94 protein-coding genes and 2 tRNA genes (2 of these 96 cut by a window edge) are annotated in these 115,343 nt (G+C 66.7%); 48 read left to right on the forward strand and 48 right to left on the reverse strand.

The genetic code is table 11. The features are described 5' to 3' along the window. Positions 1-377, reverse strand: the beginning of a protein-coding gene (locus AZOLI_RS00285; RefSeq protein WP_244442494.1) for a porin. 784 nt of this gene lie to the left of the window's left edge; the window shows 377 of its 1,161 coding nt (coding positions 1-377); it begins with the start codon at positions 375-377; the stop codon falls past the left edge of the window. A 320-nt stretch (positions 378-697) separates the two neighbouring features. On the opposite strand from AZOLI_RS00285, the gene AZOLI_RS00290 reads away from it, so the two are divergent. The 7 genes from AZOLI_RS00290 to AZOLI_RS30860 all read left to right on the forward strand — a co-directional run bounded on the left by AZOLI_RS00290 (position 698) and on the right by AZOLI_RS30860 (position 7,620). Further along, a complete protein-coding gene (locus tag AZOLI_RS00290; RefSeq protein WP_014246562.1) occupies positions 698-1,237 on the forward strand; it encodes a DUF3576 domain-containing protein in 540 nt (179 codons plus the stop codon). Positions 1,238-1,312: 75 nt separating this feature from the next. Further along, entirely contained in the window at positions 1,313-3,883 is a 2,571-nt protein-coding gene (gene leuS, locus AZOLI_RS00295; RefSeq protein WP_014246563.1) for a leucine--tRNA ligase, read from the forward strand. Positions 3,884-3,920: 37 nt separating this feature from the next. Continuing rightward, positions 3,921-4,427, forward strand: coding sequence for an LPS assembly lipoprotein LptE (gene lptE / locus AZOLI_RS00300; protein WP_014246564.1), 507 nt, complete (start codon positions 3,921-3,923; stop codon positions 4,425-4,427). Positions 4,428-4,445: 18 nt separating this feature from the next. After that, complete coding sequence (gene holA / locus AZOLI_RS00305; protein ID WP_014246565.1) at positions 4,446-5,471, forward strand: DNA polymerase III subunit delta; 1,026 nt, start codon at positions 4,446-4,448, stop codon at positions 5,469-5,471. A 47-nt stretch (positions 5,472-5,518) separates the two neighbouring features. Continuing rightward, complete coding sequence (locus AZOLI_RS00310) at positions 5,519-6,049, forward strand: tryptophan-rich sensory protein (RefSeq protein ID WP_014246566.1); 531 nt, start codon at positions 5,519-5,521, stop codon at positions 6,047-6,049. Positions 6,050-6,128: 79 nt separating this feature from the next. Beyond that, positions 6,129-6,467 carry a GIY-YIG nuclease family protein gene (locus tag AZOLI_RS00315; protein WP_044549353.1) on the forward strand — a complete coding sequence of 113 codons (339 nt, stop codon included), beginning with the start codon at positions 6,129-6,131 and terminating at the stop codon, positions 6,465-6,467. 89 nt (positions 6,468-6,556) lie between these two features. After that, positions 6,557-7,620 (forward strand): IS630-like element ISAli3 family transposase gene (locus AZOLI_RS30860; protein ID WP_085938452.1). Its coding sequence is split into 2 segments (ribosomal slippage): positions 6,557-7,043 and positions 7,043-7,620, totalling 1,065 coding nucleotides; the frame shifts between segments, so codons are not numbered across the junction. 24 nt (positions 7,621-7,644) lie between these two features. On the opposite strand, the gene AZOLI_RS00330 is transcribed toward AZOLI_RS30860, so the two are convergent. Further along, positions 7,645-8,682, reverse strand: a complete 1,038-nt coding sequence (locus AZOLI_RS00330; protein ID WP_014246568.1) for a lysine-2,3-aminomutase-like protein — start codon at positions 8,680-8,682, stop codon at positions 7,645-7,647. A 66-nt stretch (positions 8,683-8,748) separates the two neighbouring features. Between AZOLI_RS00330 and AZOLI_RS00335 the strand changes: the two genes are divergently transcribed. The 3 genes from AZOLI_RS00335 to irrA all read left to right on the forward strand — a co-directional run bounded on the left by AZOLI_RS00335 (position 8,749) and on the right by irrA (position 11,813). Next, positions 8,749-9,492, forward strand: a complete 744-nt coding sequence (locus AZOLI_RS00335) for a glycerophosphoryl diester phosphodiesterase (protein ID WP_014246569.1) — start codon at positions 8,749-8,751, stop codon at positions 9,490-9,492. Positions 9,493-9,762: 270 nt separating this feature from the next. Next, positions 9,763-11,160, forward strand: coding sequence for an NAD(P)H-dependent flavin oxidoreductase (locus AZOLI_RS00340; protein WP_044549367.1), 1,398 nt, complete (start codon positions 9,763-9,765; stop codon positions 11,158-11,160). Positions 11,161-11,381: 221 nt separating this feature from the next. Beyond that, complete coding sequence (gene irrA, locus AZOLI_RS00345) at positions 11,382-11,813, forward strand: iron response transcriptional regulator IrrA (protein ID WP_014246571.1); 432 nt, start codon at positions 11,382-11,384, stop codon at positions 11,811-11,813. A gap of 31 nt (positions 11,814-11,844) precedes the next feature. Here irrA and AZOLI_RS00350 read toward each other — a convergent pair whose 3' ends face one another. Beyond that, positions 11,845-12,081 (reverse strand): hypothetical protein, encoded by a 237-nt coding sequence (locus AZOLI_RS00350; protein WP_014246572.1) that lies wholly within the window; start codon positions 12,079-12,081, stop codon positions 11,845-11,847. After that, the gene (locus tag AZOLI_RS00355) at positions 12,078-12,308 is read right to left on the reverse strand and encodes a hypothetical protein (protein WP_014246573.1); all 231 of its coding nucleotides are present in this window, start codon (positions 12,306-12,308) and stop codon (positions 12,078-12,080) included. Before AZOLI_RS00355 ends, AZOLI_RS00350 begins: the two co-directional genes overlap by 4 nt. Positions 12,309-12,633: 325 nt before the next feature. Here AZOLI_RS00355 and AZOLI_RS00360 point away from each other — a divergent pair, with 325 nt between their 5' ends. Together AZOLI_RS00360 and AZOLI_RS00365 are read left to right on the forward strand one after the other, a co-directional pair. Further along, positions 12,634-14,673: a sensor histidine kinase gene (locus AZOLI_RS00360; RefSeq protein ID WP_014246574.1), complete on the forward strand. Its 2,040-nt coding sequence runs from the start codon at positions 12,634-12,636 to the stop codon at positions 14,671-14,673. A gap of 36 nt (positions 14,674-14,709) precedes the next feature. After that, the gene (locus AZOLI_RS00365) at positions 14,710-14,931 is read left to right on the forward strand and encodes a hypothetical protein (protein ID WP_014246575.1); all 222 of its coding nucleotides are present in this window, start codon (positions 14,710-14,712) and stop codon (positions 14,929-14,931) included. A 61-nt stretch (positions 14,932-14,992) separates the two neighbouring features. Here the strand turns inward: AZOLI_RS00365 and AZOLI_RS00370 are convergent, their stop codons facing one another. Beyond that, complete coding sequence (locus AZOLI_RS00370; RefSeq protein ID WP_014246576.1) at positions 14,993-16,675, reverse strand: cation acetate symporter; 1,683 nt, start codon at positions 16,673-16,675, stop codon at positions 14,993-14,995. Then, on the reverse strand, positions 16,672-16,995 hold the full coding sequence (locus tag AZOLI_RS00375; protein WP_014246577.1) for a DUF485 domain-containing protein: 324 nt from the start codon (positions 16,993-16,995) through the stop codon (positions 16,672-16,674). The genes AZOLI_RS00370 and AZOLI_RS00375 overlap by 4 nt, the downstream gene beginning before the upstream one ends. Before the next feature lie 217 nt (positions 16,996-17,212). Here AZOLI_RS00375 and AZOLI_RS00380 point away from each other — a divergent pair, with 217 nt between their 5' ends. From AZOLI_RS00380 to AZOLI_RS00405, 6 genes are all read left to right on the forward strand, one after another. Then, positions 17,213-20,002, forward strand: coding sequence for a cache domain-containing protein (locus AZOLI_RS00380; protein WP_014246578.1), 2,790 nt, complete (start codon positions 17,213-17,215; stop codon positions 20,000-20,002). 62 nt (positions 20,003-20,064) lie between these two features. Next, positions 20,065-20,787, forward strand: a complete 723-nt coding sequence (locus tag AZOLI_RS00385; protein WP_014246579.1) for a response regulator transcription factor — start codon at positions 20,065-20,067, stop codon at positions 20,785-20,787. A gap of 170 nt (positions 20,788-20,957) precedes the next feature. Continuing rightward, positions 20,958-22,610 carry an acyl-CoA synthetase gene (locus AZOLI_RS00390; protein ID WP_014246580.1) on the forward strand — a complete coding sequence of 551 codons (1,653 nt, stop codon included), beginning with the start codon at positions 20,958-20,960 and terminating at the stop codon, positions 22,608-22,610. 234 nt (positions 22,611-22,844) lie between these two features. Next, complete coding sequence (locus tag AZOLI_RS00395; RefSeq protein ID WP_014246581.1) at positions 22,845-23,594, forward strand: electron transfer flavoprotein subunit beta/FixA family protein; 750 nt, start codon at positions 22,845-22,847, stop codon at positions 23,592-23,594. Between the two features lie 188 nt (positions 23,595-23,782). Then, positions 23,783-24,709: an electron transfer flavoprotein subunit alpha/FixB family protein gene (locus tag AZOLI_RS00400; RefSeq protein ID WP_014246582.1), complete on the forward strand. Its 927-nt coding sequence runs from the start codon at positions 23,783-23,785 to the stop codon at positions 24,707-24,709. A gap of 37 nt (positions 24,710-24,746) precedes the next feature. Beyond that, the gene (locus AZOLI_RS00405) at positions 24,747-26,567 is read left to right on the forward strand and encodes an acyl-CoA dehydrogenase C-terminal domain-containing protein (RefSeq protein ID WP_014246583.1); all 1,821 of its coding nucleotides are present in this window, start codon (positions 24,747-24,749) and stop codon (positions 26,565-26,567) included. Here AZOLI_RS00405 and AZOLI_RS00410 read toward each other — a convergent pair. After that, on the reverse strand, positions 26,509-27,180 hold the full coding sequence (locus tag AZOLI_RS00410; RefSeq protein ID WP_014246584.1) for a pseudouridine synthase: 672 nt from the start codon (positions 27,178-27,180) through the stop codon (positions 26,509-26,511). The genes AZOLI_RS00405 and AZOLI_RS00410 overlap by 59 nt on opposite strands. Positions 27,181-27,258: 78 nt before the next feature. Here AZOLI_RS00410 and AZOLI_RS00415 point away from each other — a divergent pair, with 78 nt between their 5' ends. Next, positions 27,259-28,185: a 2-hydroxyacid dehydrogenase gene (locus tag AZOLI_RS00415; RefSeq protein WP_014246585.1), complete on the forward strand. Its 927-nt coding sequence runs from the start codon at positions 27,259-27,261 to the stop codon at positions 28,183-28,185. Positions 28,186-28,203: 18 nt separating this feature from the next. On the opposite strand, the gene AZOLI_RS30865 is transcribed toward AZOLI_RS00415, so the two are convergent. From AZOLI_RS30865 to AZOLI_RS00435, 3 genes are all read right to left on the reverse strand, one after another. Further along, positions 28,204-29,270 (reverse strand): IS630-like element ISAli3 family transposase gene (locus AZOLI_RS30865; protein WP_076611116.1). Its coding sequence is split into 2 segments (ribosomal slippage): positions 28,204-28,784 and positions 28,784-29,270, totalling 1,068 coding nucleotides; the frame shifts between segments, so codons are not numbered across the junction. An 89-nt stretch (positions 29,271-29,359) separates the two neighbouring features. Next, positions 29,360-30,898 carry a 2-polyprenylphenol 6-hydroxylase gene (gene ubiB / locus AZOLI_RS00430; RefSeq protein ID WP_014246586.1) on the reverse strand — a complete coding sequence of 513 codons (1,539 nt, stop codon included), beginning with the start codon at positions 30,896-30,898 and terminating at the stop codon, positions 29,360-29,362. Between the two features lie 6 nt (positions 30,899-30,904). Further along, positions 30,905-31,693: a class I SAM-dependent methyltransferase gene (locus AZOLI_RS00435; protein WP_044550231.1), complete on the reverse strand. Its 789-nt coding sequence runs from the start codon at positions 31,691-31,693 to the stop codon at positions 30,905-30,907. Positions 31,694-32,160: 467 nt separating this feature from the next. On the opposite strand from AZOLI_RS00435, the gene AZOLI_RS00440 reads away from it, so the two are divergent. The 6 genes from AZOLI_RS00440 to AZOLI_RS00465 all read left to right on the forward strand — a co-directional run bounded on the left by AZOLI_RS00440 (position 32,161) and on the right by AZOLI_RS00465 (position 42,778). Then, positions 32,161-33,117 carry a tyrosine-type recombinase/integrase gene (locus tag AZOLI_RS00440; protein WP_044549372.1) on the forward strand — a complete coding sequence of 319 codons (957 nt, stop codon included), beginning with the start codon at positions 32,161-32,163 and terminating at the stop codon, positions 33,115-33,117. 4,639 nt (positions 33,118-37,756) lie between these two features. After that, positions 37,757-37,957, forward strand: a complete 201-nt coding sequence (rpmI, locus tag AZOLI_RS00445; protein ID WP_012975158.1) for a 50S ribosomal protein L35 — start codon at positions 37,757-37,759, stop codon at positions 37,955-37,957. 35 nt (positions 37,958-37,992) lie between these two features. Further along, complete coding sequence (gene rplT, locus AZOLI_RS00450) at positions 37,993-38,364, forward strand: 50S ribosomal protein L20 (protein WP_012975157.1); 372 nt, start codon at positions 37,993-37,995, stop codon at positions 38,362-38,364. Between the two features lie 136 nt (positions 38,365-38,500). Beyond that, on the forward strand, positions 38,501-39,568 hold the full coding sequence (gene pheS / locus AZOLI_RS00455; protein WP_014246593.1) for a phenylalanine--tRNA ligase subunit alpha: 1,068 nt from the start codon (positions 38,501-38,503) through the stop codon (positions 39,566-39,568). Positions 39,569-39,580: 12 nt separating this feature from the next. After that, the gene (pheT, locus tag AZOLI_RS00460; protein ID WP_014246594.1) at positions 39,581-41,992 is read left to right on the forward strand and encodes a phenylalanine--tRNA ligase subunit beta; all 2,412 of its coding nucleotides are present in this window, start codon (positions 39,581-39,583) and stop codon (positions 41,990-41,992) included. 432 nt (positions 41,993-42,424) lie between these two features. Continuing rightward, the gene (locus AZOLI_RS00465) at positions 42,425-42,778 is read left to right on the forward strand and encodes a response regulator (RefSeq protein ID WP_014246596.1); all 354 of its coding nucleotides are present in this window, start codon (positions 42,425-42,427) and stop codon (positions 42,776-42,778) included. 30 nt (positions 42,779-42,808) lie between these two features. Here the strand turns inward: AZOLI_RS00465 and AZOLI_RS00470 are convergent, their stop codons facing one another. From AZOLI_RS00470 to AZOLI_RS00480, 3 genes are all read right to left on the reverse strand, one after another. Then, positions 42,809-44,536, reverse strand: coding sequence for a DUF3369 domain-containing protein (locus tag AZOLI_RS00470; protein WP_014246597.1), 1,728 nt, complete (start codon positions 44,534-44,536; stop codon positions 42,809-42,811). A 62-nt stretch (positions 44,537-44,598) separates the two neighbouring features. Beyond that, complete coding sequence (locus tag AZOLI_RS00475) at positions 44,599-45,561, reverse strand: SH3 domain-containing protein (RefSeq protein WP_014246598.1); 963 nt, start codon at positions 45,559-45,561, stop codon at positions 44,599-44,601. Continuing rightward, positions 45,558-46,499, reverse strand: a complete 942-nt coding sequence (locus tag AZOLI_RS00480) for a LysR substrate-binding domain-containing protein (protein WP_014246599.1) — start codon at positions 46,497-46,499, stop codon at positions 45,558-45,560. The genes AZOLI_RS00475 and AZOLI_RS00480 overlap by 4 nt, the downstream gene beginning before the upstream one ends. Before the next feature lie 158 nt (positions 46,500-46,657). On the opposite strand from AZOLI_RS00480, the gene AZOLI_RS00485 reads away from it, so the two are divergent. Next, entirely contained in the window at positions 46,658-46,876 is a 219-nt protein-coding gene (locus AZOLI_RS00485) for a hypothetical protein (protein ID WP_014246600.1), read from the forward strand. Between the two features lie 50 nt (positions 46,877-46,926). Further along, the gene (locus tag AZOLI_RS00490; RefSeq protein WP_014246601.1) at positions 46,927-48,012 is read left to right on the forward strand and encodes an asparaginase; all 1,086 of its coding nucleotides are present in this window, start codon (positions 46,927-46,929) and stop codon (positions 48,010-48,012) included. A 72-nt stretch (positions 48,013-48,084) separates the two neighbouring features. Here the strand turns inward: AZOLI_RS00490 and AZOLI_RS00495 are convergent, their stop codons facing one another. Both AZOLI_RS00495 and lepA read right to left on the reverse strand, forming a co-directional pair. Continuing rightward, positions 48,085-48,603, reverse strand: coding sequence for a hypothetical protein (locus AZOLI_RS00495; protein WP_014246602.1), 519 nt, complete (start codon positions 48,601-48,603; stop codon positions 48,085-48,087). A 159-nt stretch (positions 48,604-48,762) separates the two neighbouring features. Beyond that, positions 48,763-50,565, reverse strand: a complete 1,803-nt coding sequence (lepA, locus tag AZOLI_RS00500) for a translation elongation factor 4 (RefSeq protein ID WP_014246603.1) — start codon at positions 50,563-50,565, stop codon at positions 48,763-48,765. Positions 50,566-50,943: 378 nt separating this feature from the next. Between lepA and AZOLI_RS00505 the strand changes: the two genes are divergently transcribed. Next, positions 50,944-52,350, forward strand: a complete 1,407-nt coding sequence (locus AZOLI_RS00505; RefSeq protein WP_162487931.1) for a hypothetical protein — start codon at positions 50,944-50,946, stop codon at positions 52,348-52,350. Further along, positions 52,347-54,398 carry a tetratricopeptide repeat protein gene (locus AZOLI_RS00510; RefSeq protein WP_014246605.1) on the forward strand — a complete coding sequence of 684 codons (2,052 nt, stop codon included), beginning with the start codon at positions 52,347-52,349 and terminating at the stop codon, positions 54,396-54,398. Before AZOLI_RS00505 ends, AZOLI_RS00510 begins: the two co-directional genes overlap by 4 nt. 165 nt (positions 54,399-54,563) lie before the next feature. Here the strand turns inward: AZOLI_RS00510 and glgA are convergent, their stop codons facing one another. Both glgA and glgC read right to left on the reverse strand, forming a co-directional pair. After that, positions 54,564-56,030, reverse strand: coding sequence for a glycogen synthase GlgA (glgA, locus tag AZOLI_RS00515; protein WP_014246606.1), 1,467 nt, complete (start codon positions 56,028-56,030; stop codon positions 54,564-54,566). 184 nt (positions 56,031-56,214) lie between these two features. Next, positions 56,215-57,486: a glucose-1-phosphate adenylyltransferase gene (glgC, locus tag AZOLI_RS00520; protein ID WP_014246607.1), complete on the reverse strand. Its 1,272-nt coding sequence runs from the start codon at positions 57,484-57,486 to the stop codon at positions 56,215-56,217. Between the two features lie 649 nt (positions 57,487-58,135). On the opposite strand from glgC, the gene AZOLI_RS00525 reads away from it, so the two are divergent. From AZOLI_RS00525 to AZOLI_RS00540, 4 genes are all read left to right on the forward strand, one after another. Then, positions 58,136-59,542 carry an ammonium transporter gene (locus AZOLI_RS00525; protein WP_014246609.1) on the forward strand — a complete coding sequence of 469 codons (1,407 nt, stop codon included), beginning with the start codon at positions 58,136-58,138 and terminating at the stop codon, positions 59,540-59,542. A 203-nt stretch (positions 59,543-59,745) separates the two neighbouring features. Further along, on the forward strand, positions 59,746-60,603 hold the full coding sequence (locus tag AZOLI_RS00530) for a pirin family protein (RefSeq protein WP_014246610.1): 858 nt from the start codon (positions 59,746-59,748) through the stop codon (positions 60,601-60,603). Between the two features lie 140 nt (positions 60,604-60,743). Then, positions 60,744-61,289 carry a hypothetical protein gene (locus tag AZOLI_RS00535; RefSeq protein ID WP_014246611.1) on the forward strand — a complete coding sequence of 182 codons (546 nt, stop codon included), beginning with the start codon at positions 60,744-60,746 and terminating at the stop codon, positions 61,287-61,289. A 718-nt stretch (positions 61,290-62,007) separates the two neighbouring features. Further along, positions 62,008-64,986 carry an EAL domain-containing protein gene (locus AZOLI_RS00540; protein ID WP_244442495.1) on the forward strand — a complete coding sequence of 993 codons (2,979 nt, stop codon included), beginning with the start codon at positions 62,008-62,010 and terminating at the stop codon, positions 64,984-64,986. A gap of 106 nt (positions 64,987-65,092) precedes the next feature. Here the strand turns inward: AZOLI_RS00540 and AZOLI_RS00545 are convergent, their stop codons facing one another. Both AZOLI_RS00545 and AZOLI_RS00550 read right to left on the reverse strand, forming a co-directional pair. Next, positions 65,093-65,509 (reverse strand): hypothetical protein, encoded by a 417-nt coding sequence (locus tag AZOLI_RS00545; protein WP_014246613.1) that lies wholly within the window; start codon positions 65,507-65,509, stop codon positions 65,093-65,095. A gap of 116 nt (positions 65,510-65,625) precedes the next feature. Then, positions 65,626-66,540, reverse strand: coding sequence for a pseudouridine-5'-phosphate glycosidase (locus AZOLI_RS00550; protein ID WP_014246614.1), 915 nt, complete (start codon positions 66,538-66,540; stop codon positions 65,626-65,628). 40 nt (positions 66,541-66,580) lie between these two features. Here AZOLI_RS00550 and AZOLI_RS00555 point away from each other — a divergent pair, with 40 nt between their 5' ends. Together AZOLI_RS00555 and AZOLI_RS00560 are read left to right on the forward strand one after the other, a co-directional pair. Continuing rightward, on the forward strand, positions 66,581-67,645 hold the full coding sequence (locus tag AZOLI_RS00555; RefSeq protein ID WP_014246615.1) for a ligase-associated DNA damage response exonuclease: 1,065 nt from the start codon (positions 66,581-66,583) through the stop codon (positions 67,643-67,645). Next, positions 67,642-69,243: a cisplatin damage response ATP-dependent DNA ligase gene (locus tag AZOLI_RS00560; RefSeq protein WP_014246616.1), complete on the forward strand. Its 1,602-nt coding sequence runs from the start codon at positions 67,642-67,644 to the stop codon at positions 69,241-69,243. The genes AZOLI_RS00555 and AZOLI_RS00560 overlap by 4 nt, the downstream gene beginning before the upstream one ends. 88 nt (positions 69,244-69,331) lie before the next feature. Here the strand turns inward: AZOLI_RS00560 and AZOLI_RS00565 are convergent, their stop codons facing one another. The 3 genes from AZOLI_RS00565 to AZOLI_RS00575 all read right to left on the reverse strand — a co-directional run bounded on the left by AZOLI_RS00565 (position 69,332) and on the right by AZOLI_RS00575 (position 71,828). After that, positions 69,332-69,964 (reverse strand): 2OG-Fe(II) oxygenase, encoded by a 633-nt coding sequence (locus AZOLI_RS00565; RefSeq protein ID WP_014246617.1) that lies wholly within the window; start codon positions 69,962-69,964, stop codon positions 69,332-69,334. 78 nt (positions 69,965-70,042) lie between these two features. Then, a complete protein-coding gene (locus tag AZOLI_RS00570) occupies positions 70,043-70,699 on the reverse strand; it encodes a 2OG-Fe(II) oxygenase (RefSeq protein ID WP_014246618.1) in 657 nt (218 codons plus the stop codon). A 151-nt stretch (positions 70,700-70,850) separates the two neighbouring features. Beyond that, entirely contained in the window at positions 70,851-71,828 is a 978-nt protein-coding gene (locus AZOLI_RS00575; RefSeq protein WP_044549392.1) for a mitochondrial fission ELM1 family protein, read from the reverse strand. Between the two features lie 153 nt (positions 71,829-71,981). Here AZOLI_RS00575 and AZOLI_RS00580 point away from each other — a divergent pair, with 153 nt between their 5' ends. Next, entirely contained in the window at positions 71,982-72,548 is a 567-nt protein-coding gene (locus AZOLI_RS00580) for an Lrp/AsnC family transcriptional regulator (RefSeq protein WP_014246620.1), read from the forward strand. A gap of 22 nt (positions 72,549-72,570) precedes the next feature. Here AZOLI_RS00580 and chrA read toward each other — a convergent pair whose 3' ends face one another. Then, entirely contained in the window at positions 72,571-73,917 is a 1,347-nt protein-coding gene (gene chrA, locus AZOLI_RS00585; protein WP_014246621.1) for a chromate efflux transporter, read from the reverse strand. 181 nt (positions 73,918-74,098) lie between these two features. Here chrA and AZOLI_RS00590 point away from each other — a divergent pair, with 181 nt between their 5' ends. Next, positions 74,099-75,028: a dienelactone hydrolase family protein gene (locus AZOLI_RS00590; protein ID WP_014246622.1), complete on the forward strand. Its 930-nt coding sequence runs from the start codon at positions 74,099-74,101 to the stop codon at positions 75,026-75,028. Between the two features lie 257 nt (positions 75,029-75,285). Here the strand turns inward: AZOLI_RS00590 and greA are convergent, their stop codons facing one another. Then, positions 75,286-75,759, reverse strand: a complete 474-nt coding sequence (greA, locus tag AZOLI_RS00595) for a transcription elongation factor GreA (RefSeq protein WP_063633617.1) — start codon at positions 75,757-75,759, stop codon at positions 75,286-75,288. A gap of 96 nt (positions 75,760-75,855) precedes the next feature. After that, positions 75,856-79,104: a carbamoyl-phosphate synthase large subunit gene (gene carB, locus AZOLI_RS00600; RefSeq protein ID WP_014246624.1), complete on the reverse strand. Its 3,249-nt coding sequence runs from the start codon at positions 79,102-79,104 to the stop codon at positions 75,856-75,858. A 262-nt stretch (positions 79,105-79,366) separates the two neighbouring features. On the opposite strand from carB, the gene AZOLI_RS00605 reads away from it, so the two are divergent. Together AZOLI_RS00605 and AZOLI_RS00610 are read left to right on the forward strand one after the other, a co-directional pair. Continuing rightward, positions 79,367-80,194: a hypothetical protein gene (locus tag AZOLI_RS00605; protein ID WP_014246625.1), complete on the forward strand. Its 828-nt coding sequence runs from the start codon at positions 79,367-79,369 to the stop codon at positions 80,192-80,194. Positions 80,195-80,205: 11 nt separating this feature from the next. Continuing rightward, positions 80,206-80,589 carry a hypothetical protein gene (locus AZOLI_RS00610; protein ID WP_014246626.1) on the forward strand — a complete coding sequence of 128 codons (384 nt, stop codon included), beginning with the start codon at positions 80,206-80,208 and terminating at the stop codon, positions 80,587-80,589. Between the two features lie 265 nt (positions 80,590-80,854). On the opposite strand, the gene AZOLI_RS00615 is transcribed toward AZOLI_RS00610, so the two are convergent. The 5 genes from AZOLI_RS00615 to AZOLI_RS00635 form a co-directional block, all read right to left on the reverse strand. After that, entirely contained in the window at positions 80,855-81,472 is a 618-nt protein-coding gene (locus AZOLI_RS00615) for a NapC/NirT family cytochrome c (RefSeq protein WP_014246627.1), read from the reverse strand. Beyond that, positions 81,469-81,993, reverse strand: coding sequence for a nitrate reductase cytochrome c-type subunit (locus tag AZOLI_RS00620; RefSeq protein WP_044549395.1), 525 nt, complete (start codon positions 81,991-81,993; stop codon positions 81,469-81,471). The genes AZOLI_RS00615 and AZOLI_RS00620 overlap by 4 nt, the downstream gene beginning before the upstream one ends. A 14-nt stretch (positions 81,994-82,007) precedes the next feature. Further along, positions 82,008-84,509 carry a nitrate reductase catalytic subunit NapA gene (napA, locus tag AZOLI_RS00625; protein WP_014246629.1) on the reverse strand — a complete coding sequence of 834 codons (2,502 nt, stop codon included), beginning with the start codon at positions 84,507-84,509 and terminating at the stop codon, positions 82,008-82,010. Between the two features lie 71 nt (positions 84,510-84,580). Beyond that, entirely contained in the window at positions 84,581-84,847 is a 267-nt protein-coding gene (locus AZOLI_RS00630) for a chaperone NapD (protein ID WP_014246630.1), read from the reverse strand. A 10-nt stretch (positions 84,848-84,857) separates the two neighbouring features. Next, positions 84,858-85,052 carry a periplasmic nitrate reductase, NapE protein gene (locus tag AZOLI_RS00635; RefSeq protein ID WP_014246631.1) on the reverse strand — a complete coding sequence of 65 codons (195 nt, stop codon included), beginning with the start codon at positions 85,050-85,052 and terminating at the stop codon, positions 84,858-84,860. Between the two features lie 262 nt (positions 85,053-85,314). Between AZOLI_RS00635 and AZOLI_RS00640 the strand changes: the two genes are divergently transcribed. The 3 genes from AZOLI_RS00640 (at position 85,315) to AZOLI_RS00650 (ending at position 90,512) form a co-directional block, all read left to right on the forward strand. Beyond that, positions 85,315-86,058: an MgtC/SapB family protein gene (locus AZOLI_RS00640; RefSeq protein ID WP_014246632.1), complete on the forward strand. Its 744-nt coding sequence runs from the start codon at positions 85,315-85,317 to the stop codon at positions 86,056-86,058. Between the two features lie 79 nt (positions 86,059-86,137). Further along, positions 86,138-88,219, forward strand: a complete 2,082-nt coding sequence (locus AZOLI_RS00645; RefSeq protein ID WP_014246633.1) for a sensor histidine kinase — start codon at positions 86,138-86,140, stop codon at positions 88,217-88,219. Between the two features lie 202 nt (positions 88,220-88,421). Further along, positions 88,422-90,512, forward strand: a complete 2,091-nt coding sequence (locus AZOLI_RS00650; RefSeq protein WP_244442496.1) for a sensor histidine kinase — start codon at positions 88,422-88,424, stop codon at positions 90,510-90,512. On the opposite strand, the gene AZOLI_RS00655 is transcribed toward AZOLI_RS00650, so the two are convergent. From AZOLI_RS00655 to msrA, 5 genes are all read right to left on the reverse strand, one after another. Next, entirely contained in the window at positions 90,506-91,120 is a 615-nt protein-coding gene (locus tag AZOLI_RS00655; RefSeq protein WP_014246636.1) for a pyridoxamine 5'-phosphate oxidase family protein, read from the reverse strand. The two genes, AZOLI_RS00650 and AZOLI_RS00655, sit on opposite strands and share 7 nt — an antisense overlap. Then, entirely contained in the window at positions 91,117-91,617 is a 501-nt protein-coding gene (locus AZOLI_RS00660; RefSeq protein WP_014246637.1) for a DinB family protein, read from the reverse strand. The genes AZOLI_RS00655 and AZOLI_RS00660 overlap by 4 nt, the downstream gene beginning before the upstream one ends. Before the next feature lie 190 nt (positions 91,618-91,807). Continuing rightward, complete coding sequence (locus tag AZOLI_RS00665; protein WP_014246638.1) at positions 91,808-93,745, reverse strand: DNA translocase FtsK; 1,938 nt, start codon at positions 93,743-93,745, stop codon at positions 91,808-91,810. Beyond that, a complete protein-coding gene (locus AZOLI_RS00670; protein ID WP_014246639.1) occupies positions 93,742-94,275 on the reverse strand; it encodes a PAS domain-containing protein in 534 nt (177 codons plus the stop codon). The genes AZOLI_RS00665 and AZOLI_RS00670 overlap by 4 nt, the downstream gene beginning before the upstream one ends. A gap of 168 nt (positions 94,276-94,443) precedes the next feature. Next, complete coding sequence (gene msrA, locus AZOLI_RS00675; protein WP_014246640.1) at positions 94,444-95,085, reverse strand: peptide-methionine (S)-S-oxide reductase MsrA; 642 nt, start codon at positions 95,083-95,085, stop codon at positions 94,444-94,446. Between the two features lie 182 nt (positions 95,086-95,267). Between msrA and AZOLI_RS00680 the strand changes: the two genes are divergently transcribed. After that, positions 95,268-95,726: a hypothetical protein gene (locus tag AZOLI_RS00680; RefSeq protein ID WP_014246641.1), complete on the forward strand. Its 459-nt coding sequence runs from the start codon at positions 95,268-95,270 to the stop codon at positions 95,724-95,726. Between the two features lie 8 nt (positions 95,727-95,734). Here AZOLI_RS00680 and AZOLI_RS00685 read toward each other — a convergent pair whose 3' ends face one another. From AZOLI_RS00685 to AZOLI_RS00720, 8 genes are all read right to left on the reverse strand, one after another. After that, positions 95,735-96,583 carry a TrmH family RNA methyltransferase gene (locus AZOLI_RS00685; protein ID WP_014246642.1) on the reverse strand — a complete coding sequence of 283 codons (849 nt, stop codon included), beginning with the start codon at positions 96,581-96,583 and terminating at the stop codon, positions 95,735-95,737. A 33-nt stretch (positions 96,584-96,616) separates the two neighbouring features. Continuing rightward, complete coding sequence (locus AZOLI_RS00690; protein WP_014246643.1) at positions 96,617-97,195, reverse strand: YqaA family protein; 579 nt, start codon at positions 97,193-97,195, stop codon at positions 96,617-96,619. Between the two features lie 171 nt (positions 97,196-97,366). Continuing rightward, complete coding sequence (locus AZOLI_RS00695; protein WP_014246644.1) at positions 97,367-97,936, reverse strand: YgjV family protein; 570 nt, start codon at positions 97,934-97,936, stop codon at positions 97,367-97,369. Positions 97,937-98,224: 288 nt separating this feature from the next. Continuing rightward, on the reverse strand, positions 98,225-99,364 hold the full coding sequence (locus AZOLI_RS00700; protein WP_014246645.1) for an acyltransferase family protein: 1,140 nt from the start codon (positions 99,362-99,364) through the stop codon (positions 98,225-98,227). A 190-nt stretch (positions 99,365-99,554) separates the two neighbouring features. Next, positions 99,555-99,920 (reverse strand): winged helix-turn-helix domain-containing protein, encoded by a 366-nt coding sequence (locus AZOLI_RS00705; protein WP_014246646.1) that lies wholly within the window; start codon positions 99,918-99,920, stop codon positions 99,555-99,557. Between the two features lie 165 nt (positions 99,921-100,085). Beyond that, the gene (locus tag AZOLI_RS00710) at positions 100,086-101,057 is read right to left on the reverse strand and encodes a glucokinase (RefSeq protein ID WP_014246647.1); all 972 of its coding nucleotides are present in this window, start codon (positions 101,055-101,057) and stop codon (positions 100,086-100,088) included. 38 nt (positions 101,058-101,095) lie between these two features. Beyond that, entirely contained in the window at positions 101,096-102,505 is a 1,410-nt protein-coding gene (gene otsA, locus AZOLI_RS00715; RefSeq protein WP_044550256.1) for an alpha,alpha-trehalose-phosphate synthase (UDP-forming), read from the reverse strand. Between the two features lie 554 nt (positions 102,506-103,059). Further along, positions 103,060-103,998 carry an N-formylglutamate amidohydrolase gene (locus AZOLI_RS00720; RefSeq protein ID WP_014246649.1) on the reverse strand — a complete coding sequence of 313 codons (939 nt, stop codon included), beginning with the start codon at positions 103,996-103,998 and terminating at the stop codon, positions 103,060-103,062. Positions 103,999-104,179: 181 nt separating this feature from the next. Between AZOLI_RS00720 and AZOLI_RS00725 the strand changes: the two genes are divergently transcribed. Next, positions 104,180-104,254: transfer RNA gene (locus AZOLI_RS00725), tRNA-Val, on the forward strand. A 63-nt stretch (positions 104,255-104,317) separates the two neighbouring features. On the opposite strand, the gene AZOLI_RS00730 is transcribed toward AZOLI_RS00725, so the two are convergent. From AZOLI_RS00730 to AZOLI_RS00745, 4 genes are all read right to left on the reverse strand, one after another. Further along, positions 104,318-104,956: a hypothetical protein gene (locus tag AZOLI_RS00730; RefSeq protein WP_044549400.1), complete on the reverse strand. Its 639-nt coding sequence runs from the start codon at positions 104,954-104,956 to the stop codon at positions 104,318-104,320. Further along, a complete protein-coding gene (locus AZOLI_RS00735) occupies positions 104,943-105,770 on the reverse strand; it encodes a hypothetical protein (RefSeq protein WP_014246651.1) in 828 nt (275 codons plus the stop codon). The genes AZOLI_RS00730 and AZOLI_RS00735 overlap by 14 nt, the downstream gene beginning before the upstream one ends. 180 nt (positions 105,771-105,950) lie before the next feature. Then, positions 105,951-106,026, reverse strand: a tRNA-Ala gene (locus AZOLI_RS00740). Positions 106,027-106,186: 160 nt separating this feature from the next. After that, positions 106,187-106,579 carry a TIGR02300 family protein gene (locus tag AZOLI_RS00745; RefSeq protein ID WP_014246652.1) on the reverse strand — a complete coding sequence of 131 codons (393 nt, stop codon included), beginning with the start codon at positions 106,577-106,579 and terminating at the stop codon, positions 106,187-106,189. Positions 106,580-106,974: 395 nt separating this feature from the next. On the opposite strand from AZOLI_RS00745, the gene aroA reads away from it, so the two are divergent. The 3 genes from aroA (at position 106,975) to rpsA (ending at position 110,936) form a co-directional block, all read left to right on the forward strand. Further along, a complete protein-coding gene (aroA, locus tag AZOLI_RS00750) occupies positions 106,975-108,351 on the forward strand; it encodes a 3-phosphoshikimate 1-carboxyvinyltransferase (protein ID WP_014246653.1) in 1,377 nt (458 codons plus the stop codon). 4 nt (positions 108,352-108,355) lie between these two features. Further along, positions 108,356-109,054: a (d)CMP kinase gene (gene cmk, locus AZOLI_RS00755; RefSeq protein WP_014246654.1), complete on the forward strand. Its 699-nt coding sequence runs from the start codon at positions 108,356-108,358 to the stop codon at positions 109,052-109,054. Positions 109,055-109,229: 175 nt separating this feature from the next. Continuing rightward, positions 109,230-110,936 carry a 30S ribosomal protein S1 gene (gene rpsA, locus AZOLI_RS00760; protein WP_014246655.1) on the forward strand — a complete coding sequence of 569 codons (1,707 nt, stop codon included), beginning with the start codon at positions 109,230-109,232 and terminating at the stop codon, positions 110,934-110,936. A 406-nt stretch (positions 110,937-111,342) separates the two neighbouring features. Here the strand turns inward: rpsA and AZOLI_RS00765 are convergent, their stop codons facing one another. Then, positions 111,343-111,810: a PRC-barrel domain-containing protein gene (locus AZOLI_RS00765; protein ID WP_014246656.1), complete on the reverse strand. Its 468-nt coding sequence runs from the start codon at positions 111,808-111,810 to the stop codon at positions 111,343-111,345. Between the two features lie 754 nt (positions 111,811-112,564). Between AZOLI_RS00765 and AZOLI_RS00770 the strand changes: the two genes are divergently transcribed. Beyond that, positions 112,565-115,343, forward strand: partial view of a vitamin B12-dependent ribonucleotide reductase gene (locus tag AZOLI_RS00770; RefSeq protein ID WP_014246658.1) — the 5' portion only. It continues 962 nt past the right edge of the window; 2,779 of the gene's 3,741 nt are visible here — the first part of the coding sequence; it begins with the start codon at positions 112,565-112,567; the stop codon falls past the right edge of the window.

Below are 115,343 nucleotides of genomic sequence, written 5' to 3' on the forward strand. Positions count from 1 at the left end.
GTCTCGTCGTTGAAGGAGTTGCTGACGCCCATGCGGACCTGACCGAAGGTGCCCTGCGCGAAGATGTAAGCGCGGTCGGCATCGGTGGTGCGCGTGTTGCTGGCGCCGCTGTTGGCACGCAGACGCATGCGGGCACCGTACTCCAGGCCGTTGTCGGCCTTGGCGGACGGGATGATGTTGATGCGCATGCGGTTGCGGAATTCGGTCGAACGCAGGCCGGAGTCCACATCCTGATCGACGTAGCCGGCTTCGAAGTAGGCGTCGCCGCCGACCTTGACATCGAACTTGGCCTGGGCGTTGGCGGCGCCAGCGCCGAGGGCGAGAGCGGCGGCGGCAGCGCCGGCCAGCAGATAACGGTTCATGATTGTTGCCTCCATCCTGGCAGCAGATGTTTCAGCCTGGTTGACGTCCTGGCTGAGACTTTCGTACGCACCCCCGCCCTTGCCAGCAAGCGGCAAATCTCCGTGATTGCTGCATTGGGGGGACAGTGTGTCGCACGGAGCACACTAAGAGGGGCGCCTCCGGCCTGTCCGCCACAGTCGAGCCGGGCAGGGGTGGACTGTTGTCGTCCTGTTGTGACGGGGCGGGGCAAAGACGCATCCGCTGTTGCGTGGGGCCGTCCACTTATGGTCTGTTCACCGGCATTCCGCGCGTGACTCGCGCGCGGCAACCCCTTTTCTGAACCGGGTTCCCGACCATGCGCCGTTCGACCGCCCTTCGCCTTGTCCCTGTACTGCTCGCGGCTTCCGTCTCGATCGCCGGCTGCGCAAGCTGGGGCGGCAAGACCGAAACCGTCGAAGAGCAGATGAAGAACAAGGACTACAAGTTCGGCAGCCTGCTCGGCACCGATGGCGGCTTGAACCTGTTCGGCAAGAACAAGCGCGGCGGCGACCAGGACAGCGCTGGCGGCATCGGCGTCAACAGCTTCCTGTGGCGCGCCTCGCTCGACACGCTCTCCTTCATGCCGATCGCCTCTGCCGATCCGTTCGGCGGCGTGATCCTGACCGACTGGTACACCCCGCCCGATTCGCCGAACGAGCGCTTCAAGGTCAACCTCTACATCATGGACCGCCAGCTGCGTGCCGATGGTGTCCGGGTTTCGGTGTTCAAGCAGCAGCGCACGGGCAACGACTGGCGCGACATCAGCGTCGGTCCGGAGACCGCCGGCCAGCTGGAGGATGCGGTGCTGACCCGCGCCCGGCAGCTTCGCGTGTCGCAGAACGCCGCCACCCGCTGAGGCGGCGGCCTGCCCCCCGGGGGGTACCCCCCGGGCCTTCGAGCATCTGGTACAACGGAAAACGGCGTCGCGCTCATGTCGCGTTACAATGTCAAGGAAACCGAGGCGAAGTGGCAGGGCGTGTGGGACGGCAAGGGCTGTTTCACCGCACGCGAGGACGCTTCCCGGCCCAAATACTATGTGTTGGAGATGTTCCCCTATCCGTCGGGGCGCATCCACATGGGCCACGTCCGCAACTACACCATCGGCGACGTGATCGCGCGCTTCAAGCGCGCCAAGGGCTTCAACGTCCTGCACCCGATGGGCTGGGACGCCTTCGGCCTGCCGGCCGAGAACGCCGCGCTTGAGAAGAAGGTCCATCCCGCCGCCTGGACGCGCGAGAACATCGCGACCATGCGCGGGCAGCTGAAGACGATGGGCCTGTCCATCGACTGGGACCGCGAGATCGCCACCTGCGACGTGGAGTATTACCGCCACGAGCAGAAGATGTTCCTGGATTTCCTCAAGGCCGGCCTCGCCTATCGCAAGGAAAGCTGGGTGAACTGGGACCCGGTGGACAACACCGTTCTCGCCAACGAGCAGGTGATCGACGGCCGCGGCTGGCGCACCGGCGCGCTGGTGGAAAAGCGCAAGCTGTCGCAGTGGTTCCTGAAGATCACCGCCTATGCCGAAGACCTGCTGAAGGGCCTGGAGACGCTGGACCGCTGGCCCGAGCGCGTCCGCATCATGCAGGAGAACTGGATCGGCAAGTCCACCGGCGTCCGTTTCCGCTTCAAGATCAAGGGTCGCGAAGAGGAGCTGGAGGTCTTCACGACTAGGCCCGACACTCTGTTCGGCGCCTCCTTCGCCGCGATCTCCCCGAATCACCCGCTGGCGGCCGAGCTGGCCGCGTCCAGCCCGGAACTGGCCGAGTTCATTGCCGAGTGCAACCGGCTGGGCACCAGCGAGGAAGCGATCGAGACGGCGGAGAAGCGCGGCTTCGACACCGGGCTGAAGGTCGTGCATCCCTTCGATTCGTCGTGGGAACTGCCGGTCTATGTCGCCAACTTCGTGCTGATGGAATACGGCACCGGCGCGATCTTCGCCTGCCCGGCGCATGACCAGCGCGACCTGGATTTCGCCCGCAAGTACAACCTGCCGGTCCGTCCGGTGGTGATCCCGGCCGATGCCGATCCTGCAGCCTTCGAGGTCGGGACCGAGGCCTACACCGGCCCCGGCGTGCTGCGGAACTCCGCCTTCCTCGACGGACTCGACACCGAGTCGGCCAAGGAAGAGGCCGGCAAGCGGCTGGAGGCGGCAGGCCAGGGCGAGCGCACCACCCAGTACCGCCTGCGCGACTGGGGCGTGTCGCGCCAGCGCTATTGGGGCTGCCCGATCCCGGTGATCCACTGCGAGTCGTGTGGCATCGTTCCGGTTCCGGACGACCAGCTGCCGGTCGTGCTGCCGGAGGACGTGACCTTCGACAAGCCCGGCAACCCGCTGGCCCATCATCCGACCTGGAAGCACACCAACTGCCCGACCTGCGGCAAGCCGGCGCTGCGCGAGACGGACACCTTCGATACCTTTATCGAGTCGTCCTGGTATTTCGCCCGATTCTGCTCGCCGAAGACCGAGGATGCGGCCTTCAACCGCGAGGCGGTCGATTACTGGCTGGGTGTCGACCAGTATATCGGCGGCATCGAGCATGCGGTCCTGCACCTGCTCTACAGCCGCTTCTGGACGCGCGCCCTGAAGACCTGCGGCTACCTGAACCTGGACGAGCCGTTCACCGGCCTGTTCACCCAGGGCATGGTCAACCACGAGACCTACAAGGATGCCGGCACCGGCGCCTGGCTGGCCCCGACCGACCTGACCAGGAACGACAAGGGCGAGTGGGTCCGGGCCGACAGCGGCGCGCCGGTCACCGTTGGCCGCGTCGAGAAGATGTCGAAGTCCAAGAAGAACGTGGTGGATCCGGCGCACATCATCGGCACCTACGGCGCCGACGCCGCCCGCCTGTTCATGCTGTCCGACAGCCCGCCGGAACGCGATCTGGAATGGACCGAGGCCGGCATCGACGGCGCCTGGCGCTACATCAACCGCCTGTGGCGGATGGTGACCGAGGCGCCGGTGGAGCTGCCCGCCGCCGGCACGCCCACGCCTGAGTCGTTCGGTCCGAAGGCCGAAGCCGCCCGCCGTCTGGTCCACAAGACCATGGCCGGCGTGTCCGAGGATCTGGACAAGTTCCGCTTCAACAAGGCGGTCGCCCGCGTCCGCGAGCTGTCCAACGCGCTGGGCGAGCTGGACGGCAAGGGCGAGGGCGAGGCCTGGGTCCTGCGCGAGGGCTTCGAGTCGCTGGTCCGCCTCGTCGGTCCGATGATGCCGCATCTGGGTGAGGAGCTGTGGGCCCAGCTGGGCCACGCCACGCTGCTGGCCGACCAGCCCTGGCCGGAGGCCGACCCCGCCCTGGTGGTGGAGGACAGCGTCAAGGTCGCGGTCCAGGTCAACGGCAAGCTGCGCGCCACGCTGGAACTGCCGCGCGACATGGACAAGGATGCGGCGGAGCAGGCGGCGCTGGCCGATGCCAACGTCCAGCGTGCCATGGACGGCAAGCCGGCCCGCAAGGTCATCGTCGTCCCGAACCGGGTGATCAATGTCGTCGTCTGATCCCAGACAGTTCCGCCGGAGCCCGTTCCGGCAGACCATGGCACGGGGGCTGGTCGCCCTCGCGCTCGGTCTGTCCGCCATATCCCTCTCGGGCTGTGGTTTCCAGCCGCTCTATGGCGGCAAGGGCGTCGGGGCCGCGGCGGCGGACCGGCTGATGGAGGTCGACATCGCGTCGATCCCCGACCGGGAAGGGCAGAAGCTCCGCAACCTGCTGATCGACAACTTCTATCCGTCGGAGCGGCCGAGCAATCCGCGCTATCGGTTGGACGTGGCGTTGTCGGCCTCGGAGCAGAAGCTGGCCCTGCAGAAGGATGCCACCGCGGTGCGCGCCCAGCTGCTGGTCAACGCGCCCTATCGGCTGACCGACACCCGGACGGGGCAGGTGGTGTTCCAGTCCAGCTCCCGGTCGATGATCAGCTACAACACGCTGGAGCAGCATTACGCTGCCATCGTGACGGTGCAGAGCGCCTATGACCGGGCGCTGGAGGACATCTCCAACGACATCACCACCCGCGTCGCCATGTATCTCGGCCGCGGGTCCTGACCGGCGGGAGAGGTTCGGGTGAAGCTTCAGCCCAAGGCGATCGACGGTTTCCTGCGCAGCCCGGACCCCAAGGTCCGGGCGGTGCTGCTTTATGGCCCCGATTCGGGCCTCGTGCGCGACCGTGCCCAGACGCTGGGCAAGACGGTGGTCACGGACCTGTCCGATCCCTTTCGGGTTGCCGAGTTCCTCGGTCGCGCGCTGGCCGACGATCCGGCGCGGCTGGCGGACGAGGCTGCGGCGATCTCCTTCACCGGCGGCCGGCGCCTGATCCGCGTCCGTGACGCCGAGGACAACAGCACGGCCGCCTTCACCGCCTTCCTGGAAAACCTGCCGCCGGGCGACAGTCTCGTCGTCGTCGAGTCGGGCGATCTGTCGGCCCGTTCCAAGCTGCGGCTTCTGTTCGAAGGCGCCGACGGCGCCGCCGCCATTCCCTGCTATGTGGAGGAGGAGGCGTCGCTTGGCCGGGTCATCGCCGACATCCTGCACGGCCATGGCCTGACCGCCGATCCCGATGCGCTGAGCTTCCTGTCCGCCAACCTCGTCGGCGACCGCATGGTCGCCCGCGGCGAGGCGGAGAAGCTGGCGCTCTATATGGGCGAAGCGAAGCGCGTGCGGCTGGAGGATGCCCAGGCCTGCATCGGCGACAGCGCCGCCCTGTCGATGGACGAGCCAGTGTGGGCGGCGGCGGAGGGCGATTTCGCCACCCTCGACCGCTCGCTGGCGCGGCTCTTCGCCGAGGGCACCTCGCCGGTGCCGATCCTGCGCGGCGCCCAGCGCCATTTCCAGCGCCTGCAGCTGCTCTGCGCCCAGGTCGCCGCCGGCAAGTCGCCGGAGGCCGCCGTCGAGTCGCTGCGCCCGCCGGTCTTCTTCAAGCTGAAGACCCGGCTGGTCAGACAGGCCCGCCACTGGTCCCCCGGCCATGTCCGCCAGGCTCTGGAACGGCTGGTCGATGCCGAGGCCGACTGCAAGCGCACCAACATGCCGGACGAGACCCTGTGCGCCCGTGTGCTGTTCCAACTCGCCTCGCTGGGGGCGCGGCGCTGAAAGGGCGCTGACTTGACCATTGGGGCCGGCGCGCTATCTCGCGGGGCATGAGCGACGCCAGCTATACCGCGCCACCGCCCGCCCCCTTCCGGGTCCGCTGGTGGCAACCCCTGCTGTTCTGGGTCATCGTGAACGCCTGGGGCTTCGTCGAGCGTGGCGGCCAGCCCTTCGAAGGGCATCAGCCATCGCCGCTGCAGCCGCCGGGCTGGGCGTTTCCGGTGATGTGGTTCACGCTGAACGTCTTCCAGATCTGGGGTGACATCCGCCTGCTGGACCCGGCACGGCGCATCCGCGACCGCGGCCTGCTGATCGGGCTCCAGGCGGTGACCTGGGTGATATACGCCACTTTCAGCCTCGTCTACTTCACGCTGGGCAGTTCGATCCTCGCCGCGGCCTGGACGGTGTCCTTCTTCATCATCACGTCGATCTGCATCGCGCTGGTGGCGCGGGACGACCGCAGCATCGCGCTGATCTGGACGCCGCTGATCCTGTGGACCGGCTTTGCATCGGTCGTCGGCATCCACAACGCGCTCATCAACCCCGATCCGCTGTTCGGCACCCCAGCCCTCTGGGGATAATACCCGGATAAAAAGCTTGTGCCGAATATCACCCGGGTATAACCAGCCGGGAACGATGACGCTTGCGGCGAGGGTGGACATGGTTGGTAAAGAGGATCGCAAGGCTGCGGTGGCGGCTTACAAGGAGCGCAAGAGCGTGGTCGGCGTGTTCGCCGTGCGTTGTGCCGCTGCCGGTACGGTATGGGTGGGCGGCGCGCCGGATCTCGACAAGATCCAGAACCGCATCTGGTTCCAGTTGAAGATGGGCGGCTGTCCGCACCGCAGCCTGCAAGCGGCATGGAACGCCCATGGGTCCGAGTCACTGGCCTTCGAAATCGTCGAACGGCTGGAGGTCGAGGACCTCGCCTTCGCCCGCACCGCCGCGTTGAAGGCGCGGGTCGCCCATTGGGCCGCTGCACTGGCGGCGGAGGCGATCTGATACCAGCGGCTTTGAAGTGTGACTCGTCACGGTGGATTCCCTTTTGGTCCGCCCTGTGATTCGCTGCCAGCTCTCGGAAGGAGGCGGGTATGGCGGCGATTGCGATCACGCGGCTGGAGCTGAGTTCAGCGGAGTTGCGCCAGCGGGCGGTGCGTTTTGGCGATCCGGATGTAGCGCGGCGCCTTCTCGCCCTAGCTCTGGTTTTGGAGGGGCGATCTCGCGAGGACGCCGCGCGGTCTTGCGGGATGGATCGGCAAACGTTGCGGGATTGGGTTCACCGCTACAACGCCCAAGGCGTGGCGGGGCTGCGGGATCGTAAGGCACCGGGAGCCAAGCCGAAGCTGTCGGCGGAGCAGGAAGCGGAGGTGGCGTCCTGGGTCCGCTCCGGTCCGGACCTCGCCGAGGATGGCGTGGTTCGGTGGCGGCGGTGCGATCTGGCCCGCAAGATCGAGCGCCGGTTCGGCGTGGTGCTGGCCGAGCGCAGCGTTGGCGGGCTGTTGCGCCGTCTGGGGTTCCGTCGCCTGTCGGTGCGCCCCCAGCATCCTCAGCAGGATGGCGAGGCGCTCGAGGCTCACAAAAAAACTTTGCCGCTCTGGTTGCCGGCGCCCTCCCCGACACCGCCCGCGGCAAGCCGCTGGAGCTCTGGTGGCAGGACGAAGCCCGGGTCGGCCAGCAAGGGACCCTGACCCGGGTGTGGGCCGCCAAGGGCAGCCGGCCACGCGCGCCCCGCGACCAGCGCCATAGCTGGGCCTACCTGTTCGGCGCCGTCTGCCCGAGCCGTGGCGCCGCCGCGGCCTTGGTCCTGCCCAAGGCCAACGCCGCGGCAATGACCCTGCACCTGGCCGAGATCAGCGGCCAAGTGAGCGACCACCATGCGGTGCTCATCCTCGACGGCGCAGGCTGGCACCAGCCGGGCGACAAGCTGGTCGTGCCCGAAAACATCAGCCTTCTGCATCTGCCGCCCTATTGCCCGGAACTCAATCCGGTCGAAAACATCTGGCAGTTCCTGCGACAGAACCACCTCAGCCATCGCGTCTTCGATTCCTATGCCGCCATCGTCGAGGCCTGCTGCGAGGCGTGGAACGCTCTCGCCCAGGCACCCGAAATCATTCGCTCAATCGCCTCACGCTCGTGGGCAGCGGTCAATGTCTAAAGCCGCTGGTATGAGAGCGGAGGCTCAGCCGCGGTAATCGTGAACCCGGCCGGTGAAGTCGGTCACGCGATAGCTACCATCGCGCTGTTCTTCGATCCACGCGGGGGCGGCGGGTGCCTTGCCATGGCCGCCGGGGATGTCGAGGACATAGGTGGGCTGGCACAGGCCGGACAGCCGCCCCCGCAGTCCGGTCACCAGCGCCTGCCCCTCGGCCAGGGTCGGGCGGAAATGGCTGGTTCCGGCGGCAAGGTCGGGGTGGTGCAGGTAATAGGGCTTCACGCGGTTGCGCACCATGCCGCGGAACAGCGCCTCCAGCGCCGCATGGCTGTCGTTGATTCCCTTCAGCAGCACGGTTTGGCCGACCAGCGGGATGCCGGCCTCCACCAGTCGGGCAAGCGCCGCCCGCACCGGCGGGGTCAACTCGTCGGCGTGGTTGATGTGGACGGCGACCCATGTGGCGAGGTCGGGGGCGGTCAGCGCCTCGACCAGTTCGGGGGTGATGCGGTCGGGATCGGCGGCGGGGATGCGGCTGTGCAGGCGGACGATGCCGACATGGGGCATGTCCGACAGCGCCTGCACGATCCCGCGCAGCCGGCGCGGCGACAGCAGCAGCGGGTCGCCGCCGGTGACGACGACCTCCCACACCTCCTGGTGATCGCGGATATAGGCGAGTGCCGAATCCAACTCGTCGGCGGTCAGCGCCTCTCCGCCCGGACCGACCATCTCGCGGCGGAAGCAGAAGCGGCAATAGACCGCGCAGGCATGGAGCGGCTTCAGCAGCGCCCGGTCCGGGTAGCGGTGAACGATGCCCTTCACGGGACTGCGCGCCCCGTCGCCGATGGGGTCCTCCAGCTCTTCCGGCGTGCTGTACGCCTCGGCGGGGGAGGGGACGTACTGGGCATAGAGCGGGTCCTGCGGATCCGTCCGTCCGGCCAGTGTATCGCGCAGGTACGGGGTCAGCGCCACGGCATAGCGGTCGGCGACCGTACGCACGGCCTCGCCGGCCTCCGGCGTCATCAGCCCGGCGGCCACCAGATCGGAAACGCTGTGCAGGGCCTTCATCGCTCTTTCCCGTCTCGACGGAATGGGTCATGTAGGAAAGCGACCGCTCTTACTCCTGCGAGACCCATGCTGTCGACTCTTCCCCGCCTGATCGGCCATCGCGGCGCCAAGGAAAATGCGCCGGAAAACACGCTCGCCTCGATCCGGGAGGCCGCCCGCCAGGGCGCCCGCTGGGTCGAGGTGGATGTCATGCTGACCCGCGACCAGTGCCCGGTGCTGATCCATGACGACACGCTGGACCGCACCACCACCGGCACCGGCCCGGTTCCGCTCATGGATCTGGCGGACCTGCAGCAACTCGACGCCGGACGCTGGTTCGATGCCGGTTTCGTCGGCGAACGGGTGCCGACGCTGGAAGAGGCGGTGGCGCTGATCCGCGACCTCGGCCTCGGCCTGAACCTGGAGATCAAGCCCTATCCGGGGCAGGAGGAGATCACGGCGGAAGTGGCGCTGAACAGCCTGCGTCCGCTCTGGCCGTCCGACCGGCCGCTTCTGCTGTCCAGCTTCGAGGTGCCCTGCCTGGAGGTTGCGCAGCGGCTGTGGCCGGAAATCCCGCGCGGCTACCTGCTGTGGGATCCGCCGGCCGACTGGGCGGCCATCGCCGACCGCATCGGGGCGGCGACCCTGAATGTCGACCAGAAACGCCAGACGGCCGACAGTGTGGCGGAATACCGCGCCACCGGACGGCCGGTGCTGAGCTATACCGTCAACGACGCCGGCCGGGCGCGAACGCTGTTCGGCTGGGGCGTGTCTGCTGTCTTCACCGACGCACCGGGCCGGCTGGCGCGGGAGTTGGGTGCGGACGCCTGACGGTACATGTCTCAGGGGCATGTCCGACGATGTGCCGGAGGAGCGGTCGACACGCTGACGCTTCCGTTCGCAACTGCGGCAAATCGTGAACGTTTTTTGCGCGAGGGGCTGAATCCGCTCGTAGGGCGGGCCAATTCCTCATATATAGAACCGCGTTGGCGATCCCGCCGGAACCCACGTGGATTCCGGCGGAGCTTTTCGTCGTCTGGTTGTTCGCCGCTTTTGATCCGGTGTCCCACAGGGCGCCACGTTCGGTCTTTGGAGGGTTCGTTGAAGGCGTTGAAGCCGTTGCAGATGTCCGGCCGGGAGGTTTTGCCGCTCGTCGAGGGTGGCAAGGGTATTGCCGTATCCAACGGCGAAAGCTCCGGCGCCTGGGCGGCAGCCGGCGGGATTGGCACCTTTTCGGGTGTCAACGCCGACAGCTACGATGAGAACGGCAACCTTCTGCCGCAGATCTACAAGGGCAAGACCCGGCGCGAGCGCCACAACGAGCTGATCGCCTTCGGCATCGAGGGCGGCATCGCCCAGGCGCGCATCGCCCACGAGACGTCGAACGGCCAGGGCCGTATCCACATGAACGTCCTGTGGGAAATGGGCGGGGCGGAGCACATCCTGCACGGCGTGCTGGAAGGCTCGCAGGGCCTGATCCACGGCGTCACCTGCGGCGCCGGCATGCCCTACAAGGTTGCCGAGATCGCGGTGCGCTACGGCGTCCATTACTACCCGATCGTGTCGTCGGCCCGCGCCTTCCGCGCGCTGTGGCTGCGCGCCTATCACAAGTTCCGCGAGCATCTGGGCGGCGTGGTCTACGAGGATCCGTGGCTGGCCGGCGGCCATAACGGCCTGTCCAACTCCGAAGACCCGCAGAAGCCGGAGGATCCGTTCCCCCGCGTCCTGGCCCTGCGCCAGATGATGAACAGCTTCGGGCTGAACGACACCCCCATCGTGATGGCGGGCGGCGTCTGGTGGCTGTCGGAGTGGGAGGACTGGATCGACAACCCCGACCTGGGGCCGGTCGCCTTCCAGTTCGGCACCCGTCCGCTGCTGACCCAGGAGAGCCCGATCTCCATGGCGTGGAAGCGCAAGCTGGTCGCGCTTCAGCCGGGCGACGTCTTCCTGAACCGCTTCTCCCCGACCGGCTTCTATTCGTCGGCGGTGAAGAACCCCTTCCTGCTGGACCTGATGGCCCGGTCGGAGCGCCAGATCGCCTATCTGTCCAAGCCGGTGGGCGAACATTCGGCCGAATTCCCGGTCGGTCCGCGCGGCCGCCCGGTCTATGTGACCGAAAGCGACAAGCAGCGCGCCGAAGGCTGGCTGTCCCAGGGCTTCACCACCGCGCTGAAGACGCCGGACAGCACGCTGGTCTTCGTCACCCCCCAGCAGTCGGAAAAGATCCTGCACGATCAGGTCGACTGCATGGGCTGCCTGTCGGCCTGCGGCTTCTCCAACTGGGCGCAGAACGAGGAAGGGACGACGGGCAAGCGCGCCGATCCGCGCTCCTTCTGCATCCAGAAGACGCTCCAGGCGGTCAGCCACACCGACGACTGCGAGAACCAGCTGATGTTCGCGGGGCACAACGCTTACCGCTTCGCCAGCGATCCCTATTACAATGACGGCTTCATCCCGACGGTGAAGCAGCTCGTGGAGCGGATCGCCACCGGCTACTGACCGGCAGGGATCCCTGATCGACAGGGCCGCCGGCGGGTGACTGCCGGCGGCCTTTGCATTGGACCGATCCGGCTGACGCCTTTCTGGTTGACGTCGGTGCGACAATAACTTGCGCCGTCTTTCCGAATGGTTTTACAGTTGAACGGTCTGCGGCCTTGTGCCGCGGTCCTGTCCCGGACCTTCGTGTCCGCCCCTGTGTCGACCGTACGGGTGCCTCGCCCATGATGACCGCCGAACGCCCTTTCAAGCGAGCCCTCGACCGGCTGAACGGCGTCGGGCTGCGCCCGACCCGCCAGCGCCTCGGCTTGGCCCGGCTGCTGTTCGAAGGCTGCGACCGGCACGTCACCGCGGAGCAACTGCATGGCGAGGCGCTGGCCGCCGACCTGCCGGTGTCGCTGGCGACCGTCTACAACACGCTGAACCAGTTCACCTCCGCTGGTCTGCTGCGCGAGGTGGTGGTGGAGGCCGGCAAGTCCTATTTCGACACCAACACCAGCGACCACCATCATTTCTTCGTCGAATCCACCGGCCGGCTCGAGGATATTCCCGCAGATCGTCTGATGGTGCGGAACCTGCCCACCGCGCCGGCCGGCACCCGCGTCGCCCGTGTCGACGTGATCGTCCGCCTGATCGAGGACGACGGTACGGCCTGATCCCGCCCCGCCGTTAAGCGCCTATCGACCTTCAGCGCTCGCCGTCCGGCACGCTCGGACTGGCGGGGCGGTCGACGAAGGGCCAGCGCATATAGGCGAAGACCCACACGGCCACGACGTTCAGGTACGGGAACAGCAGCAGCAGGATCCACAAGGGGCTGCGCCCGGCTTTCGCCAGCACCCAGCCGCCGGCGATCAGCGTATAGGTCGTGACGATCGACCCGATCAGCAGTTCCCAGAAGCCCAGATGGATGATGGTGTCCGTCATGCGGTCCTCCGCGCCTTGACCTTGCGGGCTTCGCGCACCGGCAGAACCGGCCAGCGGCTGTGCGCCATCACGCCGATTGCGACCACATGGCCCAGCGGCAGCAGCGCGAACAACGCCCACAACGGCGAGAAGCCCGCGCGGCGCAGGATGCGTGCCATCGGCCAGACGATGGCGACCTGGAACAGCATAAGCCCCAGAAGCGGGCTGTTGACGTAATCCTCAAGCATGCCGGCCCGGATCCTCCTCCCCATGGTTGAGGGGCAGAGAAGCGCGGGCCGTCGGCTTTGTCGAGCCAAACTTTTCCAGCACCGGCTTTCCGGCATCGCCCGCCGCCCCACAAGTTCCCTCCCCCATCGGGAGTGCACGAGCGTGAAATCACCCGGTAGGGCATGCTACAGTTCGTCGCGTCCGGCCGAACCGGCTTGACGTTCTCTGGAATTCAGCTGCGGCGGACTCTTGCCTTTGACGGATTTCTCCGAACCGGCCGGTGCCGCGCGCGGATGGTGGCGGCAGTGGCGACCGGGCGTGCCGCCTCTATCGCCGGTGGCCGGTATGCGCATCGGCCTGCTCGCGGCGGTGATCGCCGGCTTCTGGCTGGTGGCCTATGCCGATCTGGAACGTGCGCGCGACCGGGCGCTGCAGGACGGCCTGCGCCAGACCGCCAACCTGTCGCGCCTGCTGGAGGAGGATGCCCGCCGCATCCTCGTTGTTGCCAAACGCACGCTCTACGCGATGGCCGAAGGCGGGCGGATTCCCCCCCATCTGCTGGCTGACGCAGTCGGGGTTTCCGGGGCGGAGACCGGTCCGGGGCTGGCGCTGCGCAGCCTGCTGGTGGTGGAGCCGGATGGGCGGGTCAGGGAAGCCGTCGGGCTGGATGCCCCGACCTCCCTTGCCGGAACCCCGCCGGCCGAGGCGGCGCGCAGCGGATCGGCGGCCTTCGTCGGCCCTTATCGGGAAGCCGGCGGCGGCTGGCGCGCCGCCCTGGTCCGGCCGCTGGCCGATGGCGGCGGCGTCGCCATGGCGATACTCGACCTCGACCGCTTCGCCCGGCTCTACGCCACGCAGGACATCGGCCCGCGCAGTTTCATTCTGCTCTATGGCGAGGACGGGGTGGTCCTGGCCTATTCACGGCCGAGCGAGCTATTGGACCGTAACCGTGCCGTCTTCGCCTCCGTCCTGCCGCGCCTGCCCGGCGGGGAAAGCGCGAAGACGCTGTCCGGCTTCGATCCGTCGGAAGGGCGCGACCGCATCGGCACGGTCCGTCGCGTGGCCGACCTGCCGCTCTATGTCTATGTCCGCATCAGCGCCGACGATGTTCTGGCCGGCTGGTATGCCGACCGCTGGAAACGCGTGCTGGAAACCACTGCGGTGTCGGTGGTGGTGATGCTGCTGGCCTTGCTGGCCTTGCGGCAGCTCGGCCGGCTGGAGACGACGACCCAGGCGTTGCGGGCCAGCGAACGCCGGTCGCAGGCTCTGTTCGACAGCAGTTTCCAGATCATGGGGTTGCTGTCCCCCGAAGGACGGGTGCTGGCATTGAACCGGCCGGCCTGCGCCCTGGCCGGATTGCCGGCGGAGGCGCTGATCGGGCGCCGCGCCTGGGAGTTCCGCGGCTGGGCCCGGACGGGCGAACTGGCGGAGGCCTTCCGTCAATCGATCGGAAAGGCGGCGTCCGGCCGACTCGTCCGCTATGAGACCGACGTGATCGCCGACGGCGTCACCCGGGTGATGGATGTGACGATCAAGCCGGTCTTCGACGACCGGGGCGCCGTGACGGTGCTGGTGGTCGAGGCGCGGGACATCACCGAACGGGTGGAGGCGGCCGAACGGCTGGCCGCCGCGCTCGATCAGGCGGAGTCCGCCAACCGTGCCAAGAGCGCCTTCCTGGCGACCATGAGCCACGAGTTGCGCACGCCGCTGAACGCCATCATCGGCTTTTCGGACATCATGCTGCACGAGCTGTTCGGACCGCTGGGCAGCCCGCGCTACCACGACTATGCACGTCATGTGCAGAACAGCGGGCGCCATCTGCTGGACCTCATCAACGACGTGCTGGACATGTCGAAGCTTGAGGCCGGGCGCTACACGCTGGACGAAAGCTGGCTGGAGCCGGCCAACGCCATCGAGACCTGCCGGGCGCTGACCGCGGTTCCGGCCGATGCCGGCGGGGTGACGCTGGCGGTCGACTGCGCCCTCGGCCTGCCCAGACTGCTGGCCGATGAGCGGGCCTTGCGGCAGGTCCTGCTGAACCTGCTGTCGAACGCGGTGAAATTCACGCCGCGCGGCGGCCGGGTGACGGTGACGGCGGGGCCGGAGGCCGACGGCGGGCTGACCATCGCGGTGCGCGACACCGGCATCGGTATCGCCGCCGACGCGCTGGCCCGCATCCTGGAGCCGTTCCAGCAGGCCGACAACAGCATTCCCGGCCGTTTCGGCGGCACCGGGCTCGGCCTGTCGATCTGCCGCGACCTGATGGCCCTGCATGGCGGCAGCCTGTCCATCGACAGCGAGCCGGGCCGTGGCACAACCGTCACCGTCCGCTTCCCCGCCGAGCGCGTCGCCCAGCCGGTTGCGGCCGACGGGATGCAGGCGTAAGCCTGTCTCCCATGAACGGAGAAAGAGGCGGACGGGATGATCGGGAATGACGGAAAGCCGGTGTCCAAGGAGGACCTGCGCAAGCACATCGCCGCCTACAACGGCCAGTCGCGCGGCTCCAAGGAGTTCGCGGCGATTCCGCGGGCGCTGGTGACGATCCTCGATGGGCTGAAGCCGGGCAAGACCGGCTACGTCAAATGCCTGGACGGTCAGGTGCAGCTGTCGCGCCGCAAGGACAACAGCGTGTCGGCGGGCTGACAAAAGGAAAGCGCCCTTCCCCGGGGTGGGGAAGGGCGCTGTCTGTTGGAAAATCAGACCGTCAGTGCTTCGCCGCAGCCGCGGCGCCGATGCCGGTCTGGGAGCGGACGAACTGGTCCTCGAAGGCGTCGCGCTCGGCACGGGCGGACGCGCTGCTGTCCAGCTTCGACACGATGATGGTGACGATGAAGGCCAGCGTCATCGAGAACAGGGCCGGCTGCTCGTACGGGAAGATCGGCTTCGGGTTGTTCAGAACGACGACCCACACCGCGTTCGACAGGATCACCAGCGTCACCGCGGAAATCAGGCCGGCGATGCCGCCCGCCAGCGCGCCGCGGGTGGTCAGGCCCTTCCAGTACATCGACAGGATCAGCACCGGGAAGTTCACCGACGCCGCGACGCCGAAGGTCAGGCCGACCAGGAAGGCGACGTTCTGCTTCTCGAACGCGATGCCCAGCACGACGGCCAGCACGCCCAGGACCAGCGACGCGATCTTGGACACGCGCATCTCCTCGCGCTCCGTCGCCTCGCCCTTGCGGATGACGCGGGCGTAGAGGTCGTGCGCGATGGCCGAGGCGCCGGCCAGCGCCAGACCTGACACCACCGCCAGGATGGTGGCGAAGGCGACCGCCGACAGGAAGCCCAGGAACAGGTCGCCGCCCAGCGCCTTGGCCAGATGCATCACCGGCATGTTGCCGCCGCCGATCAGCTTGCCGCCGACCTTGCCGCCTTCGAAGAACTGCGGGTCGGTGCCGACGATGGTGATCGCCGCCATGCCCAGCACGCAGACGATCAGGAAGAAGAAGCCGATGAAGCCCGACGCGTAGAAGACCGACTTGCGGGCCTCGCGCGCGTTGGGGACGGTGAAGAAGCGCATCATGATGTGCGGCAGCGCGGCGGTGCCGAACAGCAGGCCCAGCGACAGCGACACCGCCGACACCGGGTCGGCCAGCAGCGTGCCCGGCCCCATGATCTTCACCCCGTCCTTGTGCGAGGCGATGGCGCTCTTGGCGATGGCCTCCAGGCTGAAGCCGAAGCGCGACAGGGCGAGGAAGGCCAGGATCACGCCGGCGCCCAGCAGAAGCACCGCCTTGATGATCTGCACCCAGGTGGTGGCGATCATGCCGCCGAAGGTGACGTAGACCACCATCAGCACGCCGACCACGATCACGGCGACGTTGTAGTCCAGCCCGAACAGCAGCTTGATCAGCTGGCCGGCGCCGACCATCTGGACGATCAGGTAGAAGCACACGACCGTCAGCGAGCCGATGGCGGCGAAGGTGCGGATCTTGCCCTGGTCCAGCCGGTAGGACGCGATGTCGGCGAAGGTGAAGTGGCCGAGGTTGCGCAGCCGCTCCGCCAGCAGGAACAGGATGATCGGCCAGCCGACGAAGAAGCTGATGGTGTAGACGAAGCCGTCATAGCCCTTGGCGAACACCAGGCTCGACAGGCCCAGCAGGGTCGCGGCCGACATATAGTCGCCGGCGATGGCCAGCCCGTTCTGGAAGCCGGTGATGCCGCCGCCCGCGGTGTAGAAGTCGGAGGTCGAGCGGGTGCGGCTGGCCGCCCAGTAGGTGATGCCCAGCGTCATCACGACGAAGGCCAGGAACATGCCGATGGCCGACAGGTTGACCGGCTGCTTTTCCAGCTGCCCGACATCGCCGGCGGCCAGCGCCGGCACGGCGGACAGGGTGGCGAACAGGGTGGCGGCAGCCGCCGTCAGGAGGATCCGGCGGGCGGTCATTGCAGCGTCTCCCGCGTGATCTCGTCGGTCAGGTCCTGGAAACGGCCGTTGGCGAAGTGGGAGTAGACGCCGGTCAGCAGCCAGGACAGGATGATGATCGCCGCCCCGATGGGGAAGCCGATGCTGAGGGCCGAGTCGTCGGACATCGGCTTGTGCAGCAGGTCCGGCGCGAAGGCCACGACCATCATGAAGCTGTAGTAGCCGACCAGGACGATGGCCGACAGGATCAACGCCAGCCGGCTGCGCTGGCGGACCAGTTCCTGGAATTTGGGGTTCCGGCGGACCCGCTCGTAGACCGGAGTGTTCGCGGGGGAGTGCATGTTTCCTCCAGACGGTAGACGTCCTTGTGGCACCCTGTTCGGGCTTATGGTCTTCCGGCTAACAAAACACTGTTTCGCAAATTTCCCGGAAATATGACGAATTGTTTCAGCGCAATTCCGGTAACAATTCCACCGATTCGCATTGAGCCGGGGCGGCGAAGCTGGAATGATGCCGGGGATTCCACCGATCCCCGTATCCCGCCGCGTTGTCCGGAAAATGATCCGCTCGCCCCTGTTCCTCCGGCTGTTCTCGGCGATCCTGATCTCGCTCGGGCTGTTCTCGGCGGCGGCCTATGTCTTCTCCGTTCCCTTCATCGAGGAGAAGGCCTACGAGATCGAACGCGACGCCAGCCGCACCATCCTCGACAACGTGTTCGAACTGGTCAGCCGCATCCGCGGCGGGCTGGAGGAGCAGCGGACCACCACGGTGGAGTCCTACAAGACCCGCCTGCGCGACGTGCTTGAACTGGCGGTCGGCTACATCGAACATGTCCACGCCCGCGCCGACCGCGGCGAGATCACGGCGGAGGAGGCACGGCGCGAGGCGATGGAGGGGCTGCATGCCTTCCGCTACGGCAACGGCGATTATGTCTGGGCCATCGGCTACGACTCGGTGATCCTGTCGCATCCCTCGCCGGACTATCAGGGACGGAAGTCCGACGACCTGCGCGACAATCTCGGCCGCCACATCCTGCCCACTATCGTCGCCACCGCCAAGCGGCAGGGGGAGGGTTTCCAGACCTATCCGTGGTGGCGGCCGAACGGCGACGAACGGGCGCCGAAGCTCAGTTTCTTCAAGGATCTGCCCAAGCGCGGCATCATCGTTGGCACCGGCGCCTATCTCGCCGACGTCGACGCCGAGGTGGAGCGGCGCAAGGCCGAGGCCATCGAGGATCTGCGCCAGGCCCTGCGCAAGCTGCGCATCGCCCGCACCGGATACCTCTACATCTTCGATTCGGCAAACCGGATGATCATCCACCCGAATTCGAACATCGAGGGCACGGCCTTCGGCGACCGGCTGAATTCGGCCACCGGGCGCCCGATCGCCGAGGATCTGAAAGCCGCCGCGGCCAGGGGGGAACCGCTGACCTACCTGTGGGACAAACCCGACGATCCCGGCAACTACGCCTATGAAAAGATCAGCTGGGTCCGGCATTTCGAAGGCTTCGACTGGTACATCGCCTCGTCGGTCTATGTGGACGAGCTGCGGCGGTCGTCGGTGGTGCTGGGCAACCGCATCCTAGCCATCGGCATGGCGCTGATGGCGGCGGGCAGCCTGTTGGGCTACATCGCCGTCGGCCGTCTGGTCCGGCCGCTGCGCCGGCTGGCCGACACCGCGGCGCAGGTGCGGGCCGGCGACCTCGGCGCGCAGAGCGGCATCCGCCGCGGCGACGAGATCGGGCTGCTCGGCTCCGCCTTCGACGGCATGGTCCGGCAGCTTCGCGACACCGTCGCCACGCTGGACAGCCGGGTGCGCGACCGCACCGCGGCGCTGGCGGAGGCGGAGACGCGCCAGCGCGTTATCCTGGACGCGATCCCCGCCAGCATCGCCGGGCTGGACCGCGACGGGCGGCTGACCTTCGCCAACCTGCGCTGGGCCGAGCTGGTCGGCCGCGACAAGGCAGAGGTGATCGGCCGCGAGCTTGCCGCCGTGGTCGGCCGGCGCGCCATGGCGGTGCTTCGTCCCCATCTCGACCGTTGCCTGTCGGGGGAGGTGGTGACCTTCGAATACACTTTCCCGCGCGACGGCCGCGACATCGTCACCAAGACCACGCTGATTCCCCATCGCGGCGAGGGCAGGGCGGAGGACGGTACTGTCACCGGCCTGTTCGTGCTGACGCTGGACATCACCGACGAGAAGCAGACCGAACGCCAGCTGGTGGAGGCGCAACGCCTGAAGGCGGTCGGCCAGCTGTCGGGCGGGCTGGCGCATGATTTCAACAACCTGCTGTCGATCATCATCGGCAACCTTGCGGCGGCGCGCGACCGCTACGCCGCGGTCGAGGGGTTGGACGCCTATCTGGAGCCGGCCCAGCGTGCCGGTCGCCGCGGTGCCGACATCACTGCCCGGCTGCTCGCCTTCTCCCGCCAGCAGCCTTTGAAGCCTGAGCCGATCGAGCTGTGCGGACTGCTGCGCGACATGGCGGTGCTGCTGCGCCGCTCCTTCCCCAGCTCCATCGCCATCGGCGTGCCGGAGGAGGGGCGGGAATGCTGGACCATCGCCGACCAGACCCAGCTGGAGAACGCGCTGGTCAACCTTGCCATCAACGCGCGCGACGCCATGCCCAACGGCGGCCGGCTCGACATCGCGGTCGGCATCCGCCGGGTGGAGGACACCCTGTCCTTCGACGAGCCGGTCCGCCCCGACGATTACCTGGAAATCCGCGTCTCCGACACCGGCACCGGCTTCACGCCGGAGGCGCTGGCCCGCGCGGTGGAGCCCTTCTTCACGACGAAAGCTCTGGGATCGGGGCTGGGGCTGTCGATGGTCTACGGCTTTGTCAAGCAGTCGCGCGGCTATCTGCGCATCGACAGCCGGCCGGGGGAGGGGACCGCCGTCACCCTGCTGCTGCCGCGCGCCGAACCGGTGGCCCGCCTGCTCGATGCCGAACCGGCGACGGCCGAACCCTTGGGCGGCGGCTGGTCCGGCCAGTTGGCGCTGGTGGCGGAGGACAACGACGATGTCCGGCAGGTGATGCGCCAGCAGTTGGTCGACCTCGGCTTCTCGGTGGTGGAGGCGGCGAGCGGCGACGAGGCGGCGGAGCTGGTGGAGCAGATCGACGGGCTGTCGCTTCTGGTCTCCGACATCGTCATGCCCGGCCTGTCGGGGGTGGAGCTGGCGCGGCGCGCCCGGCTGCTGCGGCCGGACATGCGGGTGGTTCTGGTCAGCGGCTTCACGGTCGAGTATGGCGACATCCCGGCCGATGCCGTCATACTGGGCAAGCCATGGGACAAGCGGGATCTGGTGGCGGCCATCGGCCACGCCGCCCAACCCGCGCCCGCCTGATACATTCGGGCCAAATGAACGCACCTGGGAAAAAGCAGGGCGAAGAGTAAGGGGAAACGCGCGTGGCACAAAAGAAGCGCATCTACCTGATCGAGGACGAGGCCGACATCCGCCGGCTGGTGAAAGAGGTGCTGGAGGGATACGGCTACGAGGTGTCCTGCTGGGCCAGCGGGCGGGAGGCGCGGGCGGCGATCCAGCGTCAGGCACCCGACCTGTGTCTTGTCGATCTCGGCCTGCCGGACATGGACGGGCTGACCCTGGTTCGCGAATTGTGGGAGGATGTCCGCTTCGGCGTGATCATCCTGTCCGGGCGCGGCGGCACCTCCGACCGGATCCTGGGGCTGGAGCTGGGCGCCGACGATTACATCGTGAAGCCCTTCGAGCCGCGGGAACTGGTCGCCCGCGTCAACAGCGCCATCCGCCGCCGCGAACAGCTGGCCGGCGCCACGGCCGCGGCGGAGACCGCGCGGGCGCGCTTCGGCAATTGGGTCTTCGACCTCGGTAACCTGACGCTGAGCGCCGATGACGGCCGCCAGGAAAGCCTGACCGCGGCGGAGGCCTCGCTGCTGCTGACCTTGCTGAAGGCGCCCAAGCGCGTGCTGTCGCGCGAGCATCTGCAGGGGCCCGACCAGGACCGCGACGATTTTCCCTATGACCGCAGCATCGACGTCCGCGTGTCGCGCATCCGCAAGAAGATCGAGGAGGACCCCCGCGCCCCGCGGCTGATCAAGACGGTCTATGGCGCCGGATACCTGTTTGCCGGCGACGTGACCTGGCTGCGGTGACCGGGAGCAGGGTGAACGGGGCACCTCGATTGCCCAGCGTCGAAACAACTCCAATAACAATTGGTCATAATCCTGAGAAAGTTGCGCAAAGCTGATCTGGTACAGGCTGTTTCCAACACAGCCGCGTCCAATGCCGGCGCCTAACAAGAACCCCTGGGGAGAACGGTCCGATGAATGCACCTGCCGCCGCAGTCGAAGCCAGCCTCAACCCGTATGAGCGCGACCTCGACCGCAACGCCGCCAATTTCGTCGCGCTGACGCCGCTGACTTTCCTGGAGCGCGCCGCTTCCGTGTGGCCCGACCGGTTGGCCGTCGTCCATGGCCCGGTCCGCCGGACCTGGGCCGAGACCTTCGTCCGCGTGCGCCGTCTGGCCGCGGCGTTGGCGAACCTGGGGATCGGCAAGGGCGACACCGTCGCCATGCTGGCCGCCAACACGCCCGAGCTGTTCGAGGCACATTTCGGCGTGCCGCTGGCCGGCGCCGTGCTGAACGCCGTCAACACCCGCCTGGATGCCGAGGCCATCGCCTTCATCCTGAAGCATGGCGAGGCGAAGATCCTGATCGTCGACCGCGAGTTCTCCGGCGTCGCGAAGAAGGCGTTGGCCCTGCTGGATTCGCCGATCCCGGTGGTGGACATCGACGATCCGACCTACACCGGCGGCGAACTGATCGGCGACCGCGACTATGAGGCCTTCATCAGCGATGTCGGTGCCGAGCATCCCTGGACCCTGCCGGCCGACGAATGGCAGGCCATCGCGCTGAACTACACCTCCGGCACCACCGGCAACCCGAAGGGCGTCGTCTATCACCACCGCGGCGCCTATCTGAACGCGGTGTCGAACGCGCTGTCCTGGAACATGGGCGACGCGCCCGTGTATCTGTGGACGCTGCCGATGTTCCACTGCAACGGCTGGTGCTTCCCCTGGACCATCGCGGTCACTGCCGGCACCGCCGTCTGCCTGCGTCAGGTCCGCCCGGACGCCGTTCTGAAGCTGATCCGCGAGGAGCGGGTGACCAACTTCTGCGGCGCGCCCATCGTTCTGAACATGCTGAACAATGCGCCGGCCGAGCTGAAGCAGGGCATCGAGCAGACGGTGAAGGTGATGGTTGCCGGCGCCGCCCCGCCCGCCGCCGTCATCGCCGGCATGGAGCGCATGGGCTGGGAAGTCACCCATGTCTACGGCCTGACCGAATGCTACGGCCCGACCGTGGTCTGCGTCTGGCATGACCGTTGGGACGGCCTGTCGCTGGACGAGAAGGCGGCGATCAAGGCGCGCCAGGGCGTGCGCGGCCCGATGCTGGAGGCGGTGATCGTTGCCGATCCCTTCACGCTGGAGCCGGTGCCGAAGGACGGCCGCACGATGGGCGAGATCATGATGCGCGGCAACAACGTCATGAAGGGCTACCTGAAGAACCCCAAGGCGACCGACGAGGCCTTCGCCGGCGGCTGGTTCCACACCGGCGACCTCGCCGTCTGGCATGAAGACGGCTATGTCGAGATCAAGGACCGCTCGAAGGACATCATCATCTCCGGCGGCGAGAACATCTCGTCCATCGAGGTGGAGGACGTGCTCTACAAGCACCCGGAAGTGCTGGAGGCCGCGGTCGTCGCCCGCCATGACGAGAAGTGGGGCGAGACGCCCTGCGCCTTCGTCACGCTGAAGGACGGAGCCACCGCGACCGAGGCCGACATCATCGCCTTCTGCCGGTCGCACATGGCCCACTTCAAGTGCCCGCGCACGGTGGTGTTCGGCCCGCTGCCGAAGACCTCGACGGGCAAGATCCAGAAATACGTCCTGCGCAAGCAGACCGAGGGGCTGTAAGGGGCGGAGCGCGTTGCCCCCTCCCTGACCCTCCCCCACCTTCGGACCGGCCTTCGGCCGGCCGAGGGTGGGAGAGGGGACTGCCGCCGCTCCTTTGCAGAACTCCCGCAAGCGTCCTGCCCCCTCTCCCGCGATCGGACCGGCCTTTGGCCGACCGAGGGCGGGGGAGGGATGGGGAGGGGGCCAGTGCTCCCTCATGCCCACATGCTGCCCAATCCTTAGGGGACCCGCGCCATGAAGATCCTCTGCGCCGTGAAGCGCGTCGTCGACTACAACGTCAAGATCCGGGTCAAGACCGACCAGTCCGGTGTCGAGACCTCCAACGTGAAGTTCTCGATGAATCCGTTCGATGAGATCGCCGTCGAAGAGGCCGTCCGCCTGAAGGAGGCCGGCAAGGCGACCGAGATCGTCGTCGTCTCCATCGGTCCGGCCCAAGCGCAGGAGACGCTGCGCACCGCTCTCGCCATGGGTGCCGACCGCGCCATCCTGGTGCAGACCGATATGGAGACCCAGCCGCTGGCCGTCGCCAAGCTGCTGAAGGCACTGGTCGAGAAGGAGGCGCCGGGGATGGTGATCCTCGGCAAGCAGGCCATCGACGACGACTGCAACCAGACCGGCCAGATGCTGGCGGCTCTGCTCGGCTGGGGCCAGGGCACCTTCGCCTCGAAGATCGTGGCCGGTGACGGCGCGGTCGCAGTGACGCGCGAGATCGACGGCGGGCTGGAGACGGTGGAACTGAAGCTGCCGGCGGTGGTAACGGCCGACCTGCGCCTCAACGAGCCGCGCTATGCCTCGCTGCCCAACATCATGAAGGCGAAGAAGAAGCCGCTGGAGACGATCACGCCGGATGCGTTGGGTGTCGATGTGACGCCGCGGCTGAAGACGGTGAAGGTCGCCGAGCCGGCCAAGCGTCAGGCCGGCATCAAGGTGCCGGATATCGCCACCCTGGTCGACAAGCTGAAGAACGAGGCGCGGGTGATCTGAGGACTGGTCGTATCGGGGTGCCCCCTCCCTAACCCTCCCCCGCTTCGCAGGGGAGGGAACTGCCGCCGTTCCGCGGATAGATCTCACCCCCGCAAGCGTCCTACCCCCTCTCCCGCGAAGCGGGGGAGGGATGGGGAGGGGGCACTCGACGCAGACACCTCACCACCCGCCAACCAAGGACCCGCCCCATGCCCATCCTGATCCTCGCCGACCACGACAACGCCAGCATCAAGCCCGCCACTGCCCATGCGGTCACCGCCGCTGCCAAGCTCGGCGCCGACATCCACCTCCTGGTCGCCGGCCGCAATGCCGCCCCCGCCGCGGAGCAGGCCGCCAAGCTGGCCGGCGTCGCCAAGGTGCTGCTCGCCGACGATGCAGCCTACGAGCATGCCCTGGCCGAGCCGGTTGCAGCATTGCTGGTCTCGCTCGCTTCCGGCTACAGCCATCTCCTCGCCGCCGCCACCTCGGTCGGCAAGAATGTGCTGCCGCGAGTCGCCGCCTTGCTCGACGTGGCGATGATCTCCGAAATCACCGCCGTGGTCGCCGCCGACATTTTCGAGCGGCCGATCTATGCCGGCAACGCCATCGCCACCGTGCAGTCGGCTGACGCGGTGAAGGTCGTCACCGTCCGCACCACCGCCTTCGAGGCCGCCGCCGCCACCAACGCCGCCCCGGTGGAAAGCGTCGCCGTCGCCACCAACCCCGCCCTGTCGAGCTTCGTCTCGGCCGAGCTGTCGAAGTCGGAGCGGCCGGAACTGACCTCCGCCCGTATCGTCATTTCCGGCGGGCGCGGCATGCAGTCGGGCGACAACTTCCATCTGCTGGAGGCCATCGCCGACAAGCTGGGCGCGGCGGTGGGTGCCAGCCGCGCCGCCGTGGACGCGGGCTTCGTGCCAAACGACTATCAGGTCGGCCAGACCGGCAAGATCGTCGCGCCGGATCTCTATGTCGCCGTCGGCATCTCGGGCGCCATCCAGCATCTGGCCGGCATGAAGGACAGCAAGATCATCGTCGCCATCAACAAGGACGAGGAGGCCCCGATCTTCCAGGTCGCCGACTACGGCCTCGTCGCCGACCTGTTCAAGGCCCTGCCGGAGCTGCAGCAGGCCGTCTGATCCCGTTCATTTCCTCCGCTACCCGAAGAGGTCCCCCATGACCGCCGCTGCGATCCCCTATACCCCGCCGTTGAAAGAGATCCGCTTCGTCCTCGACCACCTCGCCGGCATGGCCGACGTGGCGGCTCTGCCGGGTTTCGAGGATGCCAGCCCCGACATGGTGGACAGCATCCTGGGCGAGGCGGCGAAGATCGCCGAGAACGTCCTGGCTCCGCTGAACCGCATCGGCGATGTCCAGGGTGCCAGGCTCGACGCCGACGGCATCGCCCGCACGGCGGAAGGCTGGGGGACGGCGTGGCAGGCGCTGGTCGAGGGCGGCTGGAACGGGCTGCCCTTCGATCCGGCGCGTGGCGGCATGGGGCTGCCCAACCTGCTGAACACCGCGGTGCAGGAGATGTGGCATTCCGCCAACATGGCCTTCGCGCTCTGCCCGATGCTGACCCAGGGGGCGGTGAACGCGGTTCAACTCTATGGCTCCGAGTCGCTGAAGGACATCTACCTGCCCAAGATGATCTCGGGCGAGTGGACCGGCACCATGAACATCACCGAGCCGCAGGCGGGGTCCGACCTTGCCGCCACGCGGTCGCGCGCGGTGCCGAACGGCGACCACTACCTCGTCAGCGGACAGAAGATCTTCATCACCTATGGCGACCATGACCTGACGGAGAACATCGTCCATCTGGTGCTGGCCCGCCTGCCCGATGCGCCTCCCGGCGTGAAGGGCATCAGCCTGTTCGTCGTGCCGAAATTCCTGGTCAATGCCGACGGCAGCCTGGGCGCCCGCAATCAGGTGAAATGCGTGTCGCTGGAGCACAAGCTGGGCATCCACGGCAGCCCGACCGCCGTGCTGTCCTTCGGCGACGAGGGCGGGGCGACCGGCTTCCTGGTGGGCGAGCCGAACCGCGGCCTGGAATACATGTTCACCATGATGAACCACGCCCGGCTGAACGTGGCCATGCAGGGCCTGTCGATCGCCGAGCGCGCCTACCAGCAGGCTTTGGCCTATGCCCGCGACCGCGTGCAGGGCAAGCCGCTGGGCTGGACCGAGGGGCAGTCGAAGGGCATCGTCAACCATCCCGACGTCCGCCGCCTGCTAATGGGCATGAAGGCGCGGATCGAGGCGATGCGCGGCATCCTCTACACCGCCGCCGCCGCGGTGGACGTGGCGCATCACCATGCCGACGAGGCGGCGCGCGGCCGGGCCGCCCTGCTGGTCGACCTGCTGACCCCCATTGCCAAGGGCTGGTGCACCGAGACCGGCCAGCAGCTGGCGTCGGACGGCGTGCAGGTTCATGGCGGCATGGGCTTCATCGAGGAAACCGGGGCTGCCCAACATCTGCGCGACGCCCGCATCACCACGATCTATGAGGGCACGACCGCCATCCAGGCCAACGACCTGATCAACCGCAAGATCCTGCGGGACGGCGGGGTGACGGCCAACGGCCTGCTCGACGAGATCGCGGCGCTGGGCGGCGAGCTGTCCGGCCATGCCGATGACGCCTTGCGCGTCACCGGGGCCGAACTGGTCGCCGCGGTGCATGAGGCCAAGCAGGCGGTGGCCTGGGTGCTGACCGCGGCGAAGCAGGACCCGCGTCTGCCGGCCGCCGCGTCGGTGACTCTGCTGGAGCTGATGGGCGTGGTCGCCGGTGGCTGGCAGCTTGCCCGCGCCGCCAAGGTGGCGGCGGAGCGGCTGGCGGAGGGCGATGCCGACACCGCTTTCCTGTCGGCCAAGCCGCTGACCGCCCGCTTCTTTGCCACCCATGTGCTGCCGAAGGCGGCGGCGCTGCGGGCGACCGTCGTCAACGGCTCCGCGAGCGTGATGGCGCTGAGCGAGGAGCAGCTGTTCGGCGCGGCTTGACGGGGCCGCGCTTACCGGTTGGTGGCTTTGAACCGGGGGTGGCCTTTGGCCCTGCTGGGGGTGTCGCGGGCGGTTGGGGGACCTCCCGCCACTGCCCCGGCGCCAGCCCGTCCAGCGTCCAGTCGCCAATCGACCAGCGGATCAGCCGCAGGGTGGGGAAACCGACCGCAGCGGTCATGCGGCGGACCTGCCGGTTGCGTCCCTCGCGCAAGGTCAGTGCGATCCAGCTGGTGGGGATGGCGGCGCGGTAGCGCACCGGCGGGTCGCGCGGCCACAGCGCCTCCGGCTCCTCCATCCGCCGCACCTCGGCCGGCAGGGTGGGGCCGTCCTTCAATGTCACGCCGCGGCGTAGCGCCTCCAGCGCCTCGTCGGTCGGCACGCCCTCCACCTGCACCCAATAGGTCTTCGGCATCTTGTTGGCCGGCGACGCGATGCGGGCGATCAACGGTCCGTCGTCGCTCAAGGCCAGCAGCCCCTCGCTGTCGCGGTCGAGCCGACCTGCGGCATAGACGCCCTTCACCGGCACCAGCTCCGCCAGGGTCGGGCGGCCCTGGTCGTCGGTGAATTGCGGCAGCACGCCATAGGGCTTGTTCAGCAGGATCAGGCGGGGCACGGGCTTGCTTCCTTGCGCGGTTCGGGAAAGGCGCTATCGTTCGCACCCCAACACAGACCTAATAGCAGGGGTTCGGCCGTGACGCTTCTGTTCTGCTCCGCCAGCGACAGCGCCGAGGATTGGCGCCGGGAAATCGCCCGCCATCTTCCCGACCTGGAGATGCGCGTCTGGCCCGAGACCGGCGACGTCGCCGACATCGAGGTGGCGGTGGTGTGGAAGCCGCCGGCCGGCATGCTGGCGACGCTGCCCAACCTGCGGCTGATCGTGTCGCTGGGCGCCGGGGTGGAACCGATCCTGCAGGACTCGACCCTGCCCGACGTGCCGCTGGTGCGGATGGTGTCGGAGGGACTGACGGTCGATATGGCCGGCTATGTGGTCTATCAGGTTCTCTACTGGCACCGGCTGATGGATGCGTATGCCGCCTTCCAGGCCGAGGCGCGCTGGGAGCAGCGGGACCATCGCCCGGCCTCCGAGGTGACCGTCGGTTTCCTGGGGCTCGGCGAGCTGGGGGTGGCGTCGGCCCGCACGCTGCGGACCCTGGACTATCGCCTGAAGGGCTGGAGCCGCAGCCCCAAGAGCATCGAGGGGGTTGAGAGCTTCTCCGGTCCCGACGGGTTGGCGGCGATGCTGCCGCAGTGCGATGTGCTGGTCTGCCTGCTGCCGCTGACCGACGAGACCCGCGGCATCATGAATGCGGCGCTGTTCGCCGCCCTGCCCAAGGGGGCGGTGGTCATCAATGCCGCGCGCGGCGGGCATCTGGTCGAGTCGGACCTGCTCGACGCGCTGGAGAGCGGTCATCTGCGCGGCGCCAGCCTGGACGTCTTCGCGACGGAGCCGCTGCCGGCGGACCATCCGCTCTGGCGCCATCCGAAGGTCCGCATCACCCCCCATGTCGCCGGCGTCACCCACCCGTCGCTCTGCGCCGTGCAGGTGGCCGATGCGGTGAAGGCCCTGCGCGAGGGCCGGCCGCTGCCCAATCTGGTGGACCGCAGCCGGGGATATTGAGCCCTTATACCAGCGGCTTTAGACATTGACCGCTGCCCACGAGCGTGAGGCGATTGAGCGAATGATTTCGGGTGCCTGGGCGAGAGCGTTCCACGCCTCGCAGCAGGCCTCGACGATGGCGGCATAGGAATCGAAGACGCGATGGCTGAGGTGGTTCTGTCGCAGGAACTGCCAGATGTTTTCGACCGGATTGAGTTCCGGGCAATAGGGCGGGAGATGCAGAAGGCTGATGTTTTCGGGCACGACCAGCTTGTCGCCCGGCTGGTGCCAGCCTGCGCCGTCGAGGATGAGCACCGCATGGTGGCCGTCGCTCACTTGGCCGCTGATCTCGGCCATGTGCAGGGTCATTGCCGCGGCGTTGGCCTTGGGCAGGACCAAGGCCGCGGCGGCGCCACGGCTCGGGCAGACGGCGCCGAACAGGTAGGCCCAGCTATGGCGCTGGTCGCGGGGCGCGCGTGGCCGGCTGCCCTTGGCGGCCCACACCCGGGTCAGGGTCCCTTGCTGGCCGACCCGGGCTTCGTCCTGCCACCAGAGCTCCAGCGGCTTGCCGCGGGCGGTGTCGGGGAGGGCGCCGGCAACCAGAGCGGCAAAGTTTTTTTGTGAGCCTCGAGCGCCTCGCCATCCTGCTGAGGATGCTGGGGGCGCACCGACAGGCGACGGAACCCCAGACGGCGCAACAGCCCGCCAACGCTGCGCTCGGCCAGCACCACGCCGAACCGGCGCTCGATCTTGCGGGCCAGATCGCACCGCCGCCACCGAACCACGCCATCCTCGGCGAGGTCCGGACCGGAGCGGACCCAGGACGCCACCTCCGCTTCCTGCTCCGCCGACAGCTTCGGCTTGGCTCCCGGTGCCTTACGATCCCGCAGCCCCGCCACGCCTTGGGCGTTGTAGCGGTGAACCCAATCCCGCAACGTTTGCCGATCCATCCCGCAAGACCGCGCGGCGTCCTCGCGAGATCGCCCCTCCAAAACCAGAGCTAGGGCGAGAAGGCGCCGCGCTACATCCGGATCGCCAAAACGCACCGCCCGCTGGCGCAACTCCGCTGAACTCAGCTCCAGCCGCGTGATCGCAATCGCCGCCATACCCGCCTCCTTCCGAGAGCTGGCAGCGAATCACAGGGCGGACCAAAAGGGAATCCACCGTGACGAGTCACACTTCAAAGCCGCTGGTATTACAGCATCTGAAGCGCAATCACCGCCAGCAGGGCCGCGATCACCCACAGGGCGGCGCGGTCGGAGCGGCGGCGGGTTTCCCAGCCGTTCAGCATCTGGCGGACGGTCTGCGGGTGCAGGCGTACACCACCCTCCGCGATGTCGCGGGTCACCCGTTCGGCCTCGCCGACCAGGGCGGGGATGCGGCGGACGGTGGAGAGCAGGGCGCCGGCATCGTCGATGAACTGCGCCTCCGGCCCGCGATTTTCGCGCATCCACTCTTCGATCAGCGGGCGGGCCAGTTCCCACATGTTGATGTTGGGGTTCAGCAGCCGGCCGACGCCCTCGGCGGTCAGCATGCTCTTCTGCAGCAACAGCAACTGCGGCTGGGTCTCCATCTCGAACTGTTCGGTGACGGCGAAGAGCTGGGCCAGCAGCCGGCCGACCGAGATGTCGGCCAGCGGCTTGTTCTGCAACGGCTCGCCGATGGCGCGGCAGGCCTGGGTGAAAATCTCGATCGACTGGTGGCGCGGGACGTAGCCGGCCTCGAAATGCACGATGGCGACGCGGCGGTAGTCGCCGGTCAGGAAGCCGATCAGCATGTCGGCGAGGTAATAGCGCGTCTCGCGGTCCAGCCGGCCCATGATGCCGAAATCGACGGCGGTGATGGTGCCCTGTTCGTTGATGAACAGGTTGCCGGGATGCAAATCGGCGTGGAAGAAGCCGTCGCGGAAGACCTGATTGAAGAAGCTGGCCGAGGCCATCGCCAGGATCTCGTCGCGGTCGAAGCCGGCGGCGGAGATGCGGGCCGGCTCGTCCACCTTGAAGCCGCGGATGCGCTCCAGCGTCAGCACCCGGCCGCCGGTGCGCTCCCAATCGACCTTCGGCACGTTGAAGGTCGGATCGTCCTTGAAGTTCGACGCCAGCTCCGAGGCCGCCGCCGCCTCCATCCGCAGGTCCATCTCAAGGCGGGAAGTGCGGGCGAAGGTGTCGACAATCTCGGTCAGGCGCAGCCGCTTCAGCCGGGGCAGCACCCATTGGGCGAGGCTCGCCAGCCGGTAGAACAGGTCGATGTCGCGCTCGAACGCCTGCTCGATCCCCGGACGCAGCACCTTGACCGCCACCTCCTGCCCATCGGCGGTGACGGCGAAATGCACCTGCGCGATGGAGGCGGCGGCGACCGGCTTGTCGTCGAAGCTCTGGAACAGGGACTGGACCGGCTGGCCGAACTCCGCCTCGATGATGGCGCGGGCCTGATGGCCGGGGAAGGGCGGCAGCTTGTCCTGCAACTCGGCCAGATCGACGGCCATGCGCTCGCCGACCAGATCGGAGCGGGTGGACAGAAGCTGTCCCAGCTTGATGTAGGTGGGGCCGAGTTCGGCCAGCGCGCGGGCCAGCCGCTCGCCCTCGCGGCCGGGCACATCGCGGCGGGCGATGCGGCGCCACAGCCACAGCAGGCCGGGGGCGGTGCCGAGCAGGCTGGTGGGCAGGGCATCGTGACGGGCGACCGTCCGGCCGATCACGGCCATTCGGATCAGGTTGCGCAGGATGCGGAACACGGGGTCTTAGATCCGCCAGCCGGAATGGATGGCGGCGATTCCGCCCGACAGGTTGCGCACGCGCACCGCACCGAATCCGGCGGCCTCGATCCGTTTGGCCAGATCGGCCTGTTGCGGGAAGCGGCGGATGCTCTCGGCCAGATAGCGGTAGCTTGCCTCGTCCTTCGCCACCACGCGGCCCATGAAGGGCAGCACCTGGAAGGAATAGACGTCGTACAGCTCACGCAGCACCGGCAGCACGACGTGGCTGAACTCCAGGCAATAGAACTTGCCGCCGGGCTTCAGGACGCGGTGGGCCTCCTTGATCGCCTCGTCGATGCGGGTGACGTTGCGCAGGCCGAAGGCGATGGTGTAGGCGTCGACCGAGCGCGAGGCGATGGGGAGCCGTTCCGCGTCGCCGACCGTCCATTGCACGCCGGACAGGATGTTGCGGTCGACCGCGCGGTCGCGGCCCACCCGGACCATCGCCTCGGTGATGTCGCAGACCACCGCGGCCCCGCCGCCCTTCTTGAGGAAGCGGAAGGCGATGTCGCCGGTGCCGCCCGCCACGTCCAGCAGGGTCATGTCCGGCTTGGGCGCCACCATTTCCATCAGCGTGTCCTTCCACAGCCGATGGATGCCGCCCGACATCAGGTCGTTCATCAGGTCGTAGTTGGTCGCCACGCTGTCGAAGACGGCGCGGACCAGCCCGGACTTGGCGGACGGATCGACGGGGGTGAAGCCGAACCAGTTGCCTTCGGCACCGGAGACGGGCTTTTGCGGGTCGGCGGAGGATGGGGGGGTGCGGTCGCTCATGGCCGGGAAGATAGCGCGCGCAAGGGCCATGCGCCAGCGGGGGCGTGCGGTGCGGAAGGCGCTGCGGCGAATGGCGTAGGGCGGATGGAGGCGTTGGTCGGGAGGTGGCGGGGATGGAACAGCGTGGAACAGGTTTCGGAAACTGTTCCATCGGGCGCGGCCGGGCGGTGAGCCGGCGGTTTGCCGGGTGGCGGAACAGGATGAAACAGTTTCCCGGTGATGTTCCATCGCCGTGGAGACCTCCTGGGGGGGGCGTAGGTAATCAATCCTACCATGGGGTCGGCTACCGGGAAAGGATGGGGAGAATTCCTGCCTGTCCGGCTTCGCCGTCCATTCGGCGGAAGAGCCCCAAGGCGCCGGCTGTGCTTGCCATCGGCCAGGGGCTGGCCTACTGACTGCCGGGAAGAACATACGCCCGTATTCCTGTGGCTGTGGTGGCCGTGGGTGGGAGCCTCTGGTGGATCGGCATGACCCTTGCTGAAGCTTGCGCCGAATTCCTGACCCATTGCCGGGTCGCCAAGAACCTGTCGCCCCACAGCCTGCGCGCCTACACCATCGATCTGGCCGAGTTCGAGCGGTTCGCCGGCCCCGCGACAGCGGTGGCGGTCGTCGACCGCCCGCTGCTGCGCCGCTATCTCAGCCACCTGTTCGAGGTGCGGCGGCTGAAGGAAACCAGCGTCAAGCGGCGGATCGCCTGTCTGAAGGTGATGTTCCGCTGGCTTGAGCTGGACGAGGTGATCGAGATCAGCCCCTTCCACCGGCTGGACGCCCGCATCCGCCTGCCGCGCCGCCTGCCCCGCAACCTGACCGACGACGAGGTGCGCCGCTTGCGGGCCGCTGCCTTTGCCGGGGCGGGGATTACCGGCCGGATCACCGAAACCAAGGCAGTGCGTGCCGCCCGCAAGGCCGACCATGACGCCTTCACGGCGCTGGTGGCGGTGGAGGTTCTGCTGGCCACGGGATTGCGCGTGGGTGAACTGGCCGGCATGCGGGCGGAGGATGTGGATCTGACCGGCCGCGTCATCACCATCGTCGGCAAGGGCAGCCGCCAGCGCCGGGTCTTCCTGCCCGATGATGCGGTGACGGCGCTGGTGACGGCTTATCAGGGTGTGACGGGCGCGCGGCGGCGTGACCATGACCGGTTCCTGATGACGGGAACGGGCGGGCCGGCATCGACCCAGCATCTCCGCTTGCTGATTCGCGGAATTGGCGAGGATGCGCAACTGTCCCGCCGCGTCACTCCGCACATGCTGCGCCACACGGCGGCGACCCGGCTGCTGGAGAATGGCGTGGACATCCGGTTCGTCCAACGCCTGCTGGGGCACCAGAGCATTTCGACGACGGAAATCTACACGACGGTGACCGACGCCAGCCTACGGGCGGCGGTGGAAAAGGCAGCGGAGGGGATGAGGGGAGGGAGGTGATAACTAGGAATTATATAAGCAGGCAAACAGGCGAGGCCAATGCCCAATACAACACTGAACCAGCTTGCAATTTTTTCAGAAAACGAACTGGTAAAGGCAAACGAAATTCTATCGCGCCTCGACCCCAAAAGATTTCATCGAGAACGTTGAATGCGGGCTCTATATTCTGGAAAAACATTCTTAGTGAGGAGAGCGTAAGGCACCTTATTGAAAAATTGAGAGAGAATGAACTTAATGATGACCTGCTTATTCCGCAATTCGCCGGGATACTGGCGGATAAGGAAAGGTTTATATCAAATGTGCTAAAATATAGGATTAGCGTATGCGATCAGGGGATTGGTCCTCAAGATTATTTCAAGCAGCTCGAAACGTTAGAGATACTATGCCAATTACGCAATGCTTTGTCATCAGATAACTTTGAACTGCACATTCAGTCAGGATACTTACTTGATGAGTTCTCACTTGCGGATGTTGCTCAAAATTGCATGAACCCTGCAAGAAATCCTTACCTTTCTTTAATTAAGAGAGACATCATACCGGCTATTATGAGCTACTCTCCCGATGTGCTATTTCTGACTGGCCGGATATCATTGTTTAATGCCGCTATTGCAAATATAGTAAAAAGCTCCTCCCTTAACACACACATATCTTATACTCAGCACTCAACCGAGTACTATTCTATATCCAAAATGCTGAGTTGCATTCTGATGGCCTAATTATAAAATTTCCCTCAAGCCCGGTTGAAATTAGCTACAAGGAGTTCGTAGATATACTGCATGATCTACAACCATATTTTGCTCATATACATGATTATTTCGCATTGTCAACAATCAGCATGCATTTCGGCGATCAATCGGCGGCATACGAGTATCTATTAAGAGGCCTCCTTCACAGTATTATGCGGCGTGATTTCCGCATGTTGAGATATTATTGTAAGCTTGCCTCATTCAAGAAATGTTTTACTCCTGATAGGGTCTATGATATACACATAGACCCAGGGAGTAAGTGTTATTGGAACAAATGCGCATTTTGCGGCATAAATAAAAAGTACACCTCTGAGGATATTGACCAAATCCGGCGCTACCTAATTGACAACCCGTTTGGTCAATCGCAAATTCATGTGACTGTGAGCACGTCAATTCCCTATCAGGATATTTATCTCACTGCAATAACATTAGACCATATTAATTATACACTTACTAAGTACCTGCCAAACTCATCTAATTACATAACAATTAGGCACAATTCACCTATAACAATTGAAATATTTGCCAGCGACACACTGAACCAGCTCGCCGAATCCGGCCTCAGGGAGCTGCGACTTGGTCTGGAATCGGCTTCACAAAGCGTCTCACGAATCCAGGATGTCATTCTTAAGCACAACAAAATCAAAAGAGTAAAGATAGAGAATAGCTTGAAGGAATTGAAGTTTCAGAGAGAACTCGCCGGGGCTAACGACACAGCCGTATTCCCTAAGAGCAAAGGATCTGCACGCAAGAACCAATTAAGTCCGATAAATACCGTTTCGACCCCGAAAAAGAGTCGGAAAATAAGGGATAACGCTTCAATCAATGAAATATCAGAAAATATCGAAACAATCACCCACGTCATAAGCTCAGATAAAGAAATAAGCGGAGATCTCCGAGAGATGACTGTAGTTAATGAGCGCCGCCGCGTAAATAGTAACAAATAATTGATTATGAACTAGCATTATCGTGCTTATGTAACGCTTAAAAAAATAATTTTGATGGACTCGACTGCAGAATCCATCGAACCAATCCCATATAAGGCTGGTGCCGTCTACATCTCTTATAGACCCAGTAGTCTACTACAGATTAAGTGAAACGATTCGAAACACACTGACCTGGAAGAGCCAAAGGACAGTGAATTCAAAAATTGAGGCATCTGGCCGTAGTCAGATAATACTCAATAATAATCTCGTATTTTTGAGAAAACAAGACGGTAGTTATATCGCGTATAACTGGGATAATCATCATTATATGGAGGGCGACACACTTACAGTTTCCTCACTGAAGGTTATCACTTTTCTTGAAGGCACCTTTTTCATAACAGTATCTCCATTGCTACGTTGGACGAAATGTCCAAAACAGTCTGACCAGCGTCTTAGTTATTGCTGTATCACTAGATGATGGTATTTAAGCATTTTTGCAAGATATGATCTGACATCATCTTCATGCATGCCGTATTTTTGGCAGATGTTAGCCAATCCAAAATCCAATTGAAGAGGATTCCTCCATTCTTCGATAATATTTCGTAATGTTTCGTCGCCCTCCATATAATGATGATTATCCCAGTTATACGCGATATAACTACCGTCTTGTTTTCTCAAAAATACGAGATTATTATTGAGTATTATCTGACTACGGCCAGATGCCTCAATTTTTGAATTCACTGTCCTTTGGCTCTTCCAGGTCAGTGTGTTTCGAATCGTTTCACTTAATCTGTAGTAGACTACTGGGTCTATAAGAGATGTAGACGGCACCAGCCTTATATGGGATTGGTTCGATGGATTCTGCAGTCGAGTCCATCAAAATTATTTTTTTAAGCGTTACATAAGCACGATAATGCTAGTTCATAATCAATTATTTGTTACTATTTACGCGGCGGCGCTCATTAACTACAGTCATCTCTCGGAGATCTCCGCTTATTTCTTTATCTGAGCTTATGACGTGGGTGATTGTTTCGATATTTTCTGATATTTCATTGATTGAAGCGTTATCCCTTATTTTCCGACTCTTTTTCGGGGTCGAAACGGTATTTATCGGACTTAATTGGTTCTTGCGTGCAGATCCTTTGCTCTTAGGGAATACGGCTGTGTCGTTAGCCCCGGCGAGTTCTCTCTGAAACTTCAATTCCTTCAAGCTATTCTCTATCTTTACTCTTTTGATTTTGTTGTGCTTAAGAATGACATCCTGGATTCGTGAGACGCTTTGTGAAGCCGATTCCAGACCAAGTCGCAGCTCCCTGAGGCCGGATTCGGCGAGCTGGTTCAGTGTGTCGCTGGCAAATATTTCAATTGTTATAGGTGAATTGTGCCTAATTGTTATGTAATTAGATGAGTTTGGCAGGTACTTAGTAAGTGTATAATTAATATGGTCTAATGTTATTGCAGTGAGATAAATATCCTGATAGGGAATTGACGTGCTCACAGTCACATGAATTTGCGATTGACCAAACGGGTTGTCAATTAGGTAGCGCCGGATTTGGTCAATATCCTCAGAGGTGTACTTTTTATTTATGCCGCAAAATGCGCATTTGTTCCAATAACACTTACTCCCTGGGTCTATGTGTATATCATAGACCCTATCAGGAGTAAAACATTTCTTGAATGAGGCAAGCTTACAATAATATCTCAACATGCGGAAATCACGCCGCATAATACTGTGAAGGAGGCCTCTTAATAGATACTCGTATGCCGCCGATTGATCGCCGAAATGCATGCTGATTGTTGACAATGCGAAATAATCATGTATATGAGCAAAATATGGTTGTAGATCATGCAGTATATCTACGAACTCCTTGTAGCTAATTTCAACCGGGCTTGAGGGAAATTTTATAATTAGGCCATCAGAATGCAACTCAGCATTTTGGATATAGAATAGTACTCGGTTGAGTGCTGAGTATAAGATATGTGTGTGTTAAGGGAGGAGCTTTTTACTATATTTGCAATAGCGGCATTAAACAATGATATCCGGCCAGTCAGAAATAGCACATCGGGAGAGTAGCTCATAATAGCCGGTATGATGTCTCTCTTAATTAAAGAAAGGTAAGGATTTCTTGCAGGGTTCATGCAATTTTGAGCAACATCCGCAAGTGAGAACTCATCAAGTAAGTATCCTGACTGAATGTGCAGTTCAAAGTTATCTGATGACAAAGCATTGCGTAATTGGCATAGTATCTCTAACGTTTCGAGCTGCTTGAAATAATCTTGAGGACCAATCCCCTGATCGCATACGCTAATCCTATATTTTAGCACATTTGATATAAACCTTTCCTTATCCGCCAGTATCCCGGCGAATTGCGGAATAAGCAGGTCATCATTAAGTTCATTCTCTCTCAATTTTTCAATAAGGTGCCTTACGCTCTCCTCACTAAGAATGTTTTTCCAGAATATAGAGCCCGCATTCAACGTTCTCGATGAAATCTTTTGGGGTCGAGGCGCGATAGAATTTCGTTTGCCTTTACCAGTTCGTTTTCTGAAAAAATTGCAAGCTGGTTCAGTGTTGTATTGGGCATTGGCCTCGCCTGTTTGCCTGCTTATATAATTCCTAGTTATCGTCTAGAGTGTTGATGAACACAATGCGCCGAAGCGCATCGCCCTCTGGTAGGCTGCCAGAAATTTGGCATATTCTCAAGCGACAATATGTCTCTGGGATCTGCATCCCTTGGTAGGTGCGCTCCTCCAAACAGATCGGCTTTCCGTCATCCATGCCCCCGCGCGCGCTGCCTGGAGTTTTCGCAGACTTCAACAAACACCCACCCCCACATCCCCCTTGCATCCCGCCGTCCCCGCGCGTATAAGCGCATCCTTCCACGGGCGGCGAGGCTGGGCCGTATGGCTCAGGGCATGCCCAACCGTCCGATGGAATTCCGCCTCATTTCCCTCTAGGAAACGAAAATGCCCAAGCTGAAGACGAAGAGCGGCGCCAAGAAGCGCTTCAAGGTGACCGCCACGGGTAAGGTTCGCGCTCAGGCCGCCTACAAGCGCCACTGCCTGGAACAGAAGTCCCCGAACATGAAGCGCAACGCGCGCGGCATGATGACCCTGTGCGACTCCAACGCCCGCACGGTGCTGAAGAACTGGCTGCGCAACGCCTGATCTCGGCACATCATAGAATTCGGAAGGACTGAACCATGGCTCGTGTTAAGCGCGGCGTCACGACGCACGCCCGTCACCGCAAGATCCTGAAGCTCGCCAAGGGCTACCGGGGTCGCAATTCCAAGAATTTCCGCATTGCGATCGAGAAGGTCGAAAAGGCGCTTCGTTACGCCTACCGCGACCGTCGCAACAAGAAGCGCGATTTCCGCGGCCTGTGGATCCAGCGCATCAACGCCGGCGTCCGTCAGTACGGCCTGACCTACTCGCGCTTCATCAACGGCATCAAGCTGGCCGGCATCGAGATCGACCGCAAGGTCCTGTCCGATCTGGCCGCGCGCGAGCCGGAGGCCTTCAAGACCCTGGTGGACAAGGCCCAGGCCGCGCTCGCCTCCAAGGCCGCCGCGTAACGCGCCTCGCGTTTCCTCGAAGTCAGGGAACGCTTGCCGTCACGGCGTCAGTTGTAAGAGAAGGGAGCCGGGCCGCTGGGCCGGCTCCCTTTTTCTTTTTGCACCGTTTTCTTCCCCACGCTTGCCGGGAACCGCCATGCTCGACGCGCTGAAAGACGAACTTCTGTCGCAGGTCAACGCCGCCGCCGACCTCTCGGCGCTGGACGAGGTGCGGGTCTCCGCGCTCGGCAAGAAGGGGCGCATCACCGGCTTCATGAAGGAGCTGGGGGCCCTCACCCCCGATGAGCGCAAGGAGCGCGGTCAGGCGCTGAACGCGCTGAAGGACGAGATCGCCGCCGCCATCGACGCGCGCAAGGCCGACCTCGCCGCCGCCCATCTGAAGGCGCGGCTGGAGGCCGAGCGGGTCGACGTGACCCTGCCGGTCCGCCCCGAGACGGAAGGGCGCATCCACCCGATCAGCCAGACGATGGACGAGATGATCGCCATCTTCGCCGAGATGGGCTTCTCGGTCGCCGAAGGGCCGGACATCGAGGACGATTTCCACAACTTCACCGCCCTGAACTTCCCGCCCGGCCACCCGGCGCGCGACATGCACGACACCTTCTATCTGCCTGATTCGGGTGACAAGAAGATGCTGCTGCGCACCCACACCAGCCCGGTGCAGGTCCGCACCATGCTGAACAACAAGCCGCCGATCCGCATCGTCGCGCCGGGGCGGACCTACCGCTCCGACTACGACATGACCCACACCCCGATGTTCCACCAGATCGAGGGGCTGGTCATCGACGAGGCGACCAACATGGGGCACCTGAAGGGCTGCCTCGTGGAGTTCTGCCGCGCCTTCTTCGATGTGGACGACCTGCCGCTGCGCTTCCGCCCCAGCTTCTTCCCCTTCACCGAACCGTCGGCGGAGGTCGATATCGGCTGCTCGCGCAAGGGCGGCGAGCTGAAGCTGGGCAATTACGGCGACTGGCTGGAAATCCTCGGCTGCGGCATGGTCCACCCGAACGTGCTGGAAGCCTGCGGCATCGACAGCACCCGCTACCAGGGCTTCGCCTTCGGCATGGGGGTGGAGCGCGTCGCCATGCTGAAATACGGCATCCCCGACCTGCGCACCTTCTTCGAAGCCGACCTGCGCTGGCTGAAGCATTACGGCTTCGCCTCGCTCGACATTCCCAACATCGCCCACGGCCTGACGCGCTAAGGAGCCGGACCCATGAAGTTCACGCTGTCCTGGCTGAAGGACCATCTGGAGACCGACGCCTCGCTCGACCAGATCACGGAGAAGCTGACCGCCCTCGGCCTTGAGGTGGAAGGCGTTCATGACCGGTCGAAGGAACTGGCGCCCTTCCGCGTCGCCCATGTCGTCTCGGCCGAGAAGCATCCGGACGCCGACAAGCTGCGCGTGCTGATGGTCGATACCGGCGCCGGCACCCTGCAGGTGGTCTGCGGCGCCCCCAATGCGCGCGCCGGCATGAAGGGCGTCTTCGCCCCGGAGGGGACCTATGTCCCGGGATCCGACATCACGCTGAAGAAGGGCGTCATCCGCGGCGTCGAGTCGAACGGCATGATGTGCTCCAAGCGCGAGCTGAAGCTGTCGGACGAGCATGAGGGCATCATCGAGCTGCCGGACGACGCTCCCGTCGGCGCCGGCTTCGCCGACTATGCCGGGCTGAACGACCCGGTTATCGACATCAACCTGACGCCCGACCGCGCCGATTGCGCCGGCGTGCGCGGCATTGCTCGCGACCTCGCCGCTGCCGGCATGGGCACGCTGAAGCCGCTGACCGCCGGGCATCTCGACACCACCCCGGTGGAGGGCCGCTTCGCCAGCCCGATCGGCGTGAGCATCGCAGCGCCCGAGGCCTGCCCGCTGTTCGTCGGCCGCTACATCCGCGGCGTGAAGAACGGCCCGTCGCCGAAGTGGCTGCAGGACAAGCTGGTGTCCATCGGCCTGCGCCCGATCTCGGCGCTGGTCGACATCACCAACTACCTGACCTTCGACGCCGCCCGTCCGCTGCACGTCTTCGATGCCGACACGGTGAAGGGCAACATCACCGTCCGCATGGGCCGCGAGGGCGAGACGCTGGCGGCGCTGAACGGCAAGGACTATGCGCTGGACGGCGCCATGACCGTGGTGGCCGACGACGAACGGGCGGAGGCTCTGGCCGGCATCGTCGGCGGCGAGCCGACCGGCTGCACCGAGGCCACCGTCAACGTCTTCGTCGAGGCGGCGCTGTTCGACCCGGTGCGCACGGCGCAGACCGGCCGCCGGCTGGGCATCGACTCCGATGCGCGCTACCGCTTCGAGCGCGGCGTCGATCCGGCGGCGGTCTTCGCCGGCATGGAGCGCGCCACCCGCCTGATCCTGGAACTCTGCGGCGGCGAGCCGTCGGACCTGGTGGTCGCCGGGGCCGAGCCGAACTGGAAGCGCAGCCTGACCCTGCGTCCGGGCTGTGTCGCCGCGCTGGGCGGCGTCGAGCTGCCGCGCGAGCGTCAGGTGCAGATCCTGACCGATCTGGGCTTCACCCTTGAGGGCGAGGATGCGGAGGGCCGGCTGGTCGTCGGCGTCCCGTCCTGGCGTGCCGATGTCCATGGCGAGGCCGATCTGGTCGAGGAGGTGCTGCGCGTCCATGGCTTCGACGCCATCCCGGCGACTCCGCTGCCGCGCGAAACGGTGCTGACCCGCCCGGCCCTGACGCTGAAGCAGCGCCGCGTCGCGCTGGCCAAGCGCACGCTGGCCGCCCGCGGCCTGTCGGAAGCGGTGACCTGGTCCTTCCTGTCCGGCCCGGTCGCCGAGCTGTTCGGCGGCGGCGAGCTCGGCCTGCGGCTGGTCAACCCGATCAGCAGCGACCTGGACGTCATGCGCCCGTCGGTCCTGCCCAACCTGATCCAGGCCGCCGGGCGGAATGCCGACCGCGGCTTCGCCGACGTGCGGCTGTTCGAGGTCGGGGCGGCCTTCCGCACCCCTGCGCCGGACGGGCAGGATACCGTCGCCGCCGGCATCCGCGCCGGGGCGGCGGTGCCGCGCCACTGGGCGGAGAAGGCCCGCGCCGTCGATGTGTTCGACGCCAAGGCCGATGCGCTGGCGGTGCTGGAGGCGGTCGGCGCCCCGGCGGCCAACCTGCAGGTCACCACCGACGCGCCGGGCTGGTACCACCCCGGCCGCTCCGGCGTTCTGCGGCTCGGCCCCACGGTGATGGCCCGCTTCGGCGAGATCCACCCGTCGGTGCTGGAGACGCTGGGCGTCAAGGGGCCGGTCGTCGGCTTCGAGGTGATGCTGGACGCCGTGCCGTTGCCCAAGAAGAAGGGCGGCACCGCCAAGCCGATGGTCCAGCTGTCCGCCTTCCAGCCGGTGGAGCGCGACTTCGCCTTCGTCGTCGACCGCAAGGTGGAGGCCGACAAGATCCTCCGCGCCGTCAAGGGCGCCGACAAGGCGCTGGTCAAGGATGTCGCGGTCTTCGACGTGTATGAAGGTCCCGGCGTGGGCGAGGGACGCAAGTCGGTCGCCGTCTCGGTCACCTATCAGCCGACCACCGCCACCCTGACCGACGAGGCGATCGAGGCGGTCGGCCAGAAGATCGTCGCGGCCGTGGTCAAAGCCACCGGAGGTAGCTTGCGCACCTAAGCTGCCGCACCTTTCGATTGAATAGCGGACTGAGCAATGCCAAGACCCCCCTGCGTCGCCGGGGGGTCTTTTTTGTGTAGCGGAAAAACTCATTGAGAGTCGCTACTCTGCTACCCGATCATACAAGCATATGATGAATCGCTGATTGAGAAATCCCGGGTGCTTTCGGTAAGGAAAGACCGTGGCACTGTTCGTTGCAATTCAATGTTTGACGAAACCGTAGCGTTCCGTGGAAAGATCGGGTCGACGGACAATTTGTCTGCGGAAGGCCTGCGATTGGACCGATGTCACCTCTATGGCACAGGCAACGATTCCATTGCCCGGATGTGTTCGGTGGCAGACATAATGCTGATGATGAAGCTGGGGTAACCAATGGCTGAGCCGAAGGACGATCAAGCAAACAAACCGGCGTCGGTTAAACCACTTATCATTGTGGTCGACGATGACCGGTCGATCGTTGAAGGGCTGGCGATCCTGCTGGACGGCTGGGGGTACGAGGTGATGACCGCGGTCAGCGCCGCCGCCCTGGAGGCGCAACTCGGCGGCTTGACCAGGACGCCCAACCTGATCATCGCCGACCACTACCTGCCGGCCGGCCGGACCGGGCGCGAGGTGGTGGAGCGCGTCCGCACCGAAACCGGGCAGCCGATCCCGGCCATCATACTGACCGGCGACAGCACCCCCGAACGGCGGGACGAGGCCGAACTGATGGGCTGCCAACTGCTGCTGAAGCCGGTGCAGGTCGGTCCGCTGCGCGCGGCGGTGGAAGCGCTTTGCCGTCCCTGAGGAAGGTGGCCGTCCGATGAAGGCGGGTTCCTAACGAGCCGCCGGAGCCGTCCGGTCGATGTCCGGCAGCACCGCCAGAAAGGCATCGACCACCGCCGGGTCGAAGCGCAGCCCGGCAAGCCGCCTGATCTCCGCCACCGAGTCTTCCCGGGACAGCGCCTTGCGATAGGGGCGGTCGCGTGTCATCGCGTCGAAGGCGTCGGCGACCGCGACGATGCGGGCGCACAGCGGGATCGCCGTCCCGGTGCGCCCGTCGGGATAGCCGGTACCGTCCCAATTCTCGTGATGCCAGCGCGCCACCGCCGCCCCCAGATGCAGGTGGGTCGGTCCGTCGGCCAGATGGCTCGCCTGGTTCAGCAGGGTGGCGCCGGCCAGCGTGTGGGACTGCATGGCGCTGCGTTCCGCCGGGTCGAGGGGACCGGGCTTCTCCAGGATTCCCGGATCCACCGCTGCATTGCCGATGTCGTGCAGGATCGCCGCCAGCCCGATGATCTCCAGCGTCGAGTCGTCCAGCGACTCGGGAAACAGCCCGTCGGCATGCAGGCGGCGGGCGATGCGTTCGGTGATCGCCGCGATGCGCAGCGACCGGCTGAATCGGCCGCCCTCCACCGTCTCCGCCGCCCGCCCGTCCAGGCCGAGTGCGCCGCGCCCCCGCTCGGCCAGATCGGCCAGCGCCGCCAGCGTGCCCTGCTGCGCCCGGTAGAGCTGCTCGTAATGGTGCAGGTTGTCGAACCCGACGGAGATCTTGCCGCAGAACACCTCGATCAGCCTGCGGTCCAGCTCCGACAGCGGCCGGTTGGAGCGCAGATAGACCACCGTCTCACGGTCGTGCGGCGTGCGGATATAGAGCGTGCAGTGGTCGCCGCCATAGAGGTGCGTCCGCTTTTCCAGGCAGGCGGTCACCGCATCCAGCACCGCAGGATCGACATGGCCGGCGGCGGGTTCGTTGATGAGATCCTCGAAGCGGCCGGAACCGGCCAGCACATAGAGACCGTCGCAGCAGCCTCCGACTCCAGCCCCGTTTCCGCTCCTGCCGCGCTGCATGCAGAGGATCGCGTCGGGCCCGATGCCCAGCAGGCCCGACAGCTGAGTCAGCACGCCCGCGGCGAACAGCTTCATGGAGCGGGCGCGGAACAGCGACGACGACGCCTCGATGATCTTCTCCAGGCCGCGGCGGTTCGCGTCGATCGCCACGATGTCCTCGTAGGAGCGCAGCGCCGCGACCGTGGTGGTGAACAGCTGCTGGGCGGTCAGCTGGGTCTTCGCCTTGTAGTCGTTGATGTCGTAATCGAGGATCACCGCGCGTTCCGGCGCCTGTCCCGGCTGGCCGGTGCGCAGGATGATGCGGACATTGCGGTTCTGCAGCTCCTCGCGGATGTGGTGGACCAGCCGCAGGCCGGCATCCTCCGTTTCCATCACCACATCCAGCAGGATGAGCGCAATGTCGCTTTCCCGCGCCAGGATCAGCCGGGCCTCCGCCGCCGAATGGGCCGACAGGAAGCGCGCCTTGCGTCCCTTGTAGGCGAAGTCGGACAGGACGAGCTTGGTGATCGAATGGACCTCCGGCTCGTCATCGACGATCAGCATGGTCCAGCGGCTGCCGGGGTCCTCCTGATCTTCCGATGGACCGGCGCCGGGAGCCGCATCGTCGAGGAACACCAGATCCTCGTCGCCAGTCTCCGGCATGGACCGGGGATCCGGCTGGGGCGGATCGGGCTTCGCGTCGTCTTCAGGTCGGGTCGGGTCGGCGTTGGTCATGGCTCTTCGTTCGTGAAGGGGTCATGAGGGAGGGCGCGGCCGGCCCGTCTGGTGCAGATCCATCAAAACGTATCCAGCTCGATCACCGTACAATCGAGTCCGCGTTGCGCCAACGTGCCGCAGGCGGTGTCGACCTGCAACCGCGTGAAAGGGGCCACCCCCACCTCGTACAGCAGCCGGCCCTTGCGGAACACCGGCCACACCATCGGCGGCAGGTCGCGATAGGCGCTGCCCGGCCCGGCGGTGAACTCCTTCCAGGCGCGCAGCCCCTCGGTGTAGCTGACATACTCGCCGAGCTTGATGCCGTAAAGCATGCCCGGCTCGACCGGCGGCATACCCGGCAGCGGATAGGGCGCCACCACCCCGACCAGCCCCTGCACCGGCGCCACCGCGCGGGTGCCGGCGGGCAGGGCCAGCGTCGCCTCGCCATTGGCGGCGCCGATCAGCGCCACCACGTCGCCCTTGCGCAGGGTGAAGCCGCGCCGCTTGCGGTTGCTCAGGATCTCGGTGGCGGAGATCGGGGCGGCGGCGACGACATAGCCTTCCGCCGGGGTCTGGGCCGCCTTGTCCCAGGCGGCGCGGGGCACGACGGCGGCGCTGCGGTGGGGCAGGGGGGCGTTCGCCGGCTGGCTGGCGCCTGGCTTCGGCGGCCGCGGCCCTTCGCCGCCGATCGCCGGCCGGCCGGTGACCATCAGCGCCGGATCCAGCGAGTCGGCGGGGACATAGCCGATGGGCTGGCCGCCGATGGCGACCTCCGTCCAATAGGTGCCGCGCGGGGTGCCCAGCGCGTTCAGCGCCTTGCCCTGCTTCAGCGTCATGACGATGCGGGCGTCCTCGCTGGGGCCGATCCGCACCTCGATGTCGCGGTTCAGCACCACCTCGCCGGTCAGGGGGGCACCGATGGCGACCGGGCTCTGCGCCTGTGCCGGCGGGGAAACCGTCATTGTGCCGCCGAGGCCGCCAAGGAGGCCGAGGAGGACGGCAAGCGGCGGCAGCAGCGGGCGGGGAACGGGCGTGGCGGTCATGGCGTGGCTTCCGTGGCGGGCACCGGACCATCGCGGCCCGGCATCCGGCGGCCCAGCATCTGCCGGCCGACGAGGTCGTGGATGGCGTCGGCCAGCAGGCGCACCGGCTTGGCCGCCGTGCCGCGGGCACGGTGCAGGGCGATGTCGACGTCGGGCAGGTCGGGAAACCCCTCCGCGGCACCGATGCGGCGCAGGCTGGCCGGGACCGTGCAGGCTTCCATCGCCGTCACCCCCAGCCCGCCCATCACCGCGCCATGGACGGCGACCACGCTCTTGCTGGTGAAGGAGACGCGCCAGTCGCGACCCATCCCGTCCAGGGCGGCGACGGCGATGTCGCGCACGACGCAGCCCTTGGGGAACAGAGCCAGCGGCAGAGGATCGAGGCTTTCGACCGGCCGGTGTCCCGGTGCCGGCGCCGGATCCTGTGGCGGGGCGACCCAGGACACCGGTTCCTGCCGCACCAGTTCGCCGCCGGTCTCGCCGGCCTTGCGGGTGATCAGGGCCAGGTCGTAGCGGCCCTTGTCGATCTCCGCCACCAGATCGGGGCTGTTGTCGCAGATCACCTCCACCATCACCTCGGGATAGGCGGCGTTGAAGCGGGCCAGCACCTCCGGCAGCAGCATGGTGGCGTAATCGTCGGGCGTGCCGATGCGGACGCTGGCCACCGTCGGGCTGCGGTGCATCAGCGCCATCACCTCGTCGTTCAGGGTCAGCATGCGCCGGGCATAGGCCAGCAGGACCTCGCCGTCGCGGGTCATCCGCACGCCATGGGTGTCGCGTTCGAACACCCGCTTGCCCACCGTGTCCTCCAGCCGGCGCACCTGCTGGCTGACCGCCGCCTGGGTGCGGCCCAGCCTTTCGCCGGCGCGGGTGAAGCTGGCGCTGTCGGCCACGGCGACGAAGGCGCGGAGCAGATCGGTGTCGAGGTTGGCGGGCATGGCAGGCACCGGAAGTTGCCTCCCATTCAAGCAGAGCGCCCGCCCATCCGCAACGTTGCGGTCATCACGGATCGTAATGACGACATAATGCCTATTCGTTTCCAAGGGAATGGTGCCCGCCCCATTGTCGGTCTCCGATCGCTTTGGAGTTTCCGACCATGTCCCTGTTCGCCGCCTGGACCAGCGTGGTTCTCGCCGCCGCCCGGATCGATCCCCCCGTGGCTTCTCCGCCGACGGTGCCCGAGCCGCGGCGCTTCCGCCTCGCCTACAATCCGGTTCCCGCACCCGCACCCGCCCGGCGGCTGGTCGCGGAGGAGGCCCCGGCGTCGGCGCGGACTCCGATGGCGCTCCAGGACCGGCTGTGTCTTGAGAAGTAGTGGGACGTCCGCCTATTCTGCCGCCGACAAGATTGCGGGAGGAGCGGACGATGGCGCGGGTCTATGTGCTGTATACCGGGGGTACCATCGGGTGCGTGACCAATTCCGACGGGGCGCTGGCCCCGGTGCCGGGGCCGGAGTTCGAACGGCTGGTCCTGTCGATGCCCGGCCTGTCCGGCCATGGGGTGCAGGATTACAAGGACCTGACCTGGACCATGGACTGGTTCGACCGCACGCTCGACAGCTCCAACATGACGCCGGCGGACTGGATCGCCATCGCCCGGCGGCTGCTGTCTGTTTATGACCGGTATGACGGCTTTGTCGTGCTGCACGGCACCGACAGCATGGCATACAGCGCGTCGGCCCTGTCCTTCCTGCTGCCCGGCCTGACGAAGCCGGTGGTGTGCAGCGGGTCGCAGGTGCCGCTGTCCTTCACGCTGAGCGACGCGCTCGCCAATCTTGTCGGCGCCATCGTGGTGGCGGGGACCCTGCCGGTGCCGGAGGTCTGCGTCTATTTCGACACCAAGCTGCTGCGCGGCAACCGCTCGTCCAAGGTCGACGCCAACCGCTTCGCCGGCTTCGATTCGCCGAACTTCCCGCCGCTTGCCACCGTCGGCAGCGTGGTCGCCCGCAACGAGCCCTATTGGCTGCCGATGCCGGACGTCGCGGTCTCGCTGGACGAGCCGGAGAACCGCGCCCGCCGGCTGGCGGCGCTGGAGGCGCAGGCGGCGGCGCTGGCGGCGTTCTCGGTCGTCATCCTGTGGCTCTATCCCGGCATCCGGGCCAGCACGGTGTCGGCAATGCTGACCGGCACCAGCCCGGCGGCGAAGGGGGCGGTGCTGCTGGCCTTCGGCGAGGGCAACGGTCCGACCGACCCGGAGTTCCTCGACGCGCTGTCGGCCGCGGTGAAGGCCGGGGTCGTGCTGATGGACAACACCCAGGTGCAGCGCGGCGCGGTGCTGCCCGGCGCCTATGCCACCGGGCTTGGCGCCATCGGCGCCGTCGGCGCCTATGACATGACGCCGGAGGCCAGCTACGCCAAGCTGGTCTGCCTGCTCGCCGCCGGTCTGGACGCCGACACGGTCAAGGCTGAGATGCCGAAGCCGCTGGCCGGCGAGCTGACGGTGATCGCCTGAGGGTGACTGGCTCTTGAACCGCCTGTCGGGAGGCGCGGGGGCTGTCGACGGCCCCCCGCCTCCGCCGGTGGCTTACTGGCCCATCGTGCCCTGGCCCATGGAGCCACGGTTCATGGTTCCCTGGTTCATGCCGCCCTGATTCATGGAGCCGGCGCCCATGCTGCCCATCGAGCCGCCCATGGAGCCGCCGGTCGAGCTGCCGTAGCCGGTGTTGGCCTGGCTGCTGTACTGGGCGAGCTGCTGCAGCTCGGTCTGGTCATGCATGATGACGACCTGCCGGCCGCGCCGTTCGAAGGACGCCGGGGTGAGCATGAGGGTCTGGCCGGTCCTGGCCATCTTCAGCTCCACCATCGTCCGGCCTTGGGCGTCGGTGGTGATGTTCTGGATCGTGCCGGCGACCGGCCCGCCATGGCGGTGGACCACCCGCTTGCCGATCATGTCGCGGCTGGCCTGGACGTCGCGGGCACCGCTGTCCATCGTGCCGTCGGCGGCAGCGTTGGCCCCGGCGGACCCGCTGGTCTGGGCGTAGCCCGGAGCGGCGGCGGCCATCAGCATCAGGGCCGGCACGGCGGCGGCGAGAAACTTGCGCATGTCATCCTCCCGGAATTGAACCACAACAGGGAAGGCGCCGCGCAGGCGCGGCACCGTCCTCAGCCGTGATGACACCCGAGCGGCCGGTTTGTTTCGCAGGTTGTACGGAATTGCCGGGTTGCACAAAAAAGGCGGGCCGAGGCCCGCCTTTCCGTTTCCTTACTCGTCGCCCATCTTGAGCGCGGCGATGAAGGCGCTCTGCGGGATTTCGACCTGGCCGAACTGGCGCATGCGCTTCTTGCCTTCCTTCTGCTTGTCCAGCAGCTTGCGCTTGCGGCTGATGTCGCCGCCGTAGCATTTGGCGGTCACGTCCTTGCGCATGGCGCTGATGCTCTCGCGGGCGATGATCTTGCCGCCGATGGCGGCCTGCACGGCGATCTTGAACAGCTGGCGCGGGATCAGCTCCTTCAGGCGTTCGCACAGCTGACGGCCGCGGCGTTCGGACTGGCTGCGGTGGACGATCATCGACAGGGCGTCCACCGGCTCGGCATTCACCAGGATCGACAGCTTCACGAGGTCGCCTTCCTCATAGCTGTCCATCTGGTAGTCGAAGCTGGCATAGCCGCGGCTGATCGACTTCAGCCGGTCGTAGAAGTCGAACACCACCTCGTTCAGCGGCAGGCGGTAGACCAGCATGGCGCGGGCGCCGGCATAGGTCAGCTCGATCTGCTGGCCGCGCCGCTCGGTGCAGAGCTGCAGGACGCCGCCGAGATACTCGTCGGGCAGCATGATGGTGGCCTTGATCCACGGCTCGTCGATGTGGTCGATCCGCATCACGTCGGGCATGTCGGCCGGGTTGTGCAGGTCCCGCACCGTCCCGTCGGTCATCGTCAGCTTGTAGACCACCGACGGAGCGGTGGTGATGAGGTCGAGGTTGAACTCGCGCTCCAGCCGCTCCTGGATGATCTCCAGATGCAGCAGGCCGAGGAAGCCGCAGCGGAAGCCGAAGCCCAGCGCCGCCGACGTCTCCGCCTCGTAATGGAAGCTGGCGTCGTTCAGCTTCAGCTTGCCCAGGCTGTCGCGCAGCCGCTCGAAATCGGCGGCGTCGACCGGGAACAGGCCGCACCACACCACGGGGATGGACGGCTTGAAGCCGGCCAAGGCCTCGGTCGCCGGCTTGCGCTCGTCGGTGATGGTGTCGCCGACCTTGGTCTGGGTGATGTCCTTGATGGCGGCGGTGATGAAGCCCATCTCGCCCGGTCGCAGCTCTCCGGTCAGCAGCGCCTTCGGCGTGAACACGCCGACGCGGTCCACGTCATGGGCGGAGCCGGCGGCCATGAAGCGCACCTTCTGCCCGACCTTCAGCACGCCATCGACGATGCGGACCAGAATGACGACGCCGAGATAGGGATCGTACCAGCTGTCGACCAGCAGGGCCTTCAGCGGGGCGTCGGCATCGCCCTTGGGTGGCGGCAGGCGCTTGACCACCGCCTCCAGCACCGCGCCGATGTTGAGGCCGGATTTGGCCGAGATCTCCACCGCGTCGGAGGCGTCGAGGCCGATCACGTCCTCGATCTGCTGCTTGATCCGCTCCGGCTCGGCGGCGGGCAGGTCGATCTTGTTGAGGACCGGGATGATCTCGTGGTTGTTGTCGATCGCCTGATAGACGTTGGCGAGCGTCTGCGCCTCGACCCCCTGGGAGGCGTCGACCACCAGGATCGAGCCCTCGCAGGCGGCCAAGGACCGGCTGACCTCATAGGCGAAGTCGACGTGGCCGGGGGTGTCCATCAGGTTCAGCGTGTACTGCTTGCCGTCCTCGGCCTTGTAGAGCAGGCGGACGGTCTGGGCCTTGATGGTGATGCCGCGCTCGCGCTCGATGTCCATGCTGTCGAGCACCTGTTCGCGCATCTCGCGCGCGTCGAGGCCGCCGCACTGCTGGATCAACCGGTCGGCAAGGGTCGACTTGCCATGGTCGATGTGGGCGATGATCGAGAAATTGCGGATGTGCGAAAGGTCAGTCATCGGGGCCCGGACAAGCGAGAGTTTGCCGGGAACATAGGGCGGACGGGGGATGGGCGCAATGATGGTGTGGTGGGGCGCCGGGGCGTTTGGAACGGCGTGGAACGTTTTCCCGACGGGTGTTCAGTGTTCCATCCGGCGCGGTTCGCGCTGTCGGTAGGGCGGCGGATGGAACGTTTGAAACGGTTTGGAACGGTTTTCGCGGCTGTGTTCACTGTTCCATCCTGCGGCGTGCGGTGCTTTGGGTGAGTTGGGCAGCGGCTAAGAATAGAACGGAAAATGAACGCTTTCCAGCTGTACTGAGGAAATGAGCCGCGCGATTGCGGGTGCCGCCCCGGCTGGTGCATCATCGCGCAATCCTCGTTCCAAGGCGCGCCTCCCATGACCGACTCCCGCTCCCTATCGCCGGTATTTCCGCAGCCCCATCTCGTTGGGCCGGCCAGGACGTTGCAGGAGGCGGCGCAGACCACCGTGCTTCAGCCGCTGGCGGCGGGCGACGACCGCTATGTCGATCTCAGCCCCGGCCAGGAATCGCACCATCTGCTGTTGATGCGGCAATGCCTGGAGGACATCGCGGAGCGGCCCGGCGACCCGATGCGGGAGAACGACTACACCAAGATCGTGTTTTCCGGTCATCGCGGCAGTGGCAAGACCACCCATCTGCGCCTGATCGAACAGGAATTCGCCGACCGCTTCTATTGCGTCCATCTGTCGCTGGACGATGAGAATTTGCTGGAGGATTTCGACTACACCGTCTTCCTGCTGTGGCTGTCGGAACAGTTGGTGCATTGCCTGAAGCGCGACGGCATCGGCATCGATGAGCGGTTGGTGAAGGAGGTGGCGCTGTGGTTCGCCGAACGCACGGCGACCGACGTGAATGAGGCCGCCATGAGCGGCTCCGTCGGGCTGGAGGGGGAGGCGTCGGCGGGCGGCGGCCTGCTGGGCTTCGGCCTGAAGCTGCTCGGCCGCATCAAGTCGGAGGCGCGCGGCAGCGTCACCCGGCGGGAGGAAATCCGCACCAAACTGCAAAGCCACGCGTCCGACCTGATGGACAAGGTCAATCTGCTGCTGTCGGAGGCACGGGAGCAGCTCAACAAGAACGGCCGACCGCCGCGCCTGCTGGTGGTGCAGGACAATCTGGACAAGCTGAAGAGCGACATCGCCAGCCGCTTCTATGCTGACACCAGCGGACTGCTGCGTCAGGTTCAGGCCCACATCATCTTCACTGCACCGGTCGCGGAGACGCTGACGCCCTTCAAGATCGAGAACGTCTTCGTCGAATCCTTCCAGATGCCGATGATCCACGCCTGCACCCAGGAAGGCCGGCCCTTCGATCCCGGCATCTCGGTTCTGCGGGAGTTGGTGGAACGCCGCATCGCAGTGGTTTTGTTCGAGGATGAGGACCTGATCCGCCGCATCTGCATCGCGTCCGGCGGGAATGTGCGCGATCTGGTCCGTCTCGCCAGCCAAGCGGCCCGTATGGCCCGCGCGTTGCGCCTGCCCCGGATCGATGACCAATGCGTGGAGGAAGCGATCAAGGGGATGCGGCAGGAGTACGAGAAGACCCTGGCCCCGCGCGCCCGCATCTATTACCCGTTCCTGGCTGGCATCCACCGCACCAAGCTGTATGGCGCGGGGCCGGGCGACTCCGAGGAGCTTCTGCGCGACCTGCTCGATAATTCCGCCATCCTCGTCTACAAGAACGGCGATATCTGGTACGACGTGCATCCGACGATCCGCGAATCCAAGGCCTTCCGCAAGGCGTTGGAGGAGTTGGACGCCCAATGACCGACCCGTCCGGCACGGCTGGTGAGTCTGACGACAGCGGCGATGAGAAAAATGTCGCGCTGAACCGGGCGCTGTTGCGGGAGTTTCTGAAAGAACAGGTCGGCTTCCAGTTCGCCATCGCCGTGATCGACGACGACCGCGCCCGCGAGGACACCGTTGCCGAACTGGGGCGGGAACTGACGGAAGAGGGAATCGACTGGGTCGTCATCGATCTGCGCAGCCTGCCGGAGGATGTGGTTCTGCTGTCGGAGATCCGGCACAGGCTGGAACCGCTGGCCGGACGGCCGGCGGCGGTCGGCGTGCTGGGGCTGGAATGGCATCTGGACATCGCCAGCGGCGGCATCCGCGATACCAGCACCACGTTGCTCGCCAACGCCAATTTCCAGCGCGATGCCTTTCCGGAACTGTGCCCCGTGCCCCTGGTGCTGTGGGCAACCAGCCTGTCACTGCCGGCACTGCCCAAGCTGATACCCGATCTGTGGCACTGGCGGGTGGGGACCTTCGATCTGTGCGTCGATCCGCCGGATACGCCTTGGGTGGACCGCTTAGAGCGGATGGTGCCGCGGCCAGATGAACAATGGCAGGCGCAGCCGAAGGAGGAATTGCGGCGGCGGACTGAATTGCTGCGACAGGTGCTGGAAGAAATTGGACCGGATGGCAGTCTGCGGCGGGCGCGGCTGCTGATTGAGTTTGCGGAAGTCACGGAACGAGCCGGGGAGAACGATCAGGCGCTGGTGGCGGCACAGGAGGCATTGGAGATCGCCACGAAGACTGATGAAACGAAGCTACGAGCCAGCGCTTTGGGTTACGTTGCGCGTCTGAAGGCGGGCCGTGGCTTTGTGGACGAGGCACTGGCCCTGCATGAGGAGAGGCTCGGGATATATGAGCGGCTTGGGGATGTGCGGGAACGCGCGGTTACGCTTGGAGACATCGCGCGTCTGAAGGCGGGCCGTGGCTTTGTGGACGAGGCGCTGGCCCTGCATGAGGAAGAGTTGGCGATCTACGAGGAACTTGGGGACGTGCGGTCACGTGCGGTTACGCTTGGAGACATCGCGCGTCTGAAGGCGGGCCGTGGCTTTGTGGACGAGGCGCTGGCTCTGCATGAGGAGATTCTCGGGATATATGAGCGGCTTGGGGATGCGCGTGAACGCGCGGTTACGCTTGGTGACATCGCGCGTCTGAAGGCCGACCGCGGCTTTGTGGACGAGGCGCTGGCTCTGCATGAGGAGATTCTCGGGATCTTCAGCGATCTTGGGGAGGTGCGGTCACGCGCGGTTACGCTTGGTGACATCGCGCGTCTGAAGGCCGACCGCGGCTTTGTGGACGAGGCGCTGGCCCTGTATGAGGAGATGCTAGGGATCTTTAGCGATCTTGGGGAGGTGCGGTCGCGCGCGGTTACGCTTGGTGACATCGCGCGTCTGAAGGCCGGCCGGGGCTTTGTGGACGAGGCGCTGGCCCTGCATGAGGAGATGCTAGGGATCTTCAGCGATCTTGGGGAGGTGCGGTCGCGCGCGGTTACGCTTGGTGACATCGCGCGACTGAAGGCCGACCGCGGCCTTGTGGACGAGGCGCTGGCCCTGCATGAGGAAGAGTTGGCGATCTACGAGGAACTTCGTGAAGTGCGGTCGCGCGCGGTTACGCTTGGTGATATCGCACGTCTGAAGGCCGGCCGGGGCTTTGTGGACGAGGCGCTGGCCCTGCATGAGGAGAGGCTTGGGATTTATGAGCGGCTTGGCAATCTGGTGGGGCAGGCGAACTGCCGGTGGTCCAGGGCGATGCTGCTTCTGCTCAAGCCGGACGTTGGGGAGGAGGAGGTGAAGACGGCCCTTGACGATCTGACATTCGCATACCGGACCCTGGGGGAACTTGGCCGGGTGGACGGCATCGCCGTCGTCGGGTTCGATCTGGCGCAGTTCCTGGCGGCGGAAGGGCACTCCGACGCGGCGCGTGAGCTTGCCGGGCGGTCCTTGAAGTTTTTCACGCAACTCGGCTGGACCCGGCAAGCCGACGACGTTCGTGAGTTCCTCAAGTCTCTGCTGCCCTCCTGAGAGGCGGTCAGGAGAGGGGCATTCCTCTTGGGCAATCGGGTGGAAGGGGCGGAGCGTTCCCGGAAGTCCATACCGTGGATCCCCCTCACCCCAACCCTCTCCCCGGGGGGGAGAGGGGGATAACTACGGGCTGAGAGGTGCGGGGGAAGGGGGGAAGCCGCCCCCTCACCGCCCCACCCCCCGATACAGCTCCATGTACTCCTCCGCCGGGCCATGCCAGCCGAAGTCGCGCGTCATGGCGCGGCGCTGCATCGTCTGCCAGCGGTCGGGCTTGCGGTAGACGGTCATCGCGCGGCGGAGCGCCCACACCAGTTCCTGGCCGGTCGCGTTGACGAACTGGAAGCCGGTGGCGCTGCCGTCGGCGCTGGCGGCGGGGTTGGCGTCGATCACCGTGTCGGCGAGGCCGCCGGTGCGGCGGACCAGGGGCAGGGTGCCGTATTTCAACGCGTAGAGCTGGGTCAGGCCGCAGGGCTCGGAGCGCGAGGGCACCAGGAACAGGTCGGACCCGGCCTGGATGCGGTGGGACAGCGGCTCGTCATAGCCGATGCGGACGCCGATGGACTGCGGATGCCACTGGGCGAGCTGGCGGAAACCGGCCTCGCTGGAGGCGTCGCCGCTGCCCAGCACCACCAGCTGGCCGCCCCAGGACACCCATTGGCCCGCCGCCTCCAGCACGAGGTCCAGGCCCTTGTGCCAGGTCAGGCGGCTGACCACGGCGGCGAGCGGCGCGTCGGGGCGGCGGTCCAGGCCGAAGGCGGATTGCAGGTCGGCCTTGCAGGCGTCCTTTCCGCCCAGATCCTCGGGGCTGTAGCGGGCGGGCAGATGCGGGTCGGTCGCCGGATCCCACACCGCGTAATCGACGCCGTTCAGGATACCGGTCAGCACATCGGACCGGCTGGCGAGCAGGCCCTGCAAGCCGGTGCCGTGCTCCGCCGTCTGGATCTCGTTGGCGTAGGTCGGGCTGACCGTGGTCAGGCGGTCGGCGTAGAAGCAACCCGCCTTCAGGAAGCTGATGTTGCCGTAATACTCGACGCCGTCGATGCGGAAGCTGGCGGAGGGCAGGCCGATGTCGCCCATCATCCAGGGGCCGAACAGGCCCTGATAGGCGATGTTGTGGATGGTCAGCACGGTGCCCGGCCGGAAGGGGCCGGCGAAACGGTCGGGGCGCAGCGCCAGATAGGCCGGGATCAGGCCGGCCTGCCAGTCATGGCCGTGCAGGATGTCGGGCCGCCACCAGGGATCGTAGGACTTATGGGCGGCGAAGCCGGCGGCGACCCAGGCGAGTGCGGCGAAGCGCAGGGCGTTGTCGCCCCAGTCCTTGCCGTCCGGCCCGAGATAGGGGTTGCCGGGGCGGTCGTACAGCGATGGCGCGTCCAGCGCATAGGCGAGAACGCCGTCGGCGGTGCGGCCGATGCACAGCCGGGCGCGGTCGCAGCCGGGCAGGTCGGTGATCAGGTCGCCGACCTCGTGCAGGTTCTGCAGGCTGTTCAGAACGGCGGGATAGCCCGGCAGCAGCAGGCGGACATCGGCCCCGGCGGCGTTCAGGGCCGGCGGCAGGGCGGCGGACACGTCCGCCAGCCCCCCCGTCTTGACCATCGGGTAGCATTCGGACGTGACGTAGAGGACGCGCATCGGGAAGGCACTCGGATGAAAGGCGGGAGGGGGGGCGGCCTGTCGCTCACCCGGCCGTCATCCCCGCGAAGGCGGGGATCCAGGCTGTTCCGAAGGGGCTGCTTCGGAGGGCTGGAGTCCCGCCTGCGCGGGAATGACGGCCGTGGGGGGGATGGTCGGCTTCGGTGGAGGGGGGAGGAGGTTGCTACTCCTTCGGCAGCTTCTCGATCATCTCGCGGGTGATCAGGACGACGCCGCCTTCCGAGCGGTGGAAGCGCTTGGCGTCGAGTTCCGCGTCCTCGCCGACGACGAGGCCGTTGGGGATGCTGACGCCGCGGTCGATCACCACCTTCTTCAGGCGGCAATGGCGGCCGATGTCGCATTCCGGCAGGACCACCGCCTCGTACAGCTCGCTGTAGGAGTTGACGCGGACCGAGCTGAACAGCAGCGAGCGCCGCACGGTGGAACCGGAGATGATGCAGCCGCCCGACACCAGGCTGTCCACCGCCATGCCGCGCCGGTTCTCGTCGTCGAAGACGAATTTGGCAGGGGGAAGCTGTTCCTGGTAGGTGAAGATCGGCCAGTCGCGGTTGTACATGTTCAACTGCGGCGTGACGTGGCAGAGGTCCAGGTTGGCTTCCCAATAGGCGTCGATGGTGCCGACGTCGCGCCAGTAGGGGACGTCGTCCGGCGCGTCGATGATGGCGCTGTCGGCGTAATCATGGGCGATGATGCGGGCGCCGGTCTTCACCAGATGCGGGATGATGTCCTTGCCGAAATCGCGGCTGGAACCGGGGGTGGCGACGTCGCGCTCCAGCTGGTCATAGAGGAACTGGGCATTGAAGACGTAGATGCCCATGCTGGCCAGCGCCATGTCCGGGCGGCCGGGCATCGGCGGCGGATCGGCCGGCTTTTCGACGAAGTCGATGATGCGGCGCTCGTCGTCGATGTGCATCACGCCGAAGCCGGTCGCCTGTTCGCGTGGAACCGCGATGCAGGGAACGGTGACGTCGGCCTTGCGGTCGATGTGGTCGAGCAGCAGCGCGCCGTAATCCATCTTGTAGATGTGGTCGCCGGCCAGGATCAGGACATATTCCGGCTCGTGGTCGCGCAGGATGTCCAGGTTCTGGAATACGGCGTCGGCGGTGCCCTGGTACCACTCCGTCTCGCTGACGCGCTGCTGGGCCGGCAGCAGGTCGCAGAACTCGTTCATCTCGCCGCGGAAGACGTTCCAGCCGCGCTGGAGGTGGCGCAGAAGGCTGTGCGACTTGTATTGCGTCAGCACGCCGATGCGGCGGAAGCCGGAATTGACGCAGTTGGACAGCGCGAAGTCGATGATGCGGAACTTGCCGCCGAAATAGGTCGCCGGCTTCGCCCGCCGGTCGGTCAGCTGCTTCAGACGGCTTCCGCGTCCCCCGGCCAGCACCAGCGCCACCGCACGTCGCGGTGCAAGGCGCAGATCCCGTTTGTCGAGCATGGCCGTTACCCCCTTTGCCTTTTTCTTGCGGCCGCCCGGCGGCGGCCTTCCCAATGGAGGCGTTGACGGTGCCACATCTCGCCGCCATGTCCAATAGGCCCGGCGGCGGGTTCGCCTCGGCTGACCCGCCGCATGGTCTGTCCCGCCCGCCTAGGCGGAAAGAGGGGCAGGCCGTTCGGATCGGATGGACGAGGCAGACGGGTTGCCCCATTCCCGCTTCTGCCGGCGGCAGTGACCGCCGCGCAGGCCGCTATCTGCACATTTTTTGATCAACTGCCGGAATGACAGCCAGATGGCTGCGCCAAAGCTGCGCATCGGGCCTTTCCATTCGGTCGAAAGCCCGAAAATTGCGGCGAAATGTCGGCTTCGACATCTGCCCATTTCCTGTGCAAACCCACCCCGCGACTCGTAGGGGGGTGCCCGTTCGGGGGTCCCACGCCGGGACAACCCTGACGATTCCAAGCCGTTTTGGACTGGCACGCTTCTTGTAAAGCTGGGGGCGTCCTCGGTCCCGTCCGCCGCCCCGTCTTTGCCGGGGACGGGGCGACCGGGACGGGGTCGCCCCAGTGCGGCGTTTGCGCGCGGAATGCCTCCGGTGCCGCGCCGGCCATGCAGGGGTGGGAGCGATTTTGGAGAAAGAGGAGCCTCGATGAACCGTCTGTTCCTTCTGGCCGCACCGATGATGGCGGTTGCTCTGGGCGCGGTCGGCATGCCGGCCGCAGCCCTTGCCCAGGACGCGGCGGCTGCCGCTGCTGCCGCGCCGGCGGCTCCGGCGCTGAATGGCGGCGACACCGCCTGGATGCTGGTCTCCACGGCGCTGGTGCTGATGATGACCATTCCGGGCCTGGCGCTGTTCTACGGCGGCATGGTCCGCAAGATGAACGTGCTGGCGACGGTGATGCAGAGCTTCGCCATCACCTGCCTGGTCAGCGTCCTGTGGTACGTCGTCGGCTACAGCCTGGCCTTCACCGGCACCGGCGCCTACATCGGCGGGCTGGACCGGCTGTTCCTGAACGGTCTCGACTTCTCGAAGGCGTTCGTGCTGGGCGAGGCGACCGGCGCCGGCGTGCCGACGACGATCCCCGAGCCGGTCTTCATGATGTTCCAGATGACCTTCGCGATCATCACCCCGGCGCTGATCACCGGCGCCTTCGCGGACCGCATGAAGTTCTCCTCGCTGCTGGTCTTCACCACCCTGTGGTCGATCGTGGTCTATGCGCCGATCGCCCACTGGGTCTGGTATCCGTCGGGCTTCCTGTTCGGCATGGGCGTGCTGGACTTCGCCGGCGGCACGGTCGTGCACATCAACGCGGGCGTCGCCGGTCTGGTCGCCGCGCTGGTGATCGGCAAGCGCAAGGGCTACCCGAAGGAAGCCTTCATGCCGCACAACCTGGTGCTGTCGCTGATCGGCGCCTCGCTGCTGTGGGTGGGCTGGTTCGGCTTCAACGCCGGTTCCGCCCTGACCGCCGGTCCGCGTGCCGGCATGGCCATGGCCGCCACGCACATCGCCACCGCCGGCGCCGCCATGGGCTGGCTGTTCGCGGAGTGGATCGTCAAGGGCAAGCCGTCGATCCTCGGCATCATCTCCGGCGCGGTCGCCGGCCTGGTCGCCGTCACCCCGGCCGCCGGCTTCGTCGACCCGACGGGCGCCATCATCATCGGCATCGTCGCCGGCGTGATCTGCTTCTGGTCGGCCACCAGCCTGAAGCACATGCTGGGCTATGACGACAGCCTGGACGCCTTCGGCGTGCACGGCGTCGGCGGCCTGATCGGCGCCATCCTGACCGGTGTCTTCGCCAAGATGTCGGTGTCCAACGCGGAAGGCGCCTTCGCCGCCGTCCTGCAGGCCGACCCGTCTGCCACCCTGGGCCTGCTGGAAGGCAACGCCGGCGCGGTGTGGATCCAGATCCAGGGCGTCCTCTACACCATGGTCTGGTGTGCCGTCGCCACCTTCGTCCTGCTGAAGGTCATCGACGTGGTGATGGGCCTGCGCGTGGACGAGGATGTGGAGCGCGACGGTCTCGACCTCGCCCTGCACGGCGAGAGCATCCACTAAGAACACTCCCTTTCCCACGGGTCTCTTCGAAAGGGCCGCCGGGCTTCCCGGCGGCCTTTTTCGCGTGCGCCTTTCGGGGGTGTCGCCCGGCGATTGTTGCGCCGGTGGAAACGCTGTGGCGCGGGCGGGCCGGCTTCACGGCGGGGCCGCGGCGGACTACCTCTGGTCCATCGTCAGCGCTCTTCTTTTCGGGAGTCCCCGCCATGTCCGCCCAATCCGCCACCCCCGGTGTCCGTCCGGTCCTCGCCGCCGTGGAGGGCATGGCCACCTCCGATGGCGCCGGGGTCAGCATGACCCGCATGCTGGGAACGCCCCGCCTGCGCACGCTCGACCCCTTCCTGATGCTGGACCTGTTCGGGTCCGACCGGCCGACCGACTATCTGGCCGGCTTCCCCGACCATCCCCACCGCGGCTTCGAGACGGTCACCTACATGCTGGCCGGCCGCATGCGCCATGCCGACAACCACGGCCATGAAGGCGTGATCGAAACCGGCGGCGTGCAGTGGATGACCGCCGGCCGCGGCCTGATCCATTCGGAAATGCCGGAGCAGACCGAGGGGCTGATGCGCGGCTTCCAGCTGTGGATCAACCTGCCGGCCCGGCTGAAGATGACCGATCCGCGCTATCAGGAGTTCCCGGCCGCCTCCATCCCGGTGGAGCGGCGCGAGGACGGCGCCACCGTCACCGTGATCGCCGGCGACACCGCCCGCGGCACCGCCGGACCGGTGCGGGCCGAGGCGACCGACGCCCGTTACTTCGACGTCAGCCTGCCGCCGTCGGTGTCCTTCGCCGAACCGCTGCCGGCCGGCCACACCGCCTTCCTCGTGCTGTTCGAAGGCACGCTGGATGTCGGCGGCGAGGGGCTGATGTCGGGACCGCGGGTGATCGTGCTGGGCGACGGCGAGCGGGTGGAGGCGACCGCCGGGGCCGACGGCGCGCGCTTCCTGCTGCTGGCCGGCGAGCCGATCGGCGAACCCATCGCCTGGGGCGGTCCCTTCGTCATGAACACGCGCGAAGAGGTGATGCAGGCCTTCCGCGACTTCGAGGAAGGGCGCATCTGAGGTGCATCCGACCGGCGGATGCCGCGCGCCTGCCCGTCCTGCGGGAGAGGTGCGCGGCATCTCGTGCCTTGCACCCCCGCCATCCCCGGTTATCATGGCGCAATCCGTGTTAATACGAACGATGGCGGGGAGCCGGGGCGATGCGTGCAAAGGGTCTGTTGGGTGGGTTCAAGGCGGCTGCTGCCGCCGGCGTTCTGGCCCTGACGCTGGCCGCCGGCCTGTCGACCGCCAAGCCCGCCGCCGCCGTGGACTTGTCCAAGGCGGCCGCCGATTTCGGGCCGGAGGGCGCCTGGACCAACCAGTGCGACATCGACCGGATGACCGACAGCAAGACCTGCCGGCTGATGATCTACCGCCTGTTCGACGACGGGAAGGATGTCGGCTTCATCGCGCTCAGCGTCATCCCGACCGGTAACGACTTCCACCTGTTCCTGACCACCAGCCAGGGGCTGGTCGACCGCTGCGCCATCCGCGTCGACCGCCAGCCGCGCATCGAATCGCATGTCGCGACGCTGAACATGTGCATGTTCCCGAACTTCGTGTCCGGCCGCGTCGCCGACCAGTTCCGCAACGGCTCGACCATCCTGGTCCGCGTCAGCTCGCCGCGCCTGGGCAAGCGCGATATCGATTTCCCGCTGAACGGCTTCTCCCGCACCTTCGAGGAGATGCAGCGCAGCCTGCAGTGAGTGCGGGGATGCGGTACGTGGCTATCCCGAGACTCCTCGCCGCGTACCCCCTCACCCTAACCCTCTCCCCGCTTTCAGCGGATCTGCGATCCGCCTGTCGCGTCAGCGCAAACGAAGTTTGCGCTGACGCGGGGGAAGAGGGGATTATCGTGCCTCACCCCGGCAGCCGTTCGCCGGTCACGCCCGGAATCTTCACCGCCAGACCGCGCGGGGTCGACACGCTGTCGGGCTGGATGTCGCCCGGCGTCGTCGCAGCCGCAGGATCGCCGGATAGCTCTCCGCCCGCGCGAACAGGCCCTGGGCCTGTTCCGCCGGCCGATCGACAGCATGGTTTCCGCCAACTCGTCGAAAAGCCGGGCTTCATCGGGGCCGGGATTTCCCCCGTTCCGCCGCGGTGCGTGGATACCGGCATTGGGTTGTTCTTTATGACCTTGAAATGATAATTAAAAGCAAATGCAAAACTTCATAAACATCGATGCGCACTCGATGCGGGAAGAGGCGCGTAATATTACCAATCATATATAGAAATTAACCATAAAAATGCGGGATAACTTTACGGAAGATCTGTGGTGCCCGGATGATGGCAGAGCCTATCCTTTGGTGGTGAAGAACCGGCACGCTCCGGCGGCGTCGCAGCCGACGGAACGCGTTGCGGGGGAGCGATCGAGGGATTCCCATGACCGGTTGGCCCGCTACCTGGATACGCGGTTGCGTTCTGATGCTGATGCTGCTGGCGATGGCCGCTTCGTCCCTGCCGGTGGAAGGGCGGGCGACGGCGCCGAACCGGATCGTGCTGGTGCTGCATTCCTACCACCAGGGCTATGAATGGACCGACCATCAGGCCGCCGGGATCGGCAAGGAACTGGCGGCCTCGGCGCCCAACGCGTCGGTTGTCACCCATTACCTGGACTGGAAGCGCTTTCCAGAGGTGCAGGGGCACGACCGGCTGCGGGCGCTCATCAGCCATCGGCTCCCCAGGGGCTCCGTCGACGTGATCGTCTCGACCGACGATGCTGCGCTGATTTTGGCGCTCGATCTGCGGAGGGAGCTGTATGGCCCGGTGCCGCTGGTGCATGGCGGCGTGATCGGAGCCTCGGCGCGCCGGCTGACCGAATACGAAGCCAACGTGATCGGCGTGGACGAGGGCAAGGACATCGAAGGCACGGTGCGCATGGCGATGGCCGCCGATCCCGGGCTGCGCCGCCTGTTCGTCCTGCGCGACCACACCGAATCGGGAACGGCGCTGGACACCCAGATCGATGAGCTTGCCGCCGCCGGCCGCTTTCCCGCCGGACTGGAGCGCCAGATCCTGCCCGACCTGCCCTTTGCCCGGCTGGAGGAGCAGCTGGCGACCCTGCCGCCGGACAGCGCCGTGCTGCTGGGCACCTACGCGACCGACCGTGACGGTCTGGTCCTGCCGCCCGAGCAGTTCCTGGAACTGATGAGCGAGAAGAGCAGTGCGCCGATCTATGGCCTGCAGGAATATCTTCTGGGCCGCGGCATCGCCGGCGGCAGCCTGCTGAGCGGGCTGGAGCATGGACGCGCGGTCGGCTCGCTGGCCGCGGCGATCGTGAATGGCAGATCCATCGCCTCCCTGCCGGCGGAGCGGCCGGAATCCGTCATCCGGGCGATGGATTACCGGCAGGTGGACCGTTACGGGCTCGATCTGTCGCGGGTGGGGCCGCTCGACCGGCTGGTGAACAAGCCCTTCTCCTTCCTGGAGACCTACCGCTGGCTGGTGATTACGGTCGGCATCGTCATCGTGCTGCTGACGGTCATGGTGCTGATCCTGTCCTTCGCGTTGCGCCAGCGCCGGGCCGCCGAGGCGGCCCTGCTGCACAGCAATCAGGCGCTCAGCCAATCGCGCCGGGACCTGCAGGCCAAGCTGGAGGAGTTGACCGTCAGCCGGGAGGCGCTGTGCGAACGCGAAAGGCGGATGCGGCTGGTGGCGGAGGCGTCGCGCGACATCATCTGGAGCTGGAACATTGCGGCCGACACCCGCGTCCTGTCCGGCCGGGTGGTGGAACTGCTGGGCGTTGACGCCCTCAGCATCGATTCGCGGGCGGCCTGGCTCGACCGCATCCACCCCGACGACCGTGGCAGGGCGGAAGAGGCGCTGCAGCGCCACCTGTCCGGCGAATTGCCGGAATACCGGTCGGAATACCGGGTCCGGCACCGCGACGGCAGTTACCTGTGGTTCTACGCGACCGGCAAGGCCCTGTTCGACGACACCGGAAGGCCGGTGATGATGGCCGGCTCCTACACCGACATCACGGCGGAGAAGCGGCAGCAGGATTGGCTGGATCACCTGGCCCATTTCGATCCGCTGACCGGTCTGCCGAACCGGTTGACACTGGAAAAGCATGTCAGCCGGCTGATCGCCGACGACAAGTCCTCCGGCCATTCCCGGCCGCTGGCGCTGCTGTTCCTGGACATGGACAATTTCAAGTTCATCAACGACAGCTTCGGCCACAAGGCGGGCGACGAGTTGCTGATGGCGCTCGGCCTGCGCGTCCGCCGGGCGGCCGGCGAGGGGCTGTTCATCGCAAGGCTGGGCGGTGACGAATTCGTCGTGGTCGTCCATGGCGGCGAGCCCGGCGAGCCGGCCGACGTGGCGCAACGGCTGGAACAGGCGCTGGCCGCTCCCTTCCTGGTCGAAGGGCAGCATTTCTTCGTCACCTGCAGCGTCGGCATCGCCCGCTATCCCTGGGATGGACGTTGCTTCGACGATCTGCTGCAGAATGCCGACACCGCCATGTACCGGGCCAAGGACAGCGGGCGCGGACGTATCTGCACCTTCACCCCCGAGATGAACCGCCGGGTGGTGGAGCGCATGCGGATGCTGAGCCGGGCGCGGCTGGCCTTCGACCGCCAGTCCTTCAGCCTGCAATACCAGCCCCAGGTGGCGACGTCCGACGGCCGGGTCCGCGGATTCGAGGCGCTGATCCGCTGGACCGATGCGGAACTGGGGCCGGTCTCCCCCGACCGCTTCATTCCGGTGTGCGAGGATTCGGGGCTGATCGTCCCGCTCGGCCTGTGGGTGCTGGAGACGGCCTGCATCGAGGCGATGGGGCTGGCCTGCCGCGGCATCGGCAGCATCACGATGAGCGTCAACATGTCGGCGGTGCAGCTCGCCCAGAACGATTTCGTGCCGCGGGTGCTGGAGGTGCTGGACCGAACCGGCCTGCCGCCGAACCGGCTGGAGCTGGAGATCACCGAGTCGCAGATGATCGGATCGCTGGACGCCGCCATCGACAAGCTGAACGCGCTGCGACAGATCGGCGTCCACATCGCTTTGGACGATTTCGGCACCGGCTATTCGTCGCTGACCTATCTGCGGACCCTGCCGATCAGCACGCTGAAGCTCGACAAGGCCTTCATCAACGACGTTCATCGCCGGCCCGACGCGCGCAGCATGGTGTCGTCCATCTCGCGCATCGCCCACGACCTGAGTCGCTGCGTGGTGGCTGAGGGGGTGGAGGAACTGGCCCAATGGGAGGCTCTGTCACGGATGGGCTGCGACATGATCCAGGGCTATTTCGTCAGCCGGCCGCTGCCCGCCGACCGCATCGACGGCTTCCTGGCGGCTTGGGAGGAGCGGCGTATGGTCTTGCCCATCGTTTCCCGCGACGACGTGGTGGTCGGCATGTCAACTGCCGGGGCGAACCGGCAGCCGAATGGCCGCGAGCCGGTCTGATCGGGGGGATCGTTCAACGAGACGGATGCCCAAACGAAAGACGCCCCGCAGGCGGGCTGCGGGGCGTTTTTCGAAAGCGAGGCTCGGTGGGACCAGTGTCCCGGGATCAGTGCCGGGTACGGGCCGGGGTGATGTAGACGCCGTCCCAATCGACACCGAACAGGGCGTCGTCGCCGGCCTCCTCGACCAGATCGTCATATTCATGGGCTTCGATCAGCCCGAAGATGGAGGCGGTACCGGAGGCGTCCAGATCGCAGGTCACCACATGGCCGTTCACCTCGACCGAGGTGAAGAACACTTCCGGCAGCTCCATGCTGTCCAGGTCGGCGGTGACGGCGCTTTCGATCTCGTGGATGGTGCGGGAGGAGAGCGAGACCCGGAGCTTCGCCGCCTGGGAGGCCCAGACGATGCGCTTCACGTGGGCCGGCTCCTTCATCTCTGCGACGCCCGGCGCCTCGTCGCCTTGGCCGGCCATCGCGATCATCCGGGAAACCAGGGTCGAGGTGCTGCTGGGTGCGCGCATGGAAGCCTCCGCTCGTTCGATGGCGACAGATTTGCGCGCAGGCGGTTAACGGGGTCTTAAGCCGGGACCGGGGCCAAAGCCTTACTCCCACTGAGGTATGGCCTATCCGATCGGTTCTAGCCGGCGGCGAGGGCGGCGGCGACCCCGGCGGCGACCCGCGCATTGTTGCGGATCAGCGCGATGTTGGCGGTCAGGCTGCGCCCGCCGGTGATGCGCTCCAGCGCCGCCAGCAGGTGGGGAGTGATGTCCTTTCCCTTGATTTCCTTGGATTCCGCGTCGGCCAGCGCCTCGGTGACGGCGGCTTCCATGGCGTCGGCGTCGAGCGCGTCGACGGGCGGGATCGGGTTCGCCAGCAGCACGCCGCCGTCCAGGCCAAGCTGCCACTTCGCCCGCAGGATGTCCGCCACCTCGGTCACGTTGTCACAGCGATGATCGACCGGCAGGCCGCTGCGGCGGCTGTAGAAAGCAGGAAATTCGTCTGTGCCGAAGCCCAGCACGGGGACTCCGCGGGTCTCCAGCACCTCCAGCGTCTTGGGCAGGTCGAGAATCGACTTGGCCCCGGCGCAGACCACGCAGACCGAGGTTCGGGCCAGCTCGTCGAGGTCGGCGGAGATGTCGAAGCTGGTCTCCGCCCCGCGATGAACGCCGCCGATGCCGCCGGTGGCGAAGACCGGGATGCCGGCCAGCCGCGCCCCGATCATCGTCGCCGCCACCGTGGTTGCCCCCAGCGCCCGAGTCGCGATGGCGACGGGCAGGTCGCGGCGGCTGAGCTTGCGCACGGCATGGCCGCCGGTCGCCAGACGTTCGAGCGCCTCGTCGTCCAGCCCGATGCGGATTCGCCCGTCCATCACCGCGATGGTGGCGGGGATCGCCCCGGCGGCCCGCACCTCCGCCTCCAGCGCGCGGGCGGTCTCCAGGTTGCGGGGGTAGGGCATGCCGTGGGAGATCACCGTCGATTCCAGGGCCACCACCGGGCGGTTGGCGGCAAGCGCGTCGGCGACCTCGGGGGTCGGCAGCAGGATCGGGTGCATGCGCTGGGTCTCCGCTGTTGGGCGCCCTATATTAGGACGCATGTCCGCTGCACACCAATTCAATCCAGATCGCCCGCACCCCGACAGGTGGATCAGGGTCCTGCCCGAGGGCCTCTATGTCGAGCCGGGGGGCTTCCACATCGACCCGGTGCGCCCGGTGGAGCGCGCGGTCGTCACCCATGGCCATTCCGACCATGCGAGGCCGGGCAACCGCCATGTGCTGGCGACTCCGGGCACGCTCGCCATCATGCGCCAGCGGATGGGGGAGGGGGTGGGGGGAAGCCTGCAAGCGCTGGAGTATGGCGAGACCTTGCGGATCGGCGATGTCGATGTGCGGCTGGTGCCGGCCGGCCATGTGCTGGGCAGCGCGCAGGTGGTGCTGGAGCATGCCGGGTCGCGCGTGGTGGTGTCGGGCGACTACAAGCGCCGCTTCGACCGCACCTGTGCGCCTTTCGAGCCGGTGCCTTGCGACGTCTTCGTGACCGAGGCGACCTTCGGCCTGCCGGTGTTCCGCCATCCGCCCGACCTGGGCGAAGTGGGGAAGCTGCTGCATTCGATGGCGCTGTTCCCGGAGCGCAGCCATGTCGTCGGCGTCTATGCGCTGGGCAAATGCCAGCGGCTGATCACGCTGCTGCGGGCGGCGGGATACGACCGGCCGATCTGGCTGCATGGCGCGCTGGAGCCGCTGTGCCGGCTATATCGCGATTGGGGCGTGGAACTGGGGGAACTGCGGCCGGCCACGGTGGCGGCGAAGGAGGATCTGAAGGGCGCGCTGGTGCTGGCCCCACCGGCGGCGGTGGCCGACCGCTGGGCGCGGCGGCTGGCCGATCCGGTGGTGGCGGTGGCGTCGGGCTGGATGCGGGTGCGCCAGCGTGCCCGCCAGCGCGGGGTGGAACTGCCGCTGGTCATCTCCGACCATGCCGACTGGGACGAACTGTGCCAGACGCTGGAGGATGTCGGCGCGCCGGAGGTCTGGGTGACGCATGGGCGGGAGGAGGCGCTGGTCCATTACGCCACCAGCCGCGGCATCCGCGCCCGCGCCCTGGCGCTGATCGGCTTCGAGGACGAGGATTCGGAAGGGCTGTCGGGAGGAGAGGCGTCGTGAACCGCTTTGCCGCGCTGATCGACGCGCTGGTCTTCATGCCGTCGCGCAACGGCAAGATCCGCCTGATGGTCGAGCATTTCGCCACCGCGCCGGATCCCGAGCGCGGATGGGCGCTGGCGGCGCTGACCGGGGCCTTGAGCTTCCGCGAAGCCAAGCCGGCGGCGATCCGCGAACTGGCGGCGACCAGGGTCGATCCGCAGCTTCTGGCGCTGTCCTACGACTATGTCGGCGATCTGGCGGAGACGGTGGCGCTGATCTGGCCGGAGCGTCCGGAAAGGGCCAACAGCCTGCCGCCCAGCCTGGACGAGGTGGTGGAGGGCTTGCAGGCCGCCAGGCGCGGGCAGGTGATCGGGCTGGTGGAGGGCTGGCTCGACACGCTCGACACGTCGGGGCGCTTCGCTTTGCTGAAGCTGATCACCGGGGCACTGCGCATCGGCGTGTCGGCGCGGCTGGCCAAGACGGCGCTGGCGGACTGGGGCAAGGCGGCCCGGCCGGAGGTGGGCGTCGATGACGTGGAGGAGGTCTGGCATGGGCTGACCGCCCCCTATGCGGAACTGTTCGCCTGGCTGGAGGGGCGGGCCGAGCGGCCGGCGACCGGCTCCGGCGCCGGGTTCCGCCCGATGATGCTGTCCCACCCGCTGGAGGAGGAGGACCGGGCGGCGCTCGACCCCGCCGCCTATGCCGCCGAATGGAAGTGGGACGGCATCCGCGTGCAGCTGGTGGCCCGCGGCGGTGAGCGGCGGCTCTACAGCCGCACCGGCGACGACGTGTCCGGCGCCTTCCCCGACATTGTCGATCACATGAGCTTCGACGCGGTGCTGGACGGCGAATTGCTGGTGGCGCGCGACGGGGTGGTGGCGCCCTTCAACGACCTGCAGCAGCGGCTCAACCGCAAGACGGTGACGGCGCAGATGCTGCGCGACGGGCCGGCCTGGGTGCGGCTATACGACATCCTGTTCGACGGCGGGGAGGATCTGCGCGGCCTGTCCTTCGTCGAGCGCCGCGCCCGGCTGGAGCGCTGGTACGAGGCGGTGCGGCCGCGGCGGATGGATCTGTCGCCGCTGGTGCCCTTCGGCGGCTGGGACGAGCTGGTGGCTCTGCGCGAGGGCGCGCGGGAGAACGGCATCGAGGGGCTGATGCTGAAGCGGCGCGACAGCGCCTATCTGGCCGGGCGGCCGAAGGGGCCGTGGTTCAAGTGGAAGCGCGGGGCGCTGACGCTCGACACCGTGATGATGTACGCCCAGCGCGGCCACGGGAAGCGGTCGAGCTATTATTCCGACTACACCTTCGGCGTCTGGCGCGATCATGAGTTGGGCCGGGAGCTGGTGCCGGTCGGCAAGGCCTATTCCGGCTTCACCGATGCCGAGCTGATCGAACTGGACCGCTGGGTGCGCAACCACACCACCCGCCGCTACGGCCCGGTGCGCGAGGTGGAGGCCGGGCTGGTGCTGGAGGTCGCCTTCGACAGCGTGCATCCGTCGACCCGGCACAAGAGCGGGCTGGCGATGCGCTTCCCGCGCATCCACCGCATCCGCTGGGACAAGCCGGCGCCGGAGGCGGACCGGCTGGAGACGCTGGCGGCGATGGTGGTGGGGTGAGGGGGGTGGAGGCTGCGATTGCTCCCTCGAGTCCTGCCCCCTCCCTAACCCTCCCCCGCTCACGCGGGAGAGGGAACTCCGCCGCCCCTCAATACCCCTGCGCCTGCCCGCCGAAGACGCCCTTGGCCCAGGCGCCGATACGGTGGCGCCATTGTTCGTGCCAGATGTAGACGCTGCCCTTGACCCAGTTCATCTGGATCGCGCGGCGCTGGCCTTCGAAGGGATAGTGGCCGTGCCAGGAGGTGTCGCTGCGGCGGAAGCACATCAGGGTGCCTTCCTCCGGCGGGACCTCGGCGGCGTAATCCTCCAGGTTCTGGGAGCGCAGGATGCGCAGACGGCCGCCGGTGGCCTCCCAGGGCGGGTTCATGTAGATCAGCACCGTGATGACCTTGCTGGCCGAATCCGGATGGATCTTGCCGTCGGTCGGCCGGCACATGCCGCGCGCCGTGAACATGGTCGGGTAGCCCGACAGGTCGAGCCCGAACTTGTCGGAAAAGGCCTTGCAGACCTCCGGCCCCTTCAGTTCGGCGATCAGCCGGTCGAAGCTCGGCCCCTGGGGGAAGACGCCCAGCGGGATCGAGCCGGGCCGGTCGACCTTGGGATAGTCGCGGTGCAGCTCCTCGAGAAACTCGCGCTTCACGAAGCCGGGAACGCACAGGAAGTCGTAGGGGTCGTGCTGCAGAGGGGTGGCGCGGAACTTGTCCAGATCGAGCATGGACATGGGTACGGAACTCCCAAAGAGCGTGCCGACGGTGGCTTTGCCCCCCAAAACCGGCGTCACTTAACCACGACGGAAGTTTTATGCAATAGGTTTGTCAGGGAAGCAGAGCTCCTGCCGCGCCCGCCATTCGGGGCCGACATAGTTGACGATGATCGACTTGCGCACGCCGTCGATCGGACGTTTCTCGAATCCATGCCAGGTATTATCGGCGGGGATAAAGATCAGGCCTTCATTGAAGGCGTAGGGTGCGCGGGCGACCACCGTCCGTGTTGCGTCCAGCACGTCGGTGCCCCAGTGCGAGCAGTTCGGACCCTTGGACAGATAGATCAGCATCGTGAATTTCTTGACGCCGATGTCGGTGTGCGGCTCCAGCCAGAAGCCGTCGGTGTCCTGGCAATATTCGATGCGCAGGCTGGTGCCGGACAGGTCGACGCTGCAGGTGCGCTGGATCGCCTCCACCACCGGGCGGCCCTGGAAGGCCTGGGCGACCGTCTCGCACACCGCATGTTTCGCCCGGTTCTCCTCGCCGAAATAGGTGCGCGACGCGTTGTTGGTCTCGCGCTTGCCGTAGGTGTCGGACACCCGCGGCGGCCCCCAGGGCAGGGCGGCGATGGCGTCGGCGTCGTCCTCCGGCAGGGCTTCGGACAGCAGCCAGTGATTATAAGGCGTCTCGGACAGCCGGCTGCGCTCCAGGCAGCGCAGGAAGGAGGCGGAAACGGCGTCGGCGGTGGTCATGATGGCGATGGGTCCGGGTCCAGGGGCGTCCGGTTCGGGACGGTCGGTTTGCCGGCGCTTATGCCATGGCCCGCGCACGAACGCCGCCCCCAAACCGGCGGGACCCGCGGGGTGCGCGCATTGGCCGCGCCCGCACCCCGCCGCCCCATCGTTACGCCAGACCGTGCCGCTTCCGGTGGGCCGACAGGCGGCGCATCGCCTCCTCGGCGACGATCCGCGTCTCGTCCATCGGCCGATAGCTCCAATGGTCGAGCGAACCGTCGAAGGGCCGGGTGATGCCGTCCTGGTACAGCCCGTCATGGAAGGCGCGGAACTTGGGCGACCCGCCGTCCAGCTCGATCACATAGACCGGCTTGCCGGTGGAGCAGGCCTCCGACGTCATCGACACGCTGTCGCAGGTCACCACCACCGCATCCGCCAAGCCCAGATAGGCGAAATAGGGGTTCTCGCCGGTGCCGTCCCACACCTCCGCCGGCAGGCCGGACAGGCGGGCGCGCAGGATCGCCTCGTTGTCGGCGCCGGTGCGGCGCGACGGGGTGACCATCAGCCCGGCACCATGGCTGCGCGTCAGGTTGGCCAGCCGTTCCGCCACGTCGCCCATGATGGTGGGCGTCAGGCGGTAGACCCCGTTGTCGCCGCCGATCAGCACGGCGATGCGCGGATGCGGCAGATGGGCCAGCCGCGGGGCGAAGCGTTCGGCGGCGTCGGCCAGGATGGCGGGCGTCACCCGGTGCAGCGCCCCGCGCGTCACCAGAACGTTGTCGGCCCGCAGCTTGTCGTGGCGCGGCACGACGACCAGATCGAAATGCCGCGGGTTCATCACCGGGTCCTGGATCTGGACGGTGAAGGTCCGCCCGCGCGACTGGCGGCGCACCGCCAGCGAGACGGCGATGGACTGCCGGCCGGTGCCGATCAGGATGTCGGGCCAGGGCGGCTCCACCGGATCGCCCTTGGGGCCGGCGGCGAAGCGGTTGCCGATCCGCCAGTAGGGGGTCAGCTGGCGCCAGGGGGTGCGCAGATGGACGCGCTTGATCACCGGCGTCAGGCCCAGCGCCTCGGCCAGCCCGATGCACTGGTTTTCCATGCCGGCCTTGCCGTCCGACACGACCCAACACGTCAAAGGTTGCATGAGAACTCGGATCGTTGGAGCTGTGGAGGGGATTGCGGCGAAATGACCGCTATCCGGGTTGCTCGCCCTTGCGGGGGTTTCGGTCTTGGCGTAGACACCATGCCCGTGTAATATCCTTTCTCCAAATCATCCCCGGAGCGACCGAGTAAAACCATGCGGCGGGTCAAACTCGACCGAATTGACCGTCGGATTCTGCGCGATCTGCAGAACGACGGCCGGATGACCAACGTGGAGCTTGCCCGACGTGCCGGCATCTCCGCTCCGCCCTGCCTGCGCCGCGTCCGCGCGCTGGAGGAGGCGGGATTCATCCGTGGCTACCACGCCGACGTCAACCCCGATGCACTGGGGTTCGGCGTCACGGTGTTCGCCCAGGTCGGCCTCAGCAGCCAGGCCGAAGCGGACCTAAAGAAATTCGAGGAGCTCGTCAACAGCTGGCCGCTCGTGCGTGAGTGCAACATGCTGGCCGGTGAATATGATTTCGTGCTGAAGATCGTGGCGGAGGACTGGGACGACTACCAGCGCTTCCTGACGACCAAGCTGACGTCGGCGCCCAACGTCGCCCATGTGAAGTCGGCCCTGTCGATCCGCACCAGCAAGCACACCCCCGGCGTTCCCATCGACGTCGATTCGCCCGACATCCCGGAAGGGACCGAGGACGACGAGGACGAGGATTTCGTCGAGGACGAGGCCGAGACACCTGCCCGCGCCACCCGGCGCTGAACGGGCAAGGCGTAACGGCCTTCTACAGGGAAGATGCGGCGGCCTGGAGCAGGCCCGCCGCGGCTCCCCCCAGCACCACCCAGTGGATCGCCATGGCCCGGCGGGTCAGGGCGTAGAGCGCGGCCAGCATGATCGCCCAGGCCCAGATCATGTGTCCGGCAGACTGCCCGTGCGGCAGCAGCACCGCCATTCCCAGATAGACGCCCAGGTTCAGGATCACCCCCACCACCGCCGCGGCGATGGCGGCCAGCGCCCCCGCGGCCAGACGGTTGTGGATCAGCCGCTCCACATAAGGGGCTCCGGCGAAGATGAACAGGAAGCAGGGCAGGAAGGTGACGTAGGTCGTCAGCGCCGCCCCCAGCGTTCCCGCCAGCCCCGGCGACAGGTCCCCCGGCCGGTTCCAGCCGGCGAAGAAGCCGACATATTGCGTCACCAGGATCAGCGGCCCCGGCGTCGTCTCGGCCAGGGCCAGCCCGTCGACCATCTCGCGCGGGCTGAGCCAGCCATAGGACTCCACCGCCTGCCCGGCGATGTAGGGCAGCACGGCATAGGCGCCGCCGAAGGTGACGAAGGCCGCCTTGGTGAACAGCGCCGCGATGCCGCGCCAGGGATCGGCCCCGAAGGCCAGCAGCACCGCCCCCACCGGCACCGCCCACAAGAGGACGAACAGCATCGCCAGTCCGAGCAGCCGTGCGGGCTTGGGCGCCGGCTCGTCCGGCTCGTCCTTCGCGGAGTCGCCGTCGGCCACCGGGTGCGGGTGGGCGAACCAGTGGCGGCCCGTCCGCGCCGCGACGCCGCCGACCGCCGCCGCGGCGCCGATGACCAGCGGGAAGGGCAGATGCAGCGCGAACAGGGCGAGGAAGGCGGCGCCGGCCATCGCCACCGCCGCCGGTCCCTTCAGCGTGCGGCGGCCCATCCGCCAGACCGCGGCGACGATGATCGCCACCACCGCCGGCTTGATGCCGTCGAACAGCGCGCCGACCAGCCCGGTGTCGCCATGGGCGGCGGCGATCCAGGACAGGACCAGCAGGACCAGGGCACCCGGCAGCACGAACAGCCCGCCCGCCACCAGCCCGCCGCGCACCCCGTGCAGCCGCCAGCCGATATAGGTGGCGAGCTGTTGCGCCTCCGGCCCCGGCAGCAGCATGCAGAAATTCAGCGCGTGCAGGAACCGCCTCTGGTCGATCCAGCGGCGGCGGTCGACCAGCTCGCTCTGCATCATCGCGATCTGCCCGGCCGGCCCGCCGAAGCTGGTCAGCCCCAGCCGCAGCCAGTAGAGGCAGAAGGTGCCGAAGGCAGGGACCGTGGCGGATTGCGCCAGCCTGGGCGGCGGAGCGGGCGGGGCGGGAGCGTCGGGAGCGTCGGTCATGGGGCCGCACCCTAACGCAAACCGGGCCGCAAGGCAGCGTCCACCGTCGGCCGGGGCAGCGGCGGGGCGCGCGGCCGAGACAATTGAGGGGCGGCCATGGCCTTCCGCAACGCCGGGGTTTAATATTGCAACCGCGAGCGCCGCCGTCGTGGCCGGCGCCGGGAGTCGGGGATTCTGGAGAATGAAGGCTTCCGCCCGCGGTCGCGCGGCTGTGTTGGGTGCGGCGCTGTGTGCCGGTATCGGGGTGTTCGCCGCCGGGATGTCGGCCTCCGTGGCAACGGCCCATGCCGCGGTCGGCGTCCATGCCGAGGAGATCGTCCGCTTTCCGTCCACCGACGGCGACCTGACCGGCGGGGCGCCGACCATGCTGAGCGGGCGGCTGCTGCGGCCCTCGGGCGCCGGACCGCACCCGGCAGTGGTCATGCTGCATGGCTGCGGCGGCCTCTATGCCCGCAACGGCCGGGTGTTGCCGCGCCATGTCTGGTGGGCCACCCACCTGCAGCGCCAGGGCTTCGAGGTGCTGATGGTCGACAGCTTCGGCCCGCGCGACGTGGACGAGGTCTGCACCACCGCGCTGAAGGACCGCACCGTCCGCGCCACGATGGAGCGCAAGCGCGACGCCTGGGGGGCGCTGGCCTTCCTGCGCCGTCGGCCGGAGGTGGACCATGCCCGCATCGGACTGATCGGCTGGTCGCAGGGGGCGGGCACCGTGCTGGCCGCCTATGGCGCCGGCGAGGACGGGCCGGCGGGATCGGAGGCCGGCGGTTTCCGTGCCGCCGTGGCCTTCTATCCCGGCTGCCGGGCGCCGCTGAGCGACGAGGACTGGCAGCCCGACGGTCCGCTGCTGCTGCTGATCGGCGACAAGGACGACTGGACCCCGCCGCAGAACTGCGTCGATTTGTCCGGGCGCGAGGGCGTGAAGGACCGGATGGAACTGGTGGTCTATCCCGACGCCTACCACGGCTTCGACGCGCCCGACGCCCCGGTGCGCAAGCGCAAGGACCTTGCCACCGCACCCGATGGAACGGCCCATGTCGGCACGAACGAAGACGCCCGCTCGGACGCGATCCGGCGGGTGATGGAATTCTTCAGGGACAAGCTGCGGGGGTAGGGGGGCTGACGTCCCCTCTCCCCGATGGGGCTATGGAATTCACACATCTCAGCGTCACTTAAGACGTTGAAATAAAGCAATTTTGTCGGCCGTCATTCCCGCGAAGGCGGGAATCCAGCCACATCCGCCGCTGATCTGCGGAGTTTCCTGGATCCCCGCCTTCGCGGGGATGACGCAAAGTTCCTTTTGTCTCAGAAGCTTAGCGATGCCTGGAATTGTGTGAATGCCATAGCCCCGATGGGGAGAGGGTTACACCCTCAGCGGAACTCGACCGAAACGATCTCGTACAGCTTGGAGCCACCGGGGGTGGAGACCTCCACGCTGTCGCCGACGGACTTGTTGATCAGGGCGCGGGCCAGCGGCGCCTGGATCGACAGCAGGCGGTTCTTGATGTCGCTCTCGTCCTGGCCGACGATCTGATAGGTCGTCTCCTCGTCCGTGTCCTGGTCGGCCAGGGTCACGGTCGCACCGAACTTCACGGTGTTGCCCGTCAGCTTGGCCGGGTCGATGACCTCGGCACGGCTGATCTTGTCCTCAAGCTCCAGAACGCGGCCTTCAATGAAGCTCTGACGTTCGCGCGCCGCGTGATACTCGGCGTTTTCCGAAAGGTCGCCATGTTCGCGGGCTTCCGCGATGGCTTTGATGACCGCCGGGCGTTCGGTGATCTTAAGGTGCTTCAATTCCTCCTGGAGGCGGTTGAAGCCCGCCGCTGTCATCGGAACTTTTTCCATGTTCGGTCCATCACCGCTTGCAGTCGTTCGACCTGTCCAAAGCGACATCAAGGACGAAGACGGCGCGGAGGAGGTCCGCCGCGCCGTCGTCCGTCCTTAATACGATCCGCTAAGGTACGACTGCAACGGGGCGACTTCAAGGCTGCCGTTCCGGAGTGCGGCAATCGCTTCCACCGCCGCGCGTGCTCCCGCCACCGTGGTGTAGTACGGAATGTTGTAGGTCAGCGCGGTGCGGCGCAGGCTGAAGCTGTCGGACAGCGCCTGGGCGCCTTCCGTGGTGTTGATGACCAGATGCACGTTGCCGTTGATCATGGCGTCGACGATGTGCGGCTGGCCTTCCACCACCTTGTTGATGGTCTCCGCCGGCACGCCGGCATCGCTCAGCACCTTGGCGGTGCCCGACGTGGCGAGGATGCGGAAGCCCATGTCGTGCAGCTTCTTGGAGATCACCGCCAGCGCCGGCTTGTCGCGGTCCTTGACCGAGACGAAGACGCTGCCCTTGACCGGCAGGGTGACGCCGGCCCCGAGCTGCGCCTTGGCGAAGGCCAGCGCGAAGTTGTGGTCGAGGCCCATGACCTCGCCGGTCGACTTCATCTCCGGACCCAGCACGATGTCGACGCCGGGGAAGCGGGCGAAGGGGAAGACGGCTTCCTTGACCGCGGTGTGCGGCGGGGTCGGGCCGTTCAGGGTGAAGGCGGACAGCTTCTCCCCCGCCATGACGCGGGCGGCGATCTTGGCGATGGCGGTGCCGGTGGCCTTGGCGACGAAGGGCACCGTGCGGCTGGCGCGCGGGTTGACCTCCAGGATGTAGACGGTGCCGTCCTTGACCGCGAACTGCACGTTCATCAGACCGACCACCTTCAGCGCATGGGCGAGCGCGTCGGACTGGCGGTTGATCTCGGCGATGATGTCGGCCGGCAGCGTGTAGGGCGGCAGGGCGCAGGCGCTGTCGCCGGAATGGATGCCGGCCTCCTCGATGTGCTCCATCACGCCGGCGACATAGACGTCGGTGCCGTCGCAGACGACGTCGACGTCGACCTCGATGGCGTCCTGCAGGTAGCTGTCGATCAGAACCGGGTTCTTGCCCGACACCTGCACCGCGGTGCCCATGTAACGCTGGAGCCCGGCCATGTCGTGGACGATCTCCATCGCGCGGCCGCCCAGCACATAGGACGGACGGATGACGACCGGGAAGCCGATGCGGCTGGCGACCGCCTCCGCCTCTTCCAGCGAGCGGGCGAGGCCGTTGGCCGGCTGCTTCAGGTTCAGCTCATGCAGAAGCTTCTGGAAGCGCTCGCGGTCCTCGGCCAGATCGATGGCGTCGGGCGAGGTGCCGAGGATCGGGATGCCGGCGGCCTCCAGCGCGGCGGCGAGCTTCAGCGGGGTCTGGCCGCCGAACTGCACGATGCAGCCCAGGACATTGCCGTTGCGCTGCTCGACCCGCACCAGCTCCACCACGTCCTCGGCCGTCAGCGGCTCGAAATACAGGCGGTCGGCGGTGTCGTAGTCGGTGGAGACCGTCTCCGGGTTGCAGTTGACCATGATGGTCTCGATGCCGGCCTCCTGCAGGGCATAGACGGCATGGACGCAGCAATAGTCGAACTCGATGCCCTGGCCGATGCGGTTCGGACCGCCGCCGAGGATGACGACCTTGCGCTTGTCGGTCGGCTCGGACTCGCACTCCGCCTCGCCGGTCCCGTCGGTCTCGTAGGTCGAGTACATGTAGGGGGTGGCCGACGCGAATTCGGCGGCGCAGGTGTCGATGCGCTTGTAGACCGGGGTGACGCCGGCCATGCGGCGCGCCGCGGCGACCGCCGCCTCGGTGGTCTTGGCCAGCTCGGCCAGACGGGCGTCGGAGAAGCCCATCTGCTTCAGCTTCAGCCAGCCGGCCTTGTCGGTCGGCAGGCCGCCGTCGCGGATCGCCGCCTCGCGGTCGACGATCGCCTTGATCTGCTCCAGGAACCAGGGGTCGTACTTGGAGACGGCCTGGACCTCCTCCACGGTGAAGCCGTGGCGGAAGGCCTGGGCGATGACCAGCAGGCGGTCGGGGGTGGGGGTGGCGAGCGCGCCGCGGATGGCGGTGCGGTCCGGGGTCTCCTCTCCGCCGATCTTCACCTCGTTGAAGCCGGTCAGGCCGGTCTCCATCGAACGCAGGGCCTTCTGCACCGATTCCTGGAAGGTGCGGCCGATGGACATCGCCTCGCCCACCGACTTCATCGAGGTGGTCAGCAGCGGCTCCGAGCCCTTGAACTTCTCGAAGGTGAAGCGCGGCATCTTGGTGACGACGTAGTCGATCGTCGGCTCGAAGCTGGCGGGCGTGGTGCCGGTGATGTCGTTGGTCAGCTCGTCCAGCCGGTAGCCGACGGCCAGCTTGGCGGCGATCTTGGCGATGGGGAAGCCGGTGGCCTTGGACGCCAGCGCCGAGGAGCGCGACACGCGCGGGTTCATCTCGATCACGATCAGGCGGCCGTTGGCCGGGTTGACCGCGAACTGTACGTTCGAGCCGCCGGTGTCCACGCCGATCTCGCGCAGCACGGCGATCGAGGCGTCGCGCATGATCTGGTATTCTTTGTCGGTCAGCGTCAGCGACGGCGCCACCGTGATCGAGTCGCCGGTGTGGACGCCCATCGGGTCGATGTTCTCGATGGCGCAGACGATGATGCAGTTGTCGGCGCCGTCGCGCACGACCTCCATCTCGTATTCCTTCCAGCCCAGCACCGATTCCTCGATCAGCACCTCGCCGACCGGGCTGGCGCGCAGGCCGCCGCGCACGATGTCCTCGAACTCCGCCCGGTTGTAGGCGATGCCGCCGCCGGTGCCGGCCAGGGTGAAGCTGGGACGGATGATCGCCGGCAGCCCGACGAACTCCAGCGCGTCCATCGCCTCGGTCAGGGTGCGGACCATGCGCGACTTCGGCGATTCGAGGCCCAGCTTGTCCATGGCGTCGCGGAACAGGATGCGGTCCTCGGCCTTGGCGATGACGTCGCGCTTGGCGCCGATCATCTCCACGCCGAGACGCTCCAGCGTGCCGTCGTCGGACAGCGCCATCGCCGTGTTCAGCGCGGTCTGGCCGCCCATGGTCGGCAGAAGCGCGTCGGGACGCTCCTTCTCCAGGATCTTGGCGACGACGGCCGGGGTGATCGGCTCGATGTAGGTGGCGTCGGCCAGACCGGGGTCGGTCATGATGGTGGCCGGGTTGGAGTTGACGAGGATGACCCGGTAGCCTTCCTCGCGCAGCGCCTTGCAGGCCTGGACGCCGGAATAGTCGAACTCGCAAGCCTGTCCGATGACGATCGGACCCGCGCCGATGATGCAGATGGATTTGATGTCGGTGCGTTTGGGCATGGGTCCGCTTCTCTGAAGTGTGGTCAGCCGAAAACCCCCCGGCGCCGGAGGACCGGAGACGGAGAGCGGGGATGGGCATGTCGTGCAAGGCCCCCTTATAGGGGGTTCGGGGCCGGGGGGGAAGGGGTGGCATGGATGTCACCCTCGCATGACTGAATCTCGGGCACGGCACCGCCGCCCCATGCGGGTCTTGAACCGGGCGGGAAAGGGACGCATCAATTCCCATTCTCCCGTCTCGCATACCCTTTGGAGATACGCCCCGATGAGCCACGCATTCGCCAAGGACAGCCGCGCCTGCGCCGCCTGCGTCTCGTGGGGCGGGGAGCGCGCGCTGTCGGAGGACAACACGCTGGTCTACGTCGCCCGCCACGGGGTGGAGGGCGAATGCCGCACCGCCAGCAGCCAGGACTACCGCCGCGTCACCAAAGGCTATCACACCTGCACGGCCTGGGCGCCGCTGCCGATGCTGAAGAAGCATGGCGGGCGGATCGGCCACACGGCGGCGGGCCAGGCGCATGCACCGGTCACCGCTGCGGCGTCCCGGCCGATGCCGCCGGCCTCCCAGCCGGTGCCGGCCGCCGCCGCCTTCGCCGACGCGCCGGTCGCGACACCGGTGCTCGACGTGCCGCCGCCGCCCTGCCGTGCCGACCCCATCGACGTGGAGCAGTCGCCGCAGGTCCGCGTGCTCTACACCCATTGGCTCCGGCTGAAGCGCAAGCGCCGCATGCCGCTGGCGGTCGAGATCGACACCGCCCAGGTGCGCGAGAGCGTGCCGCGCATCGCCCTGATGGAGCCGACCGCCGACGGCAGCGATTTCGTCTATAGATCCTGCGGCCGCGCCCTGCAGCGCCGGCTGGACGGGCGGCCGACGACGCGGCGGGTGACGGAGTGCCATCCCGAACAGGCGGCGCGGCGCTGGCTGTCCGACCTGCGCCTTTGCCTGGAGAGCGGCGAGCCGCGTTGCCTGCTGGTGCGCGACGACCCGATGCTGCCGGGGGCGAAGTTCGTCGAGCTGCTGCTGCCGCTCGCCGACGTCGAGGGCGGGCCGGCGACGCGGGTGCTGGCCTACCGCCATGTGCCGGGCGGCTGAGGGAGGCGGCGATGAGCGACGTTCGGAAAGAGGAGCCGAAGAGGGAAGGACCCAAGGAAGGGCCGGGGCCGGAGATCGTCGGCGTCTGGCCGGCGGCGGTGTGGATCGTCGTCGGCGCCGGGCATTACCTGAACGACCCCGACCATTTCGCCGGCTGGAAGGGCGCGCTGTATTTCGTGCTGGGCACCGGTCTGGTGGCGCTGGTCGGTGGCATCGCCAGCCTGTCGGCCCGGCGCACCGTCGCCGGCATCCAGGAGCGGTTGCTGAAGGAGGTTCGCCACCGCCGCGATTGGGCGAGCTGGTGGGTGGCGCTGGGTTTGCGCGGGCTGATCGGACTGGGCGAGGCGGTGCTGGTGACGCTGCTGGCGCTTTGGGCGGTGGCGCTGCTGGGGTGAGGTGTCGGCTTCGAATGCCCCCTCCCCAACCCTCCCCCGCTGGGCGGGGGAGGGAGATTGGCGCTTGTCCGGGAGAGCAGCGGCAGTCCCTCCCCCGCCCAGCTCTCGCACAAAGCTACGCTTTGTGCTGACGCGGCAGGCGGACCGTAGGTCCGCTGAGAGCGGGGGAGGTTAGGTGGGGGCACTCGCCAGCCGACACCGTTTCCCGTGAAACGCAAACAGCCCCGCTCCTTCCGGAGACGGGACTGTTGCAGCAACCAGGCACTCACTTCTGGCTGGTCTTCATCGTCCAGCCGGGCTCCACGCCGTGCATGTCGGGCAGGCGGTGGGCGATGCCCTTGTGGCAGTCGATGCAGGTGTTCTGGCCGGTGAACAGATAGGTCTCGTGCATGTTCGCGGCGCGCGGGTTCTGCTTGGTGATGTCCATCGAGTCCGCGCTGTGGCAGTTGCGGCATTCCAGCGAGTTGTTGGACTTCAGACGAGCCCATTCGTGCTCGGCCAGCTCGCGGCGCTTGTCCAGGAACTTTTCGCGGGTGTCGATGGTGCCGAAGATCTTGCCCCAGACCTCCTTCGATGCCTGCATCTTGCGGGCGATCTTGTCGGTCCATTCATGCGGGACGTGGCAGTCGGGGCAGCTGGCGCGCACGCCGGACCGGTTGGTGAAGTGGATGGTCTGCTTCAGCTCCTCATAGGGATTGTCGCGCATCTCGTGGCAGCTGATGCAGAAGGCCTCCTTGTTGGTCGCCTCCAGGGCGGTGTTGAAGCCGCCCCAGAAGAGGACGCCGGCGATGAAGCCGCCCAGCGTCAGGAAACCCAGGCTGAAATGGATGCTGGGGCGGGCGAACAGCCGCCACAGGCACGTAAAGGCGGATCGGATCGTCATTTCTGGCCGCCTTGGGCATGGCCCAGGACCGCGTCGAAGTCGCGGAAGCTGTTGGGAACGATGGGCTGCGCGTCCGTCTGCTGGACGTGGCATTGGATGCAGAAGTAGCGGCGCGCCGCCACCGTGCCCAGCGTCTGGCCGTCACGGTCCTGGAAATGGGTGACCGACAGCATCGGCGCCTGCGAGCCGGCCGTGTTGCGGCGATCGTGGCAGGTCAGGCACTTGTTGATGTTCAGGTCGATCTGGTAGTCGCGGATGGCATGCGGGATCAGCGGCGGCTGGTCGGCGTAGTTGCGCACGCGCTTCTGGTCGTCGGTGATCTCGCGGTGGGTCGCCTCGGCCGGGACATCCAGGGTGATCGGATGGTTGGCGGAGGGGACGACGATCCCCCCCACCGTGCCGGTGCCGCCGGTTGCGGCAACCGGCTTGTCGGCGGCGACAACACCGGAGGTGACGCCGATGGTCAGGGCCGGGACGCCGGCCAGAAGGGCCAGCGCGGCGATCAGGAAACGGGTCTTCATGATGCCGGCACTCCTCAGGCGTTCACGACGGGCGTGATCTTGACCGCGCATTTCTTGAAGTCGGTCTGTTTGCTGATGGGATCGGTGGCGTCGAGCGTCACCTTGTTGATGAGGACCGTGTGGTCGAAGAAGGGGACGAAGACCAGGCCGCGCGGCGGCTTGTTGCGTCCGCGCGTCTCGACCCGCACCCGCACCTCGCCGCGCCGCGAGGTGACGCGCACCTCCTGGCCGCGCCGGACGTTCAGGTCCTTGGCGTCGTCGGGGTGCATGAACACCACGGCGTTGGGGAAGGCCTTGCGCAGTTCGGGAACCCGCATGGTCATTGATCCGCTGTGCCAATGCTCGATCACGCGGCCGGTCGACAGCCAGAACGGATAGTCGGCGTCGGGCGCCTCGGCCGGCGGCTCGTAGGGCAGGGCGAAGACATTCGCCTTGCCGTCCTTGTTGCCGTAGAAGCGCACGCCCTCGCCGGCCTTCACGTAGGGATCGAAGCCCTCGCGGTAGCGCCACTTGGTCTCCTTGCCGTCCACCACCGGCCAGCGCAGGCCGCGCTCCTGGTGATAGAGGTCGAAGGGGGCCAGATCGTGGCCGTGGCCGCGGCCGAAGGCGGCATATTCCTCGAACAGCCCCTTCTGGACGTAGAAGCCGGCGTCCTTGGCCTCGTGGTTCCCGTAGTTCGGGTCGAGGTCGGACAGCGGGAAGCGGTCGACCTGACCGTTGCGGAACAGCACGTCGTAGAGGCTCTTGCCGCGATATTCCGGCTTCTTGTTCAGAAGCTCCTCCGGCCACACCTCCTCGATCCGGAAGCGCTTGGAGAACTCCATCATCTGCCACAGGTCGGACTTGGCACCGTCCGGCGCGTCGACCAGCTGGCGCCACAGCTGGGTGCGGCGTTCGGCGTTGCCGTAGCCGCCCTCCTTCTCGACCCACATGGCGGTGGGCAGGATCAGGTCGGCGGCCAGCGCCGTCACGGTCGGGTAGGGATCGGAGACGACGACGAAGTTTTCCGGGTTGCGGTAGCCGGGGAAGGTCTCCTTCGCCGTGTTCGGGGCCGTCTGCATGTTGTTGTTGCACATGACCCAGTAGGCGTTGAGCTTGCCGTCCTTCAGCATGCGGTCCTGCTGGACGGCGTGGTAGCCGACCTTGTCGGGGATGGTCCCCTCCGGCAGCTTCCAGATCTCCTCGGCGTGTTTGCGGTGCGCGGGGTTGGTCACCACCATGTCGGCGGGCAGCCGGTGGGAGAAGGTTCCGACCTCGCGCGCGGTGCCGCAGGCCGACGGCTGGCCGGTCAGCGAGAAGGGACCGTTGCCGGGCTGGGAGATTTTGCCGGTCAGCAGGTGGATGTTGTAGACGAGGTTGTTGGCCCAGACGCCGCGGACATGCTGGTTGAAGCCCATGGTCCAGAAGGACACGACCTTCACCTTCGGGTCGGCATACAGCTCGGCCAGCGCCTCCAGCCGGTTCTTCGGCACGCCCGACAGCTCATGCGCCTTGTCCAGCGTGTAGGGCTCGACGAACTTGGCGAACTCGTCGAAGCTGATCGGGTCGGAGTCGTTGGCCTTGGCGGCGTTCTTCGCCTTCTGCTCCAGCGCATGCTCGGGACGCAGGCCATAGCCGATGTCGTCGCGGCCGCGCTTGAAGTTGCAGTGCTTCTCGATGAACTCCTTGTTCACCCGGCCGGTCTTGATGATGTGGTTGGCGATGTAGTTCAGGATCGCCAGATCGGAACCGGGGGTGAAGACCAGGCCGATGTCGGCGAGGTCGAAGCTGCGGTGCTCGAAGGTGGAGAGGACGGCGACCTTGCAGTCGGGATGGCTGAGACGGCGGTCGGTGACGCGCGTCCACAGGATGGGGTGCATCTCCGCCATGTTGGAGCCCCACAGCACGAAGGCGTCGGCCTGCTCCATGTCGTCGTAGCAGCCCATCGGCTCGTCCATGCCGAAGGTGCGCATGAAGCCGGCCACCGCCGACGCCATGCAGTGGCGGGCGTTCGGATCCAGGTTGTTGGAGCGCAGGCCGGCCTTCATCAGCTTGGAGGCGGCATAGCCCTCGTAGATGGTCCACTGGCCGGAGCCGAACATGCCGACGGCGGTCGGACCCTTCTTCTTCAGGGTCTCCTTCCACTTCTGCGCCATGATGTCGAAGGCGGCGTCCCAGCTGATCGGCGCGAACTCGCCGTCCTTGTCGTACTTGCCGTCCTTCATGCGCAGCAGCGGCTGGTTCAGCCGGTCCTCGCCATACATGATCTTGGACAGGAAATAGCCCTTCACGCAGTTCAGGCCGCGGTTCACCTCGGCCTTCACGTCGCCGTGGGTGGCGACCACGCGGCCGTCCTTGACGCCGACCATCACGCCGCAGCCGGTTCCGCAGAAGCGGCAGGGGGCCTTGGACCAGTTCAGCTTGGCGCCTTCGCCGGTGAGGATGTTGGCGGCCGATGCGGGCAACGAGATTCCGGCCGCCGCGGCGGCGGCAGCGGCGGCTTGCGCCTTCAGGTAATCGCGGCGGGACAGGAACATGCGATGGACTCCAGTCTTGGAGGAATTTCGTTCGGAATGGGCGGATGCGGCGCGCCTGGACGGTGGAGGCGTCAGGCTGCGTCGATCGCGTCCGCGGGTTCGTAGTGGTGGTAGACCATGGTCGTGGTGTGCACGCCGGGGACGGCGTTCAGCTGGGCGATGCGGTCCACCACCTCGGCGGCGCTGGCGGTGACCAGCGTCACGACGGCCTTGCCGTTCTCCGATGCGCACCACTCCAGCCCGGCGACGGCGTTCGCCGCCTCGCGCACCGCCTCGGTACGGTCGGGGCTGTGCTGGATGACGAGGCTGGAGATGTGGACTTCGGGGGCGCGGGGCATGTCGGAAGACTCAGTGGGTGAGGAGCTGGTACATCCAGATCGAGAAGCCGTAGGCCGACACGGAGCCGATGGCGATCAGCGGCCAGACCAGGAAGGCCAGCCACAGGAACATCAGTCCCTCGGCCCGGCGGGTCGGAGCCGGATCGGACTCGGTCGCGATCCGATCGGACGGATGGGACAGGACGGGGGAACTGGTGGGCCTCATGGCTGCACTCTCGGTCGGTGCGGGAACGGATGATCGGCCGGTACCAAAGACTGGTCCTTAGGTATCGGTTTTCGGCCCTTAGTATCGATACTTTCGGGCGGTCTGGAATTGACACAGGTCAAGCGGGGCTATTCACGCCTGTGACGGAATGGCGCGGCGGACCCAGCCGTCGCGCCGTACAGGCGTTTCGCTGCGGAGCGCGGTAGACTGGAGCCGGGCCTTGCGGGAAGGGCCTGAGGCTTTGGTTTGAGACGGGATGGCCATGGATTTGCTGCGCTCCTACTGGTCGCCGGCCGAGCTGGTGACCAACGGGCTGATTCTTCTGCATCTGTTGGGAGCGTTGGCGGTCGGGCTGCTGCTGGGCTACGAGCGCAGCTATCACGGGCGGGCGGCGGGGATGCGGACCTATGGGCTGGTCTGCCTGGCGTCGGCCGCGCTGACGGTGGTCAACGCCTATCCCGCCATGTGGTTCGGCGGCATGTGGCTTCAGGGCGGGGCGCAGAGCGCCGCCGGGGTTGGGGACCCGACGCGGGTGATCCAGGGCATCGTGACCGGCATCGGATTCCTCGGCGCCGGCGTGATCATGCGCGAGGGGCTGTCGATCCGCGGCCTGTCCACCGCGGCGTCGATCTGGGCGACGTCGGCCATCGGCATCATCATCGGGCTCGGCTTCTACGCCGTCGCCATCGCCGCCGCGCTGCTGACCATCCTGGTGATGAGCCTGCTGCGGCCGATCGAGCGGCTGCTGCCGCACCGTTCGGTGATCCATCTGACGCTGGTCTTTCCCCGCGACAAGGCGCCGCCGCCGGACGAGCTGCGGGCGCAGGTGGTCCGTCATGGGTTCGAGGTGGTCGACTGGGCCTTCCACCTCGCCAATGGCAGCGGCCAGTTCGAATGCCAGCTGGTTCTGCAGGGCAAGGGCGACCTCGACCCGATGACGCTGGTCACCGCGCTCGCCGCCACCGACGCTTTGGTGGAGTTCAAGCTTTCTCCCTCTCGTATCTGACGCGGCCGGAGGGTGGCTGGGATGGAATGCATACGTGCTTAATCTTTTCCTAAAACTTTAGCTTTATCGAAACCTCACGATGACCAAGGATGCGACGAACGGTGACGTGAGCGGCAGGTGGATGGAATGCCGGTGCGGCAGCCTGCCGGCCATCCGCATCCGCATCCTGGCGGGGCGCCGTCCGTCCGGCCTTGCGCCCGCTCTTCTGCGTATCCTGCTGGGCGCGACCCTGCTTTGGCTCTGCGCCTTGTGCGCTGCGTCCGCGGCGGAGCCGCCGGAGCCGCTGCGGCTGGAGGCGTCCACCGGAGGCGCCACGCTGGCCGGCCATTTCACCCGGCTGGTCGATCCCGAGCGCAAGCTGGACTTCGCCGACATCCTGAAGGCCGACGCCGCCGGAGGCATGGAGCGGCTCAGCGATTTCCGCGGCGCCGGCCAGACCCGCGACATCCATTGGTACCGTTTCGATTTGCTGCGCGCACCCGGCGCCCCGGCGGACTGGATCCTGGAGATGGGCGAGGCCTATATCGACCATCTCGACCTGTTCATTCCCAGATCGATGGAACCGAAAACGGCAGCGGCGGACGGACGGCCGCAAAGTCCGGACGCCTACCGGCTGGTCCGGCTGGGCGACTTCGTTCCCTTCAGCCAGCGGCCGTTGAAGACGCGGTTGCACGCCGTGAAACTGACCCTGCCGGAAGGGCGGGCGGTTTCGCTCTATCTGCGCGTCGATTCCATCAGCGCCATCCGTCTGTCGGCCCAGATGTGGACACCGGCCGCCTATGTCGGCCACCAGACGACGGACCTGCTGTTCCAGGGGCTGTTCCTCGGCGTTCTGGGCATCCTGACGCTGGGCTATGTCGCGCTGGGGCTGCTTCTGCGCGACGGGGCACTGCTGGCCTATACCGGCTATGTCGCCACCGTCCTCTGCTATTACCTGTTCGCCAACGGCATCGCCGCCGTCCTGCTGCCGGACATGCCGGGATGGGCGATCAACATGATGGTGGGCAGCAGCGGCTTCCTGGGTTTCGCCGCGGCGCTGACCATGTGGGTCCATATCCTGGATCTGCGGAACCGGGCGCCGTGGCTGCGCCGCTGTTACCAGGGGCTGGCGCTGCTGTCCCTGCTGATGCTGCCGACGACGGTGTCGCCGCTCTATGCCCTGACCAACCCGGTGGTGACGCTGTCGGCGCTGGTCGTGGTGGTGATCGCGCTGGTGCTGACCGCGCGCATGGCCTGGCTGAACCCCGGCGATCTCAGCCCGCGCTTCTATCTGGCCAGCACGCTGGTCTCGCTGGGCGGGCTGCTGCTGACGCAGATGTCACTGCGCGGCGTGTTGCCGGCCGACTTCGCCATCGCCGATCCCTATCAGATATCGTCCATGCTGGCGGTGCTGGTGTTGGGCGTCGGTCTGGCCCTGCGCATCGGCCGCCTGCAGTCGGAGCGGCTGCGCGCCCGCGAGGAATCGGCCTTCGCCACCAAGCGGGCGGAGGAGCAGCGCACCTTCGTCGCCATGCTGTCGCACGAGTTCCGCACCCCGCTCGCCTCCATCGACAGCGCGGCGCAGATGATCGAGCTGTCCGGGGCGGTCACGGCGCCGGCGGCGCTGACCCGGCTGGAGCGCATCCGCAACACCACCCGCAAGATGGTCGAACTGGTGGAGCTGTTCCTGTCCTCCGACGCGCTGGACCAGGGGGCGCTGGCGCTGAAGCCGGAAGCGGTGGCGCTGGGCCAGTTGATGGAGGAGGCGCTGGGCGGCCTGAGGGGAACGGAGGCGGAGGACCGGCTGGCGGTGACGGTGGAGATGCCGGACCGCCCGCTGCTGGTCGACGCGCCCTTCCTGGGGGTGGCGATCGGCAATCTCGTGCAGAACGCGCTGCGCTACTCGCCCCCGGAGGCACCGGTGCGGGTGACGGCCGGCCAGGATGCCGGGGAAATCGTCATCCGTGTCGCCGATCGCGGACCCGGCATGAGCCCTGACGAGGTGGAGCGGATCGGCTCGATCTATTTCCGCGCCTCCTCCTCGCGCGGGACCAAGGGCACCGGGCTGGGGCTCTATATGGCGAAGAAGATCGTCGCCGCCCATGGCGGCACCCTGACCGTGGATAGCACGCATGAGGACGGATCCGTCTTCACCATCAGATTGCCGCCATCGGTGTCATAGAGTGTGATCGCTTCAAGCGGAATCGCTTGAAGCGTGAATCACACGGAAAACCATAAGCTTAGAGTCTGTCTGGTGCTTCAATAAGCACCAGACGGACTCTAATCCGTGCAGCGCCGGCCCGCTGCGCCCGATCCTGCGCCTTTCGACTGGATGCTTCATACCGTAAGCTTAGGCGGAGACGATGGAGGGGCCGAGCAGCATCGTGACTGGCAACCGATGGATGGTGCGGGCGGGGGGCCGGCTTGCCGTGGCATTCCGGTTCCTGCGGCTGGCTGCGCTGGCCCTGTGCCTGCCGGCCGTATTCGTGCCGGCGACGGCCTGGGCACAGGCCTGGGCGCAGGCACAACAGCCGGCGGCGGTGCAGACCGCCGAGCCGCTGCGGCTGACGGCCTCGACCGACAGGGCCACCCTTGCCGGGCATTTTGCCCGGCTGATCGACCGCGACCACAGTCTGGGTTTCGGCGACGTGCTGCGGGCCGATGCCGAGGGCCGTTTCGAACCGCAGACGATCTTCCGCGGCGCCGGTCAGACCCCCGATGTCCATTGGTACCGGTTCGACCTGTTGCGCGAGCGCGGCGCGCCGGCCGGCTGGATCCTGGAACTGGGCGAGGCCTATATCGACCGGCTCGACCTGTATGTGCCCGATCCGGCCCTGTCCGGCGACGCGGCGGGCTACAGCCTCGTCCGCATGGGCGACTTCGTGCCGTTCAGCGAGCGCCCGCTGAAGACAAGGCTGCATGCCACGCAGCTGACCCTGCCTGAGGACAAGCCGATCTCCCTCTATCTTCGCGTCGAGTCGGTCAGTTCCATCACGCTGCGGGCGTCGGTCTATGCCGTGCCGGCCTATGCCGGCTTCCAGATGACGAACCTGCTGTTCCAGGGGCTGTTCTTCGGCGTGCTGGCGATCCTGACGCTGGGCTATGTCGCGCTGGGGCTGCTTCTGCGCGACGGGGCGCTGCTGGCCTTCACCGCCTATGTCGCGAGCGTCTTCACCTTCTATCTCTTTTCGACCGGGGTGGCGGCGGTGCTGCTGCCCGACATGCCGGGCTGGCTGCAGAATCTGGTGGTCGGCAGCAGCGCCTTCCTCGGCATCGCCGCGGCGGTGTCGATGTGGGACCGCATCCTCGACCTGCGGGTCCATTATCCGCGCCTGCACCGGATTTACGCGGTCATCCGCTGGCTGGCGATCCTGTCGGTCCCGACGGCGGTGTCATGGACCTATTCGATCACCAATCCGCTGCTCCTGCTGCTTGCCACGCTTTCGACATTGGTCGGGGCAATCCTGTCGATCCGGCAGGCGGTCAGGAATCCCGCCGACACCAGCGCGCGCTACTATGCCGCCAGCGGCCTGACGGCGATTTCCGGCAACACGCTGACCCAGTTCGTCGTGCGCGGCAGCCTGCCGACCGACCTGCTGTTCGCCGACCCCTATCAGATCGCCGTCCTTGCCACGATGCTGTGCCTGGGCTCCGGTCTGGCGCTGCGCATCCGTGCCCTGCAGGTGGAGCGGGTGCGGGCGCAGGAGGAATCGGCCTTCGCCACCAAGCGGGCGGAGGAGCAGCGCACCTTCGTCGCCATGCTGTCGCACGAGTTCCGCACCCCGCTCGCCGCCATCCAGGGGGCGGCGCAGATGATCGAACTGTCGGGAGACGTGCAGACGCCGTCGATGCAGTCGCGCGTCCGCCGCATCGTGGAAACCACCCGGCGCATGTCCGATCTGGTGGAGCTGTTCCTGTCGGCCGATGCGCTGGACCAGGGGGCGCTGGCGCTGAAACCGGAAACGGTGCCGCTCGACATGCTGATGGACGAGGCGCTGGATGGGCTGACCGGGGCCGACGGCGAATCGCGGCTGGTCGTGACGGTCGAGACGCCCGAGGGATTGCTGCGGGTCGACGTGCCGTTCCTGGGGGTGGCGGTCGCCAATCTGGTGCGCAACGCGCTGCGCTATTCCCAGCCCGGCACGCCGGTGCGGGTGGCGGCGGGTCTGTCGGGGCGCGATCTGGTCATCCGTGTCGCCGACCAGGGCCGCGGCATGACGCCGGAGGAGGTGGAGCGGATCGGCTCCATCTATTTCCGCGCATCTTCCTCGAAAGGCACGAAGGGGTCGGGGCTGGGGCTTTACATGACGCAGCGGATCGCCGCCGCCCATGGCGGCACCCTGGCGGTGGAAAGCGCGCCGGGCGTCGGTTCCGTCTTCACCATCCGGCTGCCGGGTGTCGGAGAGCCGGAAACCGCCGGGGCGGGGAAGGGCGTGGAGGCCGGCCCGCCGGCCGGACGGCTGCCGGTTCAGTAGAGCGACTGCGGGATCCGCTCCGCCAGCGAACGGTCGTAGGCGTCGCCGCCCTCGCGCCCGGCGCTGGCCTCCGCCAGCAGCGACCCCACCGACGGCAGGCTGGCACGCGGCACCTGCGCCGCCGGATCCCACAGGCGGGAGCGCAGCAGGGCGCGGGCGCACTGGAAGAACACCGTCTCGATGGAGACGACCAGCACCGATTTCGGCGCCTTGCCGTCGACGGCGAAGCTGTCGCACAGCGCAGGGTCGGTGTCGATCACCGCGCGGCCGTTGACGCGCAGAGTCTCGTTCAGCCCCGGCACCAGGAACAACAGCCCGACGCGCGGGTCGGCCAGGATGTTGCGCAGGCTGTCGATGCGGTTGTTGCCGCGGCGGTCGGGGATCAGCAAGGTGCGGTCGTCGGCCACCCGGACGAAGCCCGGCTCGTCGCCGCGCGGCGAGGCATCCAGCCCGCCCGGCCCGCCGGTGGCGAGAACGAAGAAGGGCGACGCTTCGATCAGCGCGCGGTAGCCGGGGGTCAGCGCCGGCACCTCCTTGGCGATGGAGGCGGCGACCGCGTCGCCATAAAGGGATTCCAGCGTGGCGAGATCGGTGACGGGGCGGCTCATTTCGGCTCCAGCAGGAAATAGACGAAGTCGATGGAGGGAGCCTCCAGTCCGAACTGGCTCAGCAGGCCGTGCGCCTGCCCGCGATGGTGGGTCTGGTGGTTGAAGACGTGGGTCAGCACCTGGGCGAAGGGCAGCTCGTGGGGCGTGCCGGCCATGCTGCGGTAGGAGAGGACCGACTCGAACCGCTCATCCGCGGTGGCGGCCAGCACGCGCAGGATGCGCTCGTCCTCCGCCTCGCGGGCGGCGCGCAAGTCCGCGAAGTCGTCGAACAGGATCTCGTCGAGCGACGACGGCTTCGGCCCGGCCCCTTCGATCCGCTCCAGCCACACCCGGTCGGCGACCAGGATGTGGTTCAGCGTGCCGCGGACCGAGCGGAAGAAGGCGCCGCGGTCCTCGCGGAACTGCGCGTCGGACAGCTGCGACGCGACTTCGTAAAGGCGGCGGTTGGCCCAGCTGTTGTAGCGGGCGAGGGTCTCGAAATGCGGCTTGGGGTCCATGGGGGGCCTTTGGCGTTGAGTACATGCCCTCTCCCGTCCCGGGAGAGGGAGGGGACCCGCGCCGAAGGCGTGGGGAGGGTGAGGGGGAGGGCAAGAATCCCGAACCGCATGGCTTCGTGCCTCACCCCTCACCCTTCCCATGCTCCGCATGGGCCCCTTCCCTCTCCCGGGGCGGGAGAGGGAGGATTGGTCACACGCCTGCGCGCTTGGCCGACAGGCCGGCGTGGGACAGCAGGACTTCGCGCTTGCCCTGGTGGTTGGCCGGGCCGACGACGCGTTCGGTCTCCATCCGCTCGACCAGGCGGGCGGCGCGGTTGTAGCCGATCTGCAGCTGGCGCTGGATGAAGCTGACCGACACCTTGCCCTCGCGCACCACGAGGTTGACCGCCTGCATGTAGAGGTCGTCGCCGGTCGCGCCCGAACCGCCCTCCTCGTCCTCCACCGCGGCGGCTTCCTCCTCCTCCTCGGTGATGGCGGTGACGTAGTTGGGGGCGCCCTGCGCCTTGACGTACTGGACGATCTCCTCGACCTCCGAATCGGAGACGAAGGGGCCGTGGACGCGGGTGATGCGGCCGCCGCCCTGCATGTAGAGCATGTCGCCCTGGCCCAGCAGCTGCTCCGCCCCGGCTTCGCCCAGGATGGTGCGGCTGTCGATCTTGCTGGTGACCTGGAAGCTGATGCGGGTCGGGAAGTTGGCCTTGATCGTGCCGGTGATGACGTCGACCGAGGGGCGCTGCGTCGCCATGATCAGGTGGATACCGGCGGCGCGGGCCATCTGGGCGAGGCGCTGGATCGCCGCCTCGATCTCCTTGCCGGCGACCAGCATCAGGTCGGCCATCTCGTCGACGATGACGACGATGTAGGGCAGCGGCGTCGGCTCCGACGGAGTCAGGTCGAAGACATTCTCCGGCTCGCCCGGCGCCGGGGCGCGGCGCGGCATCTTCTCGCCGGCGGCGATCATCTCCGCCATGCGGGCGTTGTAGCCCTCGATGTTGCGCACGCCCAGCTTGGACATCGCCTCGTAGCGGCTTTCCATCTCGCGCACGGCCCAGCGCAGCGCCACCACCGCCTTCTTGGGATCGGTGACGACGGGGGTCAGCAGATGCGGGATGCCGTCATAGACCGACAGCTCCAGCATCTTGGGATCGACCATGATGAAGCGGCAGCGCTCCGGCGGCAGCCGGTAGAGCAGCGACAGGATCATCGTGTTGATCGCCACCGACTTGCCCGAACCGGTGGTGCCGGCGACCAGCAGATGCGGCATGCGGGCGAGGTCGGCCACCACCGGCTCGCCGCTGATGTCCTTGCCGAGCGCGATGGCGAGCTGGGCCGTGGTGTTGCGGAAGGCGTCGTGGTCGAAGCTTTCGCGCAAGTAAACCATCTCGCGCACCGGGTTCGGCAGCTCGACGCCGATGACGCTGCGGCCGGGGACGATGGCGATGCGGGCGGTCACCACGCTCATCGAACGGGCGATGTCGTCGGTCAGGTTGATGACGGTGGCCGACTTGGTGCCGGGCGCCGGCTCGAACTCGTAGAGGGTGACGACCGGGCCGGGACGCACGTCCATGATCTCGCCGCGGACGCGGAAGTTCTTCAGGACGGTTTCCAGCATCCGGGCGTTGCGGGCCAGCACCGATTCGTCATGCTGCTGCACCGGGCGCGGCGGCGGGGTCTGCAGAAGCGAGACGGTCGGCAGCGAATAGACCGCAGGATAGTCCACCGGGCCGGTGGCGGTGGGCGCGGCCTGCGGTGCGGCAGGCGCGGGCGCGCGGGGGCTTGCCGCGTCCGGCGCCGGCGCAGCCTCGCACGGGGGCGCGGCAGGCGAGGCGGCGGGCGAATCGGCCTCCGCCGGGTCGCGCGCCTCATAGGCCCATTCGACGCCGGAGAGGAAGGCGAAACCGGCGACCACCGCCAGCGCCTCGTCCGACAGGTTGGTGGAATAGACGGTGCCGGCGCGCGGGGTGCCGGGCAGAACCTCCACATCCCACATCACGCGGCCGTCGGGGCGCGGGTTGGGGACGAGGTTGAAGGGGCGGCCGTTCAGCGCGCACCACAGATTGAACTCGTCGGCGGTCACCACGCCCGCCTGGGTGGGCGGGGCGGCGAGATGCGGCATACGCGGAGTCATGCCGAGGCTCCCGGCTTCTGAACGGTGAGGGGGACTGGACCGGAGGAGGAGCCTCCTGGCAGAGGCGGGCGCGCCGCCAACTCACGCGGCGTCATCTCGTAGGCGGCGACCAGCAGCTTGTCGATGCCGACTCCGTCGCTGGACATCGGCAGCACCAGACGTTCGAAGCTGCGGCTGCGGCCGCCGAAGACGGCGGTGTGGACACGGGCGACGGGCAGCCGTTCGCGGCGCACCGTCTCGTATTCCGGCTGCAGCACCGCGCGCTGCTCCGGCGGCAGATCGTCCAGCGTGGCGCCCAGGCGCGACTGGCCGAAGGCCGCGACCAGCGCCTTTCCATAATAGGAATAGACGAAGGTGCCGGATTCCTCCCCGATCACCTCGAACACGACGATGTTGTCCTTCCACGGCCGCAGGTCGGCCGGGGAGATGCTGCTGGGGACCGGCGGCCGGCCGGCGACGGATTTGGTGAGCCAGAATTCGAGCAGGCCGCTGAGGGACGGCGTCGCCAGCTCGGTTCTTTCCTTGGTCATGACAATCGCAGCTGGACGGGCGGCGCTCCCGCGGGGGTAACGCCGCCGGAGCTTTCAAGAGCCGCCGGAACCATACCCGCAAGGGCCGGTTCGGCGCAACCGCAAGGGCCAGGCCCGGCGGGTGCGCCGAAATCCGGCTTTTACCCGCCGGCTTTTACCCGCGCTTCATCACGCGGCGCAGGTGACGCCCGTGCCGCCCAGCCCGCAATAGCCGTTGGGATTCTTGGCGAGATACTGCTGGTGGTAGGCTTCGGCGAAGTAGAAGGGCGGCGCCTCGCGGATCTCGGTGGTGATCGGGCCGTAGCCGGCCTGGGCCAGCCGCTCCTGATAGGCGGCAAGCGTCGCCTCCGCCGCCGCCGTCTGGGCGGGGCTGTGGGTGTAGACGGCCGAGCGGTACTGGGTGCCGACATCGTTGCCCTGGCGCATGCCCTGGGTCGGGTCGTGCGATTCCCAGAAGACGCGCAGCAGGTCCTCGGCCGTCACCATGGCCGGGTCATAGACGACGCGCACCGCCTCGGTGTGGCCGGTGCGGCCGGAGCAGACCTCCTCATAGGTCGGGTTCGGGGTGTAGCCGCCCTGATAGCCGACGGCGGTCACCCAGACGCCGGGAACCTGCCAGAACTTGCGCTCCGCCCCCCAGAAACAGCCGAGCCCGAGGTCGATGACCTCCAGTCCGGGCGGGTAGGGTGGGGCGAGGCGGTGGCCGTTGACGTGATGCTTGTCGGGCACCGGAACGGGTTGGCTGCGGCCGGGCAGCGCCTCCTCCGGCGTCGGCAGCGTCGGCGGCTTGCGCATGAAATGCCCCAGCATGGTCGGGTCTCCCATCAGTAGCGATCCGTTGGAGGAACCCCTTATGTCGGGTCACGGCCCGGCCGCGGCAAGATGGCGCAGGGGTGGCTGTCCGCGCCTGTCCGTCGGTTTTCGGGGACCTTCGGGCGTTTCCCTGTGTTTGACCCTGTGAGCCAGGAGGAACTTGAGAAAGGAGAGTCATCATGGCGAGCACCACCGACGACCGCGTCGTCGAATCGCTGATCGACCTTGGCCGCCGCAACGGCAACCGCCTGAGCGCCGAGGCGCTGGGCAGCGTCCTGCCCGTGGACACGATGACGCCGGAGGAAACCGCCGCGGTGATCGAGCGGGTCGAAGCGGCCGGGGTGGAGGTCGAACTGGACGATTCCCGCCTGATGCAGGGCCGTCCCAACCCGGCGCTGGCCCGGCAGGGTGGCGACTACCGCCGCGGCGACGGCGTGGTGGACATGGCGAGCCCGGCCGCACCGGCGGTCTCGGCTCCGGGTGCCGTGCCGTCGCGCCATGGCTGGGCCGACGACATCGGGAGCGGTCACGGCGGCCACCACCACGCCGCGCCGACCTGGACGCGCGACGGCGTCGAGCTGCTGCCGCTGGCGTCGGTCGCCGCGGTGGCGGTGTTGCTGATCCTGATGCTCGGGTAAGGGCGCCGTCAGCCTGCCGCCAGGGCGTGGATGAGGATGGCGGCGGTGGCGGCGACGTTCAGCGACTGGACGCGCCCGCTGCCGGGAATGGTCAGCACCGCCTCGCAGGCCGCCAGCGTGGCCGGCGGGATGCCATCCTCCTCGTTGCCCAGGATGACGGCGGGCGGTTTTGTGTTCCGGTTGCCGCGCCAGCCGGTCAGCGCGCCGGCATCGACGGTCGGGCGGCTCTGGTCCAGCGCCGTGCCGAACACCCGGTGGCTGGTGCGCAGCCGCTTCAGCAGGGCGGGCAATGCTGGGGCGCGTTCCAGCGTCACCCACTCGAACCCGCCCTCCGCCACGCGATAGGCGGCCTCCGACGGCAGGGCCTGGCCGGGATGGTCGGAAACCAGCACGCGCGGCAGGCCGAAGAAGGCGGCGGTGCGCAGGATGGCGCCCAGATTGTGCGGGTTGCCGACCCCGTCCAGGATCAGCAGCGGCTCGCCCGCGCGGCGGGCGACCTCCGGATCGAACAGCGGCACGCTGCGCGGCGCCATCAGCGCCACCACCCCGCCATGCAGGACGGTGCCGGCGACCTTCGCCAACTCCTCGCCCTCCACCATGCGGTAGGGCTTGCGGGCGGCGGCCATCGCCTTGCAGAAGGCCCCGACCGCCGGTTTCAGCCGCTCGTCGAAGAACAGGCGCTCGACCCGCTCCGGCTCATGGGCGAACAGGGCGGAGACGGCGGCCAGCCCGGCGACGCGGAACAGCTTGCGCTGCTCGGTGGGCTCCGGGGCGGCGGACGGAGCGGAGGGGGTGGCGGTCCTGGCGTGGTGGGGGCGGGTGCGGCTGGGATGGGGCGGGCGCCCGCGCGGAGGCATGAAGGTCCTGTCTGTCTGAAATAAGGTGGCGGGTTACAGCAGCTTCACCACCAGGAAGCCGCCGATCAGCGCCACCGCGAACACGCTGGTGACGAGCGTCAGCCGCTTCTCGATGAAGGCGCGGATCGGCGGGCCGAAGAAGTACAGCAGGGCCGCGACCAGATAGAAGCGCATCGACCGCGAGATGATCGAGGCGCCGATGAACACCCACAGCGGCAGATGGGCCACGCCGGCGGTGATGGTCAGCAGCTTGTAGGGGATGGGCGTCATGCCCTTGATGATCAGGATCTCCGCCCCGTAATCGACGAAGGTCTGGCGCAGCTGCTCGAACTTGTCGGTCAGGTGGTAGAAATCGATGACCCAGCGGCCGATGGTCTCGTACAGGAAATAGCCGATCATGTAGCCGGCGATGCCGCCGACCACCGAAGCCAGCGTGCAGATCGTCGCCAGCTTCCACGCCGCCTTGCGGTTGGCGATGACCATCGGCACCAGCAGCAGGTCCGGCGGCAGCGGGAAGAAGGAGCTTTCGGCGAAGGACACCCCGGCCAGCCATTTGGTCGAATCCTTCGACGCGGCCTTGGCCATGGTCCAGTCGTAAAGACGCTTCAGCATGAATTGGACTGCCCTTCGTCGCTGCCGTTGCGGTGCGCCATAAAGCGCCGGTGGCTCCTTTTAGGCGGGAGCGTGCCGGTGCGCCAGTGCCCAATTCGATCGCCCCCGGACGGATGGGACCCATCCGGAGGCGTTAGCCCGGTCATGCGGAACGGCTTCAAGCCGGTGTCGTCAGGCGGCGGCCAGACCTGCCGGTGTGGTGTTGGCCGTGGCGGCTGCTGCCGGAGCGGTCTTGCGGCGCTCGCCGCGCAGGCGCAGCAGGTTGGCGCAAGCGCTGAAGAGGTCGGAGGCCATGGCGAAGGGCGACATCACCAGCGCGTTGTGGCTGATCCAGAAGGCGCCGGCCACCAGCAGGAGCAGGCGCATGCGCACCGCATCCGACTGCCAGCGCGCCAGCGTGGAGAAGGTGATGCCCAGGCTGGACAGCGCCGAGGGCAGGCCCGACCAGGTGAAGGCGGCGATGGCGGCGATGGCCGGCACCGTGGCGGCGAAGGCCGCGGTCTGCCAGCGGTTGCGCCCCTCCGGCATGGCCGCCAGCGCCTGCGTCACCACCAGCAGGCACAGCGCCGCCGCGGTGTGGGCGCCCAGCAGCACATAATGGATGATGAACATCAGGTTGGTCGCCGCCTGCCCGGCCAGCAGGGCGCGGCGCTTCTTCATCAGCGGCCACAGGCACGAACCGGCGAAGGCCGCCGCACCGAAGGCATCGGCGGCGGTGACGGGCAGGGGAAGGGACAGCATGGCGCGGGTGGCTCGGGAGGGGGGCTGAAGGGCGCAAGGGGGCCCTTGCGGTGCCGCGGAGGCGGCCCGTTCGGGTGGCGGAGGTGGATCGTGTATGGGGAAAAGTCTCTGTTGCCGAACGGTCACGCTGGGGCCGAGCTGCAACGGAGCCATATGTACGGCGCGCCACGCCGCCGCACCACCGGGCTTCCCGGTGCCCAGGGCTGCAGCGCGCGCATGGAAGAAAAGACGGACCGCAGTGCTTCGGTAATTTTACCGATACTTTGCGGACCCGCCCTGTTCCGTCGATCAGGTGGCGAAGGCCGGCGACGGCCGCGCCGCGTCGAGCATGTATGTCTTCCGCATCTTCATGAACGGCTGTTCAATCGCATGGAAGGTGAGTGCCGACAGGGCGATGGAGGCCGGCAGCACGACGACGGTGCAGACCAGCAGCGCGTTGACATGCGGGTTGGGCACCATCGTCAGGGCGCCAATGTGCTTTGCGACCTGTGTGATGACGATGAAGTTGGTCAGATAGATGGAGTAGGAGATCGTACCGACATAGGCCGCGGCCATCGACAGGATGCGGGAGCCGGGGATGCGGACCGACAGGCAGGTCACGACAACCAGCGCCCAGCCGCAGGCCTCGATGGTGGGCCAGACGGTCTTCCAAGTGGCGATCACCGGATAGCCGCCGGCCCGATGGAAGATGGTGATGACGGCCAGCATCAGCAGGCATGCGGGAAGGAAGGCGCGACCGATCCATGGGCCGATCCGCGGATCGCGTCCATGGCGGCGCAAGGCGACCGCTGCGATCATGCCGATCAGGAACTGGTCGATGCGTCCGACGATTGTCCAGTAGGCGACCGCGCGGGAGTTGGCGCCGAACTGGTCGGCGATAAGACGATAGACCAGGGCGCACAGCACCATCAGCATCAGCTGGCGGCACCCCTGCCGGTTCAGGATCGACAGCAGGAAGGGAAAAATCAGGTAGAATTGGAACTCGATCGCGACCGTCCAGAACAGGCTGGTCGCCACTCCGTAGGTCGCCTTGTTCCCGGCATTGAGGAAGGGGATCGCCATCTCGACGATCTTGCCGGGATCGATGGCGTCCGGGTGCATGGCGATGCCGACAAGAAGAAGCCAGGCATAGAGCGGGTAGATCCGCAGCAGGCGGTTTCTCAGAAAGCCGAAATAGGCGACTTCGCGGCCGTCCGCGCCCCATGTGAAGATGAAGCCGGACAGCACCATGAAAAGCGCGACGCCGGTGTGCCCTTCGACCACCATCGCCAGAAATGGGCTCTTCGTGTGAATCCAGCCCTCGATCTGGCCCCCGCCGGGCAACTGGGGAAGCAGTTGGAGCGAATGGTAATACAGGACGATGAGCGCCGCAAAGGCACGGAGATGGTCGAGCCGTGGAAGATAGGCGATGTTGACGGATTTGGTCATTGCGGCGAGCTGCAACTTCTTATTGTCGATGCATGAAGTATTCTACACGGAACTGCGTGCGGGAACCCCTTGACAGGCCCTGCCGATATCGGCACGCCGCGTCAGGTTGTTCTTCCAGATTGCGGGGAGTGTCAAGCCATCGCTTGCGCGGTCTTGCCGGGCAGGCGCGGGCGAAGCGGGCAAGGAGGAGTCAGGACGGGCTGCCTTTTTCCTCCGCCTCCGCCTTCAGCACCTCGTCCAGCCAGCGCAGATGCGGTTCGGCGGCCTTGCGGGCGTCCTCCTGCATGCGGCGGTAGCGGGCGACCACCTCCTGCCCCAGCGGGGTCAGACCGGCGCCGCCGCCCTCGCGGCCGCCGACGCTGGTGCGGATCACCGGCTCGCGGAAGGCGGTGTTCATCGTCTCCACCAGGAACCAGGCGCGGCGGAAGGTCATGTCCAGCGAGCGCGCCGCGGCGGAAATGGAGCCGGTGCGGTCGATGGCCTCCAGCAACGCGATCTTGCCGGGGCCGATGGCGCCCGACGGGTGGATGAAGCGGACGCGAAGGTCGGTGGACATGGCGTTTGTCGGGGGCTTTCCGGTGGGATGGCGTTCCGATCTGATCCGAACAGGGATCGGAACAACCATGTGGGGACGATCCCACCGGTTCAAGCATCAAGTGCGGCAATCGGGGCGGCCACCGATGGAGGCGCGATACGCCGCACCCCCTCCCCGGAGCGGCGCTCACTCCGTCCCGGCAGCCTCGGCGAGGCCCAGGAAGGCGGGCAGCTCGTGGATGACGACATAGGTGGGGATCGGGGCCAGGAAGTCGCGCATGCGGCCCTTCTCGGCGAAGCGCTTGCGGAAGCGGGAATGGGCGAACAGCGTCCCCAGCCTCGGCACGATGCCGCCGGCGATGTAGACGCCGCCCCGCGCGCCCAGCGTCAAGGCTAGGTTGCCGGCGACGGTGCCCAGCATGGCGCAGAACATCTCCACCGCCTCCACGCAATGGGGCTCGGTTCCGGCCAGCGCGTTGTCGGTGATCTGGGCGGGGGTAAGGGCGGCCGGTTCGCGCCCGTCCAGGATCGACAGGGCGGTGTAGAGGTTGACGAGCCCCGGCCCCGACAGCACCCGCTCGGCCGAGACATGGTCGAAGCCCTTGCGCAGCTGGCCCAGCACGGCGCTCTCGCGGTCGCTCATCGGCGCCATGGTGACATGGCCGCCCTCGCCCGACAGCGCGGTCCAGCGGCCGTTCGCCCCCGGCACCAGCCCCGACACGCCCAGCCCGCTGCCCGGCCCCAGCACGGCGACGACGGCACCCGGCTGCGGAGAGCCTTCGCCGACCTGCCGGCGGTCCTCCTCGGCCAGACGCGGCACCGACAGGGCGACGGCGGTGAAGTCGTTGATGACGGCCAGCCCCTCCAGCCCCAAAGCGTCGCGCACCCGGCCGACGGAGAATTGCCAGACCAGATTGGTCATGGCGATGCGGTCGCCGGTGACCGGCCCCGCCACCGCGAAGGCGCCGCGCCGCGGCCGGCCCGGCGTGCCCGGCGCCGCCAGCCCGATCGCGGAGAGGTAGGCGGTGGCCGCATCCTCGATCGAGGCATAGTCGGCGCAGCGCAGCACCCGCGTGTCGCGCACCGTCCGGCCGTCGATCAGGCCGAAGCGCGCGTTGGTGCCGCCGATGTCGGCAACGAGGATGGGAGAGACGGCCATGGGTCCGGACCTGCGCTGCTGGTGGGCCGAGCGGATGCTCAGGTGACCGGAAAGTCATACGGTGCGCGGGTCAGCGCGTCCACATAGCTTTCACGCCACCAGCCGATGTCCTGGCGCCGCAGCGTCCGCATCAGGGCGGCGTGGCGTTCCTTGCGCTCGCCCAGCGGCATGGTCAGCGCCCGCTGCAGCGCGTCGCCGACGCCCTCGATGTCGAAGGGGTTGACGATCAGCGCCTCGCCCATCTCATGCGCGGCGCCGGCGAACTGCGACAGCACCAGGACGCCCGGATTGTCGCCGTCCTGGCAGGCGACATACTCCTTGGCGACCAGATTCATGCCGTCGCGCAGCGGCGTGACCAGACCCACATTCGCCAGCCGGTAGAAGCCCGCCAGCACGCGCTGGCCGAAGCTGCGGTTCAGGTAGCGGATCGGCTGCCAGTCGAACTCGGCGAAGCGGCCGTTGATGCGGCCGGCCATCTCCGACAGTTCGCGCCGGATGGCGATGTATTCCGGCACGTCCTCGCGGCTCGGCGGCGCGACCTGCAGGAAGGAGACGCGGTTGCAATGCTCCGGATAGCTTTCCAGAAGCTGTTCGAAGGCGGCGAAGCGCTGGGGCAGGCCCTTGGAATAGTCGAGCCGGTCGACGCCGATGATCAGCCGGCGGCCGACCAGGCTCTCGCGCAGCCGTTCGGCCTGGCGCGAGCGGCCGGCGGTGCGGGCGAGGCTTTCCAGCGCCTCGGTGTCGATGCTGATGGGGAAGACCTTCGCCATCAGGGTGCGGCCGAAGGCGCGGATCATGGCGCTGCCATAGGCGCCGCGCTGTTCCACCGTGCCGTCGGTCTCGGTGCGGATATAGTCGCAGAAGCCGCGCAGGTCGGTGGCGGTGTGGAAGCCGACCAGATCGTAGGCGCACAGCTCGCGGATCAGGTCGCGGTGGTTGGGCAGGGCGGTCAGCAGTTCCGGCGGCGGAAAGGGCGTGTGCAGGAAGAAGCCCATGCGCTGCGAACAGCCGCGGCGGCGCAATTCGTCGCCGAAGGGGATCAGGTGATAGTCATGGACCCAGATCATGTCGTCGGTGCGGAGCAGCGGCTCCAGCTTGTCGGCGAAATAGGCGTTGACCCGCTCATAGCCCTCGCGCGTGCGCCGGTTCACCGAGATCAGGCCCAGCCGGTAATGGAACAGCGGCCATAAGGTCTGGTTGGCGAAGCCGTTGTAATATTCCTCATGGTCGCGGCGGCCGAGATCGAGCGTGGCATAGGTCAGCTTCCCGGCATCGGTCCGGGTCGGTTCGGCCTGGGACTCGCCGTCGACGACGTTTCCGCTCCAGCCGAACCAGATGCCTCCGGTCTTCTTCAGGGCTGCCAGGATGGCGACGGCGAGACCGCCGGCCGCCTGCTTGCCCTCTTCCATCAGGGCCACCCGGTTGGATACGACGACGAGCCTGCTCACGATGTTCTTCTCCTTATTGGCCGCCGGCAGGGCGTTCCGCAGCCCGCAAACCGGACCGCCTTGGCGGACACCCGGCATTGGACCACTCTGAAACGACCGTCGGCGGTCTTGGTTCCGGGCACCGGCCGTCACGCTCAAGACAACGGTCCCAAGGTCCGGCCGCGCCCCGTCCCTTCGGTCATGCCCGCACACGAAGGGTTATGCTGCAGTGCAGCGAACGTCTTTGGTCCCTATCCGCTTTGCGATACCTCCGTCGCAGGTTAAAGCGATGTAATGAATGAGAAATTCTTTTTGCTCTTGAAGCCGGACGGGCGCGCGCTCATATTGTGCAGTGCGGCAACGGTCGTGCCTCGGCATGGACGTTGGCGTAACGCACTTCTTGGGCGTTTCCTCCCTAGACTGAAGGCCGCGGGTTCGCCCGCGGCCCTTTTTTTGCGCCAGGGCAGGGCTGCGGGGCGATGCCAAGCGGAAACTCGACCGCGAGGGGATAGCGGGAAACTGTGGCAGGGGCGGGGCAATGGCCCCAAAAATCGCGGATGTGGGACCTTGCGGCGTCAGCGCGGTTCCAGGCCGTGAGGCGGCAGCAGGCCCAGCGTGTCGACCAGTTCGGTCATGTGGCGGGCCAGCACGTCGAGATAGGGCAGGCGGGTCAGGGCCGCTTCGTCCATGTAGAGGTCGCGGGCGATCTCGATCTGCAGGGCGTGGATGCCCTGGCGCGGCCGGCCGTAATGGCGGGTGGTGTAGCCGCCGGCATAGGGATTGTTGCGGCTGACGGCGTAGCCGAGCCCGCGCAGGAACTCCTCCGCCGCGTCGATCACCGCAGGCGCGCAGGCGTTGCCGTAACAGTCGCCCAGCACGATCTCGGGAAGGTTGCCGCCGCGCCCGCCGCCTTTCCCGGTGGTGGCGGTGCTGGCCGCCGACGGCATCGAATGGCAATCGATCAGCAGGGCATGGCCGAAGGCGTCGCGGGTGTCGTCCACCAGCCGGCGCAGGGCATTGTGGTAGGGGGTGTAGCAGCGGCTGACGCGGTCCAGCGCCTCGGCGAAGCGCAGCTTGCCGCGGTAGATGTCCTCGCCGTTGGCGACCACGCGAGCGATGGTGCCCAGCCCGGCCGCCACCCGGGGCGAGCGGGTGTTGACATAGGCCGGTAGCGGATCGGCGAACATCTCCGGGTCCAGCTCGTAGGCTTCGCGGTTGACGTCCAGATAGGCGCGCGGGAACAGGGCGCGGATCAGCGGCACGCCGAAGCCGGGGGCGAAGGCGAAGATCTCGTCGACGAAACAGTCCTCGGATTTGCGCAGCGCGCGGGCATCCAGCCGGGACGAGGCGAGGAACTCGGCCGAGTAGGCGTTCCCGCTGTGCGGCGACGCCAGGACGAGCGGCAGCCTCTGGCTCTGCGGGGCCAGAATCTCGAAGGCCGGGGCGGCCGGGGCCGAAATGGCCGGACCGGCGCCGGCACCGGCGTCGCGCTGCGCGTCGAAGGAGGCGTCCATGGTTCAATGATGTAATGGACACCGGGGCCTTTTGTCACGGGAACCCCCGCCGCCCTGCCGCCGTCCGACAAAAAAAGCGCAAGGGATGATGAAAGGGCTTGCGCGCCCGCGTCGAGGTCGGTATACACCCGCCCACGCCGGACGGAACGACGCCACGCGCTTCTCCGCCGGTCGCTACAGTGGGCGGTTAGCTCAGCGGGAGAGCACTACGTTGACATCGTAGGGGTCACTGGTTCAATCCCAGTACCGCCCACCATTCTGAAGGCCGCGAACCGGAACGGGTTCGCGGCCTTCGCCGTTTTGGGGGTTTGAATACCCCTTAGCGTCGTGCGAGAGCCTTCAAGAGGGTTTGCGCGCTGACGTGGAAGCGGTCGATGCGAGCGGCGAGTGCCGCCCGGTTGCCCAACTCGATCAGATCGATCGTTTCCCCATAGATCAGGACGTCGGTGCTCTCGTCCTTGTACGCCGTGCCTTCGGCTTTCCAATGTCCGACCTCGACGACAACGTCCCGGTGCCAGTTGAAATTTTCATCCCGCTTCCTGCTGTTCTGCAGGATGTACAGGCGCAATTCACTTCGGCAGTCCTCCGGCGGCTGGAAGCGGTCTGGTTTGGGTTCCCACTTGTCGCCGCACCGGTCGGCCTCCTGCTCGAGGCCGGTGTCCGACACCACATCGATGTAGAGAAGGCGGCTGCCGCGCTGTGCGCGATCCTCTCCCTGCTCCGCCTCGAAGCCGATCATGCTGAATGGCAGGGCATCCCACATCCACCGACGCGGATCCTCAATCTTTTGGTCCGGCGTATCGAACTGATATTCGATCAAGCTTGGCATGAAGCCGAGCTGTTCGCGGATTTCCGCCACGATGTGCAGGATCCGCTTTTGATATCCCCAGAGCAGCCGGTACGCCCGGCGGACGTCTGCAAGCGCCGCCGCCAAGTCATTGCAGTTAGCCTCGGTCATGGAATGATCCATCTCGAAAGAAATTTGAACAGGTGCGCATTTCGCCTTTGAAGCCGAGAGGCGGAAGGTCCGGCCGGCGGAAATGGTCGGTGGCCAGCGGGTTGTTCAAAATCGACCAGGGTACTTTCTGCATGTCGTCCAGCCAGCAGGGAGCCGTCAGCCTTACGCCATGCCTTACAAGCCCGCTGCCGATGTCCTCCAGCAGCCTGTTCTGTTCTGGCCGGTCATGTGACAGCGCCTTCCGGGTCATGAGATACAAGTCCCGCCACGACACGTATCCAAGATGGAAACTCTCCGGCCGGTCGTCGAACTCACCGTGGGAAAGAGCGGCAAGCCGGTTCAGCGCTTTGCGCTTCAATACTCTCAACTCGCGCTCTGGGTTGCGCAATCCTGACACGGCCAAGATGGATATGGGCCGCCCATCGGTGAACTTATGAAAGGCCGTCCACCATTCGTCGGCAAGTTGGTCGCCATACTGGCTCAGCGTCCCGTCATGCCGCTTGGCCTCGATCATCAGAATCCGGTCGTCGAACTCAATGATCAGGTCGGGTTCTGTCGATCTTCGGGTGACTGCGGAAGCGATGGTCTTGGGCCACGTCCAGAGCGGCCAGAAGGTGACGGGCCCGACAGATGTCGGAAGGCCGGACGGAGGGCGCAGAGGCCAGAGCGACGGATCGAAGAGGATCGCGATCAGCCGATCATCCGGGAGATAGGCCAGCCGTTCGAAGATCGTCGACGTTAAACTGTCTTCAGAGAGCTTTGCGTTTCCGTCCGCATCGTAACGGAGTTTTCCATGCAATTTTGCGTGCAGCATACGAATGCCCACATTCCGAATTCAATCTCACCCTAAAGTAGATACAATATCCATGAAAGTCAATTTTTCGCAGGGGTGTGCTCATACTGCTTCTTGTTATGCGGGAGCAGTTATGCAATTCCAAGCTAACGCACGCGTGGAAAACAAAAGGCTCGGCAGTCGCCTGCCGAGCCTTTGATTTGGTGGAGCCAAGGAGGATCGAACTCCTGACCTCTACAATGCCATTGTAGCGCTCTCCCAGCTGAGCTATGGCCCCTTAACTCTGGGGGCCGGTCGTTTCCGTCCGGCCTTGGTGGAGCGGGATAATAGTCAGGCGGCGGAGTGATGCAAGCGGAAAATCGACCGTTCCGCGCTTTTTTTCACCGGCATCCCCGCCGCTTCCGACCACGCTCCCGTCCCGCCGGGAAGGGCGCCGGTCAGCGCTCCTCCTCGTCCTCGCCCTCGACGTCGACGACCTCGTCCATGTCGTCCTCGCCCAGTTCGGACGTGTCCTCGATCAGGACGTCGTCCTCATCGTCGGCGGTGTCGTCGGCCTCCTCGATGCCCTCGACGGACATGTCGTCCTCGACATCCTCCAGCTCCGGAGTCTCGCTCTCCTCGGCCTCGCTCTCGGTATCCTCGTCCACAACCGCCGCCACCTTCTTGGTGTCGTCGGCCGGGGCCGGGCGGGCCTTGCGCGACTTCAGCAGGGCCTCGGGATCGAATTGCGCACCGCAGCTCGGGCAGACCGGCGGGTCCTTGCGCATGTCGTAGTAGCGAGCGCCACAGCTCGGGCAGATGCGCTTGACGCCCCATTCGGGTTTGGCCACGCCAGTGTCCTCCGTCACATAAATCAGGGGGGTTCTCAAGAGGCGCCCTTTGCCACGGCCAGAGGCGCTTGTCAAAAAAAAGATGCCGGATCGGCGGCGCGGCCGGTTGCCGCCGGTGCGCAGGCGCCGCGGAAAAGGGGTATCCCGCCCGGACAGGGGTTGCCTTTACAGGGCGTTAACCATAACTGGCTAGAACGGACCTGCACATTGTGCAACTCCTCCATTTGGTTTCCTCCTTGAACTCGGGGCCGCCGTTGCGCGGCCTCTTTTCTTTTGTGCCCGGCCGGTATCGGGAGGGGAGGAGGATGGAGTCCGGCCCTCTCGCATCGGGACGGGGGCTGTGATAGGAACGGCGGCCATAACCGCTTTCCGTTCCGATCCGAAGGACCCGTCCCATGACGCAGGCCCCCGCCACGCAGGCCCCCATCACGCAGGTGAAGCCGCTGCGCTCCGCCGCCACCGGCGCGATCCAGGGCAGCATCCGCGTGCCCGGCGACAAGTCGATCTCGCACCGGTCGCTGATGCTGGGCGCCATCGCCGTGGGCGAGACGGTGATCCATGGCCTGCTCGAAGGGGAGGACGTCCTGCACACCGCCGCCGCCATGCGCCTGCTGGGCGCCCAGGCGGAGCGCGATGCCGCGGGCGTCTGGCGCGTGCGCGGCGTCGGGCTGGGCGCGCTGCAGGAGCCGGCGCAGGTGCTGGACATGGGCAACAGCGGCACCGCCGCCCGCCTGCTGATGGGGCTGGTCGCCGGCCATCCGATCACCTGCGTCTTCACCGGCGACGCCTCGCTGAACAAGCGGCCGATGGCCCGCGTCACCAAGCCGCTGGAGGAGATGGGCGCCCGCTTCGTCGGCCGCTCCGGCGGGCGGTTGCCGCTGACCGTGGTCGGCAGCGGCGATCTGGTCCCGATCTCCTACCGGCTGCCGGTGGCCTCGGCCCAGGTGAAGTCGGCGATCCTGCTGGCCGGGCTCAACACCGCCGGCGCCACCACGGTGATCGAGGCGGAGCCGACGCGCGACCACACCGAACTGATGCTGCGCCATTTCGGCGCCACCGTGACGACCGAGCGGCTGGCGGACGGCGCGCTGGCCGTCACCGTCACCGGCCAGCCGGAACTGACCGGCCGGACCATCCATGTGCCGGCCGATCCCAGCAGCGCCGCCTTCCCGGCGGTCGCCGCCCTGCTGCGGCCGGGCTCGGAGCTGCTGCTGAACGACGTCGGCATGAATCCGCGCCGCACCGGCCTGTACGACACGCTGGTCGAGATGGGCGCCGATATCGCCTTCGAGAACCGCCGCGACCAGGCGGGGGAGCCGGTGGCCGACCTGCGGGTTCGCCACAGCGCGCTGAAGGGCGTGGTGGTGCCGGCCGACCGCGCGCCGAGCATGATCGACGAATATCCGGTGCTGGCCGCCGCCGCCGCCTGTGCCGAGGGCACCACGGTGATGCTGGGCCTGAAGGAATTGCGGGTGAAGGAGAGCGACCGCCTCGCCATGGTGGCCGAAGGGCTGGCCCGCTGCGGCGTGTCGGTGGAGGTCGGCGCCGACGACAGCCTGACGGTTCACGGGACTGGTGGAACGGGCAAGGGGCCGAAGGGCGGCGCCACCGTCCTCACCGCCATGGACCACCGCATCGCCATGAGCTTCCTGGTGCTGGGCATGGCGACGGAGGAACCGGTGTCGGTCGACGACGGCGCCTTCATCGACACCAGCTTCCCCGGCTTCGTCGGGCTGATGAACGGGCTGGGCGCGAAGATCGGCGAGGCGTGAGGCGATGACGCAGCCGCTATCCAACCAGGAGACCCCGGCCAAGGCGGTCGTCGTCGCCATCGACGGCCCGGCCGCCAGCGGCAAGGGCACCCTGTCGCAGCGCATCGCCGACGCCTTCGGCTTCGCCCATCTCGACACCGGCGTGCTGTACCGCGCGGTCGGCGTGTCGGTCCTCAGGGCCGGCGGCGATCCGGCCGACAATGCCGCGGCGGCGCGGGCGGCCTATGAGCTGCACCCGGAACACCCCATCCTGCAGGAGGTGGCGCTGCGCACCGACGAGGCGGCGCAGGCGGCCAGCAAGGTGGCGGCGGTGCCGGAGGTGCGGGCGGCGCTGCTCGACTTCCAGCGGCGCTTCGCGTCCCATCCGCCGGGCGGCGCGCCGGGGGCGGTCCTGGACGGGCGCGACATCGGCACCGTGGTCTGCCCCGATGCCCAGGCCAAACTGTTCGTTACCGCTTCGGTGGAGGTCAGGGCCGAACGGCGACTCAGGGAGTTGCAGAGACGGGGGATTCCGGCTATACCCTCCGATGTCCTGGAGGACATGAAGGCTCGTGATGCGCGTGACAGCCAGAGAGCGGTAGCCCCGCTCCGTCCGGCTGTCGACGCTTTTGTGCTTGATACCTCCGCTCTCGATGCCGATCAGGTGTTCTCGATGGCGGTCGCTCACATCGGCTCGAAGACCGGTCTGAAGCCAGCGGCGTGACGCCGCGGTTCCGGCGGTCGGAAGCGGCGCGGGCGGGTCGGACGCCCTCCATGGAAAACCATCAACCAAGTCGCCGGGCGTGGTGCCCGGCGCGGCGGTTCGGTCGAGGTCCCACCCGTTTTGCCGCGGGAGGGACCGGAACGGGGCCGCTTTCGCGCCACCTTTAGGAGTTTCAATGGCACAGTCACTGGCCCGCACGGTCGAAAAGGAAAGCTTCGCGTCTCTGCTTGAAGAGTCGCTGGGCGCGGCCGAGTCGCTCGAAGGTACGGTCGTCAAGGGACGCGTCGTCGCCGTCGAGAACGACATGGTCACCATCGACGTCGGTCTGAAGTCGGAAGGCCGCGTCGCGCTGAAGGAATTCGCCGTTGCCGGCCAGCCGCCCGAGCTGAAGGCGGGCGACACCGTCGAGGTCTATCTCGAGCGGATGGAAGACAAGAACGGCGAAGCGATGCTGAGCCGTGAGAAGGCGAAGCGCGAAGAGGCCTGGGCCCTGCTGGAGAAGTCGTTCAACGACCAGACCCGCGTCACCGGCGTCATCTTCGGCCGCGTCAAGGGCGGCTTCACCGTCGACCTGTCGGGCGCCGTCGCCTTCCTGCCCGGTTCGCAGGTCGACATCCGTCCGGTCCGCGACATCTCCCCGCTGCTGGGCACCCCGCAGCCGTTCCAGATCCTGAAGATGGACCGCTCGCGCGGCAACATCGTCGTGTCGCGCCGCGCCGTGCTCGAAGAGAGCCGCGCCGAGGCCCGTTCGGAGCTGGTGGCCAACCTCAAGGAAGGCCAGATCCTCCAGGGCGTCGTCAAGAACATCACCGACTACGGTGCGTTCGTCGACCTGGGCGGCGTCGATGGCCTGCTGCACGTCACCGACATCGCGTGGCGCCGCATCAACCATCCGTCGGAAGCCCTGCAGATCGGTCAGACCGTCACCGTCCAGGTCATCCGCTTCAACCCGGAAACCCAGCGCATCAGCCTCGGCATGAAGCAGCTGGAAGCCGATCCGTGGGAAGGCGTCGAAGCCAAGTACCCGGTCAGCGCCAAGTTCAAGGGCCGCGTCACCAACATCACCGACTACGGCGCCTTCGTGGAGCTGGAGCCGGGGATCGAGGGCCTGGTCCACGTCTCGGAAATGTCCTGGACCAAGAAGAACGTCCATCCGGGCAAGATCGTGTCGACTTCGCAGGAAGTCGAGGTCATGGTCCTGGACGTCGATCCGCAGAAGCGCCGCATCAGCCTCGGCCTGAAGCAGTGCCTGGACAACCCGTGGGAGACCTTCACCGACAAGTTCGGTCCGGGCACCGAGCTGGAAGGCGAAGTCAAGAACATCACCGAATTCGGTCTGTTCGTCGGCCTGCCGGGCGACATCGACGGCATGGTCCACATGTCCGATCTCGACTGGAACAAGTCGGGTGAAGAGGCGATCGCCGAGTACAAGAAGGGCGACCGCGTCAAGGTCAAGGTTCTCGACGTCGACGTCGAGAAGGAGCGCATCAGCCTGGGCATCAAGCAGCTGGCGAACGACCCGTTCGAGGCTGCCACCGCCGGTCTGAAGAAGAACGAGGTCGTGACCTGCACCGTGACGCAGGTGACGGACGGCGGCATCGAAGTGGCCGTCGGCGAGGGCTACACCGGCTTCATCCGCAAGTCGGACCTGTCCCGCGAGCGTTCCGAACAGCGCCCGGACCGTTTCGCCGTCGGCGAGAAGGTCGACGCCAAGGTCACCCAGATCGACCGCGCTTCCCGCCGCATCTCGCTGTCCATCAAGGCCCGCGAGATGGAGGAAGAGAAGCAGGCGATGGCTGAGTTCGGTTCGTCCGACTCGGGCGCCTCGCTGGGCGACATCCTGGGCGCCGCTCTGAAGCGCAAGCAGCAGAACGACGAGTGATCGCCTGAGGCCGTTCTCTCCGGCGGCAACGCCGGGGAGGGGGCTCGCGATCTCCCGGAAGGGTAAGGAAAAGGCCGCGTCCCGGTTGGGGCGCGGCCTTTTTCGTTGTGGGCGGCCGATGGACGGTTAGGTGCTGCGGTGTCGGGCAAGATCGACACGGATTTCACGGATTTATGCACGGATTTCACGGATTCTTTGTCTTGGTGAACGGGCCTCTCGTCGACCGGAGAATGTGATGCAAGCCCTGTTTCTGTTGAGCGACGGAGCGGCTTTTCATCCCGCAACTGCTTTGCGATGCCACATCCGTGTAATCCGTGTAATCCGTGTCTAAATCCGTGACATCCGTGTCAAATCTTGTCCCCGTGAACTTGAGCTTCCGAAAAGGCAAGCGCCCACCGCCCACCGCTCACCGCCGCGGCTCCGGGCTGCGGGTCAGGGAGGTGATGCTGTCGTCGTAGCGGAATTCGGGCATGTCGCGGACGCTGGCGGCGGTGACGTCGCGCAGCTGGATCGCCTCGGTCCCGCTACGGATGTCGGCCAGTGTCAGGTCGGCGGCGATATCCTTGCCACCGAAGCCCAGGATGCCGCCGGAGTGGATGACGATGTATTGGGCCTCGCCCTTGTCGTCGAGGATCACGTCGGTGACGGTGCCGATCTTCGACCCGTCCGCCCCCACGACGTTGCGGTTCATCAGCTGGTCGACGCTGGGACCGGTCTTGCGCTCCACCGCGGCACCGACGACCGGAGTCGAGCCCTCGATGATCATGGTCTGCGCGGCAGCCGGCGGCGGAGTCGCCGTCCCGGCCAGCAGCGTCAGGGCAGATAGCGTCAGCGCGGTCCGCCCCCACCACATCTTGTGCGTGATCTTCAGCATGGGTGCCTCTCCTCCCCCAGACCCACGACGGAGTCACCTTGGCTCCAGGGTCTTCAACCGGACCTGCAGGAAATAGTTGCGGGGTGGCCGGCTCTGCCCCTCTTCCGTGTCCCGAGCCCCGGCGGCCGGTGGCGACTCGGGGTCGGGAATGGCCGGCTTTTCGAGTCGCCCCATGGATTCCACCGGCTTGCTTCGAGTCGCAGCGCAACGAATCGGTGGTGGGTGCAACGGGGCGTAGGCAACAAGATGTTGATTTTCACCGCAACGAAGCTCTGGCGGTTGGCCGCGTTTTGCGCTCTAATCGGGGGGTGGCGCCGTCCGGTTCAACAGGGACGGTGAGTCGAGTGCCTACAGTTTGTGCCTCGCGGCTGCGATGCGGCCCGCCACCACCGCCTCAAAAAATTGCTTGGCAGGTGGGAACAGGATCCCCGGTCACGGGTTGAACACCACAGGATCAAGGTTTTGAGGTGGTCGGTGATGTCAACCACAATATCTAGCAGAGTGGGGCTTGCTTGCCCCGGTCGTGCTGGCTAGGATGCAGCCCACGTGACCCGGCCGGCCCCGAGCGGCGGCCCCGGTCGGCAGCACAGCGGCGACGGCGGACAGTCGGGCATCGGGCCTCCTGTTCGTACGGCGCCATCTGCGTTGCCGGGCCGGACGGCGGACAGGACCGCCGGCCGCTCGTCAGGACGGGTCGCACCATATTTCCATTCGAGTCCGCTGCGGCGGGCTCCAAGCAGGGGACAGTGTCATCATGCGGATCGAGCGTCGTTTCACGCACGAAGGTCAGGACGCCTACGCCAGCCTCGGCTTCCGCCAGGCGACCAGCGAGATCCGCAATCCGGATGGAACGATCGTCTTCCAGCAGACTGGCATCGAGGTGCCGGACAACTTCTCGCAGGTCGCCAGCGACATCCTGGCGCAGAAGTATTTCCGCAAGGCCGGCGTCCCGGCCGCGCTGCGCGCCGTGGAAGAGAACACCGTCCCGTCCTGGCTGTGGCGCAAGGAAGCCGACCAGGAGAAGCTGGCCGCCCTGCCGAAGGAGAAGCGCTTCGTCGGTGAAAGCTCCGCCAAACAGGTCTTCGACCGTCTGGCCGGCACCTGGACCTATTGGGGCTGGAAGGGCGGCTATTTCGACACCGAGGCCGACGCCCGCGCCTTCTTCGACGAGATGCGCTTCATGCTGGCCGCTCAGATGGCGGCCCCGAACAGCCCGCAGTGGTTCAACACCGGCCTGCACTGGGCCTACGGCATCGACGGCCCGAGCCAGGGCCACTTCTACGTCGATTTCAAGACCGGCCTGCTGACCTCCTCCGCCTCGGCCTACGAGCATCCGCAGCCGCACGCCTGCTTCATCCAGTCCGTCGCCGACGATCTGGTGAACGAGGGCGGCATCATGGACCTGTGGGTGCGTGAGGCCCGCCTGTTCAAGTACGGCTCGGGCACCGGCTCCAACTTCTCCAAGCTGCGCGGCGAGGGCGAGAAGCTGGCCGGCGGCGGCAAGTCGTCGGGCCTGATGAGCTTCCTGAAGATCGGCGACCGCGCGGCCGGCGCCATCAAGTCGGGCGGCACCACCCGCCGTGCGGCCAAGATGGTCACGGTGGACATGGACCATCCGGACATCGAAGGCTACATCGACTGGAAGGTGAACGAGGAGCAGAAGGTCGCGGCGCTCGTGACCGGTTCCAAGATCTGCCAGAAGCACCTGACGGCGGTGATGGCCGCCGCCCAGTCGGGCCTGGACCCGAAGGAGAACAAGGAGCTGAAGAAGGCGATCCTCGCCGCCCGCAAGGATCAGGTGTCGGAGAACTACATCCAGCGCGTGATCCAGTTCGCCGGCCAGGGCTTCACCTCCATCGAGTTCAAGACCTACAACACCGACTGGGATTCGGAAGCCTACCTGACGGTCTCCGGCCAGAACTCCAACAACTCCGTGCGCATCTCCAACGAGTTCGTGCAGGCGGTGCTGGACGATGCCGACTGGAACCTGATCGGCCGCACCAACGGCAAGGTGGTGAAGACCGTCCGTGCCCGCGACCTGTGGGACAAGGTCGGCTACGCCGCCTGGGCCTGCGCCGATCCGGGCGTGCAGTTCGACAGCACCATCAACGAGTGGCACACCTGCCCGGCCTCGGGGCGCATCAACGCCTCGAACCCGTGCTCGGAGTACATGTTCCTCGACGACACCGCCTGCAATCTGGCCTCGCTGAACCTGATGTCGTTCCGTCTGAAGGACGGTTCCTTCGACGTCGAGGCGTTCGAGCATGCCTGCCGGCTGTGGACCGTCGTGCTGGAAATCTCCGTGCTGATGGCGCAGTTCCCGTCGAAGGAAATCGCTCAGCTCTCCTACGAGTTCCGCACGCTGGGCCTCGGCTTCGCCAACCTCGGCGGCCTGCTGATGGCGTCCGGCCTGTCCTACGACTCGGACGAGGGCCGCGCCTACTGCGCCGGCATCTCCGCCGTGATGACCGGCGTCGCCTATGCCACCTCGGCCGAGATGGCGCAGGAGCTGGGTCCGTTCCCCGGCTTCGAGGCCAACCGCGACCACATGCTGCGGGTCATCCGCAACCATCGCCGCGCCGCCAACGGCGAGATGAACGGCTATGAGGGCCTGACGGTCGAGCCGGTGCCCTTCGTCGCCGACCTCTGCCCGGACCAGGAGCTGGCTCTGGCCGCCGTCCGCGTGTGGGACGAGGCGCTGGAGCTGGGCGAGGCCCACGGCTACCGCAACGCCCAGGCCACCGTGGTCGCCCCGACCGGCACCATCGGCCTGGTGATGGATTGCGACACCACCGGCATCGAGCCCGACTTCGCGCTGGTGAAGTTCAAGAAGCTGGCCGGCGGCGGCTATTTCAAGATCGTCAACCGGCTGGTGCCGGAGGCGCTGAAGACGCTCGGCTACACCCCGGACCAGATCGAGGAGATCGCGCTCTATGCGGTCGGCCACGGCACGCTGAAGACCGCCCCGGGCGTGAACCACGAGTCGCTGAAGGCCAAGGGCTTCACCGACGAGCTGCTGGAGCGGCTTGAGGGCAACCTCGCCACCGCCTTCGACATCAAGTTCGTCTTCAACCGCTGGACCATCGGCGCCGAGTTCTGCACCCAGACGCTGGGCATTCCGGTCGAGACGCTGGATGCTCCGGGCTTCGACCTGCTGAGCCACATCGGCTTCACCAAGGCGCAGATCGAGGCGGCCAACACCTTCTGCTGCGGCGCCATGACGCTGGAAGGCGCGCCCTTCCTCAAGGACGAGCACCTGTCGGTGTTCGACTGCGCCAACCCCTGCGGCCGCATCGGCAAGCGCTTCCTGTCCTGGGAATCGCACATCACGATGATGGCGGCGGCGCAGCCCTTCATCTCCGGCGCCATCTCCAAGACCATCAACATGCCGAACACGGCGACGGTCGACGAGTGCAAGGACGCCTACCTGATGTCCTGGCGCCTGGGCCTGAAGGCGAACGCGCTGTACCGCGACGGCTCCAAGCTGAGCCAGCCGCTGCAGGCCGCCCTGCTCGACGACGAGGAGGATGGCG

Origin of the sequence: Azospirillum lipoferum 4B, assembly GCF_000283655.1 — a bacterium.
GTDB lineage: Bacteria > Pseudomonadota > Alphaproteobacteria > Azospirillales > Azospirillaceae > Azospirillum > Azospirillum lipoferum_C.

Excerpts from the sequence above, each read along its gene's own strand:
- AZOLI_RS00290 (WP_014246562.1), top strand. The coding sequence starts at position 698 with ATGCGCCGTTCGACCGCCCTTCGCCTTGTCCCTGTACTGCTCGCGGCT.
- leuS (WP_014246563.1), top strand. The coding sequence starts at position 1,313 with ATGTCGCGTTACAATGTCAAGGAAACCGAGGCGAAGTGGCAGGGCGTG.
- lptE (WP_014246564.1), top strand. The coding sequence starts at position 3,921 with ATGGCACGGGGGCTGGTCGCCCTCGCGCTCGGTCTGTCCGCCATATCC.
- AZOLI_RS00310 (WP_014246566.1), top strand. The coding sequence starts at position 5,519 with ATGAGCGACGCCAGCTATACCGCGCCACCGCCCGCCCCCTTCCGGGTC.
- AZOLI_RS00315 (WP_044549353.1), top strand. The coding sequence starts at position 6,129 with ATGGTTGGTAAAGAGGATCGCAAGGCTGCGGTGGCGGCTTACAAGGAG.
- AZOLI_RS00330 (WP_014246568.1), bottom strand. The coding sequence starts at position 8,682 with ATGAAGGCCCTGCACAGCGTTTCCGATCTGGTGGCCGCCGGGCTGATG.
- AZOLI_RS00335 (WP_014246569.1), top strand. The coding sequence starts at position 8,749 with ATGCTGTCGACTCTTCCCCGCCTGATCGGCCATCGCGGCGCCAAGGAA.
- irrA (WP_014246571.1), top strand. The coding sequence starts at position 11,382 with ATGATGACCGCCGAACGCCCTTTCAAGCGAGCCCTCGACCGGCTGAAC.
- AZOLI_RS00350 (WP_014246572.1), bottom strand. The coding sequence starts at position 12,081 with ATGACGGACACCATCATCCATCTGGGCTTCTGGGAACTGCTGATCGGG.
- AZOLI_RS00355 (WP_014246573.1), bottom strand. The coding sequence starts at position 12,308 with ATGCTTGAGGATTACGTCAACAGCCCGCTTCTGGGGCTTATGCTGTTC.
- AZOLI_RS00360 (WP_014246574.1), top strand. The coding sequence starts at position 12,634 with ATGCGCATCGGCCTGCTCGCGGCGGTGATCGCCGGCTTCTGGCTGGTG.
- AZOLI_RS00365 (WP_014246575.1), top strand. The coding sequence starts at position 14,710 with ATGATCGGGAATGACGGAAAGCCGGTGTCCAAGGAGGACCTGCGCAAG.
- AZOLI_RS00370 (WP_014246576.1), bottom strand. The coding sequence starts at position 16,675 with ATGACCGCCCGCCGGATCCTCCTGACGGCGGCTGCCGCCACCCTGTTC.
- AZOLI_RS00375 (WP_014246577.1), bottom strand. The coding sequence starts at position 16,995 with ATGCACTCCCCCGCGAACACTCCGGTCTACGAGCGGGTCCGCCGGAAC.
- AZOLI_RS00380 (WP_014246578.1), top strand. The coding sequence starts at position 17,213 with ATGATCCGCTCGCCCCTGTTCCTCCGGCTGTTCTCGGCGATCCTGATC.
- AZOLI_RS00390 (WP_014246580.1), top strand. The coding sequence starts at position 20,958 with ATGAATGCACCTGCCGCCGCAGTCGAAGCCAGCCTCAACCCGTATGAG.
- AZOLI_RS00395 (WP_014246581.1), top strand. The coding sequence starts at position 22,845 with ATGAAGATCCTCTGCGCCGTGAAGCGCGTCGTCGACTACAACGTCAAG.
- AZOLI_RS00400 (WP_014246582.1), top strand. The coding sequence starts at position 23,783 with ATGCCCATCCTGATCCTCGCCGACCACGACAACGCCAGCATCAAGCCC.
- AZOLI_RS00405 (WP_014246583.1), top strand. The coding sequence starts at position 24,747 with ATGACCGCCGCTGCGATCCCCTATACCCCGCCGTTGAAAGAGATCCGC.
- AZOLI_RS00435 (WP_044550231.1), bottom strand. The coding sequence starts at position 31,693 with ATGAGCGACCGCACCCCCCCATCCTCCGCCGACCCGCAAAAGCCCGTC.
- AZOLI_RS00440 (WP_044549372.1), top strand. The coding sequence starts at position 32,161 with ATGACCCTTGCTGAAGCTTGCGCCGAATTCCTGACCCATTGCCGGGTC.
- rpmI (WP_012975158.1), top strand. The coding sequence starts at position 37,757 with ATGCCCAAGCTGAAGACGAAGAGCGGCGCCAAGAAGCGCTTCAAGGTG.
- rplT (WP_012975157.1), top strand. The coding sequence starts at position 37,993 with ATGGCTCGTGTTAAGCGCGGCGTCACGACGCACGCCCGTCACCGCAAG.
- pheS (WP_014246593.1), top strand. The coding sequence starts at position 38,501 with ATGCTCGACGCGCTGAAAGACGAACTTCTGTCGCAGGTCAACGCCGCC.
- pheT (WP_014246594.1), top strand. The coding sequence starts at position 39,581 with ATGAAGTTCACGCTGTCCTGGCTGAAGGACCATCTGGAGACCGACGCC.
- AZOLI_RS00470 (WP_014246597.1), bottom strand. The coding sequence starts at position 44,536 with ATGACCAACGCCGACCCGACCCGACCTGAAGACGACGCGAAGCCCGAT.
- AZOLI_RS00475 (WP_014246598.1), bottom strand. The coding sequence starts at position 45,561 with ATGACCGCCACGCCCGTTCCCCGCCCGCTGCTGCCGCCGCTTGCCGTC.
- AZOLI_RS00480 (WP_014246599.1), bottom strand. The coding sequence starts at position 46,499 with ATGCCCGCCAACCTCGACACCGATCTGCTCCGCGCCTTCGTCGCCGTG.
- AZOLI_RS00485 (WP_014246600.1), top strand. The coding sequence starts at position 46,658 with ATGTCCCTGTTCGCCGCCTGGACCAGCGTGGTTCTCGCCGCCGCCCGG.
- AZOLI_RS00490 (WP_014246601.1), top strand. The coding sequence starts at position 46,927 with ATGGCGCGGGTCTATGTGCTGTATACCGGGGGTACCATCGGGTGCGTG.
- AZOLI_RS00495 (WP_014246602.1), bottom strand. The coding sequence starts at position 48,603 with ATGCGCAAGTTTCTCGCCGCCGCCGTGCCGGCCCTGATGCTGATGGCC.
- lepA (WP_014246603.1), bottom strand. The coding sequence starts at position 50,565 with ATGACTGACCTTTCGCACATCCGCAATTTCTCGATCATCGCCCACATC.
- AZOLI_RS00505 (WP_162487931.1), top strand. The coding sequence starts at position 50,944 with ATGACCGACTCCCGCTCCCTATCGCCGGTATTTCCGCAGCCCCATCTC.
- AZOLI_RS00510 (WP_014246605.1), top strand. The coding sequence starts at position 52,347 with ATGACCGACCCGTCCGGCACGGCTGGTGAGTCTGACGACAGCGGCGAT.
- glgA (WP_014246606.1), bottom strand. The coding sequence starts at position 56,030 with ATGCGCGTCCTCTACGTCACGTCCGAATGCTACCCGATGGTCAAGACG.
- glgC (WP_014246607.1), bottom strand. The coding sequence starts at position 57,486 with ATGCTCGACAAACGGGATCTGCGCCTTGCACCGCGACGTGCGGTGGCG.
- AZOLI_RS00525 (WP_014246609.1), top strand. The coding sequence starts at position 58,136 with ATGAACCGTCTGTTCCTTCTGGCCGCACCGATGATGGCGGTTGCTCTG.
- AZOLI_RS00530 (WP_014246610.1), top strand. The coding sequence starts at position 59,746 with ATGTCCGCCCAATCCGCCACCCCCGGTGTCCGTCCGGTCCTCGCCGCC.
- AZOLI_RS00535 (WP_014246611.1), top strand. The coding sequence starts at position 60,744 with ATGCGTGCAAAGGGTCTGTTGGGTGGGTTCAAGGCGGCTGCTGCCGCC.
- AZOLI_RS00540 (WP_244442495.1), top strand. The coding sequence starts at position 62,008 with ATGCTGATGCTGCTGGCGATGGCCGCTTCGTCCCTGCCGGTGGAAGGG.
- AZOLI_RS00545 (WP_014246613.1), bottom strand. The coding sequence starts at position 65,509 with ATGCGCGCACCCAGCAGCACCTCGACCCTGGTTTCCCGGATGATCGCG.
- AZOLI_RS00550 (WP_014246614.1), bottom strand. The coding sequence starts at position 66,540 with ATGCACCCGATCCTGCTGCCGACCCCCGAGGTCGCCGACGCGCTTGCC.
- AZOLI_RS00555 (WP_014246615.1), top strand. The coding sequence starts at position 66,581 with ATGTCCGCTGCACACCAATTCAATCCAGATCGCCCGCACCCCGACAGG.
- AZOLI_RS00565 (WP_014246617.1), bottom strand. The coding sequence starts at position 69,964 with ATGTCCATGCTCGATCTGGACAAGTTCCGCGCCACCCCTCTGCAGCAC.
- AZOLI_RS00570 (WP_014246618.1), bottom strand. The coding sequence starts at position 70,699 with ATGACCACCGCCGACGCCGTTTCCGCCTCCTTCCTGCGCTGCCTGGAG.
- AZOLI_RS00575 (WP_044549392.1), bottom strand. The coding sequence starts at position 71,828 with ATGCAACCTTTGACGTGTTGGGTCGTGTCGGACGGCAAGGCCGGCATG.
- AZOLI_RS00580 (WP_014246620.1), top strand. The coding sequence starts at position 71,982 with ATGCGGCGGGTCAAACTCGACCGAATTGACCGTCGGATTCTGCGCGAT.
- chrA (WP_014246621.1), bottom strand. The coding sequence starts at position 73,917 with ATGACCGACGCTCCCGACGCTCCCGCCCCGCCCGCTCCGCCGCCCAGG.
- AZOLI_RS00590 (WP_014246622.1), top strand. The coding sequence starts at position 74,099 with ATGAAGGCTTCCGCCCGCGGTCGCGCGGCTGTGTTGGGTGCGGCGCTG.
- greA (WP_063633617.1), bottom strand. The coding sequence starts at position 75,759 with ATGGAAAAAGTTCCGATGACAGCGGCGGGCTTCAACCGCCTCCAGGAG.
- carB (WP_014246624.1), bottom strand. The coding sequence starts at position 79,104 with ATGCCCAAACGCACCGACATCAAATCCATCTGCATCATCGGCGCGGGT.
- AZOLI_RS00605 (WP_014246625.1), top strand. The coding sequence starts at position 79,367 with ATGAGCCACGCATTCGCCAAGGACAGCCGCGCCTGCGCCGCCTGCGTC.
- AZOLI_RS00610 (WP_014246626.1), top strand. The coding sequence starts at position 80,206 with ATGAGCGACGTTCGGAAAGAGGAGCCGAAGAGGGAAGGACCCAAGGAA.
- AZOLI_RS00615 (WP_014246627.1), bottom strand. The coding sequence starts at position 81,472 with ATGACGATCCGATCCGCCTTTACGTGCCTGTGGCGGCTGTTCGCCCGC.
- AZOLI_RS00620 (WP_044549395.1), bottom strand. The coding sequence starts at position 81,993 with ATGAAGACCCGTTTCCTGATCGCCGCGCTGGCCCTTCTGGCCGGCGTC.
- napA (WP_014246629.1), bottom strand. The coding sequence starts at position 84,509 with ATGTTCCTGTCCCGCCGCGATTACCTGAAGGCGCAAGCCGCCGCTGCC.
- AZOLI_RS00630 (WP_014246630.1), bottom strand. The coding sequence starts at position 84,847 with ATGCCCCGCGCCCCCGAAGTCCACATCTCCAGCCTCGTCATCCAGCAC.
- AZOLI_RS00635 (WP_014246631.1), bottom strand. The coding sequence starts at position 85,052 with ATGAGGCCCACCAGTTCCCCCGTCCTGTCCCATCCGTCCGATCGGATC.
- AZOLI_RS00640 (WP_014246632.1), top strand. The coding sequence starts at position 85,315 with ATGGATTTGCTGCGCTCCTACTGGTCGCCGGCCGAGCTGGTGACCAAC.
- AZOLI_RS00645 (WP_014246633.1), top strand. The coding sequence starts at position 86,138 with ATGACCAAGGATGCGACGAACGGTGACGTGAGCGGCAGGTGGATGGAA.
- AZOLI_RS00655 (WP_014246636.1), bottom strand. The coding sequence starts at position 91,120 with ATGAGCCGCCCCGTCACCGATCTCGCCACGCTGGAATCCCTTTATGGC.
- AZOLI_RS00660 (WP_014246637.1), bottom strand. The coding sequence starts at position 91,617 with ATGGACCCCAAGCCGCATTTCGAGACCCTCGCCCGCTACAACAGCTGG.
- AZOLI_RS00665 (WP_014246638.1), bottom strand. The coding sequence starts at position 93,745 with ATGACTCCGCGTATGCCGCATCTCGCCGCCCCGCCCACCCAGGCGGGC.
- AZOLI_RS00670 (WP_014246639.1), bottom strand. The coding sequence starts at position 94,275 with ATGACCAAGGAAAGAACCGAGCTGGCGACGCCGTCCCTCAGCGGCCTG.
- msrA (WP_014246640.1), bottom strand. The coding sequence starts at position 95,085 with ATGCTGGGGCATTTCATGCGCAAGCCGCCGACGCTGCCGACGCCGGAG.
- AZOLI_RS00680 (WP_014246641.1), top strand. The coding sequence starts at position 95,268 with ATGGCGAGCACCACCGACGACCGCGTCGTCGAATCGCTGATCGACCTT.
- AZOLI_RS00685 (WP_014246642.1), bottom strand. The coding sequence starts at position 96,583 with ATGCCTCCGCGCGGGCGCCCGCCCCATCCCAGCCGCACCCGCCCCCAC.
- AZOLI_RS00690 (WP_014246643.1), bottom strand. The coding sequence starts at position 97,195 with ATGCTGAAGCGTCTTTACGACTGGACCATGGCCAAGGCCGCGTCGAAG.
- AZOLI_RS00695 (WP_014246644.1), bottom strand. The coding sequence starts at position 97,936 with ATGCTGTCCCTTCCCCTGCCCGTCACCGCCGCCGATGCCTTCGGTGCG.
- AZOLI_RS00700 (WP_014246645.1), bottom strand. The coding sequence starts at position 99,364 with ATGACCAAATCCGTCAACATCGCCTATCTTCCACGGCTCGACCATCTC.
- AZOLI_RS00705 (WP_014246646.1), bottom strand. The coding sequence starts at position 99,920 with ATGTCCACCGACCTTCGCGTCCGCTTCATCCACCCGTCGGGCGCCATC.
- AZOLI_RS00710 (WP_014246647.1), bottom strand. The coding sequence starts at position 101,057 with ATGGCCGTCTCTCCCATCCTCGTTGCCGACATCGGCGGCACCAACGCG.
- AZOLI_RS00720 (WP_014246649.1), bottom strand. The coding sequence starts at position 103,998 with ATGGACGCCTCCTTCGACGCGCAGCGCGACGCCGGTGCCGGCGCCGGT.
- AZOLI_RS00730 (WP_044549400.1), bottom strand. The coding sequence starts at position 104,956 with ATGACCGAGGCTAACTGCAATGACTTGGCGGCGGCGCTTGCAGACGTC.
- AZOLI_RS00735 (WP_014246651.1), bottom strand. The coding sequence starts at position 105,770 with ATGCTGCACGCAAAATTGCATGGAAAACTCCGTTACGATGCGGACGGA.
- aroA (WP_014246653.1), top strand. The coding sequence starts at position 106,975 with ATGACGCAGGCCCCCGCCACGCAGGCCCCCATCACGCAGGTGAAGCCG.
- cmk (WP_014246654.1), top strand. The coding sequence starts at position 108,356 with ATGACGCAGCCGCTATCCAACCAGGAGACCCCGGCCAAGGCGGTCGTC.
- rpsA (WP_014246655.1), top strand. The coding sequence starts at position 109,230 with ATGGCACAGTCACTGGCCCGCACGGTCGAAAAGGAAAGCTTCGCGTCT.
- AZOLI_RS00765 (WP_014246656.1), bottom strand. The coding sequence starts at position 111,810 with ATGCTGAAGATCACGCACAAGATGTGGTGGGGGCGGACCGCGCTGACG.